At 44.8% G+C, this 114,917-nt stretch carries 110 protein-coding genes (2 of these 110 only partly in view); 59 read left to right on the top strand and 51 right to left on the bottom strand.

Annotation, left to right across the window (positions count from 1 at the left end):
- Nucleotides 1–129 carry the 3' portion of a phosphatidylserine decarboxylase family protein gene (locus ABIE26_RS15580; protein WP_310141532.1) on the top strand. 531 nt of this gene lie to the left of the window's left edge, so only the last 129 of its 660 coding nucleotides appear in the window; its start codon lies beyond the left edge, outside the window; its stop codon occupies nt 127–129.
- A 51-nt stretch (nt 130–180) separates the two neighbouring features.
- Here ABIE26_RS15580 and ABIE26_RS15575 read toward each other — a convergent pair whose 3' ends face one another.
- The 8 genes from ABIE26_RS15575 to ABIE26_RS15540 form a co-directional block, all read right to left on the bottom strand.
- Nucleotides 181–1,308 (bottom strand): mechanosensitive ion channel family protein, encoded by a 1,128-nt coding sequence (locus tag ABIE26_RS15575; RefSeq protein ID WP_310141535.1) that lies wholly within the window; start codon nt 1,306–1,308, stop codon nt 181–183.
- Between the two features lie 2 nt (nt 1,309–1,310).
- Nucleotides 1,311–2,537: a Glu/Leu/Phe/Val dehydrogenase dimerization domain-containing protein gene (locus ABIE26_RS15570; RefSeq protein ID WP_310141537.1), complete on the bottom strand. Its 1,227-nt coding sequence runs from the start codon at nt 2,535–2,537 to the stop codon at nt 1,311–1,313.
- A 90-nt stretch (nt 2,538–2,627) separates the two neighbouring features.
- Nucleotides 2,628–2,975, bottom strand: coding sequence for a 50S ribosomal protein L19 (rplS, locus tag ABIE26_RS15565; RefSeq protein WP_084238314.1), 348 nt, complete (start codon nt 2,973–2,975; stop codon nt 2,628–2,630).
- Between the two features lie 141 nt (nt 2,976–3,116).
- Nucleotides 3,117–3,386, bottom strand: coding sequence for a hypothetical protein (locus ABIE26_RS15560; protein WP_310141541.1), 270 nt, complete (start codon nt 3,384–3,386; stop codon nt 3,117–3,119).
- A 19-nt stretch (nt 3,387–3,405) separates the two neighbouring features.
- Complete coding sequence (locus ABIE26_RS15555) at nt 3,406–3,702, bottom strand: hypothetical protein (protein WP_310141544.1); 297 nt, start codon at nt 3,700–3,702, stop codon at nt 3,406–3,408.
- 194 nt (nt 3,703–3,896) lie between these two features.
- The gene (gene trmD, locus ABIE26_RS15550) at nt 3,897–4,574 is read right to left on the bottom strand and encodes a tRNA (guanosine(37)-N1)-methyltransferase TrmD (RefSeq protein WP_310141547.1); all 678 of its coding nucleotides are present in this window, start codon (nt 4,572–4,574) and stop codon (nt 3,897–3,899) included.
- A gap of 15 nt (nt 4,575–4,589) precedes the next feature.
- A complete protein-coding gene (rimM, locus tag ABIE26_RS15545) occupies nt 4,590–5,117 on the bottom strand; it encodes a ribosome maturation factor RimM (protein WP_310141550.1) in 528 nt (175 codons plus the stop codon).
- A gap of 74 nt (nt 5,118–5,191) precedes the next feature.
- Nucleotides 5,192–5,797, bottom strand: coding sequence for a 30S ribosomal protein S16 (locus ABIE26_RS15540; protein WP_310141552.1), 606 nt, complete (start codon nt 5,795–5,797; stop codon nt 5,192–5,194).
- Nucleotides 5,798–5,963: 166 nt separating this feature from the next.
- Here ABIE26_RS15540 and ABIE26_RS15535 point away from each other — a divergent pair, with 166 nt between their 5' ends.
- Together ABIE26_RS15535 and ABIE26_RS15530 are read left to right on the top strand one after the other, a co-directional pair.
- A complete protein-coding gene (locus ABIE26_RS15535) occupies nt 5,964–6,482 on the top strand; it encodes a 5' nucleotidase, NT5C type (protein WP_310141554.1) in 519 nt (172 codons plus the stop codon).
- Nucleotides 6,483–6,531: 49 nt separating this feature from the next.
- Nucleotides 6,532–6,855, top strand: coding sequence for a YbjQ family protein (locus ABIE26_RS15530; RefSeq protein ID WP_084238308.1), 324 nt, complete (start codon nt 6,532–6,534; stop codon nt 6,853–6,855).
- A 40-nt stretch (nt 6,856–6,895) separates the two neighbouring features.
- On the opposite strand, the gene pfkA is transcribed toward ABIE26_RS15530, so the two are convergent.
- Nucleotides 6,896–7,879, bottom strand: a complete 984-nt coding sequence (gene pfkA / locus ABIE26_RS15525; protein WP_310141557.1) for a 6-phosphofructokinase — start codon at nt 7,877–7,879, stop codon at nt 6,896–6,898.
- 60 nt (nt 7,880–7,939) lie between these two features.
- Complete coding sequence (locus tag ABIE26_RS15520; RefSeq protein WP_310141559.1) at nt 7,940–8,674, bottom strand: biotin--[acetyl-CoA-carboxylase] ligase; 735 nt, start codon at nt 8,672–8,674, stop codon at nt 7,940–7,942.
- 83 nt (nt 8,675–8,757) lie between these two features.
- Here ABIE26_RS15520 and rsfS point away from each other — a divergent pair, with 83 nt between their 5' ends.
- From rsfS to ABIE26_RS15500, 4 genes are read left to right on the top strand one after another with little or no spacing between them, the layout of a single operon-like run.
- Complete coding sequence (gene rsfS / locus ABIE26_RS15515; RefSeq protein WP_310141560.1) at nt 8,758–9,132, top strand: ribosome silencing factor; 375 nt, start codon at nt 8,758–8,760, stop codon at nt 9,130–9,132.
- 26 nt (nt 9,133–9,158) lie between these two features.
- Complete coding sequence (gene ftsH / locus ABIE26_RS15510; protein ID WP_310141562.1) at nt 9,159–11,252, top strand: ATP-dependent zinc metalloprotease FtsH; 2,094 nt, start codon at nt 9,159–9,161, stop codon at nt 11,250–11,252.
- 54 nt (nt 11,253–11,306) lie between these two features.
- Nucleotides 11,307–11,951 (top strand): LutC/YkgG family protein, encoded by a 645-nt coding sequence (locus ABIE26_RS15505; RefSeq protein ID WP_310141563.1) that lies wholly within the window; start codon nt 11,307–11,309, stop codon nt 11,949–11,951.
- Between the two features lie 55 nt (nt 11,952–12,006).
- Nucleotides 12,007–13,089, top strand: a complete 1,083-nt coding sequence (locus tag ABIE26_RS15500; protein WP_310141566.1) for a 3-oxoacyl-ACP synthase III family protein — start codon at nt 12,007–12,009, stop codon at nt 13,087–13,089.
- Here the strand turns inward: ABIE26_RS15500 and ABIE26_RS15495 are convergent.
- From ABIE26_RS15495 to ABIE26_RS15475, 5 genes are all read right to left on the bottom strand, one after another.
- A complete protein-coding gene (locus tag ABIE26_RS15495) occupies nt 13,086–14,579 on the bottom strand; it encodes a tetratricopeptide repeat protein (protein WP_310141569.1) in 1,494 nt (497 codons plus the stop codon). The two genes, ABIE26_RS15500 and ABIE26_RS15495, sit on opposite strands and share 4 nt — an antisense overlap.
- 72 nt (nt 14,580–14,651) lie before the next feature.
- Complete coding sequence (locus ABIE26_RS15490) at nt 14,652–15,395, bottom strand: zinc ribbon domain-containing protein (RefSeq protein ID WP_310141571.1); 744 nt, start codon at nt 15,393–15,395, stop codon at nt 14,652–14,654.
- Nucleotides 15,395–16,492 carry a Nif3-like dinuclear metal center hexameric protein gene (locus ABIE26_RS15485; protein ID WP_310141573.1) on the bottom strand — a complete coding sequence of 366 codons (1,098 nt, stop codon included), beginning with the start codon at nt 16,490–16,492 and terminating at the stop codon, nt 15,395–15,397. The genes ABIE26_RS15490 and ABIE26_RS15485 overlap by 1 nt, the downstream gene beginning before the upstream one ends.
- A 27-nt stretch (nt 16,493–16,519) precedes the next feature.
- Nucleotides 16,520–16,879 (bottom strand): TM2 domain-containing protein, encoded by a 360-nt coding sequence (locus tag ABIE26_RS15480; protein ID WP_310141577.1) that lies wholly within the window; start codon nt 16,877–16,879, stop codon nt 16,520–16,522.
- A gap of 13 nt (nt 16,880–16,892) precedes the next feature.
- Nucleotides 16,893–17,207: a DUF2752 domain-containing protein gene (locus tag ABIE26_RS15475; protein WP_310141580.1), complete on the bottom strand. Its 315-nt coding sequence runs from the start codon at nt 17,205–17,207 to the stop codon at nt 16,893–16,895.
- 169 nt (nt 17,208–17,376) lie between these two features.
- On the opposite strand from ABIE26_RS15475, the gene mfd reads away from it, so the two are divergent.
- Both mfd and ABIE26_RS15465 read left to right on the top strand, forming a co-directional pair.
- Nucleotides 17,377–20,718: a transcription-repair coupling factor gene (gene mfd, locus ABIE26_RS15470; protein ID WP_310141581.1), complete on the top strand. Its 3,342-nt coding sequence runs from the start codon at nt 17,377–17,379 to the stop codon at nt 20,716–20,718.
- A 10-nt stretch (nt 20,719–20,728) separates the two neighbouring features.
- A complete protein-coding gene (locus ABIE26_RS15465; protein ID WP_310141582.1) occupies nt 20,729–20,941 on the top strand; it encodes a DUF3820 family protein in 213 nt (70 codons plus the stop codon).
- A gap of 5 nt (nt 20,942–20,946) precedes the next feature.
- Here ABIE26_RS15465 and ABIE26_RS15460 read toward each other — a convergent pair whose 3' ends face one another.
- On the bottom strand, nt 20,947–21,756 hold the full coding sequence (locus tag ABIE26_RS15460; protein ID WP_310141584.1) for a phosphatidate cytidylyltransferase: 810 nt from the start codon (nt 21,754–21,756) through the stop codon (nt 20,947–20,949).
- On the bottom strand, nt 21,753–22,661 hold the full coding sequence (locus tag ABIE26_RS15455; RefSeq protein ID WP_310141585.1) for a CPBP family intramembrane glutamic endopeptidase: 909 nt from the start codon (nt 22,659–22,661) through the stop codon (nt 21,753–21,755). The genes ABIE26_RS15460 and ABIE26_RS15455 overlap by 4 nt, the downstream gene beginning before the upstream one ends.
- Nucleotides 22,662–22,714: 53 nt before the next feature.
- Here ABIE26_RS15455 and dusB point away from each other — a divergent pair, with 53 nt between their 5' ends.
- Together dusB and apaG are read left to right on the top strand one after the other, a co-directional pair.
- The gene (dusB, locus tag ABIE26_RS15450) at nt 22,715–23,722 is read left to right on the top strand and encodes a tRNA dihydrouridine synthase DusB (RefSeq protein ID WP_310141588.1); all 1,008 of its coding nucleotides are present in this window, start codon (nt 22,715–22,717) and stop codon (nt 23,720–23,722) included.
- Between the two features lie 33 nt (nt 23,723–23,755).
- Nucleotides 23,756–24,142: a Co2+/Mg2+ efflux protein ApaG gene (apaG, locus tag ABIE26_RS15445; RefSeq protein ID WP_084238291.1), complete on the top strand. Its 387-nt coding sequence runs from the start codon at nt 23,756–23,758 to the stop codon at nt 24,140–24,142.
- Here apaG and ABIE26_RS15440 read toward each other — a convergent pair whose 3' ends face one another.
- The gene (locus ABIE26_RS15440; RefSeq protein ID WP_310141591.1) at nt 24,143–24,835 is read right to left on the bottom strand and encodes a zinc metallopeptidase; all 693 of its coding nucleotides are present in this window, start codon (nt 24,833–24,835) and stop codon (nt 24,143–24,145) included.
- 275 nt (nt 24,836–25,110) lie between these two features.
- Between ABIE26_RS15440 and rmuC the strand changes: the two genes are divergently transcribed.
- Nucleotides 25,111–26,421, top strand: a complete 1,311-nt coding sequence (gene rmuC, locus ABIE26_RS15435) for a DNA recombination protein RmuC (protein ID WP_310141592.1) — start codon at nt 25,111–25,113, stop codon at nt 26,419–26,421.
- Here rmuC and thiL read toward each other — a convergent pair.
- Nucleotides 26,416–27,456 (bottom strand): thiamine-phosphate kinase, encoded by a 1,041-nt coding sequence (gene thiL / locus ABIE26_RS15430; protein ID WP_310141594.1) that lies wholly within the window; start codon nt 27,454–27,456, stop codon nt 26,416–26,418. The genes rmuC and thiL overlap by 6 nt on opposite strands.
- 61 nt (nt 27,457–27,517) lie before the next feature.
- The gene (gene nadA, locus ABIE26_RS15425) at nt 27,518–28,516 is read right to left on the bottom strand and encodes a quinolinate synthase NadA (protein WP_310141595.1); all 999 of its coding nucleotides are present in this window, start codon (nt 28,514–28,516) and stop codon (nt 27,518–27,520) included.
- A gap of 542 nt (nt 28,517–29,058) precedes the next feature.
- Here nadA and nadB point away from each other — a divergent pair.
- Nucleotides 29,059–30,645, top strand: coding sequence for an L-aspartate oxidase (gene nadB / locus ABIE26_RS15420; RefSeq protein ID WP_310141596.1), 1,587 nt, complete (start codon nt 29,059–29,061; stop codon nt 30,643–30,645).
- Between the two features lie 3 nt (nt 30,646–30,648).
- The gene (locus ABIE26_RS15415; protein WP_310141599.1) at nt 30,649–31,158 is read left to right on the top strand and encodes a gamma carbonic anhydrase family protein; all 510 of its coding nucleotides are present in this window, start codon (nt 30,649–30,651) and stop codon (nt 31,156–31,158) included.
- Here ABIE26_RS15415 and ABIE26_RS15410 read toward each other — a convergent pair whose 3' ends face one another.
- The 5 genes from ABIE26_RS15410 to ABIE26_RS15390 all read right to left on the bottom strand — a co-directional run bounded on the left by ABIE26_RS15410 (nt 31,159) and on the right by ABIE26_RS15390 (nt 40,921).
- Nucleotides 31,159–32,727: an Ig-like domain-containing protein gene (locus tag ABIE26_RS15410; protein WP_354376051.1), complete on the bottom strand. Its 1,569-nt coding sequence runs from the start codon at nt 32,725–32,727 to the stop codon at nt 31,159–31,161.
- Between the two features lie 202 nt (nt 32,728–32,929).
- On the bottom strand, nt 32,930–34,792 hold the full coding sequence (gene mnmG, locus ABIE26_RS15405; protein WP_310141603.1) for a tRNA uridine-5-carboxymethylaminomethyl(34) synthesis enzyme MnmG: 1,863 nt from the start codon (nt 34,790–34,792) through the stop codon (nt 32,930–32,932).
- Nucleotides 34,793–34,941: 149 nt separating this feature from the next.
- On the bottom strand, nt 34,942–36,804 hold the full coding sequence (locus ABIE26_RS15400; protein WP_310141606.1) for an ABC-F family ATP-binding cassette domain-containing protein: 1,863 nt from the start codon (nt 36,802–36,804) through the stop codon (nt 34,942–34,944).
- A 357-nt stretch (nt 36,805–37,161) separates the two neighbouring features.
- Complete coding sequence (gene ybeY / locus ABIE26_RS15395) at nt 37,162–37,596, bottom strand: rRNA maturation RNase YbeY (protein WP_310141607.1); 435 nt, start codon at nt 37,594–37,596, stop codon at nt 37,162–37,164.
- A 10-nt stretch (nt 37,597–37,606) separates the two neighbouring features.
- Nucleotides 37,607–40,921, bottom strand: a complete 3,315-nt coding sequence (locus ABIE26_RS15390) for a DUF4175 family protein (RefSeq protein ID WP_310141609.1) — start codon at nt 40,919–40,921, stop codon at nt 37,607–37,609.
- A gap of 157 nt (nt 40,922–41,078) precedes the next feature.
- Between ABIE26_RS15390 and ABIE26_RS15385 the strand changes: the two genes are divergently transcribed.
- Complete coding sequence (locus ABIE26_RS15385) at nt 41,079–41,876, top strand: glycerophosphodiester phosphodiesterase (RefSeq protein WP_310141611.1); 798 nt, start codon at nt 41,079–41,081, stop codon at nt 41,874–41,876.
- 70 nt (nt 41,877–41,946) lie between these two features.
- On the opposite strand, the gene ABIE26_RS15380 is transcribed toward ABIE26_RS15385, so the two are convergent.
- From ABIE26_RS15380 to ABIE26_RS15370, 3 genes are all read right to left on the bottom strand, one after another.
- Entirely contained in the window at nt 41,947–42,138 is a 192-nt protein-coding gene (locus tag ABIE26_RS15380; protein WP_008241764.1) for a cold-shock protein, read from the bottom strand.
- 97 nt (nt 42,139–42,235) lie between these two features.
- Nucleotides 42,236–43,222 (bottom strand): hypothetical protein, encoded by a 987-nt coding sequence (locus ABIE26_RS15375; RefSeq protein WP_310141625.1) that lies wholly within the window; start codon nt 43,220–43,222, stop codon nt 42,236–42,238.
- Nucleotides 43,223–43,258: 36 nt separating this feature from the next.
- The gene (locus ABIE26_RS15370) at nt 43,259–44,512 is read right to left on the bottom strand and encodes an aspartyl protease family protein (RefSeq protein WP_310141626.1); all 1,254 of its coding nucleotides are present in this window, start codon (nt 44,510–44,512) and stop codon (nt 43,259–43,261) included.
- Between the two features lie 79 nt (nt 44,513–44,591).
- On the opposite strand from ABIE26_RS15370, the gene ABIE26_RS15365 reads away from it, so the two are divergent.
- A complete protein-coding gene (locus ABIE26_RS15365) occupies nt 44,592–45,893 on the top strand; it encodes a D-alanyl-D-alanine carboxypeptidase/D-alanyl-D-alanine-endopeptidase (protein ID WP_310141627.1) in 1,302 nt (433 codons plus the stop codon).
- Entirely contained in the window at nt 45,880–46,980 is a 1,101-nt protein-coding gene (locus tag ABIE26_RS15360; protein WP_310141629.1) for an aminotransferase class I/II-fold pyridoxal phosphate-dependent enzyme, read from the top strand. The genes ABIE26_RS15365 and ABIE26_RS15360 overlap by 14 nt, the downstream gene beginning before the upstream one ends.
- Here the strand turns inward: ABIE26_RS15360 and ABIE26_RS15355 are convergent.
- The 4 genes from ABIE26_RS15355 to ABIE26_RS15340 form a co-directional block, all read right to left on the bottom strand.
- Nucleotides 46,928–47,608 (bottom strand): M15 family metallopeptidase, encoded by a 681-nt coding sequence (locus tag ABIE26_RS15355; protein ID WP_310141631.1) that lies wholly within the window; start codon nt 47,606–47,608, stop codon nt 46,928–46,930. The two genes, ABIE26_RS15360 and ABIE26_RS15355, sit on opposite strands and share 53 nt — an antisense overlap.
- A gap of 12 nt (nt 47,609–47,620) precedes the next feature.
- On the bottom strand, nt 47,621–48,847 hold the full coding sequence (locus tag ABIE26_RS15350) for an alanine dehydrogenase (RefSeq protein ID WP_310141633.1): 1,227 nt from the start codon (nt 48,845–48,847) through the stop codon (nt 47,621–47,623).
- 61 nt (nt 48,848–48,908) lie between these two features.
- Nucleotides 48,909–49,334 (bottom strand): tRNA (adenosine(37)-N6)-threonylcarbamoyltransferase complex ATPase subunit type 1 TsaE, encoded by a 426-nt coding sequence (gene tsaE / locus ABIE26_RS15345; protein WP_310141637.1) that lies wholly within the window; start codon nt 49,332–49,334, stop codon nt 48,909–48,911.
- Nucleotides 49,335–49,660: 326 nt separating this feature from the next.
- A complete protein-coding gene (locus ABIE26_RS15340; RefSeq protein WP_310141639.1) occupies nt 49,661–51,214 on the bottom strand; it encodes a bifunctional response regulator/alkaline phosphatase family protein in 1,554 nt (517 codons plus the stop codon).
- Between the two features lie 106 nt (nt 51,215–51,320).
- Between ABIE26_RS15340 and ABIE26_RS15335 the strand changes: the two genes are divergently transcribed.
- The 8 genes from ABIE26_RS15335 to ABIE26_RS15300 all read left to right on the top strand — a co-directional run bounded on the left by ABIE26_RS15335 (nt 51,321) and on the right by ABIE26_RS15300 (nt 60,134).
- Complete coding sequence (locus ABIE26_RS15335; protein ID WP_310141642.1) at nt 51,321–52,544, top strand: HD domain-containing protein; 1,224 nt, start codon at nt 51,321–51,323, stop codon at nt 52,542–52,544.
- A gap of 119 nt (nt 52,545–52,663) precedes the next feature.
- Entirely contained in the window at nt 52,664–53,737 is a 1,074-nt protein-coding gene (lpxD, locus tag ABIE26_RS15330) for a UDP-3-O-(3-hydroxymyristoyl)glucosamine N-acyltransferase (protein ID WP_310141644.1), read from the top strand.
- Between the two features lie 2 nt (nt 53,738–53,739).
- Nucleotides 53,740–55,149, top strand: coding sequence for a bifunctional UDP-3-O-[3-hydroxymyristoyl] N-acetylglucosamine deacetylase/3-hydroxyacyl-ACP dehydratase (locus tag ABIE26_RS15325; RefSeq protein ID WP_310141645.1), 1,410 nt, complete (start codon nt 53,740–53,742; stop codon nt 55,147–55,149).
- Nucleotides 55,146–55,931: an acyl-ACP--UDP-N-acetylglucosamine O-acyltransferase gene (gene lpxA, locus ABIE26_RS15320; RefSeq protein ID WP_084238270.1), complete on the top strand. Its 786-nt coding sequence runs from the start codon at nt 55,146–55,148 to the stop codon at nt 55,929–55,931. The genes ABIE26_RS15325 and lpxA overlap by 4 nt, the downstream gene beginning before the upstream one ends.
- A gap of 9 nt (nt 55,932–55,940) precedes the next feature.
- Nucleotides 55,941–56,555, top strand: coding sequence for an ABC transporter ATP-binding protein (locus tag ABIE26_RS15315; RefSeq protein ID WP_310141647.1), 615 nt, complete (start codon nt 55,941–55,943; stop codon nt 56,553–56,555).
- A 156-nt stretch (nt 56,556–56,711) separates the two neighbouring features.
- On the top strand, nt 56,712–57,272 hold the full coding sequence (gene efp / locus ABIE26_RS15310; protein WP_084238268.1) for an elongation factor P: 561 nt from the start codon (nt 56,712–56,714) through the stop codon (nt 57,270–57,272).
- 362 nt (nt 57,273–57,634) lie between these two features.
- A complete protein-coding gene (locus ABIE26_RS15305; protein ID WP_310141649.1) occupies nt 57,635–58,195 on the top strand; it encodes a 5-formyltetrahydrofolate cyclo-ligase in 561 nt (186 codons plus the stop codon).
- Between the two features lie 88 nt (nt 58,196–58,283).
- Nucleotides 58,284–60,134: an OmpA family protein gene (locus ABIE26_RS15300; protein WP_310141651.1), complete on the top strand. Its 1,851-nt coding sequence runs from the start codon at nt 58,284–58,286 to the stop codon at nt 60,132–60,134.
- A gap of 45 nt (nt 60,135–60,179) precedes the next feature.
- On the opposite strand, the gene ABIE26_RS15295 is transcribed toward ABIE26_RS15300, so the two are convergent.
- From ABIE26_RS15295 to ABIE26_RS15280, 4 genes are read right to left on the bottom strand one after another with little or no spacing between them, the layout of a single operon-like run.
- Entirely contained in the window at nt 60,180–61,151 is a 972-nt protein-coding gene (locus ABIE26_RS15295) for a formimidoylglutamase (RefSeq protein ID WP_310141653.1), read from the bottom strand.
- A complete protein-coding gene (gene hutI, locus ABIE26_RS15290; RefSeq protein WP_310141655.1) occupies nt 61,151–62,395 on the bottom strand; it encodes an imidazolonepropionase in 1,245 nt (414 codons plus the stop codon). Before hutI ends, ABIE26_RS15295 begins: the two co-directional genes overlap by 1 nt.
- Nucleotides 62,396–62,397: 2 nt before the next feature.
- Nucleotides 62,398–63,168, bottom strand: coding sequence for an exodeoxyribonuclease III (locus tag ABIE26_RS15285; RefSeq protein WP_310141656.1), 771 nt, complete (start codon nt 63,166–63,168; stop codon nt 62,398–62,400).
- 3 nt (nt 63,169–63,171) lie between these two features.
- Nucleotides 63,172–63,894 (bottom strand): peptidylprolyl isomerase, encoded by a 723-nt coding sequence (locus tag ABIE26_RS15280; protein WP_310141658.1) that lies wholly within the window; start codon nt 63,892–63,894, stop codon nt 63,172–63,174.
- A gap of 117 nt (nt 63,895–64,011) precedes the next feature.
- Here ABIE26_RS15280 and ABIE26_RS15275 point away from each other — a divergent pair, with 117 nt between their 5' ends.
- Nucleotides 64,012–64,584 carry a YceI family protein gene (locus ABIE26_RS15275; protein WP_310141659.1) on the top strand — a complete coding sequence of 191 codons (573 nt, stop codon included), beginning with the start codon at nt 64,012–64,014 and terminating at the stop codon, nt 64,582–64,584.
- Between the two features lie 6 nt (nt 64,585–64,590).
- The gene (gene ygiD, locus ABIE26_RS15270; RefSeq protein ID WP_310141662.1) at nt 64,591–65,418 is read left to right on the top strand and encodes a 4,5-DOPA dioxygenase extradiol; all 828 of its coding nucleotides are present in this window, start codon (nt 64,591–64,593) and stop codon (nt 65,416–65,418) included.
- A 26-nt stretch (nt 65,419–65,444) separates the two neighbouring features.
- Here the strand turns inward: ygiD and ABIE26_RS15265 are convergent, their stop codons facing one another.
- The gene (locus ABIE26_RS15265; RefSeq protein WP_310141663.1) at nt 65,445–66,845 is read right to left on the bottom strand and encodes an aldehyde dehydrogenase family protein; all 1,401 of its coding nucleotides are present in this window, start codon (nt 66,843–66,845) and stop codon (nt 65,445–65,447) included.
- A gap of 44 nt (nt 66,846–66,889) precedes the next feature.
- On the opposite strand from ABIE26_RS15265, the gene ABIE26_RS15260 reads away from it, so the two are divergent.
- From ABIE26_RS15260 to ABIE26_RS15240, 5 genes are all read left to right on the top strand, one after another.
- Nucleotides 66,890–68,098 (top strand): hypothetical protein, encoded by a 1,209-nt coding sequence (locus ABIE26_RS15260; protein ID WP_310141666.1) that lies wholly within the window; start codon nt 66,890–66,892, stop codon nt 68,096–68,098.
- Complete coding sequence (locus ABIE26_RS15255) at nt 68,095–70,449, top strand: S9 family peptidase (protein WP_310141668.1); 2,355 nt, start codon at nt 68,095–68,097, stop codon at nt 70,447–70,449. The genes ABIE26_RS15260 and ABIE26_RS15255 overlap by 4 nt, the downstream gene beginning before the upstream one ends.
- A 107-nt stretch (nt 70,450–70,556) precedes the next feature.
- Nucleotides 70,557–71,189, top strand: a complete 633-nt coding sequence (locus tag ABIE26_RS15250; protein ID WP_084238256.1) for a peroxiredoxin — start codon at nt 70,557–70,559, stop codon at nt 71,187–71,189.
- A gap of 14 nt (nt 71,190–71,203) precedes the next feature.
- Nucleotides 71,204–71,512 carry a thioredoxin family protein gene (locus ABIE26_RS15245; protein WP_084238255.1) on the top strand — a complete coding sequence of 103 codons (309 nt, stop codon included), beginning with the start codon at nt 71,204–71,206 and terminating at the stop codon, nt 71,510–71,512.
- The gene (locus ABIE26_RS15240) at nt 71,512–71,760 is read left to right on the top strand and encodes a DUF6952 family protein (protein WP_084238254.1); all 249 of its coding nucleotides are present in this window, start codon (nt 71,512–71,514) and stop codon (nt 71,758–71,760) included. Before ABIE26_RS15245 ends, ABIE26_RS15240 begins: the two co-directional genes overlap by 1 nt.
- 76 nt (nt 71,761–71,836) lie before the next feature.
- Here the strand turns inward: ABIE26_RS15240 and ABIE26_RS15235 are convergent, their stop codons facing one another.
- The 6 genes from ABIE26_RS15235 to ABIE26_RS15210 form a co-directional block, all read right to left on the bottom strand.
- On the bottom strand, nt 71,837–74,185 hold the full coding sequence (locus ABIE26_RS15235; RefSeq protein WP_310141673.1) for a TonB-dependent receptor: 2,349 nt from the start codon (nt 74,183–74,185) through the stop codon (nt 71,837–71,839).
- A gap of 524 nt (nt 74,186–74,709) precedes the next feature.
- Nucleotides 74,710–77,298 carry a phosphoenolpyruvate carboxylase gene (locus ABIE26_RS15230; RefSeq protein ID WP_310141677.1) on the bottom strand — a complete coding sequence of 863 codons (2,589 nt, stop codon included), beginning with the start codon at nt 77,296–77,298 and terminating at the stop codon, nt 74,710–74,712.
- A 235-nt stretch (nt 77,299–77,533) separates the two neighbouring features.
- The gene (locus ABIE26_RS15225; RefSeq protein WP_310141679.1) at nt 77,534–79,081 is read right to left on the bottom strand and encodes a DHA2 family efflux MFS transporter permease subunit; all 1,548 of its coding nucleotides are present in this window, start codon (nt 79,079–79,081) and stop codon (nt 77,534–77,536) included.
- Nucleotides 79,082–79,084: 3 nt separating this feature from the next.
- Complete coding sequence (locus ABIE26_RS15220; RefSeq protein WP_310141681.1) at nt 79,085–80,128, bottom strand: HlyD family secretion protein; 1,044 nt, start codon at nt 80,126–80,128, stop codon at nt 79,085–79,087.
- Between the two features lie 21 nt (nt 80,129–80,149).
- Nucleotides 80,150–81,463 carry a TolC family protein gene (locus ABIE26_RS15215; RefSeq protein WP_310141683.1) on the bottom strand — a complete coding sequence of 438 codons (1,314 nt, stop codon included), beginning with the start codon at nt 81,461–81,463 and terminating at the stop codon, nt 80,150–80,152.
- Nucleotides 81,456–82,082: a TetR/AcrR family transcriptional regulator gene (locus tag ABIE26_RS15210; RefSeq protein ID WP_310141685.1), complete on the bottom strand. Its 627-nt coding sequence runs from the start codon at nt 82,080–82,082 to the stop codon at nt 81,456–81,458. Before ABIE26_RS15210 ends, ABIE26_RS15215 begins: the two co-directional genes overlap by 8 nt.
- 149 nt (nt 82,083–82,231) lie before the next feature.
- Here ABIE26_RS15210 and ABIE26_RS15205 point away from each other — a divergent pair, with 149 nt between their 5' ends.
- The 3 genes from ABIE26_RS15205 to ABIE26_RS15195 all read left to right on the top strand — a co-directional run bounded on the left by ABIE26_RS15205 (nt 82,232) and on the right by ABIE26_RS15195 (nt 84,868).
- Nucleotides 82,232–84,037 (top strand): glycoside hydrolase family 9 protein, encoded by a 1,806-nt coding sequence (locus ABIE26_RS15205; RefSeq protein ID WP_310141687.1) that lies wholly within the window; start codon nt 82,232–82,234, stop codon nt 84,035–84,037.
- Between the two features lie 65 nt (nt 84,038–84,102).
- Entirely contained in the window at nt 84,103–84,285 is a 183-nt protein-coding gene (locus tag ABIE26_RS15200) for a hypothetical protein (RefSeq protein ID WP_084238246.1), read from the top strand.
- Nucleotides 84,286–84,313: 28 nt separating this feature from the next.
- Nucleotides 84,314–84,868: a DUF2911 domain-containing protein gene (locus tag ABIE26_RS15195; RefSeq protein ID WP_310141689.1), complete on the top strand. Its 555-nt coding sequence runs from the start codon at nt 84,314–84,316 to the stop codon at nt 84,866–84,868.
- Between the two features lie 7 nt (nt 84,869–84,875).
- Here ABIE26_RS15195 and ABIE26_RS15190 read toward each other — a convergent pair whose 3' ends face one another.
- The gene (locus tag ABIE26_RS15190) at nt 84,876–85,199 is read right to left on the bottom strand and encodes a DMT family transporter (protein WP_310141692.1); all 324 of its coding nucleotides are present in this window, start codon (nt 85,197–85,199) and stop codon (nt 84,876–84,878) included.
- A 104-nt stretch (nt 85,200–85,303) separates the two neighbouring features.
- On the opposite strand from ABIE26_RS15190, the gene ABIE26_RS15185 reads away from it, so the two are divergent.
- On the top strand, nt 85,304–85,870 hold the full coding sequence (locus ABIE26_RS15185) for a Crp/Fnr family transcriptional regulator (protein WP_310141695.1): 567 nt from the start codon (nt 85,304–85,306) through the stop codon (nt 85,868–85,870).
- A 9-nt stretch (nt 85,871–85,879) separates the two neighbouring features.
- Here ABIE26_RS15185 and ABIE26_RS15180 read toward each other — a convergent pair whose 3' ends face one another.
- From ABIE26_RS15180 to ABIE26_RS15170, 3 genes are read right to left on the bottom strand one after another with little or no spacing between them, the layout of a single operon-like run.
- Complete coding sequence (locus ABIE26_RS15180) at nt 85,880–86,302, bottom strand: hotdog fold thioesterase (protein WP_310141698.1); 423 nt, start codon at nt 86,300–86,302, stop codon at nt 85,880–85,882.
- Nucleotides 86,299–86,802 (bottom strand): DinB family protein, encoded by a 504-nt coding sequence (locus ABIE26_RS15175; protein WP_310141699.1) that lies wholly within the window; start codon nt 86,800–86,802, stop codon nt 86,299–86,301. Before ABIE26_RS15175 ends, ABIE26_RS15180 begins: the two co-directional genes overlap by 4 nt.
- A complete protein-coding gene (locus ABIE26_RS15170; protein WP_310141701.1) occupies nt 86,780–87,997 on the bottom strand; it encodes a sensor histidine kinase in 1,218 nt (405 codons plus the stop codon). The genes ABIE26_RS15175 and ABIE26_RS15170 overlap by 23 nt, the downstream gene beginning before the upstream one ends.
- A 47-nt stretch (nt 87,998–88,044) precedes the next feature.
- On the opposite strand from ABIE26_RS15170, the gene gltX reads away from it, so the two are divergent.
- From gltX to ABIE26_RS15130, 8 genes are all read left to right on the top strand, one after another.
- Entirely contained in the window at nt 88,045–89,553 is a 1,509-nt protein-coding gene (gene gltX / locus ABIE26_RS15165) for a glutamate--tRNA ligase (RefSeq protein WP_310141703.1), read from the top strand.
- A gap of 69 nt (nt 89,554–89,622) precedes the next feature.
- Nucleotides 89,623–90,462 (top strand): KPN_02809 family neutral zinc metallopeptidase, encoded by an 840-nt coding sequence (gene ypfJ, locus ABIE26_RS15160; protein ID WP_310141705.1) that lies wholly within the window; start codon nt 89,623–89,625, stop codon nt 90,460–90,462.
- Nucleotides 90,463–90,571: 109 nt separating this feature from the next.
- A complete protein-coding gene (locus ABIE26_RS15155; RefSeq protein ID WP_310141706.1) occupies nt 90,572–91,696 on the top strand; it encodes a hybrid sensor histidine kinase/response regulator in 1,125 nt (374 codons plus the stop codon).
- Between the two features lie 10 nt (nt 91,697–91,706).
- Entirely contained in the window at nt 91,707–95,297 is a 3,591-nt protein-coding gene (locus ABIE26_RS15150; RefSeq protein WP_310141709.1) for a response regulator, read from the top strand.
- A gap of 3 nt (nt 95,298–95,300) precedes the next feature.
- The gene (locus tag ABIE26_RS15145; protein ID WP_310141710.1) at nt 95,301–95,669 is read left to right on the top strand and encodes a response regulator; all 369 of its coding nucleotides are present in this window, start codon (nt 95,301–95,303) and stop codon (nt 95,667–95,669) included.
- Nucleotides 95,670–95,677: 8 nt separating this feature from the next.
- Nucleotides 95,678–96,502 carry a CheR family methyltransferase gene (locus ABIE26_RS15140; RefSeq protein ID WP_310141712.1) on the top strand — a complete coding sequence of 275 codons (825 nt, stop codon included), beginning with the start codon at nt 95,678–95,680 and terminating at the stop codon, nt 96,500–96,502.
- Nucleotides 96,484–97,065 carry a chemotaxis protein CheB gene (locus ABIE26_RS15135; RefSeq protein WP_310141713.1) on the top strand — a complete coding sequence of 194 codons (582 nt, stop codon included), beginning with the start codon at nt 96,484–96,486 and terminating at the stop codon, nt 97,063–97,065. Before ABIE26_RS15140 ends, ABIE26_RS15135 begins: the two co-directional genes overlap by 19 nt.
- 19 nt (nt 97,066–97,084) lie before the next feature.
- A complete protein-coding gene (locus tag ABIE26_RS15130) occupies nt 97,085–97,447 on the top strand; it encodes a response regulator (protein ID WP_310141716.1) in 363 nt (120 codons plus the stop codon).
- Nucleotide 97,448: 1 nt separating this feature from the next.
- On the opposite strand, the gene ABIE26_RS15125 is transcribed toward ABIE26_RS15130, so the two are convergent.
- Nucleotides 97,449–99,131: a dipeptidyl-peptidase 3 family protein gene (locus ABIE26_RS15125; protein ID WP_310141719.1), complete on the bottom strand. Its 1,683-nt coding sequence runs from the start codon at nt 99,129–99,131 to the stop codon at nt 97,449–97,451.
- A 92-nt stretch (nt 99,132–99,223) separates the two neighbouring features.
- Here ABIE26_RS15125 and ABIE26_RS15120 point away from each other — a divergent pair, with 92 nt between their 5' ends.
- Nucleotides 99,224–100,057 (top strand): N-acetylmuramoyl-L-alanine amidase, encoded by an 834-nt coding sequence (locus ABIE26_RS15120; RefSeq protein ID WP_310141720.1) that lies wholly within the window; start codon nt 99,224–99,226, stop codon nt 100,055–100,057.
- Between the two features lie 30 nt (nt 100,058–100,087).
- Here the strand turns inward: ABIE26_RS15120 and ABIE26_RS15115 are convergent, their stop codons facing one another.
- Nucleotides 100,088–101,749, bottom strand: coding sequence for a glutamine--tRNA ligase/YqeY domain fusion protein (locus tag ABIE26_RS15115; RefSeq protein ID WP_310141722.1), 1,662 nt, complete (start codon nt 101,747–101,749; stop codon nt 100,088–100,090).
- Between the two features lie 81 nt (nt 101,750–101,830).
- Between ABIE26_RS15115 and ABIE26_RS15110 the strand changes: the two genes are divergently transcribed.
- From ABIE26_RS15110 to ABIE26_RS15080, 7 genes are all read left to right on the top strand, one after another.
- Nucleotides 101,831–102,250 carry a cobalamin B12-binding domain-containing protein gene (locus ABIE26_RS15110; RefSeq protein WP_310141724.1) on the top strand — a complete coding sequence of 140 codons (420 nt, stop codon included), beginning with the start codon at nt 101,831–101,833 and terminating at the stop codon, nt 102,248–102,250.
- 3 nt (nt 102,251–102,253) lie between these two features.
- Nucleotides 102,254–103,036 (top strand): enoyl-CoA hydratase/isomerase family protein, encoded by a 783-nt coding sequence (locus tag ABIE26_RS15105; protein ID WP_310141727.1) that lies wholly within the window; start codon nt 102,254–102,256, stop codon nt 103,034–103,036.
- Between the two features lie 97 nt (nt 103,037–103,133).
- The gene (locus tag ABIE26_RS15100; protein WP_310141728.1) at nt 103,134–104,534 is read left to right on the top strand and encodes a sigma-54-dependent transcriptional regulator; all 1,401 of its coding nucleotides are present in this window, start codon (nt 103,134–103,136) and stop codon (nt 104,532–104,534) included.
- Between the two features lie 9 nt (nt 104,535–104,543).
- A complete protein-coding gene (locus ABIE26_RS15095) occupies nt 104,544–105,596 on the top strand; it encodes an AI-2E family transporter (RefSeq protein WP_310141729.1) in 1,053 nt (350 codons plus the stop codon).
- Nucleotides 105,597–105,647: 51 nt separating this feature from the next.
- Nucleotides 105,648–105,917, top strand: a complete 270-nt coding sequence (locus ABIE26_RS15090; protein ID WP_084238225.1) for a YtxH domain-containing protein — start codon at nt 105,648–105,650, stop codon at nt 105,915–105,917.
- Nucleotides 105,918–105,939: 22 nt separating this feature from the next.
- Nucleotides 105,940–106,323: a phage holin family protein gene (locus ABIE26_RS15085; RefSeq protein WP_084238224.1), complete on the top strand. Its 384-nt coding sequence runs from the start codon at nt 105,940–105,942 to the stop codon at nt 106,321–106,323.
- Nucleotides 106,298–106,750: a hypothetical protein gene (locus ABIE26_RS15080; RefSeq protein WP_310141734.1), complete on the top strand. Its 453-nt coding sequence runs from the start codon at nt 106,298–106,300 to the stop codon at nt 106,748–106,750. The genes ABIE26_RS15085 and ABIE26_RS15080 overlap by 26 nt, the downstream gene beginning before the upstream one ends.
- Before the next feature lie 52 nt (nt 106,751–106,802).
- On the opposite strand, the gene aspS is transcribed toward ABIE26_RS15080, so the two are convergent.
- The gene (aspS, locus tag ABIE26_RS15075) at nt 106,803–108,548 is read right to left on the bottom strand and encodes an aspartate--tRNA ligase (RefSeq protein WP_310141738.1); all 1,746 of its coding nucleotides are present in this window, start codon (nt 108,546–108,548) and stop codon (nt 106,803–106,805) included.
- Nucleotides 108,549–108,695: 147 nt separating this feature from the next.
- Between aspS and ABIE26_RS15070 the strand changes: the two genes are divergently transcribed.
- From ABIE26_RS15070 to ABIE26_RS15040, 7 genes are all read left to right on the top strand, one after another.
- A complete protein-coding gene (locus ABIE26_RS15070; protein WP_310141740.1) occupies nt 108,696–109,253 on the top strand; it encodes an RNA polymerase sigma factor in 558 nt (185 codons plus the stop codon).
- On the top strand, nt 109,246–109,773 hold the full coding sequence (locus ABIE26_RS15065) for a hypothetical protein (protein WP_310141742.1): 528 nt from the start codon (nt 109,246–109,248) through the stop codon (nt 109,771–109,773). The genes ABIE26_RS15070 and ABIE26_RS15065 overlap by 8 nt, the downstream gene beginning before the upstream one ends.
- On the top strand, nt 109,770–110,918 hold the full coding sequence (locus ABIE26_RS15060; RefSeq protein WP_310141743.1) for a hypothetical protein: 1,149 nt from the start codon (nt 109,770–109,772) through the stop codon (nt 110,916–110,918). The genes ABIE26_RS15065 and ABIE26_RS15060 overlap by 4 nt, the downstream gene beginning before the upstream one ends.
- An 81-nt stretch (nt 110,919–110,999) precedes the next feature.
- Nucleotides 111,000–111,791 (top strand): TerC family protein, encoded by a 792-nt coding sequence (locus ABIE26_RS15055; protein ID WP_310141745.1) that lies wholly within the window; start codon nt 111,000–111,002, stop codon nt 111,789–111,791.
- Between the two features lie 9 nt (nt 111,792–111,800).
- On the top strand, nt 111,801–112,856 hold the full coding sequence (locus ABIE26_RS15050) for a nucleoid-associated protein (RefSeq protein ID WP_310141746.1): 1,056 nt from the start codon (nt 111,801–111,803) through the stop codon (nt 112,854–112,856).
- Between the two features lie 121 nt (nt 112,857–112,977).
- Nucleotides 112,978–114,516 (top strand): MFS transporter, encoded by a 1,539-nt coding sequence (locus tag ABIE26_RS15045; RefSeq protein ID WP_310141748.1) that lies wholly within the window; start codon nt 112,978–112,980, stop codon nt 114,514–114,516.
- A 12-nt stretch (nt 114,517–114,528) separates the two neighbouring features.
- A complete protein-coding gene (locus ABIE26_RS15040) occupies nt 114,529–114,768 on the top strand; it encodes a DUF6814 family protein (RefSeq protein ID WP_310141751.1) in 240 nt (79 codons plus the stop codon).
- 6 nt (nt 114,769–114,774) lie between these two features.
- On the opposite strand, the gene ABIE26_RS15035 is transcribed toward ABIE26_RS15040, so the two are convergent.
- Nucleotides 114,775–114,917 carry the final stretch of a class I SAM-dependent rRNA methyltransferase gene (locus ABIE26_RS15035; RefSeq protein ID WP_310141753.1) on the bottom strand. The gene runs 1,042 nt beyond the window's last position, so the window shows 143 of its 1,185 coding nt (coding positions 1,043–1,185); its start codon lies beyond the right edge, outside the window — the gene reads right to left on this strand; its stop codon occupies nt 114,775–114,777.

Below are 114,917 nucleotides of genomic sequence, written 5' to 3'. Positions count from 1 at the left end.
AATAAAGAGTTCGGATTCATCAAATTCGGCTCCAGGGTTGACATATTTCTACCGCTGGGCACAAAGGTTAACCTGGAACTCGATCAGGTGGTAAAAGGAGGGATTACCGTATTGGCCGAACTCAGCTAAACATAAAAACATTTATAAACAAAAGGCCCCGAAAAATTCGGGGCCTTTTGTTTATTCCTCATTTTTCTGAGGAAGGGGGTCACTGATAGACCGCTGTGTTGGGTAAGCGAAGTCTGATCGGTATTCCTGTACAATTTCCATCAGTTTAAAGTTAATCTCTTCCTTAACCTTAACAAATTTGCTATGCTCCATATTGACCACCAGGTAAACAACCTGGATATTTAAAGCTGAGTCGCCAAAATTATCAAATGCGGCATAACCATCTTTTGTATTTTTGTTCGCCGATAAATACTCCTCAATGGCTTTTAGGATTGCTTTAATATCATCAGGATTGGTTTCATATACGATTCCAATAAAAAAGCTGACCCGCCTGTAATTTCTTAAAGTAACATTTTCCAAAACCCCGTCAATCATCGCCCTGTTGGGGATCACAATCGTTGTTTTATCCGGACTGATCAGCCAGGTGCTTCTGAAACCAACCTTTTCAATAGTTCCTTCTATGCCGTCTACCTTAACTACGTCGCCTACGGTAAAGGGCTTATCCAGGAATATCGTAAATGATCCGATCAGGTTTTCAAGGCTTTCTTTTGCTGCAAGCGCAATTGCAATACCTCCGATTCCAAGACCGGTAATCAGGGTAAGCACATTGATTTCAAAAACAAAGCCCAGCAAGACAAAAAAACCAAGAAAACAGATCAGGGTCTTGGTCAGCTCTTTTAGAAACGGTACCAGCTGGTCGTCAGCCCTGTTATTTGTAATTGATGCTTTATGCTTCAGCACAAATGCAATGAAATCAACAATCCTTAAAATGATCCAGAAAACGGAAAGAATGATCAGGAAAAGAAATATCTTATCCAGACAATCGCCAATCGTTACCGGCAGCTTTGCCTTCGTCCTATGTCCCAATACAATATCCAGTGGATGGCTTAAAGTATTAATGGCCAGGTATATTGTACAAAACGTAATGAAAGATTCGATCGGTTTTAAAAGCAGGGCAACAAATGTCTCACCTTTGACTTCTTCGGCAAATTTTTTAAAGATTTTAAAAAGCGCCTGGCTAAACAACCTGGACACCAATCTTTTGAAAAATAATCCAAGTAAAATAATGATCACAAAAATACAGTATTGTTTCACTGTATTGCCCCAGAAGATCTGTTCAAAAAATTGGTTATCCATCATAACTATACCAGTTGTTTTAATGCAATTTCAAAAGCAGTTTTTGACAATTGTTTCCGCTCTGAAGATTCTTTATATACTGCTTTCATTGCTTTATAAATTACATCAGACGCATCTGTAAAAATGGCGTCATCGCTCATTTCCACATTTCTCTGCATCAGATAGGCAAATACCCTGGCCATACCGCAGTTTGCAATAAAATCAGGGATAACGGCAACATGGTTATCTGCATGCTCCATAATGCTTCCAAAGAAAATCTCTTTATCGGCAAAAGGAACGTTTGCACCGCAGGCAATCACTTCCAGCCCCCCTTTGATCAGCTGATCTACTTCTGTTTGCTGTACAAGCCTGGATGCCGCCGCAGGAACAAATATTTCTGCGCCAATATTCCATATCTCCTGACTGGCCTGTTCAAAAGGGATCAGCGCCGAAGAGACCAGTGTATTTCCTGCCCTGTTGTTAAATAAATCAATGATCTCTTCTTTGGTAAAGCCTTCTTTATTGATCAGGCCTCCTACACGGTCAATAATACCCACAATTTTCACACCATTCTGTGCAAGGTAATAACCTGCCGCAGCAGCAACATTTCCCCAGCCCTGGATAATGGCTTTTTTACCGGCCAGCGCTCCGCCCCAAATGCTATAGAAATGACCAATAGATTCAGCGACACCGTAACCGGTGATCATATCTGCTACTTTATATTTTCTTTTGATGTCCGGTGTATAATTCAAATCCTCCAATACCTTTGATACCCCGTATCTCAACTGTCCGATCTGGTGAATGCGTTCATTTTCCCTTGCCTGGTAATGCCCGTTGATCACCCCTTCCTGCGGGTGCCACAATCCATAATTCTCGGTAATAGGAATTACCTCATGAATCTCGTCAATATTTAAATCTCCTCCCGTACCGTAATAGTTTTTTAGCAATGGCATCACGGCCTTATACCAGCGTTCCAGTACTTCCTTTTTCCGGGGATCGGCAGGATCAAAGTTTATTCCTGACTTGGCGCCCCCAATCGGAGGTCCTGATACGGTAAATTTAACTTCCATGGTTTTCGCCAAAGATTCAACCTCCCGTTTATCTAAACCCTTACGCATCCTGGTACCACCACCTGCGGCCCCTCCGCGAAGCGAGTTGATCACTACCCAGCCTTCGGCTTCAGATTCCTTATCTTTCCACTCAAAAACGATCTCGGGCCGCTTCTCCTCGAATTTTTTTAACAGTTCTTTCATTATTATATTAAGTTAGTTGCCGCAAAGATATACAAACAAAAAAACCTCCCCGATATGATCGGGAAGGTTCCTGTATTTTTTTTAAAGAAATTAAACTCTTTTAGATTTGATACGAGCTGCTTTACCGGTTAACTCACGCAGGTAGAACAATTTAGCTCTGCGAACTTTACCGTAGCTGTTCACTTCAATTTTAGCAATGTTTGGAGAGTTGATAGGGAATATACGCTCTACACCAACACCGTTAGACATTTTACGAACAGTAAACGTTTCGCTTGCGCCTACGCTGTTACGTTGTAATACTACGCCCTGGTAAATTTGAATACGCTCTTTATTACCTTCGCGAATTTTATAGTGAACACTCACTGTATCTCCTGATTTGAATGCAGGAAACTCATTTTTTGCGATTACCTGCTCTTCAACAAATTTTACTAAATCCATGATTTTAAGCTATTAAGCCGATTTTTTGTTGTTTAAAATCGGACTGCAATATTAGGAATTTTATTTTAGAAATAAAAACGTTTTTTATTTTTTTCCACATTCTTTAATATTTCCACAAACCAAAACCCTGTATAAGTGCTTTTATTTCCTCTTTTCGCTATAGATCAGTGTTTTCAAATCTTTTCCCTTGAGCTGAAAATTCTCCAGATCGCCTCTGTTCACATCAAACAGGATCTCCAGTTTCCTGACGATCCCGTAAGGAATGTCTGTTTCAGAGTCAATCTTTATATTTCTGTAGTTATGAAAAGTATTCAAGGAAATGTCGAGCACCTTAGGAATAATTTTTCTGGCGGCTGAATACTCAACAACATTCAACCGGTATAAATATTCATTTATTTTATACTTATCCATTTTACAAATAAGCTTTGCGTTACCTAATCCGGTTGTTTCCGCTTCGTTCTTTGCCCAAAAGTTCGTTCAGCGATTTACATTTCGTCTCTTTATTGATCAGCCCGCCACTCCTCAGGCCAAACAATTTTTCAAACAGGGCAACTTTTTCATAGGGAATATCCTGTTTATCCCCACTTAAAATGTTCCTGTAATTATGAAAGGTATTCAGAGAAACCCCAAGCACCTTCGGAATGATTTTTACAGCATCCCTGTATTGGGATACCGGCAACTTCAACAAAAAATCGTTGATCTTGTACTTTCTTGCTTTATCGCTCATAAATATTATATTTAGTTAGTGTTAATTATTTTTTACGGAACGCCCCATAAAAAAAACAGCATGTTTATAATTTTTTTAGTGTAAACGTACTCAAAAAACTTTCATGCCCCAACAAAACATTTAATTTTTTTGCTTAAAAAAACAAAAAGCACCAAAAAAAGCCTGTAAGGCGGTGAAGATAGAAACGAATAAAATTAATCTCTTAAAAGATCAGGCCTGCGCTGTTCCGTCCTGGCCAGAGCCTGCTCATGACGCCACTCATTAATTTTGGCCTCATGCCCGCTCAGCAACACCTCGGGAACTTTATGTCCTCTCCAGTCGGCAGGCCGGGTATAAACCGGAGCGTCCAGCAGTTCGCCCTGGAAGCTATCGGAAAGCGCAGAGGTTTCATCATTCAGCACCCCCGGGATAAGACGAACAATAGCGTCTACCAAAACCGCGGCCGGCAGTTCTCCTCCTGAAAGCACATAATCACCAATAGAAATTTCCCGGGTTACAAATAAATCCCGAATCCGCTGGTCAATTCCTTTATAATGCCCGCAAAGGATCATGACATTTCCTTTTCCCGACAATTCATTTGCAATCGTCTGGTTAAAGGTTTCTCCATCCGGACTCATAAAGATAACCTCATCGTACACCCGCTCCGCTTTTAATGCTTCAATACAGCGCGCAAAGGGCTCAATAGACATGACCATGCCGCTACCGCCCCCGTAAGGGTAGTCGTCAACACTCTTTTGTTTATTGCTGGCATAATCCCTCAGGTTATGCACCACAATTTCGGCAATGCCTTTTTTTTGTGCCCGCAGCAATATAGAGTGGGCAAAAGGACTCCCAAGCAGATCAGGTAAAACAGATATGATGTCGAAACGCATCCGGTAAAGTTAAAACTAATTTGACAGATAAATATCAAGCAGGCCTTCGGGCAAATCAACCAGCATACGCCCTTTCTCCTCGTCGATCTCCAAAATCATATCTTCATTTAACGGGAACATTATTTCTTTCCCCTGGTACAAAACAGTGGCCACAAATTGCTGAGGATATTCGTTTATTTCAATGATCTCGCCCAATTCGCCATGGGTTTCATCCGAAACAACGAAGCCTTTAAGATCATTGTAATGAAAATCCTCATCAGAGCGGTCAGGCATTTTGGTCAATGGCAGGTATACCTTTTTCTTTACCAATTGCTGCGCCTTGTCTATATGATCAATGTCATCAAAATAAAAATTGCCTGTATTGTTGTGCTGCAATTTATACGCGGACACAAAAAACGGAACCATCTTGCCATTGATCTCCGCAAAAACAACATCCAGATCTAACAACTCCGGCTCATCGTATTCAAAAAATACCTGAACTTCTCCTTTCAGACCTTTGGTTTTGGTTATATACCCAATATAAAATGCTTCTTCCTGTTTCATAAATACCTTAAAAATAAAAATAGCGAAGAATCATTGGAATGAACTCTTCGCTATCATCAGCACAATATAAAAAACTATGCTTCTTCTTCTTTGCTTTCTTCAGCAGCAGGAGCTTCCTCAGTAGCTGCCGGCGCTTCTTCAGACGCAGCTTCAGCTACAGGAGCCTCATCTGCAACTGCAGTTTCTTCAACAGCAACTTCTTCTTCCACCACTTCTTCTACCGGTGCGTTTTTAATCGCAATTGCAGCAGCACGATCAGCATTTTTCTTTGCCTCAGCAGCTAAAGCAGCTTTTTTAACTTCGTCTTTCGCTTTAGTTAAGTTGTCTTTTTTACCTTCAATTTTTTCTCCTTTGGCGCTCAACCACTCCGCAAATTTAGCTTCTGCCTGCTCTGCGGTCAAAGCTCCTTTTTTAACACCACCTTCTAAGTGTTTTTTGTACAAAACACCTTTGTAAGAAAGGATAGCGCGACAAGTATCCGTAGGCTCAGCACCTTTGTTTACCCAGTCAAGAGTTTTATCAAAATTAAGGTCAATAGTAGCAGGATTGGTATTTGGGTTATAAGAACCTAAACGCTCAATAAATTTACCATCTCTTGGTGAACGGGAATCCGCTACCACTACGTGGAAAAAAGGCTTCCCTTTTTTACCGAATCTTTGCAATCTGATTTTAGTTGCCATTTCTTCTTTTAGTTTATGTATTCAACATAGTTCCCGGAGCTTCGTGCTTGCGGGGCTGCAAAAGTAAGTAAAATACTAATGATTAACAAGATGCAATATTTTTAAATTCATTTTATATAATATTGATCCATTTGAAGATATTTGGGTAAACCCGATCAATACCCCAATGAGAATAGCAATCGATATGGATGAAGTCCTTGCCGACCCTTTGAGTAAGTTCATTAAACTTTACCACCGCGATTACGGCGTCCCTTTAGACCTGGTTCTGGACCCCGGAAATGAAATATACCACCATGTTCCCGAACACGCCAACAACAAGTGGTTCGATTACATCAACGAAAAGGGCTTCTTCAGAGACCTGCACGTCATTCCGGGAAGTATAGAAGCGGTGAAAAAATTGCAGGAAAAGCATGAAGTGTATGTTGTCTCCGCAGCTACAGAATTCAGAAATTCACTGGAAGACAAACTTGATTGGCTTGCAGATCATTTCCCTTTTGTCAGCTGGAAAAACATTGTATTCTGTGGGGATAAGATTGTAAATGCAGATGTAATGATCGACGACCGGATAAAAAACTTCCATGGCTTCAATGGCCGGAAGTTACTTTTTTCTTCCCCGCACAACATGCTCATTGACGGCTATGAGCGGGTAGACTCCTGGCAGCAGGTCCTCGACAAATTACTTTGATACTGTAACATTATTTTCCGATTATGGTCAAACCTTAAAATAAACAGTTATGCTAGTTACAACAACCAATTCCATAGAAGGCAAAAAAGTAGTAAAATACATCGGCCTGGTTAGCGGCGAAACCATTATTGGCGCCAATATTTTTAAAGATCTTTTTGCAGGTATCCGCGATATCGTTGGTGGCAGGTCAGGTTCGTATGAGCAGGTATTGAGGGAAGGGAAAAACACGGCGATCAATGAAATGCAGCAGTATGCAGCAGCAATGGGTGCCAATGCAATTATTGGTGTAGACCTGGATTACGAAACTGTAGGCAGCGGGGGTAGCATGCTTATGGTTGCCGCAACCGGAACTGCGGTAATTGTTGAAGACTAATTTGTTCATAAATAGCAAAGAGGGCCTGGCCCTCTTTGCGCTATAATGACAGTATCTCAACCAGCTTCAGCCAGGCCGGACTTACCTCCTGGGCATCGATATGCTTAATGGCCTGATCAAATTTCGTGAAAACAACCTCTCTGTTTACCTGTCCAACCATTACACCCGATTGCCCGTTCAGAACCCCCTCTACGGCGGCAACTCCAAAACGGCTTGCCAGAACTCTATCCATACAACTCGGTTTTCCTCCGCGCTGTATATGGCCAAGAACGGATACCCTGATATCGTAATTCGGGAATTTTTCCTTCAAGATCTCCCCAACATTAAATGCACCTCCAACTTCATCGCCTTCGGCTACGATAATGATCTTCGACGCTTTATCCTTACGCCCATTCTCCAAGCGCTCAACCAGCCCTCCTACTCCCATATTTGCCTCCGGAATCAGAATGGCTTCAGCACCCACGCCAATCCCGCTTCTTAAAGCGATAAGCCCAGAATCCCGGCCCATTACTTCCACTATAAACAATCGGTCATGGGATTCTGCCGTATCCCGGATCTTATCCACAGCATTTACAACCGTATTTATCGCCGTATCATAGCCGATCGTAAAATCTGTTCCCTGCAAATCATTGTCAATGGTACCAGGCAACCCCACCACAGGAAAATTAAACTCGCGGGTAAACAGGTTTGCTCCCGTAAAAGTTCCATCACCACCAATTACAATCAGCGCGTCGATGTTGTGCTTCTTCAACTGCTCATATGCTTGCTGCCGGCCTTCTTTAGTCCTGAAAGCATCACTGCGTGCGGTCTTTAAAATAGTTCCTCCGCGTTGAATAATATTGGCCACTGATTTTCTATTCATCTCAATAAAATCTCCATGAACAAGGCCCTCATAGCCCCTTAAAATCCCAGTAACCTGTAAGTCATAATAAATTGCAGCCCTGACAACTGCCCTGATGGCAGCATTCATTCCAGGGGCATCACCTCCGGAAGTTAGTACCCCGATATTCTTTATCTTATTCATTTGGTATCTCAGCCTTATAAAAATACTTCTGTTGCAAGGCCGTGAAATTAGGTATAATCTTTAAATGTTATTCAAAAATTCTACTTCTTTAAAATTAAACTCTCTTTCAATCCCTTCCGACCTGATCACCAGCAAGCCATTATGGCTTACGTTTACTATAACACCTTCAAAAGACTGGCCATTATGTCGGTAGAGCGCCTGCTCATTAAACCGGTAAAGCCCCTTAATGTAATCGGACTGTAAGTTATTAAAATTTCCGGCCTTCAATTTCAGGTACTGCGCTTCTATATGTCTGCAAATTGAACCGAGTAAGGTCATTAAATTAACATCCTGCTGTAAAATTCTATGCACAGACGTTGCCTTTTCCAACAGCCGCGGATCGAAATTTTGCTGGTTTACATTAAGGCCAATCCCAACTATACAGGCCTTGTAGGTGGCTCCCGCAAGGATATTCTCAATAAGAATCCCGCCCAGCTTTTGGTTTTTGTAATAGAGGTCATTTGGCCATTTAACCTTTAAAAATGGGCCCAACAGCTCGCCAAGAGCATTTTTAAGCGCAAGGCTTATCGCCATATTTAAAAGAAACTGATTAGCTATGGGTAAAAAAGAAGGGCAAAGAAAAACACTAAATGTAAGGTTCAGGCCACGCTCAGCATACCAGGCGTTTTGCTGCTGCCCTCTTCCGGCAAACTGATTATCTGCCATAATAACAGTTCCTTCCGGTAATGGCTCGGAATTTGAAGCTTTAACCTTTAAAAAGTTATTGGTAGAATCAACCTCAGATAATCTGATCAAATTTTGACCAACAAATAATGTTGAAAAAGTGTTATTTTGCAAGTGTTGATTGTATATTTGTTTATCAAAATTAAAACAATTTAATGGTAAAAAAGAAAATCGGAAACCTTTCTACATACCTCTCAGAGATAGCTGTTCACGGCATACAGGAAAAAAAAGGAAACGATATTGTAAGATTAGACCTAAGGGAACTCAACAGTTCTGTTTCTGATTACTTTATTATCTGCAATGCAGATTCTGCAACACAGGTAAAGGCAATTGCCGATAGCGTAGAGGAAGAAATCTATAAAAAAACACAAACTAACCCCTGGAGAAAAGAAGGACTGGAACATGCAGACTGGATTATTCTCGACTATTTCGATATAGTTGTTCACATATTTAAAACTGAAAAGCGCGAATTTTATGGTATTGAAGACCTCTGGGGTGATGCCCAGTCTACCTCCTACCAAAGCGCCTGATCATTCCACATTTTTTTGATTTAACGATGAAAGAGAATCCAAATACAAAACCCAAATTGATAAAGAGAATTCCGAATATTCCCAAAAAACCTCAGAAAGGTTCAAAATTTAATATCTTTTGGGTATATGCTGCTATTATTTTAGGCCTTATACTATTGCAGTTTCTATTTAGCGGCGACACCGCTAAAACTGTATCTTACAGGACGTTTGAAACTCAAATGCTGCAACCCGGAGATGTAGAGAAGCTAATTGCCTATAAACACGAGGACGTAGTAAAAGTAGAAGTCTTTATAAAAAAAGACCGTCTGAAAGACCCAAGATATAAACAATACCAAAGCAGAAATAACTTTGGCACCAATGAGGGGCCAACCGTGTATTTCAATGCGGGAACAATGGATGGACTTGATGCAGACCTTAAAGAATCGCAAAAAAACATCCCGCTCGATCAGCAGATCCGCGCAGAAAAACAAACCAGACAAAGTACATTTAACTCTTGGTTTCTAACCATAATACTGCCGGTACTGTTGTTTATTGCATTCTGGATCTTCATTATGAGACGAATGGGCGGCGGCGCAAGTGGAGGCGGGGGCCAAATTTTTAACATTGGGAAGTCCAAGGCTACCCTCTTCGATAAAGAAAGCCAGGTTAATGTTACCTTTAACGATGTCGCTGGACTTGAAGAAGCCAAACAAGAGGTTATGGAAATTGTAGATTTCCTTAAAAACCCTAAAAAATACACCAACCTAGGGGGTAAAATACCTAAAGGAGCCCTATTGGTCGGTTCGCCAGGAACAGGTAAAACCTTACTCGCCAAAGCCGTTGCCGGCGAAGCTCAGGTTCCATTTTTCTCCCTCTCCGGGTCGGATTTTGTGGAAATGTTCGTCGGTGTAGGCGCCTCTCGTGTCCGTGATCTGTTTAAACAAGCTAAAGACAAAGCTCCTTGCATCATCTTCATTGACGAGGTGGATGCCATCGGCCGCGCCCGTGGTAAAAACAGCATGATGGGCGGAAACGATGAGCGCGAAAACACCCTGAACCAGCTTCTGGTTGAAATGGATGGTTTCGGTACAGACTCCGGTATCATTATCCTTGCAGCAACAAACCGCCCGGATGTACTGGATTCTGCTTTACTAAGACCTGGCCGTTTCGACAGGCAGATCTCTATTGACAAGCCCGATCTGGTTGGGCGCGAGCAGATCTTTAAAGTTCACCTGAAGCCCATTAAAACCGACAAAATCGTAGATGCCAAAAAACTATCTGCACAAACACCTGGATTCGCGGGCGCAGAGATTGCGAATGTGTGTAACGAAGCCGCATTAATTGCTGCACGCCGCAATAAGGAGTTTGTAGACATGCAGGATTTTCAGGACGCTATTGACCGGGTAATCGGTGGCCTGGAAAAGAAAAACAAAATTATATCTCCGGAAGAAAAGCGTATCGTTGCCTATCACGAAGCCGGGCATGCAATTGCCGGCTGGTTCCTGGAACATGCAGATCCACTGGTAAAAGTATCCATTGTTCCGCGTGGTGTTGCTGCCCTCGGTTATGCCCAATACCTGCCTAAAGAACAATTCCTGTACACCACCGAACAATTGACAGACGGCATGTGTATGACCATGGGGGGCCGCGTTGCTGAAGACATAGTATTCGGTAAAATCTCTACAGGCGCACAGAACGACCTGGAGAGGATCACGAAATTGTCTTACGCTATGGTAACCATTTATGGCATGAACAATACGATTGGTAATGTTTCTTTCCATGACCCGCAAAATGAATACAACTTCAACAAGCCTTACTCGGAAAAAACTTCCGAAATGATCGACACTGAAGTTCGTAGTTTAATCGCTGATGTTTATGCAAGAACCAAAACATTGCTTATCGAAAAACGGGACGGTCTGGAAAAGCTGGCTCAGAAATTAATAGAGAAAGAGATTCTTTTCCAGGCAGACTTAGAAGAGATCCTTGGCAAACGCCCTTTCGATAACCGTACCACTTATGATGAATTTGTGAATGGTACCGGCGATCAGAAGCCTGCCGCCGAAGGTTTGCTGCACGATGGGGTAAGTCAGCCAACAGATCCCGCTGCTGCACCGATAAACCCGGCAAATACAGAATCTTAATTAAAATATTTATGGGGCTGCCGTTCGTTAGGAACGGCAGCAAATCCATTACCTATGCAGGAAAACATTTCTTCAAAAGAGTTGATGCTAAAAAGGATCAGGAAAGCCCTTCTGGAAAGAAGAGATAATCCTTATCCCAATTTAGAAGATACCCCGCTCTATACGGAAAACACGGAATACCCGGAAATTTTATTCGCAGAGCAGCTTACGGCTGTTGCCGGAAACTTTATCTTTTGCGAAAACGGAATAGAATTTATTGAAAACATCCTTCATCTGGCCGAAAAATTTAACTGGAGAAAAATCTATTGCTGGGAACCAGAGTTACAGGAACTCCTGGCAACCTATGAGTTTCCCTTTTATCAGACCGACAAGGACTTTGAAATGGCTGAAGTAGGCATAACCCTGTGCGAAGCCCTGATTGCCCGCAACGGCTCCGTAATGCTTTCTAATCAAAATGCCGCCGGCAGGAGGCTAAGTATATACCCGCATCATCATATTGTTATTGCCCGTACCGGCCAGCTCGTTATGGACCTTAAAGATGCCTTTAAACTGATCCGGGATAAGTACGGCGCCCAGATTCCTTCTATGATCAGCACCATAACCGGCCCCAGCAGGACGGCCGATATTGAAAAAACTTTAGTCTTAGGTGCACACGGTCCTAAAGAATTATTTGTATTTTTAATTGACGATTTTTCTTAATCTAATAAATAAACCCTAGTTTTATACTGTACACTAAAATGGTATACGGTTCAAAATGGGCATTAAAACAACTATAAGTTCTGTTATTACAGGTACAGGGAGTTATATTCCAGAAAATATAATCTCGGGGGACTCTTTTTTAAATGCTACATTCTACGACAATGGGGTAGCGCTGGAAAAAGATATGACAGAGGTCATTAATAAATTCGCTGAAATCACAGAAATACTGGAGAGGCGGTATGTAGATGAAGGGCTTGTAAATAGTGATATCGGCGCCATAGCTGCACAGCGGGCTATCGATGACGCAGGGATAAATAAGGAAACACTCGACCACATCATTTGCTGCCACAATTTTGGAGATGTAAAAGCCGGAAGCAATCGTATGGATATCCTCCCTTCTCTGGCAGCCAAAGTAAAACAAACGCTCCAGATCGAAAATCCTGATTGCGTAGCTTACGACCTCATATTTGGCTGTCCAGGCTGGGTACAGGGGGCAATTCAGGCAAATTACCTTATTCAGAGCGGAGATGCTAAACGGGTGATGGTGATCGGCGCCGAAACATTATCCAGAATTACAGACCCGCACGACCGTGACAGCATGATCTTCTCTGATGGTGCAGCCGCAGTAATTTTTGAAGCCTTCGAAAGCGAAGACCCTATTGGCATTATAGCTCATAAAACGCAAACCTATGCCGTAAACTATGCTTCTTTGCTAGTCATGGGCAAAAGCAATAATCCTGGCGAATGTAATGGCAATGCTTACCTGAAAATGAACGGGAGGAAGCTTTATGAGTTCGCGGTAACGAATGTTCCTCTTGTAGTCAAAATGGCCATAGATAAAGCAAATATTGACATCACAGACATCAAGACCGTCTTCATTCATCAGGCTAACGGGAAGATGGATAATGCCATAATGAAGCGGGTGTTCAAGCTATATGGATTGGATGTTGTTCCTGAAAACCTCGTTCCTATGACCATATCCTGGCTTGGCAACAGTTCCGTAGCCACCATTCCTACATTGTTAGACCTTGTGCTTAAAGGTCAGGTAGATGGCTATAAAATTAAATCGGGAGAATATGCAGTATTTGCCTCTGTTGGGGCTGGCATGCACATTAATGCCTTTGTTTACCGCTTTTAGTTTAACCTTTTTAAGCTATCCCGCGCCTGGCTTTCAATGCTGTTTTCGTATTGATGTCCTTTCATGTTAATTGCTGTATTAAAGCTTGCGCGTGCCTGGCCAAAATTTTTCTTTTTCATATAGATCTTTCCCATAAACAGGGCCGAATTGGCAGCAAAATAGGCTTTCAGGCCCTTGCCATATTGTATGGCTTTTTCATAATTATCCAAAGCCGCATCCAGCTTACCCAATTCTTCATGATTACGGCCTAAACGGTAATGGTATTCTGCCCTATCCTTCAACTGGTTTAAATCTCCTTCTTTCAGCCTGGCCAATGCTTCCAGGGATTTACCATAATATCCTCCATCAAAAAGCAGCCTTCCTTTCAAAAGAGTAACATTTGGGGCTACTCCCTGAACCTCATTTAATGCCTGTTTATCCCGTTCATTGATGGCATATCCTGCTGATTTCACTTTCTCTGCATATCCCTGATAGCCCTTTGCATCACCATTCAATAAGGCAATCCAGGCCAGGTGCAGATAACTATCCTTAATATAACTGATCCCCTTGTTGCTTTGCAGGAATTTATGGAAATAACCTGCAGCACCACTATCCAGCTTATTCAGCCTGGCTATGCCCATCAGGTAATCAAGATAAGGAAAGGCTTGGTACTGCGCTCCGGAAGGACGTTCGGCAAGGATAACTATAGCTTCTTCGTTATGCCCTCTTTTAGCACTTACATAGGCCTTTAGATAGGCTTTAAGCAAACTGTTTTCAGAAATCCGCTCCACATATTTCATGGTTTCAGCATAGGCACGTTCGCTATGGGTTACGTCCGTAAGCACAAATGAATAATAAAAAACCACTTCCTCGTAAAAAGGTTCATAGGTCGATTTAGGCATGCCCTCTGCGAGCTTTTCCATCATGGCCAGGCCAGACTTCGCGTTCCCCTTAATACCAAATGTAGAAAGCGTGCTTTTCATAAAGCCATCAGGCAAACTTCCCAGGACTGCACTGATCAGTCCAAGCCCTTTAAAATTCAATTGAAAAGCAGGGAATTTCTTTGCATTTTCCTGCAACAGGCTGTTCGCCTTTTTAATTTCCATTGCTGCATTGAACTGTTCGCCGAATCTCCCTCTGATCAGGGCCCATTGCAAGTTGATCTCCGCCTGGGCGTATAAATTATAGGGTGATTTATTGTCATCGTCAGCAATCTGGTCCAGTCTCGCGCCTTTGTTGCTTTTCAATTTATTGAACTCTTCCTTATTCTCGCTGGTCAGCAATTGAAAGAAGTCGACATAATTTTCCAGCAAAGGCACTATAGCGTTGTCAGGATGCATTTTCTTCTCTGCAGCGATCAACTGCCTTGCCGCATTTAATTTAAGCTCAAATACGAACTGATAAGCCTTCAGGCAATTGGCATTGAAATCAAACTTTGCAAACAGGGTTCCCGGCAAAAACAGGAAGAGGACGGCTAAAAAAAGTTTACTATTTAAGGCTTTAATCTGCATAAGGGTTCTGTTTTTCTGTCACAAAAAAGGGCCAGATGGAATTTCTGACCCTTTATAACTTTATCGGAAAGCTTAAGCAGGAACCACTTCCTGGGTAAGCGCTTCATCCACCAGAATTCTTCCACAGTGTTCGCAAACAATAATTTTTTTGCGCTGACGGATATCCAGCTGACGCTGAGGCGGGATCTGGTTAAAGCAGCCGGAGCAGGAGTCCCGATCAATCGTAACAACCGCCAAACCATTATTGGCATTTCCTCTTAATCTGTTATAGGCCACCAAAAGACGCTCCTCTATTTGAGTTTCCGCTTTTTCTGCTTTTTTCAACAAGGTTTGTTCATCCTTTTCTGTTTCGGCGGTGATCGTTTCCAGCTCTCCTTTTTTGATTTCAAGATCTTTTTTTCTGGATTCCAGATCAGCAAGCGCCCTATCATAAACCTCAGTTTTCTGGGTGATTTCGAATCCAAACTCTCTGATCTTTTTCTCACAAACCTGAATCTCAAGTGTCTGTATCTCTACCTCTTTGGTAAGGGCATCGTACTCACGGTTGTTTTTAACATCCTTTAATTGAGTTTCATATTTTTTGATCAGGTTTTGAGCTTCCTTGATCATATTTTTACGCGTCACAATGGCATCTTCAGTATCATCCAATTCGCCTTTGAATTTTTGTATACGTGTTTCCAGTCCTGCAACCTCATCCTCTAAATCGGCAACTTCCATTGGCAGTTCTCCTCTTATCTGACGTATCTTATCAATCTTGGTATGCAGGGTTTGTAATTCGTATAAAGCTTTTAGCTTTTGCTCTACAGTTTGTTCCATTAAATGAAATAATTTATGGGGTTTGTATTATGCTCCGTTAAACGGATTGCAAAGTTAGGAAATTTTTCTTGAATAATATCTATCAACAAATCAGATGTAAATTGTTCACTTTCAAAGTGTCCGATATCAGCAATCACCAGTTTTTCATCTGCATCAAAAAACTCATGGTATTTAAAATCCGCTGTTACAAACGCATCCGCCCCCACTGCTATGGCCTCTTTCAGCAAAAAACTACCCGAACCGCCACAAACAGCCACCTTTCTGATCTTTTTGGGCAGCAGTCGCGTATGCCGTATCACTACAGCATCCATGCTGTTTTTTACCATTTTTAAAAATTCCGTCCCTTCAAGTGGTTCATCCAGCCAGCCAATCATTCCGGCCCCAACCGACTGCAGCTTGTTGTCCAAAGGATAAATATCGTAGGCCACCTCCTCATAAGGGTGATGTTCAAACAAAGCCAGCATCACCCGGCGCTCGTCCTGTACTTTAAAAACAGTTTCTATCCTGATTTCAGGTTCCTGGTGCTGTAAGCCTTTTTCGCCCACAAAAGGATCGGTATTTTCCCCACCCTTAAAAGTGCCAAAGCCCTCGGCGTTAAAACTGCATTCGCTGTAGTTGGAAATCTCGCCCGCCCCAGCTTTAAACAAAGCATCCCTCAAAACATCAGCCTGTGCTACCGGACAAAAAGTAACCAGCTTTTTTAAAATTGAGCCTTTCGGGCTCAGTACTTTAGTGTTCTTCAGGCCCAGCCGTTCCGCAATAACCCTGTTTACTCCGGCTTCAACATGGTCCAGATTGGTATGAATGGCATACAATGCGATGTCATTTTTTATCGCCTTCAACACCACTCTTTCCACGTAGTTCTTCCCGGTAAACCTTTTAAGCCCTTTAAAAACTATGGGATGATGCGTAATCACCAGGTTACAGCCATGCAAAATGGCCTCATCAACCACACTTTCAATACAATCCAATGCAACCAGGGCGCCGTGGATCTCCTGATCCGGATGGCCCACAATCAGTCCCGAATTGTCGTAATCCTCCTGATAATTCAGGGGCGCAAATGTTTCCAGGTGCTTTATTAAAACAGATAACCTCATATCGGATAAATATACGACAGATTTTGATTACTGTAAATTTCCCATTTTTACCATTTGCAGGCTTTCAAAAACCATACGCTGGTTGTATTCATAGGCCAGGGTTTTGTGGTTGATCAGGTCAATAATGGTCCCGATAAAACAAAGCCCGACTGTAAAAAAATACAAAATACCCATACCAATCTGGTTAACTAAAAACCGGGGCAGGCCTGGTACAAAAAAACCAAGTATACAATACAGGATCATATCGTCCGGATTCCTTCTCTTGCTGCTGTAAATCATTAAAAATCCGCGCAGCTGCTGCTCGCTAAATCCGGTAGTTGCACTCTGCAAATACGAATATTCCTGTGGTGTGATCCCTGGAAGCGACATAAACGGTGAATCAAACATCTCTTTTTCCTCCTTAATATTTTAAATTTAACATCTTATTATTTTTCAAACTTATTCTGGTCAAAACCACTATTCTCCAGCAAATGATCATCAGGGCAGGCAAACCAAACCAGTGATATTTAAAACTCCCGGCAAGGTTTCCATGCAGCAATTGTGTTATGGAGCGCCCGATGCCACATCCGGGGCACCAGCTAAAGCCCATATTGGCCAGCGGACAAAGCGTAAAGTGCTGTTCTGTACCATGAACATGAGGCTTTGCCAGGGCCAGCAGGATTAAAGCTGTGGTCCAGAAGATCAGCTCAAAAGGTATGCGCTTTATTCTTTTCATTTCAATTCGCCGCTGCAAATGCCGCAGAAGGGCTAAATATAGACAATCTGCAGCAACCTGAGTTCTTTCATTTCGGCATTTCAATAGTTTTCAACCTCTTTTTTCCTTTAGATCAACAGGTTGAAACTTTGTTACATCCAAAACCCGCTATAAATCCTACCTTTGTAAGGTGAACATTCGCGAACTGATCAATAAGTACAAAACAGATGAGCGTATTGTAGCATTGGCAAAGGCTCTTAACGCCGGTAAAAATTCCAAAGTCCAGTTAAAGGGGCTGGTAGGATCTGCCGATGCAACAATTGCAGTAGCTTCCTATTTCCTCTTACATAAACCTTTGTTATTTGTTCTTCCGGATAGGGAGGAGGCTTCTTATTTCCTGGCCGATCTGGAAAGTATCCTGGATAAAGAGGTTTTGCTTTTCCCTTCTTCCTTCCGTAAAGCATTCGATTTTACACAGGTAGATACGGCCAACGTACTGGCCCGGGCGGAGGTATTAAACGAACTGAATCACCATTCCGAATATGGAAAAATAGTCGTTTCTTATCCCGAGGCCATCGCCGAAAAGGTGATAGACCGCGCTGTACTGGAAAAAAACACTTTGGAAATCAGCTTAAATGCCAGGCTGGGTATAGAGTTCATCAATGAGTTTTTAATTGATTACGACTTTAACCGGACCGATTTTGTTTACGAACCAGGTCAGTTTTCCATTCGTGGAGGCATTGTAGATATATTTTCATTCTCTCACGACCTGCCTTACCGGATTGAATTTTTTGGCGATATCGTAGAAAGCATCCGGACATTTGAAATCGAAAGCCAGCTTTCTGTTGAAGATGTAAAAACACTTACCATCATTCCGAACGTACAGTCCAGGTACCTCACAGAAAACAACATTAGCATTCTCGATTATATTGAAAAGGACACCCAGCTGTGGTTCAAGGACATAGAGTTTACACTAGACGTTGTCAAAAGCGGCTATAAAAAGGCGGTTGAATTGTGGAAAGCCCTTCCTGCCAAAGAAAAACAGGAAAATCAGGATTGGATAGATCCTAAATTTGCTTTTACAGATGAGAAAATGATGGCGGATATGTTTCACGATTTTCCACTGGTGGAATTCGGAAAGCAGTTCTTCTACAAAACCGAGCATGTTTTCCAGTTCGAAACCAAACCTCAGCCTTCTTTTAACAAGGATTTCAGCCTCCTGATCCATAACCTGAAGGAGAACGAAAAACAAAATATACACAATTTCATTTTCAGTGCCTCTACCAAACAAACCGAGCGTCTTTATGCCATCCTGGATGACATTGATAAAACAGCCAGGTTTACCCCGGTAAACATCCCGTTACGCGAAGGCTTTGTAGATGGCCAGCAAAAACTTGCTTTTTATACCGATCACCAGATATTCGACCGCTTCTATAAATACAAGCTAAAAAGAGGTTATCAGCGCAGTCAGGCCATCACCCTCAAAGAACTGAGAGACCTTAAACCAGGCGATTTTGTGACCCACATCGACCATGGAATAGGTAAATATGCAGGTCTCGAAAAAGTAGAAGTAAATGGCAAAACCCAGGAAATGATCCGCCTGGTTTATGCCGACAATGACCTGCTGTATGTCAACATCAACTCTCTTAACCGCATTGCGAAATACAGTGGCAAGGACGGTACAGCGCCAAAAATGAATAAGCTGGGCACCGAAGCCTGGGATAAACTCAAAAAAACAACTAAAAAAAAAGTTAAAGACATTGCCCGCGACCTGATTAAGCTCTATGCCATGCGAAAATCGCAGGTGGGTACTGCTTTCAGTCCGGATGGTTACCTGGAAACTGAACTCGAAGCTTCCTTCATTTATGAAGATACGCCCGACCAGGAAAAAGCCACTTCCGATGTAAAAAAGGACATGGAGGCCCCGCACCCTATGGATAGGCTGGTTTGTGGCGACGTAGGTTTCGGGAAAACAGAAATTGCCATCAGGGCAGCTTTTAAAGCCGTGGCAAATGGCAAACAGGCTGCAGTATTGGTGCCAACCACCATCCTGGCCCTGCAGCATTTTAAAACCTTCTCCGGCCGTCTTAAAGATTTTCCTTGTACGGTAGATTATGTGAACCGCTTCAAAACCAGCAGGCAGGTTAAGGAAACCCTGGCCAAAGTAGCCGAAGGTAAAATAGATATTATCATTGGTACACACCGCTTGCTCAGTAAAGATGTAAAATTCAAGGACCTGGGCATCATGATCATCGATGAAGAACAGAAGTTTGGGGTGTCCTCAAAAGAGAAATTAAGGGCTTTAAGGGTAAATGTAGATACCCTGACCCTTACCGCAACCCCAATACCCCGTACACTTCATTTTTCTTTAATGGGCGCACGCGACCTCTCCATCATGAGTACACCGCCGCCAAACAGACAGGCTGTAAATACCGAACTTCATGTTTTTAACGACAAGCTGATCCAGGAAGCTGTTCAGTTTGAACTGGACAGGGGCGGACAGGTCTTTTTTATCCACAACAGGGTAAACGACCTGCCTCAATTGGGCGGACTTATCAAAACCCTGGTGCCAAAAGCACGTATCGGCATTGCCCACGGTCAGCTGGAAGGCGATGCCCTGGAAGATGTCATGCTTGATTTTATCAATGGTGAAAAGGATGTGCTTGTAGCCACCACCATTATCGAGGCCGGCCTCGATATCCCAAATGCGAACACCATCATCATTAACCATGCACATATGTTCGGTTTAAGTGACCTGCACCAGATGCGGGGCAGGGTAGGGCGTTCCAATAAAAAAGCATTCTGCTACCTGTTAAGTCCGCCTTTGTCTACACTCACGTCAGAGGCCCGCAAGCGCCTCAGTGCAATTGAAGAGTTTTCAGACCTCGGCAGCGGCTTTAATATTGCCATGAGAGATTTAGATATCCGCGGCAGCGGAAACCTGCTAGGAGCAGAGCAAAGCGGCTTCATCGCCGAAATAGGCTTCGAAATGTACCATAAAATACTGGATGAGGCCATTCAGGAGCTAAAAACGGATGAATTTAAGGACCTCTTTAAAGATGAACCCCTACGCCCTTTTGTAAACTTTACACAGGTGGATACTGATCTGGAACTCTACATACCTGACGATTACGTAACCAACATTACAGAACGGTACAATTTATACACCGAACTTTCAAAAATTGAAAATGAAGCCCAGCTGAAAGCTTTCGAACTGAGTTTAAAAGACCGCTTCGGGCCGGTTCCTGAACCTGTAAAAACCATGCTGAATGTTTTGCGTTTGCAATGGGTAGCCAAAAAACTGGCCTTCGAAAAACTGAGTTTCAAAAAAGGCATTCTGCGCGGTTATTTCATTACCGATAAACGTTCCGCATTTTTTGACTCTACCATGTTCAATAAAATATTGCATTTTGCACAAATCCATCCGCGTTTATGCAACCTTAAAGAGGTTAAAGATTCCCTCCGCATAGCATTCGACAACCTCAATACCGTTGATGAAGCAGTAGAAATGCTGGAAATGGTGGCCAACTAAACCTAAAAATATGAATCCTCAGCTCCTGCAAGACCTCGTTACCATGCAAATGCCCTTCGGAAAATACAAGGGCAGAACCCTTTGCGACCTTCCGGAGTCCTACCTCATTTGGTTTCACAAAGAAGGCTTTCCTCCCGGAAAATTAGGCCAGCTGATCGCCACCCTCTATGAAATTAAACTGAACGGACTGGAATATTTACTGCAGCCCCTGAAGAAAAAATAGCTGTTTTAACGCAATATCAGGTACAGGTAGGTATAAACAACCGGAGCAGCTAACAACAGGCCGTCAAAGCGGTCCAGAAAGCCTCCGTGACCTGGCAGTATGTTTCCTGAATCCTTCACATTCAGGCTGCGTTTTAGCATAGACTCTACCAGATCACCCAGGGTCCCGAAAGAGACGATTAAAACAGACATCCCGGCCCATACAAATGGATTGATCTCCTTAAAAAATAAGGAGATGATATAAGAAGCCAGCAGGCTCACCAATACCCCGCCAAAGAAGCCTTCCCATGATTTCTTTGGCGAATGCCGCTCAAACAACCGCGTCTTTCCAAATTTAACCCCAAAAAGATAGGCCCCGGTATCATTGGCCCATAACATCAGCAAAAAGGCAAGCGGCAAATGGAAGCTATAGGTAGCCTGTTCCTGTATAAAACCCAGGGAATAAAAAAAGCAAAAAGGCACAGTTACATAAATAAGCCCTGCAAATGTATAGGATATATTAGAAAATGGGATTTTGTCTTTCTTATACAGCTCGCTGATGAATACCGAAAAAATCAGAGGAACAATAAGCAGCATAAATCTGTTTTCAAACTGAAGCAAATGATAACCTGCAATCATCAAAAAAATCAGCGTAGCAACAAATAAGGCAACATTTCTATGCGGTCTGATCCCTGCAGTTTTAATCATGTTAAAAAACTCCAGCAAGGCCGCAAGGCTCAATATCAGGTAAAAAAAAGTAAAAGTATAAGCTCCTAAAAAAATGGAGCCCAGCATTACAATGGTAAAAAAGAAAGCAGTTATCGCTCTTGTCTTCATCTGGCTTGTTTTTTAAAATATCGGAACAGCAAAAAAGTCAGTATTGCGCTAATGACATAACCGTACCAGGCAATATTCATCGTTTTATCGGTATCAGACAAAGGTATGTTGTTTTTTTGCATATACCATGCCGCACAAACCGCATAAGCATTATTTATAAAATGGGCAAACATGGCATACCACAAACTGCCGCCCCAGAAATACAGGTATCCAAAACCTGCACCGAGTAGCATCCGCGGCAAAAAGCCATAAAACTGCATATGGATAGCACTGAAAATAAATGCCGAGAACCAGATGGCCAGGTGCGGATTTCGGTACATCCGCCCCAGGGCACGTTGCAAAGCACCCCTGAACATCAGTTCTTCTGCTACAGCCGGCAACAGCGCAATCATCCCGATATTGATCAGAAAACTCCCGGTACTTTCCATTTTTAAAAGTGCCTTTGTCGTTTCCATAGCCTGGTCTTCTGCTGCCTTCATCCAGCGCTCAATTCCCTTTAAGGCATCAGGAAATACCATTTTCTGGTTCAGTGCCGCTACCCATTCCAATAAAGGTAAAGCAGCAGCCATAATCAGGAATACAGTTAAAATCAATCCCGGATCAGGTCGTTTAAACCCATAAAATCCATTTATTTTCCCGCCCTCTATTTTTGCAAGGAATAAAGCAGGAAACAAAAATAAGCCGATCTGCTGGGCACTGATCAAAATCCGCTGTGCGGGCAGGTAATGCCTGTCTGTACCCGATATCCAGTCCATATTGATTAATATTTCCCGTCCATAGATCAGATAAATGATGCCCATGCCTATCACACTTACCACAATAAGGCCTATGATCGCACAAAAGATCAAAATCAAAAGTTGTACAAAAGGGCTGTTTTCTTCCCTCGTTTTTTGTATGAAATTCATTATTTGTATTATTTGTACCTTTGTGCTGTGAATTTTGGTTTGAAGATATAAAAATGTCTGTAAAGATAGGAAATATTGATCTGGGGGAGTTCCCCCTGCTGCTGGCCCCAATGGAAGATGTAAGTGATCCTCCTTTCCGTTTTGTATGTAAACAAAGTGGGGTAGACATGATGTATACAGAATTTATTTCATCTGAAGGATTGATCAGGGATGCGGCTAAAAGCAGGGCCAAACTGGACATATTTGAATATGAAAGACCCATTGGGATACAAATATTTGGCAGCGAAATAGACCACATGCGTGAAGCTACTGAAATAGCTACACTAGCCAATCCCGATTTAATGGACATCAATTATGGCTGTCCGGTTAAAAATGTGGCCTGCCGGGGGGCAGGTGCCAGCCTGCTGCAGGATATTGATAAAATGGTGAAAATGACAGCGGCCGTAGTGAAGGCAACGCACCTGCCTGTAACCGTAAAAACACGGCTGGGCTGGGACGACAATACCAAAAATGTAGAGGAAGTAGCAGAACGTTTGCAGGATGTAGGTATACAGGCACTCACGATTCACGGACGAACCAGGGCGCAGCTCTATAAAGGCGAGGCCGACTGGACATTGATCCGTGAAATCAAACGCAACCCAAGGGTAAAAATCCCGATTTTTGGGAATGGGGATGTTGACAGTATACAAAAAGCAGCCGACTGGCGCATGGAATATGAAGTGGATGGGATCATGATTGGCCGCGCGGCCATAGGTTACCCCTGGATCTTCAGGGAGATCCGGCACTTCTTCAACACCGGCGAAATATTGCCTGGTCCTTCAATAGAAGAACGGGTAAACGTATGCCGCACGCACTTTGAAAAATCAATTGACTGGAAAGGACCAAGGGTAGGTATATTTGAAATGAGGCGTCATTACGCAAATTATTTCAAAGGAATACCCGACTTTAAAACCTATAGAATGCAATTGGTTAAAGAAGAAAATATTGAAACAATTCATAGCATTTTAGATGAAATAGCAGAAAAATATCAACATATTTACCCCTCGGGCGAAATGGCTTGATTTTTGAAATTATGGATTAAATAATAAGTTAAAATGGTTACTGCAATTACATTCGGAGTTAAAATTTCTGTTGAAACAACCTACCAGGAAGAACATTCCAATCCGGCAAACGCACATTTTATGTTTGCCTACCGAATTACCATTGAAAACCTGACAGATTATGCCGTTCAGCTGAAAAGGAGGCAATGGTTTATATTCGACTCAAATGGTACACAGCGCGAAGTAGAGGGAGAAGGTGTCGTAGGTGAACAGCCGGTAATTGAACCAGGTGCAAGTCATTCTTATGTATCAGGTTGTAACTTAAATACAGATATGGGTACCATGAGTGGCAATTACCTGATGTACCGTATTGCAGACGACCGCGATTTTATTGTAGATATTCCTGAATTTGAGTTGATCGTACCTTACCGCTTAAATTAGTTACCTGTTTTTTCCAAAAAGGATAGAAACATAATAAAACAGGTTGGCCAGTGCGCCCATAGCAGCCACCACATAGGTCATTGCTGCCCACCAAAGTGCATCTTTTGCCTGTACATGTTCTTCATTGGTATAAAGCACTGCCTTGTTATCCTTCAACCACACCAGGGCCCGCTTACTGGCATCAAATTCAACAGGAAGCGTAATGATACTGAATATAGTGATCAAAGCAAGCCCTGCTATACCAATACCCAATACTATGGGGTTAAAAGTAAAAGCGATCAGCAATACCCCCGCAATCAACACCCACTGCAGCAAATTAGAAGTAATGCTAACCACAGGAACCATATTTGATCTCAATTCCAGCCAATGGTACGACTTTGCATGCTGCACCGCATGCCCGCATTCATGAGCCGCAACAGCAGCAGCAGCCACACTCCGCCCATAATATACGTCTGTGCTTAAATTAACGGTTTTATCTTCCGGATTATAATGATCAGAAAGTGTTTTATCCGTACTCACCACCCTTACATCATAAATCCCATTATCGCGCAGCATTTTTTCTGCTATCTCTTTCCCTGAAAACCCCGAATTTAATTGCATTTCAGCGTATTTTGAAAACCTGCTTCTAAAACGCCATTGTACAAACATGCTAATAATCAGTATCGGAATTATCAAAACAACATAAGTTCCCATTTTTTTAAAGTATGTTTTTCAACATATGTTGATCAAAAAGTGTTCCCATTTTACTTTAGCCCAGGGAAGGAATCCAATTTATACTCTGAATACCCTACTTTTTTGCAGGATCAGCTAATTTTTTATCCTCAAGAAAATCATTTATCTGATTGGTGTGGTTAAAAGCAGTCAGTACACCCAGAAAAATATAGCATTTGATAAGGTATATCACATTTTATTACTATTATTTTTTGCAAAAACACAAATTATTGATGACATTTGATAACAATATTAGTATGGAAACAACAGGAATAGTATTATCAATTATCATATTGGCAGCCCTCGTTTTTTTATTGTTTAAAAAACCGGCATCGGATAAAAACCATGGTGCACTTCTGGAATTAAAAGATCAGGAACATCAGAAATCATTAAACTGGCTAAAGGATGAAAAACAAAAGCTGGAAGATGAATTGAATGATTTACGCCTCAATTTCATTACAGAACGCGGTAAGGTCATCAAGGCCGAAGAGGGCCTCCTGGCCCAGAAAGAAAGATATACCCAGCAGGAAAAATACATTGCCGAGTTGCAGCAGCAGTTTAAACTGGAATTTGAACACATAGCCAATAAAATCCTGGAAGAAAAAACAGAAAAATTTACCCTGCAAAACCGTGCAAATCTGGATGTCATTTTAAATCCGCTTAAAGAGAACATTAAAGCATTCGAGGAAAAGGTCGAAAAAGTCTATAAAGCCGAATCTGATGAGCGCAATGTGCTCAAAGGCGTAATTGCGCAACTGATGGACCAGAGCAAACAGATCCAGGAAGAAGCAGGCAATTTAACCAAAGCCCTTAAAGGCGATAATAAAAAACAAGGTAACTGGGGCGAGGTTATCCTGGAACGGGTGCTGGAACGCTCAGGTCTGCAGCGAGACAGGGAGTACAGGATACAAAGCAATTTAAGCTCATCAGAAGGCTCCAGGCTGCAGCCAGATGTCATTATTGACCTTCCAGACGATAAACACATTGTAATCGATTCTAAGGTCTCTCTGCTGGCTTATGAACGATTGGTTACATCGGATACCGACGAAGAACGGGAACTACAGCTAAAGCAACACCTCCTCTCTATCAAAACACATATCCAGGGTCTCTCGTCCAAAAATTATCAGGAACTTTACCAGATCAATTCTCCGGATTTTGTCCTTCTTTTCATTCCTATAGAATCTTCATTCGGTATTGCCGTACAGCAGGACGCCGAATTGTTCAATTATGCATGGGACAGAAAAGTAGTGATCGTAAGTCCATCAACCCTGCTGGCTACCTTACGGACCATCGCCAGTATCTGGAAACAGGAAAGACAAAACAGAAATGTGTTGGAAATAGCTCGCTTAAGCGGCAGCATGTACGATAAATTTGTAGGCTTTCTTACCGATATGGAAAGCATTGGCCGTAACATTAAACTTAGCCAGGATGCCTACGATAAAGCTTTAAACAAACTTTCTACAGGCACCGGAAACCTGTCAAATACCTCCGAAAAGATTAAAAAATTAGGTGCCAAAGCAACAAAGCAGATTGACACCCGTTTTTTAGATCAGGACGATAGCTTATAATTTAAAAGCATTCCAGCCCTGGGCTTTAAGCTCATGCACCACGTTGGATTTAGAGATCATTTTGCATCCCGAATTTTTATCGGTAATGTGACCGATAACACTGATATCCACATCATGTTTTAACTTCTCGTAATCCGACTGTTTAATGGTAAACAGCAATTCATAATCCTCACCTCCGTTTAAAGCACAAACAGTAGGATCCAACCCCAGTTCCCTTGCAGTTTCATAAGTCATCGGATCAATAGGCAGCTTTTCTTCATATAAAGTAGCCCCCCTTTCAGATTGCTGGCAGATGTGCAGGACCTCTGAAGCCAGTCCATCCGAAACGTCAATCATCGCGGTAGGTAAAATATCCATCTGGGCCAGCAGGTCAACAATATCCCTTCGGCCCTCAGGTTTCAGCTGCCGCTCTATAATATAGTCCTTTCCTTCCAGATCAGGCTGGATATCAGGATTTTCCATAAATATGAGCTTTTCCCTTTCCAGGATCTGCAAACCCACATAAGCACCCCCAAGGTCCCCCGAAACGCAAATAAGGTCTCCTTCCTGGGCACCGTTCCTGTATACAACTTCATTCTTTTCTGCATACCCTATACTGGTCACACTGATCACAAGCCCCTGCTTGCTCGAAGAAGTATCCCCCCCGACGAGGTCAATATTAAATTTATCGCATGCCAGCTGTATCCCTTTATAAATTTCTTCGACAGCCTCCAGTGGAAATTTGCTCGATATGCCGATAGAAACTGTTACCTGGGTAGCGATACCATTCATGGCATAAATATCGCTCAGATTCACTTGTATGGCTTTATAGCCTAAATGTATCAGCGGTACATAGGCCAGGTCAAAATGAATACCTTCCAGCAACAGATCGGTAGAAATCAAAACCTCTTTGTTTTCAAAATTCAATACTGCAGCATCATCGCCAATGCCTTTGATACTACTCTCATGTCTCACCTTAAAATGATCTGTCAGGTGTTTAATCAACCCAAACTCACCCAATTCAGCAATAGCTGTACGTTCTTTATTTTCAAACATTATTTTATTCTTTTACAACAAATTAACAGGTTATGCACATCATTAATTACAACTATACCTGTTAAAGACCCAGACTTGCCGAAATCTCCAGCATTCTTTCAATCGGCTTCCTCGCCTCAGCAATGATATTTGCAGGTACGGTAACTTCCGGAAGGCCGTTTTTAATACATAAATACAGCTTTTCCAGGGTATTTCTTTTCATATACGGACAATCATTGCAGGCACAGCTGTTATTTGGCGGTGCCGGAATAAAGGTTTTTCCAGGATTGGCCTTTTCCATCTGGTGAATAATTCCGCTTTCCGTAGCTACAATGAACTCCTTGGCATCGTTATTAATGGTGTATTTAAGCAATCCCGTTGTAGAACCAATATAATCTGCCATTTTTAATACCGCTTCCTCACATTCCGGGTGGGCAATGAACTTCGCATCCGGATGACGCTCCTTTAATTTGGTGATTTTTTCCCTCGAAAATATTTCATGTACCATACAGGCACCGTTCCACAATACCAGGTCCCTTCCTGTCTTTTTAGCAACCCAGGCTCCTAAATTTTTATCAGGACCAAATATGATCTTTTGTTCTTTAGGTAAACTTTCCACAATCTGGACTGCATTTGTGGAAGTACACACAATATCACTCAAAGCCTTTAATTCTGCCGTACAGTTTACATAGGTAATCACCAGGTGGTCAGGATACTTTTCTTTAAATTTCTTAAACAAATGTGGCGGACAACTATCTGCTAATGAACATCCTGCCTTTAAATCAGGTAACAATACCTTCTTGTCTGGCGAAAGGATCTTCGCTGTTTCGGCCATAAAATGTACACCTGCAAATACAATAACATCAGCTTCTGTCTTTGCAGCTTCTTGTGAAAGCCCTAAACTGTCGCCAATATAATCTGCTATATCCTGTATATCAGGCTCCTGGTAATAATGAGCCAGTACAATTGCATTCTTTTCTTTCTTTAATTTTTCAATTTCTTCAAAGAGGTCTAGAGTCGGATCAATACTTTCCTCTATAAAACCTTTCCTGTTCAATTCCTCCAAGGTATCCGTTTTCATCAGAATGAGTTTATGTTAGTTTTTACAGTTTTTCTGTTTTTTAACTTTTGTAAAGGTACGCAGTTTCAACACTTCAATAAATTATAATTATTTTAATATAAATAGATTTCTATTGTTTATTAGCCTGTGGATACTGTGTATAAATATCCGTTTTCTGTTCGATTATATGAGTTATTAATAATTTACTAACATTTAGATTACATTTTCTTTTAAAATATCAGCTGATTTACAGCGCTATATTTTTAAGTCTATAATTTTATCAATACAAATATGTTTATTGTTAAGAGGTGTGTAAAAAGTGGATAAAGTAGGAGAAGCTGCTTAAAAATAACTTAAAATATTGTGGCAAATTCCCTTTTTAGCTTAGCTTTAAACATTCAAAAAAAATTGTTCTTTTTGTTTATACACATAATCCACATAGATATCCACGTTGTTAACAAAACATCGTTTTTGATATCAAAAAGTGGTTTTTAACGAAAACAAAAAGAATATAGGTAGCCTTAAAAGCTTGATAATAAATTGAAAAGGAACAGCAGGTACGCATGAGAAAAGTAGATTTTTTAGTAATAGGATCGGGGATTGCCGGTTTAAGCTTTGCGTTGAAAGCCGCTCAGCACGGCAAGGTATTAATTGTGACCAAATCAAATGAAGATGAATCCAATACCAAATATGCCCAGGGTGGGGTAGCGGTGGTGATAGACAAAGATGATTCTTTTGATAAGCACATAGAAGATACGCTTATTGCCGGTGACGGATTGTGTGACAGAGAGATAGTAGAAATTGTGGTCAAAGAAGGTCCTCAACGCATCCAGGAAATTATCGATTACGGAATTAATTTTGACAAGGGAAGAAGTGGCGATTACGACCTGGCAAAAGAAGGAGGCCATTCAGAACATCGTGTTTTACACTATAAAGATGTTACCGGTTACGAAATTGAAAGCGTTTTATTAAAGCAGATTCACCAGAATAAAAACATAGAGATATTAACACATTACTTCTGTCTGGAGCTGATCACACAGCATCATTTGGGAGAACATGTGGATAAAAGTACCGAGGATATCAACTGTTATGGTATATATGCCTTTAATACAGAACTTAATGATGTGGAAAAGATCCTGGCTAATGTGACTATCATGGCCTCGGGTGGTGCAGGTCATGTGTATTCGAGTACTACCAATCCGGTAATTGCTACCGGAGATGGAATGGCGATGGTGTACCGGGCTAAAGGAAAAGTGCGGAATATGGAATTCATTCAGTTCCATCCAACAGCTTTATACAATCCCGGAGAGTACCCGGCTTTTTTAATTTCAGAAGCTGTACGGGGTTTCGGAGGCGTATTGAGAAGAAAAAATGGTGAAGAATTCATGTATGAGTATGACCAGCGGGGTTCATTGGCCCCAAGGGATATCGTAGCCAGGGCCATAGATGCCGAAATGAAGAAATCCGGCGAGGATTTTGTGTATTTGGACATTACAAATAGAAAAAAATCAGATATCCTGGCGCATTTTCCTAATATCTATGCCAAATGCCTGTCCATTGGTATAGATATGACCAAAGATCTCATTCCCGTTACCCCTGCGGCACATTACATGTGTGGAGGTATTCTGGTAGATGAATACGGAAGGTCTTCTATTAAAAATCTCTACGCTTGCGGAGAATGTTCTTCAACTGGTCTGCATGGGGCAAACAGGCTGGCATCCAACTCTTTACTGGAGGCTCCTGTGTTTGCACACCGCATCTATGAAGATGCAGTTAAGACCTTTAAAAACAATGTCATACCAGGCAATATTCCAGATTGGGACGCAAAAGGGGTTACCCAGTCTAATGAAGACATATTGGTTACGCACAATTTAAGGGAAACACAAAAATTGATGAGTGATTATGTGGGCATTGTGCGTTCAGATTTCCGACTGGAACGGGCAATGAGGAGGCTATTTTTATTACACGAAGAGACTGAGGAATTTTACAAGGCAAACAAGGTTTCTGTTAAATTGTGTGAACTCAGGAATGTCATACAGGTAGCTTTTATGGTTATTAAAGCCGCAATGATCAGAAAAGAAAGCAGGGGACTGCATTATACAACCGATTATCCGCAACATTCAACAGAATTAAAAGACACAATTTTTTAGCACATGCCAGTTATATTACCAGTTAAAGATAAAGACCCTAAATGGGGTAGCGATTGTTTTATTGCACCTAATGCAACTCTGGTGGGTGATGTCCTGATGGGCAACAATTGTTCCGTATGGTTTAATGCAGTGATCAGAGGGGATGTAAACAGTATTACCATTGGAAATGAGACCAATATACAGGATGGGGCAGTTATACACGCCACTTACCTCAAAGCTTCAACCATTATAGGTAACAGGGTATCCATAGGTCACAATGCAATTGTGCATGGCTGTATACTTAAAGACCATATCCTGGTTGGCATGGGTGCCATCATCATGGATCATGCATTGGTAGAAGAGTATTGTATCATTGCTGCCGGTGCTGTGGTGCTGGAGAATACACGCTGTGAAAGCGGTTATATTTATGCAGGTACACCTGCAAAAAAAATAAAGCCCATTACCGAAGAGCAAAGGGCTTTATTGAATAAACTGCCGGATAACTATATCATGTATTCCGACTGGTTCAGGTAGCTATTCTTTTGGAATAGTTACCGTTTCATTTCTTTCCCAAAGGGCTCGGATAGAGAGCTCTTTGGGTTCGTTCCATATCTTTTCAGGCTGTAAACCCAGTTTCACATTTCCAGTGTCCCATATCCCGTTTTTATTGGTATCGTAGGTGATGCGTAACCAGTATTTACCTGCTTTATAATTGGCAAACCTAACAGTTGTATCACGCTGAACTACCAGTGTATTGGCTACATTTTTATTGCCGTCGATCACTTCAAGTATATAGCTTTTATTGGGTTCAGGGGGTACAATTTTAACAATCAGGGTGCCGTAATCGTCTTTATTGCCCAGCTGAAAAGTCTTGATAAATTCTTTGTTTTTTGTATTGAATATGGCTGTTGCAGCCCCTGCTGCAAACTTTACCTCATAGGTCTTTTTAGCTTTCCAGGGATAACGGAAATAATAAGAGAGCAGGTCGGCACTATCTTTAACCAGTGTAAAGCCTGTGCGTGCAACGGAATCTTCCAGCAGGCTTATTTTACTCATATCCGTGCTTTCCAGCGGAAAATTGAAAGCCAGTCTGAGGTGCTGATTTGGATTAAGAAATTTGTTTTCTATATTGTCAGTCGCCGTAAGCGTCCTGGTATAAGTTTCTTTTTTGCCCCTGCTGAGCGTTGTGGTCTGAAGCACTTTGCCCTGGTCTTTGATGGTTATTTTTGTAGAGTCGAAGCTAAGATCCTTCAGCCAAACCCGCAAAGAATCATTGTTGCGACTAAATTTAATCAGTTTTGCAGCATCCAGGGCCGGAGGGTCTGTTACACTAACTTCCGGTTTTTTGAGCTTCTGGTTAAAGGCCAGGGAAATACTTCCATCCGTGTTGATACGTTTGTCCAGTATCCTGAATGTTTCAGCTTTTTCCTTAAAAAGGCTTAGATTGATGTTATCCAGGTTCTTTTCCAATACAATAGAGTCTTTTAAAAAAGCAACCTCATCACCAGCCTGCTGGTATATTTTATCGCCTCCCTTTTCTTTAATTGCATAGATCTTATAGGTATCTTTTCTTAAATTATTTAAAGCATAATTACCGCTGCTGTCGGTCGTGGTAAAAATGGAAGGTTTTTTCTTCCCAAAGAGCGTATCTCTGTTCAGGGGAAATATAAATACCAGGGCATCAAGTTCAGGTAGTCCTGTAACAGAATTTATAATTTTACCTTTAATACTCAGTGAATCCAGTTGTGGACCGGTTGAAAATACATAGGTAAAGTTTTTAACCACGTTGCCTTCATTTACATCTACTATGGCCTTGCCAAAATTCAGGGTATAGGTGGTATTTTTTTCCAGGGTATCCTGAATGGTGATTTCCAGTTTTTTGCCTTTGGCTTTCAAAGTAGGAGGGGTTTCCATTTCAGGTGAAACCGAAAACTCTTTGAACTCACTCTGCAATTTAAAATATTCATCAAATTCAATGACGATTTTTGGCGCCGTAAAATTGACCATCAGATTTTTTGGGGTCATTTTTAAAACTTTCGGCGGCTCGGTATCTTTTGGCCCACCCTGGGGCTGTTGTATACTTGCGCAGGCATAAAAGAGCATGCTGATGAAAATCAGAATTAAAAAATTCGGCAAGTTTACTGGAATTCTATTTTTACCCATTTATATGCGCTGTATTTAATTTATGTGCTTTTTTGATATATATCATTAAAAAAAGTTAAAAACCTCTTAAATCGCTTTAAAATAGCTCTGTTTTTAATATGGTGCTTTAGATATAATATGTTTAAAATCAATAAGTTATGAATTATTTACTGATGTGCACCATTAAAACGGAGATGTCGGAAGGTGAAACACCCGAAATCCGTGAAGCCTGCCCTAAAGTACGCGGTTTTATTTTCAATAACTTCTCCCTGGCTTCTTTTGATAAAGATACCAGTTGCGTGTAATCAAAATCAGGATTGATATCCCGGTCTTCCATTTTTTGCATTTTGCTTACAATTTCCTGTTCTTTTTCAAAATAGCTTTCGTATTTTATTTTGATTTCAGCCTGTTCAATTGTTTCTTTATCAAACTGACTCAGGAGTTCCTCCAGTGCCGGGCTCATTTGTCTGACATCATTTATGCCTACCTGGGGTCTGCTCAGGAGATTAAATAGTTTTACATTCTGGCTTAGCGGACTGGTGCCTAATTCTTCAAGCATGGTATTGGCGCTGCCCATGTCTATCCCTTGCTTTTTAGAGAAGGCCACAATGGCATCAGAATTTTGTATTTTCTCATTTACGATTTCCAGGCGCTCATCCGAGATCAGTCCTAACTTATGGGCAATAGGAGAGAGCCGGATATCTGCATTGTCCTGGCGCAGCAGCAAGCGGTGTTCAGCTCTTGAAGTGAACATACGGTAAGGCTCTTCAGTACCTTTTGTTACCAGGTCATCAATCAATACCCCTATATAGGACTCTGAACGCTTCATGATGAGCTCATGTTGGTCATTTACCTTCTGATGTGCGTTAATTCCGGCTATAAAACCTTGACTAGCAGCTTCTTCGTAGCCAGTTGTACCATTAATCTGTCCTGCAAAGAACAAATTGCTGATCAATTTCGTTTCCAGGGTCAGCGAAAGCTGTGTAGGCGGAAAATAATCGTATTCTATAGCATATCCCGGACGGAACATCCTGGCATTTTCAAATCCTGGGATCTGGGTAAGTGCCCTGTATTGTACATCTTCAGGTAAGGAAGTAGAGAATCCGTTTACATAAATTTCACAAGTGTTCCAGCCTTCTGGTTCTACAAAAATCTGGTGGCGTTCACGCTCCGCAAAGCGGTTGATCTTGTCTTCAATTGATGGACAATACCTAGGGCCAAGACCTTTGATCCTGCCCGTAAACATGGGTGATTTTTCGAATCCTTCTTTTAGGGTTTCGTGTACATTGGCATTCGTATAAGTGATCCAGCAGCAGCGTTGCGCTTTCGGAAGTTCAACATTGGTATAAGAAAAACGACCAGGATTTTCATCGCCCCATTGTTCTTCCATGACACTATAATTTAGCGATCGGCCATCTACCCGGGGTGGGGTACCGGTCTTCATTCTTCCGGCTTCAAATCCTATTGCAGTAAGCTGCTCGGTTAAACCGGTGGCTGCCTTTTCACCAGTTCTTCCACCTCCAAATTTTTTCTCACCAATATGGATCAAACCATTTAAAAACGTTCCGTTGGTAAGCACTACAGACTTGGCTTTGATCTCTACGCCTATAGATGTTCTTACGCCAATAACCGTATTGTTTTTGATGACAAGGCTGTTTACCATATCCTGCCAGAAGTCTACATTAGGCGTTCGCTCTAATGCCAATCTCCATTCTTCAGCAAATCTTTTTCTATCGTTCTGCGTTCTCGGGCTCCACATTGCTGGACCTTTTGAAAGGTTGAGCATGCGGAATTGCAGTGTGGTTTTGTCGCTAATGATGCCAGAATAGCCCCCCATAGCGTCAATTTCTCTAACGATCTGACCTTTTGCTACGCCTCCCATCGCTGGGTTGCAACTCATCTGGGCAATGGTTTCCATATTCATGGTAATGAGCAGTACAGAAGAACCCAGGTTGGCAGCAGCAGCGGCAGCTTCGCATCCGGCATGTCCTCCGCCCACTACAATTACGTCATATTCTTTAAACATTTTGTTTTTTGTTTTGTGTTTGTTCCACGTGGAACGTTTTTATTTTAATAGATTTTTTGCCTCAGATTCTATTTGTTTCACGTGAAACAATTTATTCTTTTATCTAATTTACTCAATTAATTTTGATGCATCCAGCTTGAATCTGCTTTTTATATTTCAGATAATATGAGCCATCTTTCTGATTTTTCTTCCAGTTCTGCATTTAGGTCTTCAATAGATTTTGTCGTTGCCTGTAATTCTATATAATTCGCACTGTCTATTTTTGTCAGCGAATCTGTAAGGGATACAATTTTCTTTTCTATTTCTGCAATTCTGCTTTCTAATTCTTCCAGTTCCCTTTGTTCTTTATAACTCAATTTTTTTACGGGAACGGCAGGAGTGATGGTGTTTAAATTTTCCTTTATTTTGTTTTCTGTTTTCTCTTTTGGCAGGTCTAAACTCAAGCGGTACTCTGAATAGTTTCCATTGTAAATAGCTACTTTTCCATTGCCTTCCATGATGAACAGTTGTTCGCTCATTTTGTCCAGCAGGTACCTGTCGTGGGAAACCAAAATTAAAACTCCAGGGAAATTTTCAAGGAACTCTTCCAGTACATTTAAGGTATCAATGTCCAGATCATTTGTCGGTTCATCCAGAATCAGAAAGTTTGGATTTTGCATCAGCACCTTCATCAGGTGTAACCTTTTCTTTTCCCCACCACTCAATTTTTCTACCATTCCATGTTGCTTCTTAGGGGGGAAGAGAAAGAGGGTAAGCAATTGTGAGGCCGAGATGGTTTGTCCATCTGCCATTTTGATGTATTCCGCATCCGACTTCACAATATCAATTACACGTTCCTTTTCGTTAAAAGCTAAGCCGCCTTGTTTGTAATATCCGTAAACAGTAGTTTCTCCAGTACTCACTTTGCCATGCTCCGGATTTAAATGACCTGTAATGATGTTCAGTAAAGTAGATTTTCCAGTTCCGTTTTTTCCGGCCAGACCAATCCTGTCCGCTTTTTTAAAAGTGTAGCTGAAATCATTGATGATGTCTTTACCATCAAAGGACTGACCAATATGGTCCAGTTCAAGGATCTTATTTCCTTGCCTTGACATTTTAACGTTTAACGTAACTTTTTGATTGTCAGTTCTTTGTTTGGTTTTACTCTCCAGATCATAGAACGCGTCTATTCTGGATTGCGATTTGGTGGTGCGCGCCGCTGGCATTCTGCGCATCCATTCCAATTCCTTTTTCAGCAGGTTTTTGTTTTTTTGAAATGTACTTTCGTCCGCCGCTTCCCGCTCAGATTTTTTCTCCAGAAAATAGGCATAATTTCCGTTGTAATTGTAAATCTTTCCGCGGTCAAGTTCTACAATGGTGTTACATACATTATCCAGGAAGTAACGATCGTGCGTAACCAGCAGCAGGGTTTTGTTTCCGGAGGTCAGTAATTTTTCCAGCCATTCTATCGTATCAATATCCAGGTGATTGGTCGGCTCATCCAATACATAAATCTCAGGGTCTTCGATCAGCAGCTTGGCAAGAGCCAGACGTTTTTTCTGCCCCCCAGATAAGGTTGAGATCTTTTGCTGCAGCTGATTAATGCCCATTCTGCTCAAAATTGTCTTTATCTCGTGTTCGTATTCCCAGGCATTGTGCTCACTTAATTCTTCATACAAACGGTTTAGTTTGTGTTCATCCGGATTGGGATCTTCAATTAGTTCCTCATATTCCCTGATCAGTTGCTGTTGTTTATTTTCCATCGAAAAGATAAAATCACTGATGGAATATCCCTCCGGAAAGGCTGGCTCCTGATCAAGAAATCCAATCTTTACAGATTTATTTTTTACAATCTTTCCTTCAAGAGGGGCGAACCGCTCGGCCAGGAGTTTCAATAAGGTGCTTTTTCCGGCTCCATTGATGCCTACCAGCGCTACGCGCTGACCAGACTGTATGCCCAGGGTTAAATTTTTAAATAGCCATTCGTCATGATAACCATGGCCTAAGTTTTCGGCTGCAATAAGTGTGCTCAATTCTGTTTAAACGATATTAGAGGTAAGAAAATTACCACAAAAGTAAACATTAATTTTTTGGTATATGCCTGGGCCTGTTTATAATAAAATATTTTGATCTCCAGCAAACAGAAATGAGCCGGGATATCAATTGTAACATAAATGTTATACAATGATTTATTTTGTCTGCGAAACGGATCCAAACAACGCTAAAAAACGACCTTCATATGAGCGTTTTGAAGAAGAAAAGCGCCTGGGCCTGATGCGTGAGTCATAAAAAGCAAAAAGAGGCTTAAAACGCTTAAAAATGCCTGAAACGGCGATGCGGTGTGTTTTAAGGAAGCCGATGTCAAAAGCCACAGCAGGGAGGGGTGAAAATCAGGAATTTTGCAGCAGGGAGAGATAATGGTCTTCACGCGCGGTCATCTGCAGCTTTGCCGCTTTGCCCTTATCTTTATAGCCCAGCAAATGCAATGTCCCATGGATGATCACTCTGCACAGTTCATCATGAGCAGCAACTTTCAGCCCTTTCGCATTTTCCCTGATCCGCTCTATGCTGATAAAAATATCTCCCACAATTGTCTTTGGCTGCTCTGAATTGTCGAAAGTAATGACATCGGTATAATCGTCGTGCTGCAGGTATTCCTGGTTGATGCGCAGCAGGTATTCGTCCGAGCAAAAAATAAAGTTCAGCTCCTCCAAAACATAACCTTCCGCGGTAACAGCCAGTTTCAGCCAGTCCTTAATGGCGGTTTTCTTTTTTAAGGTATAGGTAATGTCCTCTGTAAAAAAATGGATTTTTGCTTTGCTCATCAGATCAGAATTATTGCCCCGAATTTAGCAATTTAAAATACTCCGTAATTTTATTTTTGTAATAGTGGTTTAAATTTGGCGGGAGTTTTTGCAGCCACTCCGTCTCATTTTTTTGCTGCGACTTAAATTTATCCAGCATTTGCTTATAGGAAGGAGGGAAATCCTGACCTGCCTTACTTTCTCTTTTTGCATCCTGTTCTTGCTCTCTTTCTGCCTTTTCCGCATCCAGCAGCTTAAGCAGCAGCTCTTTCTGACGGTTCATGGTTTGCTGTTCAATACGCTTGTTTACCAGGTCAGATTCTGTCGCTTTCATGTCCTGTATCATCTGGTTCAGGTTGCCCAGCGGGCCTTTCCCGTCCTTATTGTCTTCCCGGTTTATTTTTTGCAGCGCTTCCCGGATCATCTGCTGCTGTTGTGCCATTTTGGCAAATTCCTCACTCATGCTTCCCTTAGGCACCGTTCCTTTATTGCCGTTTTTCTGCATTTGTTCGCGGGCCTGCTGCATCTTGCTGTTCAGCTGCTGCTGCATCTGTTCCAGCTGTTTCATGCTTTGTTTTTTGCTGCCTTTGCCCCCGCCTTTGCTGTTTTTCATCATGTTTTGCAATTGATCCAGGGCCTCGTTCAGCATCAGCGAAAGGTTATTGATGGAAGTCATGGTGTACTGCTGGTTCCGGTTTGCTGCCGCGGTATTTCTTTCGCCCAGGTTTTCCAGGCTTTTGTCCATATTGAAATTGATCTTCTGCATTTCCTCATTTACGGCAGTTTCTATCTGCGGCACCCGTTTGCTCAAAGAAAAAAGACTATCTGCAATGGTTTTCACATTGTCTTTTATCGCGCGCTGTTTCTGGACATTGGCGGTATACTGGGGGTCACTGCTGCTCAGCCGTTTAAGGCTCAGCATTACTTTTTCCTGGTCAAATGAAGTTTTCAGCAGGTTTTCCAGCAGTTGGCGCAACTCCTGAGCATTCAGGTTATTTTCCATTTCGGCAGATTCCTGCTGCATCTCTTCCATTTTTTTTGCCAGTTGCTCCATTTGCTCCCCGGCTTTTTGCTGCTGTTCTGATGCTTTTTTACGGTCGTTTTTATCCAGTTGGCCTTCACTTTCCCGCTGTTGCTGTTTAATGTCCCCGGTTTCTTTTTCCGGGTTTTGAAAAGGATTGGGCCGCTCCAGTTCCTGGTTTTTTTTCTCCAGCTTTTTCAGTTCCTTCTGTAGCTCATCAAAAGATTTGGATAGCGCTTTCTGCTGGTTTTTAAGGTCGGGGGCCTGTGCATCCTTACTTAAACTCTGCTTTGCCTGTTCCTTTTGGGCCTTTGCCAGTTCGTTCAGCCGGTCGATTTGATTTTGCAGGTTCTGCTCAAATTCAAGTTGTTTGTACAGTTCTAAAATGCGGTCCAGCTCATTTTTAAGTGATTTATTGTCCATCTGCATTTTGGAAAGCTCATTTTGTGCCTGGTCTTTATTGTTCTGGTCCATTAAATTTTGCAGCTTTTCCAGTAAAGATTTGGTCTTTTCATCCAACACATTGTTAAACAGATCATCTATCTTTTTCTGCTTCTCGGCAAGTTCCTGCTTCAGGGCGCTGTTTTCTTCCTTATCCAGACTGTTTTTCTTGTTCAGGTTATTGATCTCTTTAACGGCCTCTTCCAATTGTTTTTGCTTATCGAGCAATTGTTCAATCTGTTTTTTGTCGTCAAATGTGATCTGTTTTTTATCCAGTAATGTTTCCGCCAGTTTTTTGCTTTCTTTTTCTACCTGACCGGCCAGCTTAATGGTTTTTTCCATTTGCTGTTTCAAGGCATTGCTTTGCTCGTTTATTTTCTCTGCAGCTTCCCCGGCCGTGGGCACGGCAAACAGGCGAATCTCAGACTTTGTTGATTTAGGTCCATTTACACCGTCGTTATCTGAAACTTCAAAATAGTACTCCAGGGTTTGTCCAGGCAACAGTGGGGCCTCCTTAAGGTTCCAGAAATAGAAGAAAGCGCTCTCCTGCCGGCCCTTTTTTATTGGTATAACTGTTGTTACGGTTTTTTTTAGCTTATCATTTTCTTTCACCAGGTATTTAAATTTCAAAGCGCTGAAACCATGGTCATCACTGATGTTGCCCGAAAAATATAAGGCTTTGCTGCTCAGCGAATCCTGCGCTTCTGTAACAGAAATGCCAGGATATTCATCCTTGATCACATTGATCTGATGACTTAAGGAGTCTTTGCTGCCAATAAAATTGTTTTTTGGAACAATGCTGTAAGCCGATGACTGCCGAATGATGCTGGCATAGGAAAACAAATTGTTTTCTGCGGACAGCATTACCGTTTTCGTCCCCAGGATAAAAGCCAGCTTATTTGTATTTCTGGTTTCCATCTGCCAGGTTACATGGGTTCCTTCGGGCAATAGCATATCGCTGGCATTCTGAACCGTTTCGTCCTTTTTATTCAGGTAGGCCGGATATTTTAGCAAGGCCGTTAACATCATTACCAAGGGCTTGGGCTTTACTGTAAGGTTATACGCTGTGGAATTAAAACCACCTGCAGAAAAAGAAATCACCTGACTTTTCTGTATATTTTTAAAAGTATAGTTAAACTGTGTAATGCTTTCTTTTTCCAGTTTATAGGTGTTTGCACCGGTATTCACATAAACTTCCTGTGGAAGTTCGTTGCCCGTTAATTTCAATTGCAGTTTTACATCATCGCCCTGGGCCGCCGTGAGGTTCCTGTTCAGTAGTACAAAATTAAAGGGAGCTTTGGGCAATACCTGAGTATTGTAGCGCATAAAACTGCTGGTACCTTCTTTTAAAATGGCAGGAGCAACAATGGCTATCAGGATAATAACGGATGCCGGTGCCAGAAAATATTTGATGTATTTCCTGTTGTCGGCCAGCTTTATGGCATTTGAAAAGGGGATAGGCCTTAATTCAGCAATCTTCTGGTCTATACCTGCAAGAATAAGGGAATTTTGTTCCGGTGAAGCATCGGCCATTGCTTTAAGCTGCAATGTATTTAGCAGTTTGTCTTTGATGCTTAAAAAATGGGTGCCGATAATAGCAGAAGCCTGTTCAAGACTTATGTTCTTCCCCAGCCTGAAGTACGAAAGGGCGGGGGCGATGATCAGCATTGCAATTGCAGCAGCGGCAATAGCTATAAAGCCAAAAAAGAAAGCAGTTTTGGTTCCGGGTCCAGGCTGCGTATAATAGATCAGCACAAACAACATCAGGTATAAGGCCAGTAGCAGCGTGGCTGTATAAATGATGCCACGTAAAAGTTTGTTGAGGTAAAACTTTTGCGTAAACTCATTAATTTTTGAAATCAAAAGTTCGTAATTGCTGTTCATCCAGGCTAAATAAAACTTAAGAGATAAAAATCAGTATTTTTTTTGATAAAAAGGCAGCGGTAAGCGGGTTAATTCTTCGCCGCTTAATGTTAAATTAACTTAAATAAGCTTTCGATATTGCCTTTAAAATGATATTTTAGTAAAAAAAACACATGATATGAAACATTCACCCTTAGTCATTGTCCTGATGGCAGTGGCATTAAATGGCGCATTCGCACAAAAAAAGGCTAAAACAATTAAAACCTGGAACAAAAATGTGGTTATTGCACACCGTGGGGCCTGGAAAAAACAAAGCCTGCCCGAAAATTCTATTGCTTCCTTAAAAGAAGCCATCCGCCTGGGCTGTCATGGAAGCGAATTTGATGTACACATGACCAAAGACAATGTACTTGTGGTTAATCATGATGCCGATTTTCAGGGGCTTCATATAGAGCAATCCACCTATGCAGAACTGCTGGAGAAGAAACTGAGTAATGGAGAGCCAATCCCAACTGCTGAAGCGTATATCAAAGAAGGGATCAAACAAAAAGGTACCCGTCTTGTGTTCGAGATCAAGCCCACTAAAAAGGGGGCGGCAGGAGATATCGCCCTTACTGAAGCCTGTGTTAACCTGGTTAAAAAACTAAAGGCTGAAGCCTGGGTGGATTACATCAGCTTTAGCTGGGATACCATGATAAAACTGGCAGAAATGGCGCCTGATGCCCACATTGCTTACCTTAAGGGCGACAAATCCCTTGAAGAGTTAAAGGCTGCTAAAATGAGCGGGGCCGATTATCATTACAGTGTTTACCAGAAAGGGGAATGGTTCAGGAAGGCTAAAGAACTGGGTTTAACCATCAACGCCTGGACTGTAAATAATGAAGCAGAAATGACATGGCTGTTAGACAATAAGGTGGAGTTCATCACCACCAATGAGCCGGAACTGCTTTTTGAAACCATCAAAAAACACAAATAGACAGGTCCTATAAAACAAAAAAAGCATCGCGGGTTATCCGCGATGCTGTACAATTTATGTTTATAATAATCTAGATTACTTTAACATTAATCGCATTCAACCCTTTTTTGCCGCTTTCTACGTCGTACTCAACTTTGTCGTTCTCACGAATCTCGTCGATAAGGCCTGTTGAATGTACAAAAATTTCGCTATCACCATTAGCTGGGATAATAAAACCGAAACCTTTAGTTACATTAAAAAATTTTACTGTTCCTTCTTGCATTGTATTTATTTATTAAAAATTAAGTGTGCAATGTACATAATATTTTTTGATAATATGCAAATGCTTCATTTTTTGATAAATATAAAATAAAAGGGCCTTATTTCTTCCTCTTCTGCCCTGTTACCACCAGATTTATTTCGCTCGAATGCGGGATTCCCAGCGTTTTTCCCGGCACAACCTTTAAAAGATTTTGAAGATAGACATTAATGATAGCCTCCAGCGTCTTCTTGCGGGGTTCATAATTTTCCTTTATGCTGGTATGAAAAGAGCCCAGATGGATCTTGCCGCCTGCATCTACTACTGCAGAAAAATCATAGCCAAAATTGTCATATGCGTTGGCGATATCGATCCTGTACCGGGGGAAAAGATAATCGTAAGACTCCGTCCGTCCCAGCAGCTTGTCTACCGTACTGATCTTTTTCACACGGATAATTTTGCTTAAAGGGATAAACTCCACAGGTTGCCGGGCCCCAAAGGCCGTTTTTGCATTCCCGGGTTCGGCGGCCGATTTGTCCGCCAGTTTTTGTATGTACAGGGTATCGGCCCTCGTCGGACGTTGGAGTTCGGCGGCGGTGGTTTTTAAAACCCTATTGATGTAATCTTCCGAGTACCAGGTCAGGTTTACATCAGACCGGATGTCTTTCGAAATCTCCCGGCCGGTTAAATGCAGCCGTTGAAAGACAAGGCTATCCTTGCTGATCTTTTTTATCCGGAACCATTCTTTGGCAAAATTGTACACATCCTTATGGTCAAAATGCAGGTAAAAATTTTGCATCCGGTCAAATTGAGGACTGTAAGCGGCTATCGTATCCCTCGATTTAAACTGGATGATCCAGGAAGGTTCCTGCTGAAAGCCGATTTCATTGAAAGATAAGCCGGTACTGAAACGGCGCTTTACCTCGTAAAATTTAATCCCGATAATGGGATCGAAAAACTCCCTTCCGGTAACCAAACGCGCTTTGTCGGCGCCCTCACCGCGCTCAGCGCGTTCTTGTTCGTTGGCCTGTTCTTTAGGATTGCTGTTACAGCTGCTGATCAATAAGGCAAGCGCGCTCATGGCGCTCAGCATAAAGGATTTCGTCATAGCTAAGATTGTACAGGGCAAAGTTAAAAGAATCCTTTAAATTCTTTGTTTAAGCTTAAATACCTTAACGTCAATATCCTTGTTCCTGAATATGGATAGGATAATGGTTTTTCCGTCGGCCGATTTAAATAGGGTATTGATATCGTCGAGCTTAAAGCTGGATGCAGGAGCAAAATTAATCAGGATGATCTCATCATCAGCTTTTATTCCGGCCAGGTCTGCCGGAGAACCGGGCTCTATCCTGCTAACAAAGTAGCGCTTTGTTTTATCCTCCTGCAGGTAGACCTCTATGCCCGACATATCGTGTTCAAAGGGACGGTTAAACTGCCCGTTCTTTCGCAGATATATAGAATTGTCTGCATAATCAAAGGTAATGTTAAAGCGGCTCAGGACATCGGCACCAAGGTTTCCGTTGCGGTCTTTCAGGATCACTTTTGCTGCAACATCATCATATCTGGGGTAGGAAGCTAAAACACCTTTTAGCTTAAACCCCCCAATTGTCAGGGATGAAATCCTGCCGATATTCCCGTCAATAGGGCCGCCCATGCCTACGCCAAGGTTCGCCGAAATGGAAGCGGCGGGGATAGGAAAAGGCTCTTCTTTTAACCTTTCCAATGAAATGGCATGACTGGCACCGTTGTCTATCAGGGTTTTTATCGTCATATGGCCATAATCAGGAGTTTCAATACCGATGTTTATATAGGGTTTATTGCTCTCCAGTTCAATTGGCACTCTTTCCCCCTTGATTTTTCTGAAAGCCCAGGGGTGCCCAAACACCATTCTTTTGCCCGAATAATTGAGCTGAACAACGAAACTCTTAAAAAAATGATAACCCAAAAGCCCGTAGATCTTCGTGCCCAGGTAGTTGGATAAACCAAAAATATCCTGCTTTAAAATAGCTGTAGGCATATTGTCTATCCAGGCATCCCCAACCCTGGCCGATACATCGTTAACAATGAAAGCCTCAATTTTATTCCCTCTTCCCAGCCCGGATATTTCGAGCGTCCGGGAAACCTTGAGGCCAAGGCTGTCGATCAGCTTTGGGTTTGTAATGATCATAGGCCCAACACCCGTGTCTAAGATGAAATTGAAAGGGCCCTGATTGTTGAGGTAAACAGGTATAATGACCAGGTTTTTAACCAGGGAGAAAGACATCGCATCTTTGCTTTTATTTCCTTTAAAGTAAAAATCCTGCGCCTGCAGTCCGGTTGCCACACCAGTCTGAACAATCATGGCCAGCATGAAAATTCCGGATTTACTGAAATTAATCAGGCGCATTAACAATTTCATTAAACTAAATTAATAAATTAGTAGCAGTATGGTTCTATCCAGGTATAAAAGTGTTACAGTAAAAATTTCGGGCCGCAAAATGCTGCTTTTTGCTGGCATTTTTTTGCTGCTGCTTTCCATCGGCTGTTCAACAGAAAAGCGTATATCCAGGAATGTTAAAAAGGTTTTTGCCAGGTCTTCTGTATTGAAACAGTATTATGCCGGGTTCGCCCTGTATGACATGACCACAGGTCATATGCTGTTTGAACAGCATGCCGACCAATATTTTACGCCTGCCTCAAACACCAAGCTTTTCACCTTTTATGCAGGTCTCAAAATGCTGCCCGATTCTATCCCTTCGTTAAGATATGTAATGCGTGGCGATTCGCTGATCTTCTGGGGTACAGGCGACCCCTCATTTTTACAAAGCAAACTTAAGGGCACCAGGGCTGCAGACTTTCTAAAATCTTCGGATAAAAAGCTGTTTTATGCCCCGGGCAGGTATACCGGCGATTTTTATGGCAATGGCTGGTCCTGGGACGATTATAACGATTACTACCAGGCAGAAATAAACGAGTTGCCTTTGATGGACAACCTGCTGCATGTCAGATCGGAAAAAGGAAAAATGAGGTTGGTGCCCGCGTTATTTAAGGACTGTTTTTCCACAGATTCTGCTTTTACCCGACAAACATTCAATGTGGTTCGGGATTTCAACAGCAACCATTTTAAATCTCCGCTTTTGACCATCCCCGAAGGTTATAGACAGGATGTGCCTTATAAGGTGAGCCTTCCCCTTACCCTGAGCCTGCTTTCAGATACACTTCATAAGCCCATAGGCCTGCTGAGCGTAAAAATGCCCCCAAATGCGAAAACGATCAGCAATTTAAGCACAGATTCAGTGCTTAAGGAAATGATGCTGCCAAGCGACAATTTTATTGCTGAGCAGCTGTTGCTGGTGTATGCCAATCAGCTGGGCGAAGAACTGAATGCCCGGAAAGCGATTTCCCACATCGAAAAAACCTACCTCTCAGCCTTACCCGATAAGCCGGTTTGGGTGGATGGTTCCGGCCTTTCCAGGGGCAATCTATTTACACCCAGATCTATCGTAAAATTACTGGATATGATCTATAAAGAGGTCAATAACCCCGAAAGGCTGTTCAGTATGATCCCCGCAGGAGGCAAGAGTGGCACACTGCGGAATGCTTATCCGAAAACGGATGCCCCCTTTGTTTTTGGCAAAACCGGCACACTTTCCGGCGTGCATAATCAAAGCGGCTACCTGCGCACAAAAAAAGGAAAGACCTACATCTTCTCTTTTATGAACAATAATTATGTATTGCCAACAACCGATATAAGAAAAGAAATGGTACGCATTATGACTTATATCCATGAGAAATTTTAACCCCGATTTCAGCGCTATTGAGGGGCCGCTTTCCCTAAATATCAATATAGAGGGGCAGGATTACCTGTATTTTAGCGGTACAGCCTATCTGGGTATTCCCCGGAACAAAAGCTTTATAACCCATTATCAGGAGGGGCTAAAAAAATTCGGGATCAACAACGGAACCAGCAGGGGCAATAATGTCCAGCTCGCAATTTACAATGAAGCAGAAGGATATGCCGCGCAATATTTTGGTGCAGCCGCTGCGCTAATCACCTCCAGTGGTTACCTGGCGGCTCAATTGCTGGTCGGCGCCTATGCGGGCAGATCACTTATTTATGCACCTCAAACCCATCCTGCATTATGGCTGAACGAGGCACCTCAAACCGAAGGCAGTTTTGCTGAATGGGCAACAAAAACGGCTGATCATATCAATAGCAGCAAGCAGGAAAAATGGGTGCTGATCAGTAACGCGCTAAATAACCTTTTCCCCGAACGGTATGATTTTTCTTTTTTAAATAACATACAGCCAGAAAAAGAACTGGTTTTGATTGTGGATGATTCACATGGAATAGGGCTGCTCGACAACGGAAGGGGCGTTTTTAATACCCTACCGGCGCTGCCAAATGTAGAGGTGATCGTGGTGGCTTCTATGGCCAAAGCGCTCGGAGTAGATGCGGGAATTGTATTGGGCAGTACCGGGGTCATCAGCATGTTAAAGGGCAGCAACACATTTTTGGGGGCATCGCCACCAGCTGCAGCAGGACTTTATGCCTTTATGCAGGCCGCAGGCATTTATCGTGAGGAACTGGAGAAATTGCAGGAGCTGATGCATTATTTTTCAGGGAAAATTGACCCGCAGGATTGGACCTTTATGCCCAATTATCCTGTTTATTTTAGTCATGACCCTGATAGGTATGTAAAGTTGCTGAAACAACAGGTCCTCATCTCTTCCTTTCCCTATCCAGACCATAAAGGATTGCCCCTGAACCGGGTTGTACTCAGTAGCTGGGCCACAAAAGCAAGTATCGATCGGTTGTTGCGCGCGTTAAGTGCTACAGCTTTTCAAAAGGGATATCCAGCAGATCGTAACGCTGCCAGCCTTTAAAGTCAAAATGCCACCACTCGTTCGGTATTACCCTGAAGCCATGCTTGTGCATGATGTCGATCAGCATTTTTCTGTTTTCCAGCACTGCTGCCGGCAGCTGGGCATACTCAGAAGCCGCTTCCCTGGCAAAACTATCGTAGGGCGTGGGCATTGCAATTTCCAGGCCTGTTTTCAGGTCGATAATCGTCAGGTCTACGGCACAGCCACGATTATGTTTCGAGCCTTTTGCAGGGTTTGCCACAAAGGCCTTATCAGAAGCCCCCTCATAAAAGGCCAGCGTTACGCTGTAGGGGCGATAGGCATCAAAAATCTTTAAGCCATATCCCTTTGGTTTAAGCGCAGCCTGAATCTTTTTGAGCTGCATCACCAGGGGCTTACGGGCAAAGGCCCTGGCCTGTTTGTACATTACCCGCTTCATAAAATTGTCGGTGGTAGCATATTTAATGTCGAGTACCACACCTGGAACGAATTTTTTGATTTCCAGCAGCTTGTTGTCCGTATTCGCTTTACAGGAATCCATATACGCAGCAAAACCGTCTATTTTTAAGCCCTGTGGGTTGGATGGTTTTTGCTGGGCGCGGGCATTCAGAAAAATAACAATAATCAAAAGCGGGAGGAAATTTTTCATTTACAAAAGGGCTTATTGGTTGGCCGCTACCAGCAATTCAATGTCTTTATAGGGCAGGTTAAACATGGTTGCAAGGTCCTTGCTGGTCAGGTGTCCCTGGTAAATATACAAAGCCTCCCTGATGCCCGGTTTGTTCCATACCACATTCATCAGTCCGCCCATATCACCGATATCTACCAGAATTGGGGTAAAGATATTCGTTAAAGCGTAAGAAGCCGTTCTTGGCACCCTGGATGCGATATTAGGGACGCAGTAGTGGATCACGTCGTGTTTTCTGAACACAGGATCTTTGTGATTGGTTACCTCGGATGTTTCAAAACAGCCCCCCTGGTCTATACTCACATCAATTACCACCGAATTGGGTTTCATCCGTGCAACGGTTTCTTCCATCACGATGCAGGGGCTTCTGCCATGCGATGCGCGGATGGCGCCGATCACTACGTCACAGGTGGTAATTGCCTTGCTCAAAACAATGGGTTGCATTACCGAGGTAAAAACCCTGCTGGCAAGGTTGTTTTGTAAACGCCTGAGCCTAAAGATCGAACTGTCGAACACCTTTACTTCCGCACCCAGCGATATTGCCGTGCGGGCTGCATATTCGCCTACCGTACCTGCGCCCAGAATTACAATTTCTGTAGGCGGCACACCGGTAAAACCGCCCAGCATCAGGCCCTTTCCGCCAGTTACATTGCTCAGGTACTCTGCAGCAATCAGAATGGAAGTGGCCCCCACAATTTCACTCATGGAACGCACCACACTCAGTACATTCCCTTCATCGCGAAGGTTTTCAAAGCAAAGGGCGTTTATTTTTTTATTCAGGAGTGCTTTAAGGTATGATTCCTTTAATGCGCCCATTTGAAGGGCCGAGATCAAAGTCTGACCCTTGTGCATCAGTCCGATTTCTTCAATTGTGGGCGGTGCAATTTTTACCAGGATATCAGCATCAAAAACATCCTTTTTATTAAAAGAGATCATAGCCCCCTGCTCGCTGTAGTCCTTGTCCGAGAAATTGGCACCCACACCCGCTCCCGTTTCGATAATCACTTTATGTCCGTTGTTGACAAGCAGGGCAACAGACAGTGGGGTAAGGGCAATCCGGTTTTCCTGGAAAGAGATCTCTTTAGGGATACCGATGTACAAACTGTTGTTCTTCTTGTTAATTTCTGACATTGCTTCTTTCGGCTGTATCAGCCCTTTTTGAGCAATGGAGGCCATACCTTCGCGTAATCCTGTAGCCATTTTTATTTATTGATTTGGATTGAAATTAAGCAAAATAGCTGAAATTTAATGCGTTTGCTATTTAAATTTTTGAAATTGACAATAACCTTTCATTTTCACCCAGCGTTTCTATACTTATTTTGAGATAATGCTCCGGAATCAGCCCTTCAATTTTTTCGGGCCATTCAATAAAGCAGGTATTTCCCGAATAAAAGTACTCCTCATAACCAATATCGTACGCTTCCTGCAGGTTTTTGATGCGGTAAAAATCAAAGTGATAAATGGGCTTCCCATTGGCATTGTATTCATTTACGATAGAAAATGTGGGGCTCGATACCACTTCTGTAACCCCCATTGCTTTGGCAAGTGATTTGATGAGCGTAGTTTTACCGGCACCCATGTCGCCTTCAAAAATAAAGATGCGCCCATCGGTTGCCAGCGCTAAAATTTTACGGGCCGCACTATCCAGTTCTGTAAGTGCATTAACCTGAATTTTAATACTTTCCATTAACTGCAAAAATAAGAGAAATCAACTTAACTTTAGCAGAATTAAGGCCGACTTAAATAAGAGAAGCTAATAATAACTAATAAACCACAGTTAAATCACCTATAAATACCAGAATTGAAATAGAGTTAACATATCATTAAGATACCGTTGAGTTACCCTTGACTTACCCCTAGGGTATTTCAAGGGTAACTCAACGGTAAGTCAAGAGTATATCAATTCTGGTATTTATAGGTGATTTATTTGTAAATAACATGTAATTATTGGCCGGGAAGGTATAACAAAAAAGGAGCACAAAGGCTCCCTTTCCCATTGCGGAATAATGTTTCTTATCTTGAACTATAAGTGGCGATAGGAATGATCATCTCTTCCAGCGAAATCCCCCCATGCTGAAATGTTTCATTATAATAATTTACAAACTGGTTATAGTTGTTCTGGTAAACAAAATAGCGGTCTTCCTTGGCGAAAATGTAATTAGAGCTGATGTTAATTTTTGGCAGCTGTGCTTCGTGCGGATTTTTGATCAGAAATACCTCTTTTGCGTTAAAATTAAGGTTTCTTCCCTGCTTATACCGCAAATTGGTGTTGGTGTTCCTGTCACCGATTACCTTGCTCGGGTGTTTTACGCGGATGGTACCATGGTCTGTAGTGATCACCACCTTAACTTTTTTCTGGGAGATTTTCTTCAGCAGGTCCATTAAAGGCGAATGCTCAAACCATGACAGGGTAAGCGATCGGTAGGCCGCATCATCGTTGGCCAGCTCCCTGATCATCTGCATATCGGTTCGGGCGTGCGAAAGCATGTCTACAAAGTTGTAAACAATGGCATTGAACTCATTGTGCATCAGGTTGTTTATCTGATCGTTCAAGGCCTTTCCATCATCGTAGGTCAGGATTTTATGGTAACTGAATTTGCAATCCTTGCGCAGGTTCCGTTTGATGTGTTCGGCCAGAAAAGTGCCCTCGTGGAGGTTCTTTCCGCCTTCATCGTCATCGTTCTGCCACAGGTTGGGGAATCGTCTTTCCATTTCAAGCGGCATCAAGCCAGAAAATATGGCGTTACGTGCATATTGCGTTGCTGTGGGGAGGATGCTTGAATAAATGTCTTCATCTTCCAGGCGGAAATGCTCTGTAATGAGCGGGTTGATGATTCTCCACTGGTCGTACCGCAGGTTGTCGATGAGGATAAAAAATACCGGCACAGTACTGTTGATGAGCGGGAAAACCTTTCTTTTGAGCAGTTCGTTTGACAGGAGTGGTGCCTGCCCCTTGCCGTTCACCCAGCCCAGGTAATGATCTTCAATGAATTTGGAGAACTGCATGTTGGCTTCAGACTTTTGCATGGTAAGGATCTCGTGCATTTGCGGGTCGTCGAGTTTTTCGAGTTCCAGCTCCCAGAAAACCAGTTTTTTATAGACATCCACCCATTCTTCATAACTCAGGCGGTCGTTCAGGGTCATGCCCAGCCTTCTGAAATCCTGCTGATAAGCCATAGAGGTTTTTTCGCTGACCAGTCTTTTGTTATCGATGATCTTTTTAATGGTCAGCAATACCTGTTTGGGGTTAACCGGCTTGATCAGGTAGTCGTCTATCTTGGATCCGATGGCATCTTCCATCAGGTTTTCTTCCTCACTTTTGGTGATCAGCACTACCGGAACATCATTTCTGATGTTCTTTATAGCCGTAAGGGTTTCCAATCCGCTCATGCCTGGCATGTTTTCGTCCAGGAAAACCAGGTCAAAATGCTCCTTGCCAAATGCTTCGAGCGCATCGTTACCATTGGTATAGGTGGTAACGTGGTATCCCTTTTCATTAAGCAGTAAAATATGTGGTTTTAATAAGTTGATCTCATCATCGGCCCATAAAATCTTAGTTTCTTGCATTATTATATGTGTATAATGTAAAATAAATCCTTAAAAAGAGCGCACCCTTTTGTTGTAGTATGGATAAAAATAGCAATTTTTGTACCGTATAATTTAATTTTAAGGATTGAACAAAAAGAAAATCATAAATGATCCGGTATATGGCTTCATCAATATCCCTTCTGAAATCATATTCGATCTGATCTCGCATCCGTATTTTCAACGACTTAGATATATCAAGCAGCTGGGCATGACCCACCTGGTGTACCCTGGCGCATTACACACCCGCTTTCACCATGCTTTAGGAGCGATGCACCTGATGAGCCTTGCTATTGAGGTGCTTAGGAGCAAGGGACATGAGGTCACACCCGAAGAGGAAGAGGCGGCAACGATCGCCATTTTGCTGCACGATATTGGACATGGGCCGTTTTCACATGCACTTGAGCACACCCTGGTGAACGGCATCCGGCACGAAGACATTTCCATGAAAATGATGGAAATGCTGAACACGGAGTTTGACGGGCGGCTGACACTGGCCATCCGCATTTTTAAGGGCGATTACCCTAAGCATTTCCTGCCACAGCTGGTGTCGAGCCAGCTGGACCTGGACCGGATGGATTACCTGAACCGCGACAGCTTTTTTACCGGGGTTAGTGAGGGGGTGATCAGTTTCGACCGCATCATTAAAATGTTCAATGTACTGGATAAGGAGCTGGTGATCGAGGAAAAAGGCATTTATTCCATAGAAAAATTCCTGATCGCCAGACGGCTGATGTACTGGCAGGTATACCTGCACAAAACAGTGGTTGCCGGCGAGATGGTACTGGTAAAAATCCTGGAAAGGGCAAAATACCTGGCTACGCATGGCGAAGAACTCTTTGCCACACCAGCGCTGCAGCATTTCCTGAAAAATGAAGTCACGGAAACGGAATTTTTTGAGGGTGGAGCGCACCTTGCGCATTTTTCGAAGCTCGATGACCAGGATATTTTTGCCTCGGTGAAGGTTTGGGTAGAACACCCAGACAGGATCCTGGCGCAGCTTTGCGGCATGCTTACCCAGCGTAACCTGTATAAGGTAGAGATCAGCAATGAAGCTCCTGATGAAGACCGCGTGCGGGAGCTGAGGGAGCGTATAGCAGAAGTTTTGAACCTGGACGAAACAGAGGTCTGTTATTTTGTATTTACGGATGTGATCAGAAACAGGGCTTACAATGCAGGAAGCGGAAACATCAATATCCTGTTGAAAAACAATACGATAGTAGATATTGCAAAAGCCTCCGATTTATCTAACTTAGAATCATTGGACAAAACGGTAAAAAAACACATACTATGTTATCCAAGGATTATTTAGCTTTTTTTAACAAAATATCCCGGGATTTATTACGTTTTTAGATTCTTAATTTAAAAATGAGCAGAAACAACCTAAACAGGTTTATTTGTTCATATCAATTTAACATATAACTTTGTAAAATGCAATTTACTGCCAAGCAGATAAGTGAGTTTATAGATGGTACCATTGAGGGCGACGAGAACGTAAAAGTTAGCGAGCTTTCAAAAATTGAAAATGGTAAGACAGGTTCTTTATGCTTTCTATCTAACCCTAAGTACGAGAACTATTTATATCTGACAAATGCTTCTGTAGTGATTGTTAAGCAGGATTTTGTGCCTGCCCAGAAGGTAAACAGTACCCTCATCAGGGTCGCGGATCCCTATAGTGCTTTTTCGGTTTTACTGGAAAAGTACAATGAAGCCGTTAACATGAACAATGCACAGGTCGGTATAGAGCAGCCCAGCTTTATTCATCCTTCGGCAAAAATCGGTAAAAATGTATTTATAGGCGCATTTAGTTATGTGGCAGAAAATGTAACCATTGGCGATGACTGTAAAATTTCGCCACAAGTATTTATAGGTCCTGACTCTTCGATAGGAAACAATTGTACGTTGTTCCCGGGGGTCAAGTTGTATAACCGCTCGGTTCTGGGCAGGAACATCACCATTCATTCCAATACCGTGATTGGCAGCGATGGATTCGGTTTTGCGCCCCAGGCAGATGGTACTTACACCAAAATTGCACAGATAGGGAATGTGGTGATCGAAGATGATGTAGAGATTGGTGCGAACAGCTCGATAGACCGGGCGACTATGGGCTCTACTTTTATCCGCAAAGGGGTCAAACTGGACAATCTGATCCAGATTGCACACAACGTGGATGTGGGTGAACACAGTGTGGTTGCAGCGCAAAGCGGGATTTCGGGAAGTTCGAAACTGGGGGAGAAGTCTGTTGTAGGCGGACAGGTAGGCATTGCAGGCCATCTTTCACTGGCTAAAGGCACCCAGATTGGCGCGCAGGCCGGTATCAATTTTAACATTACCGAAGAAAATAAACAATGGCATGGCAGTCCGGCACAACCCTTGCGGAACTGGATGCGGGCCTCTGTAATTTTTAAACAGCTGCCAGACGTTGAAAAAAGGATAGCAAGCCTTGAGGCACAGATCAGACAACTGAACGAACTCATTGAACAAAACAGTACAATACCAAAATAATAATGAACGTTAAACAAAAGACCATAAAAAATGAAGTTTCGGTACAGGGCGTAGGCCTGCATACCGGGGCTAATGTTACACTCACTTTTTGTCCGGCACCAGAGAACCACGGCTTTAAGTTTCAAAGGACGGACCTTCCGGGCGAACCGGTTATTGATGCAGATTGTGACAATGTTACCGATACAGCAAGGGGGACAACTATTTCTCAGAACGGAGCCAGTGTAAGTACGGTAGAACATGTTATGGCTTCTTTGGTGGGAATGGATCTGGATAACGTACTAATGAAGCTTGATGGTCCGGAAACGCCCATCATGGATGGCAGTGCCATTCAGTTTCTGGATGCACTGGAGAGTGCCGGTGTACAGATACAGGAAAAAGACAGGGAATATTTTCAGATCCCGCACAACATAGCATATACAGAACCCGACAGGAAAGTTGAGATTGTGGCCATGCCGCTTGACGACTATAGGTTTACCTGTATGATTGACTACAACTCGCCGGTATTGGGCAGTCAGCATGCCGGGATTACCAGTATTGCCGAATTCAAAAAAGAAATTGCTTCCTGCAGGACTTTCTGCTTTTTGCATGAACTCGAGTACCAGCTGCAGAATAACCTGATCAAGGGGGGCGACCTGAACAATGCCATTGTTATTGTAGACAAGGAAGTGACCAAGGAAGAGCTGGATCACCTGGCCAAGATATTTAAACGGAAAGCAATTGACGTTGCCCCGCAGGGGATTTTGAACAATATGGAGCTGAGGCACCAGAATGAGCCGGCAAGGCACAAATTGCTGGACATGATTGGCGACCTGGCCCTTGTAGGTGTACACCTGAAAGGTCATATTATGGCAGCCCGACCTGGTCATGCTGCCAATGTAGCTTTTGCCAAAAAAATTAAAGCAGCCATCAAAAAGGAAAAAAACAAAAAAGTACAGCATGTGTATGACCCGAGTGTGAAACCGCTGTACGATACTGTTCAGATCATGGACATTTTGCCGCACAGACAGCCGTTTTTGTTTGTGGACAAGGTTTTGGAACTTTCCAAGACCCATGTGGTTGGTGTGAAGAACGTAACCATGAACGAAGAGTTCTTTAAAGGACATTTTCCGGGCGCTCCGGTGTTTCCGGGAGTGATCCAGATTGAGGCTATGGCCCAGACCGGGGGCATCCTGGTGCTGAGCACGGTGCCCGATCCGCAAAATTACCTGACTTTGTTCCTTAAAATCGACAATGTACGCTTCAGGGCACAGGTATTGCCTGGTGATACCATCGTTTTCCGCTGCGACCTGATGGAGCCGATCAGACGTGGAATTGCACAGATGAAAGGCGTGGGCATGGTTGCGGGGAAAGTTGTTGTGGAAGCAGAAATGATGGCCCAGATCGTTAAAGTTAAAGAAAGCGAAACTACATGATACAACCTTTAGCATATATACACCCCCAGGCGAAAATAGCTGACAATGTGGTGATTGAGCCTTTTGCGGTGATTCATAAAGATGTGGAGATAGGTGAAGGTACCTGGATTGGCTCCAATGTAGTGATCATGGACGGTGCGCGGATCGGAAAGAACTGCAGGGTATTTCCCGGTTCGGTGATTTCCGGGGTTCCGCAGGACTTAAAATTTGCCGGAGAGGTAACAACAGCCGAAATAGGCGACAATACCACCATCAGGGAGTGCGTAACCATTAACCGGGGTACAAAGGATAAATGGAAAACGGTAATTGGCAGCAACTGCCTGATCCAGGCTTACTCGCACATTGCGCACGATTGTGAGGTAGGCGATTACTGTATCTTTTCGAACAGCACGACCCTTGCAGGGCACATTACCATTGGTAATTATGTGGTGCTGGCCGGGTTGGTGGCCATCCACCAGTTTGTAAAAGTGGGCTCTCATGCCTTTGTAACCGGTGGTTCATTGGTGAGAAAAGACGTTCCGCCTTATGTGAAGGCCGCACGCGAACCGCTTTCCTACGCTGGGATCAACTCCGTTGGTTTAAGAAGAAGGGGCTTCTCTTCCGAAAAGATCAACGAAATACAGGAAATTTACAGGGTATTGTTTGTAAAACACAACAATGTGACCAAAGCCCTTGACATGATAGAAGCTGAATTTAAGCCTACGGAGATCCGCGATGAGATCGTTGATTTTATTAGGAATTCAAACCGCGGGGTGATGAAAGGCTTCGGCTCAGGAAGTTAGAACCGGGCAATGACGATCAGCTTAGAGAACGTTGGCAGAAGGTTTAACCAGGAATGGATTTTCAGGGGGCTGAGTTACCAGTTTGAAGCCGCCGGGAAATATGCGGTACTGGGGCCTAACGGCTCCGGAAAATCGACCTTACTGAGCGTTCTGCTGGGCAGTTTGTCGCCATCTGAAGGCCAAATTCATTACAAGGGAACTGCCGACATCAGGGTAGAAGATGTTTACAAGGAAATCAGCTTTGCTGCGCCGTATCTGGATCTGATCGAGGAATTCACGCTCCAGGAAACCATAGATTTTCATTTTAAGTTCAAATCGTATTACCAGGGCATGGACGCTGCAGCGGTGCTGGACCTGCTTGGGCTGGCAAAATCGCAGGACAAGGCATTGAAGTATTTTTCTTCAGGAATGAAGCAACGCACCAAGCTGGCTTTGGCCTGCTGTGCAGCTACGCCATTGTTGTTTCTTGATGAGCCGACCTCCAATCTGGACAAACAGGGAATAGGCTGGTACCTTGGGCTGATGGAACGGTTTACGGCAAAAAGAACGCTGATTATTGGGTCAAATCAGGAAGCAGAATATGCTTTTTGTAACCATTTTGTGGAGTTGACGGATTATAAATAACTAAAATTTATATTTGAAAACAGGCCGGAAGGCCGTTTTTAGCGCTTAAAATACCTTTATAAAAATATTTTCAAATTACTATTGTATAATTAATAAATAGTCTTTACCTTTGCGGCACGAAAAAAGGCCGAAAGTTTAGGCACAATTTCAGAAAGAATGGCAAAAGCATCAGACATCAAAAATGGTAATATTCTTCGTTTTAACGGGGAATTGGTACAAGTAGAAGAGTTTCTGCACCGTACGCCGGGTAACCTGCGGGCGTTTTACCAAGCCAGAATGAGGAACGTAAAAACCGGTAAACTGGTTGAATACAGGTTTCGTGTAGATGAAGAGGTAGAGATTTGCCGTGTGGAAACCAGCGATTACCAGTATTTGTATGAAGATGGCGATGCACTGGTGGTAATGGATAACAATACTTATGAACAGTTTAATATTCCTAAACTGTTGTTCGGTAAAGCTGTCCGTTTCCTGAAAGAAGGAATGAATGTCATCATCGCATTTGAAAGCGATGAGCCGATTATGGCACAGACACCTTCGCATGTTGAATTGGAAATAACCTACTCAGAGCCTGCAGTTAAAGGCGACACCTCTACAAACGCATTGAAATATGCAACAGTAGAGACCGGAGTAGAGATAAAAGTGCCGATGTTTATCAATCAGGGCGATAAAGTGAAGATTGATACACGTACAGGTGACTATATAGAAAGAGTAAAATAAGAATTTTCATAGTTTAGTTTTAGGTTTAGGTTGATTGAGGCTTCGGAGTGGTTCCCGAAGCCTTCTTTTTTGCTTTGCTTTTTTGGAAAAACAATATGTGCCTCTGAGGCTGGAATCTTTTTCCTTGCTTCGCTGCGAAAAAAGTTCCTAGGCCTCTTCGACACAATATTGTTTTCCTTCGGGCGCAAAGGTTGGCGCAAAAAAGTAGGTCTTCGGGGTTTAGTTGGGGTGTTATTTATTGGTATGGCGCAGAAAAATGGAGTTTTAGCAAAAATTTTTTAGGGTTTGCACTGGCTTGAGTTTTTATCGCGTTGAGTGTTACTCCGTCTGAGTTGATGAGCTGGGTTTTGTTATCTTTGGATATGACAAAGGCAGAGATCAGAAAACAGGCGATTGCGCAAAGGAAAGCACTTTCGGATGGCCAGGTAGCAACCTATAGCGGGGCTTTGCTGGAACATTTTGCGGCGCTGGACTTTTCTACGGTTCAGACGGTACATGTTTTTTTGCCCATTGCAGAGAAGAAGGAGCCGGATACCTTCCTGTTTATCGACTGGCTGGCTTTACACCATCCGGAGATCCGGGTTATTGTACCCCGGGCAGATTTTGAGACAGCGTTGATGCACAATTATGTGTATGCCGGGAGGGAAGGGTTGTTGAAGAATGCTTACCATATACTGGAGCCGGCAAAAGGAGAATTGCACAATGGAGAGGTAGATATGGTACTGGTGCCCCTGCTGGCTTTTGATATCAGGGGCTACCGAGCAGGCTATGGAAAGGGGTTTTATGATCGCTTTTTGCAGGGGCTGGATACTTTGAAAATAGGGTTGTCCTTTTTTGGTCCGCTGGAACAGATCGATGATATAGATGCCTATGACGTGAGGCTGGATGCCTGCATCACCCCTGAAAAAATTTACCGCTTTTAATTTTTATTTGATCTTTAGGGGGTAACAAATGTTAAGCCCGCATGATATCACTCCAAACAGTTTGATTTTAAACTAAAGGAATGAAATTATGAAAAGGTTGATATTAATGGTAATGGCGGTCCTGTTTAGCAGCCTTACCTGGGCGCAGAGCCCCACAAAGCGTGCCTCCGGTGAGAACGGAGGGAGCATTAAGCGCGGAGAGCGCGGAACGCACATGAAAAGCAGGGATAATGCTGAACCTGGCAGGCTTCAGCTTTCTGCTTTCGGCGGTTTGAGCATGCCTATGGGCAGATACAAAAACGAAATCGGCCGCGCCAAGAACGGGTACTTTGGCGGACTGGCCGTAGACCAGTACTTCAGGGGCAACAAATGGGGCATCGGACTGGACGCCCGTTTCCTGAACCACGACATGCGCAAGTTCGACAGTGTATTTTTCGACAATGGCCATATCGGCACGACTTACTTCAACCACCCTTCTTTTCAGCACATCGCCCTAAGCGTAGGACCTACATATAGGGCGAGCTTTGGTAAAGTGGATCTGGAAGCTTTCCTGCGCGGAGGGGTATTGTTTGAAGGTTTTCCGCAGTATGCACAATCTATTTACGTGAATGCCGCTGCCGGGCCGCCTGCAAAGTTGTTTGACACCTATTACACCAGTAATTCCAAAGAAAAGACCAAATCCTGGATGGGCCTGGGCGGGATACGCATATCTTATGCCCTCAACAACAACTGGGGCCTGTTTGCGCAGGCCGATTACCTGAGGGCTTTCGGCAAAAGCTTTGGCAAAGACTCCAGTGAATTTTATGTTACCCGCTACAACGAAAAGAAAACGCTTGGCGCCAAGGATGTGCTGAATGTGAAAGATGGACAGATCACCAACATACTCGATTTCTATGAAGAACAACCCATTACTCAAAAAACTTTTGTACAGGCCATAAATGTGGGCCTTGGGATTAAATATACCTTTGGCAGCAAGCGTAAACCTGCGCCTGCACCGGTTACCAAAACGGTAGCACCACCAGCCCCGGCAGCACCTAAGGATATCCTGGTGGTGGTTAAAGACAAACAGACAGGTTTTGCGCTGAGCGGGGTGAAGGTTAAGGTCAGCCGTAATGGGGCCGACAATACCTCGATCAGCAATGCAGATGGGCAGGCAGAGCGGATTAAAGCCGCTGAAAAAGGCGCTTACCTGGTTACAGCTGTAAAAAATGGCATTGCCGCCGAGCCGGTAAACATTGCTGAAGAGGATTTTAACAAGGCAGGAAATGTGATCTACAAAGAGATCTTCCACGATGATCCCAGATTTACCCTGATCGGTGAAACGGTAAGGGCAAACGACAACAGCAAACTGCCGGGAATTGGTACCGTGCTGACCAATACGGGCAACAGCAGGAACATGACCCAGATCTCTGATGCGGAGGCTAAGTTTGTATACCAGCTGGAACAGGCCTCAGATTACCACATTGTGGCCAGTCAGGCCGGTAAGTTCTCACAAACCGAAAGTGTGACCACCAAAGGATTGGACAGGAGCAAAACCCTGTATGTGACCCTGAAACTTGGGGTAAGCAACCTGGATGCCGGTGCTGTATTTGTTTTGAAAAACATCCACTATGATTTCGACAAATGGAACATCAGGCCGGATGCCGGGCGGATTCTGGATAACCTGGTGAATGTAATGGCACAGAACCCGGGCTTAAGGATAGAACTTTCCTCACATACCGACAGCAGGGGTAAGGATGCCTACAACCTGCGCCTTTCACAACAAAGGGCTGAGTCTGCAGTAAATTACCTGGTAAGCAAAGGTGTGGCGCGCGACAGGATGGTGGCCAAAGGTTATGGGGAAACCAGGCTGCTGAACCGCTGTGCAAATGGTGTAGATTGCAGTGAGGATGAGCACCAGGCCAACAGGCGTACAGAGATCAAGGTATTGAAATACTAGGGGGTTGTTGATGGGGATAAAAGGGCTTGCTTAGGCAGGCCCTTTTTATTGCTGCGACTTCATAAAGTCGCTTATAAGATAGGCTATGGCTTTTGCTGCACTTGTACCCTGCCTGCCATCTGTTAAGGTCACTGCGCCTTCGCAAATGTGTAAGTAGGCGAATTTCTTGAGTGGGGTCAACAACAGCCGTCTGATTTCATTTAAGCTGAAGCCCGAAGGGGTCATGGCACTGGACAGGATATTTTCTATACAATCCAGGTCAATTTCCAGTCCGGGTGCAGCATCCATGTGTTTCAGGAGGTCGGTCCAGAAAGCGGACTGGGGCTGCGGACTTTGCAGCATGTCGTCGAAAAACACGGCATGGATGTTCGGGTTGCCGGCAATGCTTTCCAGGATGCCGGTATTGTTGTAGTTCTGGTGCAGGCCAAAAATGCCATAGTTGTTCAGCAGACCCTGCGCTATGGCATGGCTGAAGCCATTGCCGCTATGTCTTCCAGAGGGAGGTCTGAGGTCGGCATGGGCGTCGATATTGATCACATCAATCGGCCGTTTCAGTGCGGTTGCAGCGCCTTTAATGATGGGGTAGGCATTGTTGTGGCCCCCACCAATCACTATGGGGGTTTTACCCGCCGCCACTATTTTCTGGATTACAGGCGTTACAAGGTCGTCTATTTCCTGTACTTTTTGTTCCAGGCCCTTTATGCTGGTATCGGCGGGGTCCATGATGTCGAAATGCCCCAGGACAAGGAGTTCTTCGCCTTTGAGGAATCCGGTGCTTTGGATGTTCATCAGGGCTTTCAGGGCGGGCTGCCAGGCCGTTGCTGCCCCTGCAATGCCATGGTTTGCCCTTACACCGATATCTTCCGGGATGCCCAGCAAAATAAATTTTGCGCTTGAGACCGCCAGGTCGTCCAGGCTTGTGGCAAGCTGTACGCGTTCGCCCAGCTTGGTTTCCCCTTCCCTGTGGCTGATCAATTGGTTCAGATCGGCCTGGCTGTATATTTTCAGGTGGTCCATCAGCTGATTTTTCCGTTGAGTACAATGGTTTCAATCTGCGACTGGCCAAAGCTGTAAGGCAGGAAGGCCAGGGAAGGCATTTTCCGGGTGATGAACAGGTTGGCCATTTTGCCTTTGGCAATGCTGCCGGTCTGACCGCTCATTTCCAGTGCTGCGGCACCGTTTAAGGTGGCGGCATTGATGGCTTCTTCGGGGCGCATCCGGAGCTTGATACAGGCCAGGGATACCACCAGGTTCATGTTGCCGGAAGGCGTGGAGCCGGGGTTGTAATCGCTGGCTACTGCCACTGGAACATCTGCATTCATGAGTCCGCGCGCATTGGCAAAAGGGATATTGATGTAAAACGAGCAGGAGGGCAGTAGCGTGGCAATGGTATTGCCGCTTTGCAGGCTTTCTATGACCGCATCATCGGTCACCTCCAGGTGATCTACCGAAACGGCATGGTGTTTTACGCCCACCTGTACGCCTCCGGATATGGAGAGCTGGTTGGCATGTATTTTAGGTTTTAAGCCGTATCTGGCGGCTTCGGTAAGCAACCTGTCGGTATCTTCCACCGAAAAGAAGCCCTGTTCGCAAAAGGCATCCATATAGTCGGCCAGGCCTTCTTCTGCAACACGGGGCAACATCACCTCTGTAATCAGTTTGAGGTAACCTGCATGGTCGTTTTTGTATTCGGCAGGATAGGCATGGGCAGCCAGAAAAGAGGCCTTCACCGGGATAGGAAAATTTTCTTTAAGGCGGCGGACCACACGTAGCATTTTCAGCTCACTGTCGGTGCTGAGGCCGTAACCGCTTTTAATTTCTACAGCACCAGTACCTTGTCTGATCATGTCGTTCAGCCTGATGGCTGCCGATTCGTAGAGTTCCTCTTCCGAGGCAAGTTGTAGCTTACGGGCCGAATTTAAGATCCCGCCACCTGCAGCGGCAATCTCTTCATAACTTTTGCCATCTATTTTCATGACAAATTCTTCTTCCCTGGGGGCTGCAAATACGATGTGGGTATGGGAATCGCACCAGGAAGAAAAAACAAAACCGCCTTTGGCGTTGTGCGTGTGCAGGGCATTGGGCAGTTGCGCAGGCAGGTTGTCCATTGTTCCGAAATCTGCAATCTTACCATCTTCACATAAGATCCAGGCATTGTCAACTGCCGGCAGTTCCTGCATTTGTTTGCCCCGAAGCATCAGTGTGTTTTGTGGGTGTGTGCCTATCAAGCTGCTGATATTGGTGATAAGGAGTGCTGACATGGTTAAGGGTTAAGTTCTAATAAAATAGGGCAATGGTCAGAATGGATGGCATCGGCCAGGATGGCCACATGCTTTAAGCGGGCCAGCATGGGCTGTGTGGCCAGGTGGTAATCGATGCGCCAGCCCAGGTTCTTTGCCCTTGAATTGGCCCTGAAACTCCACCAGGTATAATGGTGCGGGTCTTTATTGAAGTGCCTGAAGGTATCGATAAAACCATTGTTCAGGAACAATTCCATCCATTCCCTTTCTTCAGGCAGGAAGCCTGAAGAGTTGGCATTAGATTTCGGGTTATGGATATCGATGGCCGTATGGCAAATGTTGTAATCGCCCGAAACGATCAGGTTGGGAAGGGCTTTGCGGAGTTCGCCGATATAATGGTCAAAAAAACGCATGAATTCGTATTTCTTCACCTGGCGCTCATCGCCGCTGGAACCTGAAGGGAGGTATACACTCATGAGCGAAAAATTGTCGAAATCTGCCCTTAAGATCCTGCCCTCTTTATCGATCCACTCTTCGCCGCAGCCATATTCAACATGGTTCGGCTTGATCCTGCTGAGGATAGCCACCCCGCTGTAGCCCTTTTTCTCGGCCGGGAACCAGTAGTGGTGATAGCCCAGCTGCTCAATCAGCGCAATAATTTCGGGGATTTGTGCGGGCAGGGCTTTCACTTCCTGCATGCAAACCATATCGGCATCGGTGGCTTGCAGCCAGCCGAAGAAATTTTTAGTGGAGGCAGAGCGGATGCCGTTGACGTTATAGGAGATAATCTTCATAGCTTAGGATAGTTTTTTTGTTTCTGCAGCAGCTTTTGCCTGCTTAGCCAGTTCTTTTTCCAGCTTGCGGGCTTCCCTGCGTTTTAGAACGGTAATGGTCATTTTTACATCTTCAGTGGGCCTGTTATTGCCGTCGGTTTTTACAATGGCGATTTTATCGACCATCTCCAGGCCTTTCACCACTTCGCCATAAACGGTATAATTGCGGTCAAGATGCGGTGTGCCGCCAATGGTTTTGTAGACTTCGCGCTGGTATTGGGGCAGTTTAAATTTCAGGCGTTTGTTTTCCAGATCGTCCAGCTGGGCATCGGAAAATGTTTTGCCCTGAACAATATAGAACTGGCTTCCGCTGGAGGCCTTTTCCGGATTGTTGTCGCGCGCAGCGGCCAATACGCCTTTTTTATGGAACAGGCTGTCGCGGAACTCTGCCGGAACAGTATAACCTACGGTTCCTTCTCCAACAAGCGCCCCTGCTACTGCTGTTTTAGAGTCCGGATCGCCGCCCTGGATCATGAAATCTTTGATGACCCGGTGAAACAGCGTACCGTTATAGGTTCCTTTTTCGGTCAGCTTCAGGAAATTGTCGCGGTGCTGCGGGGTTTCGTTATAGAGCCTGATGACACATTCGCCCAGTTCTGTTTTGATTTTAACGTACTGATGTTTGGGTTTTGCGGCAAATGCGGAGGCAAAGCACAGGCAAAGCAGCAGGGTGAAATACTTCTTCATGATTCAGTTTTATTACCCGGCTAAGTTATTTAATTACCCGCAGAAATTCTTATCATAGGTCAACAATTGCGGCGCCGGATCGTTATAGCTTTGTAAATCATTTAAAACAAAAAGAAGATGAAGAAGGTATTTTTATTCCTGGTTGCAGTGTCAATCAGCGTTGCGTCTTTCGCGCAAACCAAATGGACGGTAGATCCGATGCATTCCTTTGTGAATTTCTCTGTAAGGCACATGGGCATTTCTTTTGTTGACGGTTCGTTTAAAAAATTTGACGGCTCGGTTACCGCCGCCAAGGCCGACCTTACGGATGCAAAGATCAATTTTACAGTCGATGTGAACAGCATCACTACCGGGGTGGACATGCGCGACAACCACCTGAAAACAGACGATTTTTTCAATGCCGAAAAATTCCCGGCCATGACTTTTGAGGGCTCGTCCTTTAAAAAGCTGAAAGGGAACAATTATGCGCTGAGCGGAAAACTGACCATCCGCGACGTAACAAAAGACGTGGTCTTTAATGTGGTTTATGGCGGCACGGCCAAAGATCAGCAGGGCAATACCAAGGCCGGCTTTACGGCAACGACAACGGTAAACAGGCTGGATTATAACATCAAGTACGACCCGACAGGGGCTGGCGTAGGTAAAGAGGTTAAGGTAACCTTAAACCTGGAATTTGTTCAGGCAAAATAAATCATCATGTCTGGTTTAGCTGAATTCAAAACCTTTAACGCTAACCTGCAGGAGCAGGACAGCTTAATGCCCGTTTTATTTATTGGCCATGGTTCGCCGATGAATGGGATTGAAAACAATGCATTCAGCACCACATGGGCAGCAATGGCCAGGGATATTCCGCAGCCTAAGGCTGTACTGGTGGTTTCTGCCCATTGGTTTACACGCGGAACGCATGTTACGGCCATGGATTTCCCGAAGACCATTCATGATTTCGGAGGTTTTCCGCAGGCCTTGTTTGATGTGCAGTACCCTGCCCCGGGCGATCCGGCTTTGGCCGCAGAAACGGCCGGCCTGATCCATAGTGCGGTTGTTGGCCTGGATCACGACTGGGGCCTCGACCACGGGGCATGGACGGTAGTGCGGCACATGTATCCGCAGGCCAATATTCCTGTGCTGCAGTTGAGCATTGACTATACCAAAGCTCCGGAGTATCATTACCAGCTGGCCAAAGAGCTGTATGCCCTGCGTAAAAAGGGGGTACTCATTCTGGGCAGCGGCAATATGGTGCATAACCTGCGGATGATGAGCTGGGAAATGATCAATGGCGGGGGCTACGACTGGGCGCTGGAAATGAATGAGCGCTTCAAATCCCTGATCCTGAACCGGGAGCATCAGCGGCTGCTCGATTACCAGAACTTAGGTAAGGAAGCTATGCTGGCCATTCCTACGCCTGAACATTATCTGCCCCTGATGTATACCCTGGGACTGCAGAATACTACAGAAGGGGTTTCCCTGTTTAACGATAAAGCGGTGGGCGGCTCACTCACCATGACCTCCGTGAGGATAGGTTAATCCTCTTCGCTCTCCGCTCTCCGCGCTCACATTAGTTTTTTCAGCCATTTGAGCAGCCAGGATTTTCCCTCATAAGGGGGGTAAATGATTTTGGTGGTATTGATGCCCGGCTGAAATACGACAGCCCTTTCGTGCGAGAAAGCTTTAAAACCAAAAAAACCATGGCTGCTGCCCAGTCCGCTTGCATTTACACCGCCAAATGGCAGCCGCGGATTGGAAATGTGGACCAGCACATCATTTACACAGGCCCCGCCAGATGAAGTATTTTTCAGGATATGACGGATGTTGTTTTTGGACGAGCTGAAAATGTACAGCGCCAGGGGCTTGCTTTTTTCATTTACCCGGGCAATAGCCTCTTCCAGGTTTTCATAAGGGATCAGCGGCAACACCGGGCCAAATATTTCTTCTTCCATTACCGCTGTACCGAGGGGCAGCTGGCTGAGCAGGGTTGGGGATATGGATTGACTGGCCTCATCTTTTTCGCCGCCAAAAGCAATTCTGGCTCCCTTATTCACCGCATCGTCCATCAATCCTGCTATTCTGTTGAAATGTCTTTCATTGATGATTTTGGCATAACCCTCGGGGTTGGGCTGCCCCCCGGCTTTCAGGAACATGGCCGATGCCGCTTGTTTGTAATGCCCTATAAAGCTCTCCTGTTGCGACTGGGGCACCAGAACATAATCGGGTGCAATACAGGTTTGCCCCGCATTGAGCAGCTTGCCCCAGGCAATTTTTTCTGCCGCAACTTTCAGGTCCGCGGTTTCATCCACAATAACGGGCGACTTTCCGCCGAGTTCCAGGGTAACGGAGCTCAGGTGTTTGGCTGCGGCTTCCATCACCACCTTACCTATGGCGGTGCTGCCGGTAAAAAAGATATGGTCAAAAGGCAGGGCCAGCAGGGCTGTAGACACACTTACATCACCCTCAATGCAGCAGATTTCCTTTTCCTCAAAACAGGTTTTAACAATTTTGGCGATAATGGCACTGGTGGCGGGGCTAAGTTCCGAAGGTTTCAGGATGGCGCAATTACCGGCCGCAATGGCCGAGACCAGGGGCGCCATCATGAGCTGGAACGGATAGTTCCAGGGCGAGATGATGAGGCAGGAACCTTTGGGTTCGTACCAGATGCGGTTCCTGGCCAGCAGGCTGGTCATGGTTTTGCCTGCCCGTTTGGGCTTCATCCAGCTGCCCAGCTTGCTGATGGCAAAACGGAGCTCACTGTAAATAAAAATCACTTCGGTTACGGCGGCTTCAAAGCGGCTTTTACGCAGGTCACTTTGCAGGGCCGCATAAATGTCTTCCTCATGGTTTTCAATAGCGGCCATCAAAGTTTTTAATTTCTGAATTCTTTGTGTCGCATTGCTGTTTCTAAGCGTATATTTATGCTTTTGCTGGGCTTCAAATATGGAGTTGAGAGTTTGGCTCATGGAACAGGTTATTACAGATCAGATTTAAATATAGGAGATACAGGATGAAAAGAAGATTGTTTTTTGTTTTCACAATGCTGCTGGCGGCGCAGATCTGCAGGTCGCAAACCCTGAAAACCGGTGTGCTGGTCATTGGAAATGGGAATAATGCAATTGGGGCAGGCTTTCAGTCGGCCATTTCGGGCGTAAAAACGATCCTGCTGCTGCAGGCTCCGGAATACAGGCTTTCGGAAACGGACAGGAACCTGGCATCAGGACTGGAGCTGGACTTTCTGCATAAAATGCGCAGGGCGAAAGGGATCAAAGACAGTCTGGCTGCAGTTTATGTAGATGCTACAAGCGCCAATGCGGTGCTGAAATCCTGGGGCGACAGCCTTAAAAACCTGACGGTGATCCGGAACATCAAATGGTCGCGGATCAAACGTTCGGGCAACAACTGGAGTGTTTTGCTGGCCGATGGCAGGACCATTAAACCAGAAGTGCTGGTAAATGCCGATGCCAGTGGTCATGTTGATGCGGCCATACCGCTTACGGTTAAGCCGGCCGAAACCTGGCAGGATTTCAGTTATGCAAGCAACCTGTACCGGAACAGCATTGCGGCCGGATATGCCAAAGGCAATGCTACCGCGCAGTTTGTGCAGCTGTACAGCCTGCTCTTGCCCGGACAGGAAAACCTGGTGCTGCTGAACAGGGAAACGGAAAGCATGGCCGGGGGGCAGGCCGCGGGAGCTACAGCAGCCTATGCAGTTTTTTTTAAGACCAAAACCTCACTTTCCAACCTCAAGGCCATACAGCGCGAACTGATCAACTATAAGCTTTCTCTTATGCCTTTTGCTGACATTCCGAATGCCGACAGCAACTGGCAGGCCATTCAGTTCATAGGTTTGTCAGGTTTTCTGAAAGCCGGAATTGCTGATGGAAGGGCAAGTTTTATGCCGGATAAACCTGTAACAACCGCGGAAGTAAAGGAACCCATAAAAGAGTTTTATTACAAGGCCCAGATCTGGTTTGATGACTATAAACCTGCCGATATGACCATTGGAGGGGTGCTGGACCTGGTGTGCAGGGTAGGCAACAAGTCTCTGGAAACCACCAGGGAGGAAGTGAAGAAGAAATGGGGCAAGGGCTATCATTTTAAAACAGAATTTGATGAGGCCCGGGTGGCCACACGCAGGGAGTTTGCCGTGCTGGTAAATGAATACTTAAATCCTTTTGTGGTAAATACAGACAAAACGGGGAGGGTGCTGAGATGAGAAAACTTGGCCTGTTGTTTTGTTTGTTTGCGTTTACGGCTTCGGCGCAGCAGCTTGCCCCGCTAACGGTAGAAAAGATCATGAGGGACCAGAAATGGATCGGCGTTTCACCTTCAGCTTTCCGCTGGTCGGCCGACAGCAAACGGGTATTTTTTAACTGGAACCCAAAGGGAGCGGCCAAAGCGGGGCTTTACCAGGTAAATGTGGCCTCCGGTAAAACAGATACCATAAAGGCCCTGGCTGCCGATGAGGCCGTAGGGATGAGTTATGTGTATAATAAAGACCGTTCAATGGGGCTGGCCGAAAAGGGGGGCGACATTTATTGCTACGAACTGAAAACCGGCAAAGCCCGGAGGCTGACCAAAACAGAGGAATATGAAGGGAACCCGATGTTCTTAAGCAATGGAAATATCGCCTATCAAAAGGGCAGTAACTTTTTTGAACTTAACCTTAAAACAAGCGAAACCCGGCAGCTCAGCAATATTGTTAAGGGCAACAGGGGGCTGAGCGGAGATAAGAAAGCTGTTTCGAAGAAGGAGGAATGGTTAAAGCAGCAGCAAAGTGAGTTGTTTGATGTGCTCAGAAATAAGAAAGCGGATCAGCCTGAACTGCCATCAGCAAAGGATGCCGGAGCCGCAGACAAAAAAATGAAGCCCGTTTACATTGGAGAGAAAACACTGAGCGACCTGGTGCTGAGCCCTGATGCACATTACCTAAGTTATAAGCTACGGGAAGCCACCGATAAAGAGAAAAGAACAATTGTGCCGAGCTATGTGACGGCCTCGGGCTATACGGAAGACCTGAACACCAGGGCCAAGGTTGGAGAAACGCCTGCTGGTGCTGAAAGTTATATTTATGATTTGCGCAGGGATACCGTGTACAGAATCCTTACGGCACAGATCCCGGGGATCAAAGACCTGCCGGATTATTTAAAGGATTACCCTGCGGCGCTGGAAGAGCGGAAGAAAAAGAATGCCGACAGGATTGTGGAGCTTTCGGCGCCGAACTGGAACGAGAGCGGAACAGCGGCGGTTGTAGTGGCGGCATCGCATGATAATAAAGACCTTTGGCTGTTGAAGCTGGATGTTGCAAGCGGGGGGCTGAGCCTGGTAGACCGGCAGCGCGACGAGGCCTGGATTGGTGGGCCTGGCGCAGGGGAAGTTCAGTGGCTGGACAATGACCGGGTGTATTACCGGAGCGAGGCCAGCGGCTATGCACACATTTACGTAGCAGATGTACATACCGGTAAAAAGAAACAGTTGACTTCCGGAAACTGGGAAGTGCAATCCTTAAGGCTTTCCAAAAATAAACAGCGGTTTTACTTCAGTGCCAATAAGGAACATCCGGGGATCACCCATTTTTACAGCATGGATGTTACAGGTGGAAACCTGCAGCAGCTCACCAGCATGAAGGGTGGAAATGAAGTCCTGTTATCGCCCGATGAAAAATGGCTGGCCATTAACTATTCGTATATGAACAGGCCCTGGGAGCTGTACGTGCAGCCCAATAAGGCGGGGGCAAAAGCGCAAAAGATCACCAGCTCCACCACGGCGGAGTTCAATTCCTACAACTGGAGGGAGCCGGATCTGGTCAGCTTCAAAAACCGCTACGGGGATGAGGTGTATGCCAGGGTGTATCCGGCCAAAACACCGCATCCCAACCGCCCGGCAGTGGTATTTGTACACGGGGCAGGATACCTGCAGAATGTGCATTACTGGTGGAGCCAGTATTCAAGGGAGTATATGTTCAACAATATGCTGGCCGACAACGGCTACACCGTAATCGATATCGATTATACGGCCAGCTCGGGCTATGGGCGTAAGCACCGTACCGGCATTTACCGGCATATGGGCGGCAAAGACCTGAGCGACCAGGTAGACGGGGTGCAAATGCTGGTAGAAAAATATGGGGTAAACCCCAGACATGTGGGCTTGTATGGCGGCTCTTACGGTGGTTTCATTACGCTGATGGCTTTGTTTAAGGAGCAGGAAGTGTTTGCCAGCGGGGCGGCTTTGCGGTCGGTAACAGACTGGGCCCATTACAATCATGGTTATACCTCAAATATTTTAAACGAACCTTATAATGATGAGTTGGCCTATAAGCGCAGTTCGCCCATTTACTTTGCAGATGGACTGAAGGGGAATTTGCTGATGTGCCATGGTATGGTAGATGTGAACGTGCATTTTCAGGATATCGTAAGGCTTTCGCAGCGGCTCATAGAGCTGGGAAAGAACAACTGGGAGCTGGCGGTGTACCCGGTAGAAGACCATGGTTTTACCACGCCCAGCGGCTGGACAGACGAGTACAAAAGGATATATAAATTATTCGAGTCTACATTGAAAAAGCCATAGATTTCTTCTATACTACTATCAACATTAAGTATGTGTTATCTCTTCAAATTGATTGTTTTTGAAGGGGGATAGCCGTACCTTTGTGCCATCAAAAAAATAATATAATTATGGCAATAGTAGGTAAAAAATTCCCTAGTGTAAGTATTGATGCAATGTCCGAAATGGGCGATGATCTGAAGATCAATGTATTTGAAGAAGCAGTAAGCAAACAAAGCAAAGTTTTATTATTCTGGTACCCAAAAGATTTTACTTTTGTATGCCCAACAGAACTACATGCCTTCCAGGCTGCCCTGCCTGATTTTGAAAAAAGGAACACCATTGTAATCGGTGCTTCCTGCGATACCAACGAAGTGCATTTTGCATGGTTAAATACGGCAAAAGACAATGGCGGTATTGAAGGTGTAACTTATCCGATCCTGGCAGATACACACAGGCACCTGGCCAACATTTTAGGTATTGTTGATCAGGACGTCGCTTATGACGAAGAAGGAAACGAGTCTTTCTCTGGTTCAAATGTAACTTTCAGGGCAACTTATTTAATTGACGAAACCGGTAAGGTTTTCCACGAAAGTGTAAACGATATGCCTGTAGGCAGAAACGTAAAAGAATACCTGCGTTTAATTGATGCTTATGCCCACGTACAAAAGCACGGCGAAGTTTGCCCTGCAAACTGGGAAGAAGGAAAATCGGCCATGAACGCCAACAGAACTGGTGTTGCTGAATATTTAAGCGCTAACTAATAAATTAAAAAATCATGTTTTTAGAATTAACAGAAGATAATCTTCAACAATATGTTGCAGACAACAACAAGGTAATGGTTCAATATGCCGCATCCTGGTGCGGAAACTGCCGGATCATGAAGCCGAAGTTTAAAAAGCTGGCAGCAGAAAATGAAGATGTTGCTTTCCTTATTGTTGATGCTGAAAAACTTCCGGGCTCGCGAAAACTGGCTAACGTTGATAATTTGCCAACTTTTGCTGCCTTTGAAGGCGGGGCACTGGTTGATCAGGTTCAAACCAATAAGGCTGAAGTATTGGGCGAATTATTTAACAAGATAAAGTAATGAAGATTCCGGTAATAAGACAACTGTTCCAGAACAGCACACCAGAAGAACTTGAAGCAACCCTTGGGGTTTTAGAGGCCTTTTGTGAGTTCAGAGGGGTAAGTGAAGAAGAAATAGATGTGGCAGGGGAAATGATCACCAACATCTGCGGCGCGCTTGAAGTACATGAAAGTGTAAAATCGGGCGTAGCGGAAAGAGATGCGCTGAATGCGTTCGGACAGAAAGTAATGGGCGCTATTGACAGATAATAGTGTTCCTGAAGATAAAAAAATGGCGGCCCCCAAAGGAGGCCGCCATTTTTTTATCTTCAGGAACGCTTCCTTTTTAAAACTTCAACCTTAAATCCAGCAGGAGGTTTCTTGGGTTTTGCGGCATACCTGTTGGGTTCCAGTAATGCTTATCGCCAATGTTATTTGCTTTAATACCTACGCGGTATTTGGCTTGCTCGTAAAATACGGTGGCGTTTACCAGCGTGTAGCCAGGCAATGTAAAACGGTTGGCACTGTCAAACCAGGAGTCGCTTACATAGTTTCCTCCGGCACCAATACCCAATCCTTGCAAAGCGCTGGCTGGTAACACATAACTTGCCCAGAAATTCGCTACATTTTTCGGGCTGGCCATCAAAGATTTTCCGGTTAGTGCAGGCGATGCTTTTTCATATTTGTTTTGGTTGTAGGCGTAACCAGCCACAATATTTAACCCAGTAATTGGGTTGGCCGTAAGGTCGAATTCTAAACCCCTGCTGCGCTGGGTGCCATCTTGCAGGGTGAGTACCTGGCCGCTTACGGTTTCGGTACGGGTAGAATTGCTTACTTTGATGTCGTAATAACTTAATGAACCACTGATGCGCTCATTAAGGAAGCTGTACTTGATACCGCCTTCCAGCTGGTTGGCATATTGTGGTTTAAGGCCTTCAAGTACGCCGTCTACGCTTTGCTGCGCAGGGGCCAGGTTGGCAAAACCATTCATGTAATTGGCAAAAACAGAAAGTTTTTCTGGCAATACCTGGTACACCAATCCGAATTTTGGCGATAAGGCTGTTTGCTGGTAGTCGCCAGAACGTTTACCGGTTGCAAAAGCGAATGCCCCCTTAGTGGTATAACGCTCTACCCTTAAACTGGCCATAGCCATCAGTTGGGGGGTAATGTTCAGCACATCGGATGCATATGCCGCATAATTGATACCGCCAAAGGTAGTGGCGGCAAATTTTCCTGCTGATAAGGCGTCTATCTTTTCTTTGTTAAAGTCGGTAATTTCAGGTTTATTGATGTTTACGCGGTCGTAAGCTACAGTTGCCCTGTTCAGGCTGTAATAATTGCGGTTATAGTCTAAGCCCAACACCATCCGGTTGCGCAAACCTGCAATTTTAAAGTCACCGATAAAGTTCTGCTGCAATTCTATATTGCCAAAGGTTTCTGGTGTTTGGTTACGAACGGTACGGGCAATGGTAGAATCATTAGCAATGGTAAAAGTGCTCCACAGCAGGTGATCATATTTTCCTTCTGAATACAGGAATTTAGTTTGCGATTTCCAGGTATCTGATATTTTGTATTCTGCTTCGGCCCCGATGTCATTTACACCGATCTTAGCATCTACAGAGTTGTTGCCCAACGATCTTTCGTAAGGTAGTTTCCACTGGCGGAAATTGCGAAAGCTGATGCTGTCCAGATTGGCAGGCAAAGCAAAAGAAGTGGTGGTATAGCTGTTGCGGGTGATACTGGCTTCTATCAGGAATTTTAGTTTGTCGTTTACCTGGTAACTAAAGCTGGGGGCAAATGCAAAATTTTTTGCGTAGCCCTGGTCCTGAAAAGAGCCCTGGCTTTGCCATGCTGCATTTACCCGCAGCAACTGCTTGCCTTCACTGTCTAGTACATGGTTCACATCGGCACTAAGGCGGGCAAGGTTAAAGCTGCCAGCGGTAAGGCCCAGCTCTACAGCATTGCGCCCAAATGGCCTTTTTGTTACATAGTTGTATACCCCGCCAAAACTACTTGCGCGGCCTGTGCCAAATAAAGTGCCGGTTGGGCCTTTCATTACTTCTACGCGCTCTATAATGGCCGGGTTCATCGGGTAAATGGCACTGGTTACCAATCCGTTCCGGAAACCATTGGTGTTGGAAAAACCACGCTGACTGATACCCTGTGAACCTCCTGCCGAAAAGTTGGGTACCGCACCGGGTATGTTGTAATACAAATCTGTCCGTTCCAATACAATCTGCTGGTTAAACAGCGCACTGGTTACCACATTGTAAATCTGAGGGTTCTCCAGGTTTTTTAAGGGCAAACGGGCAGGGTTTTCTGTCTCGCGCTGCACAATCTTTTTACGGCGGGCAGCTTCCACTGCCACTTCCTGAAGGGCACCGCTGCCCTGTAATATAAAATTAACCGTTAGGCTTTGACCAGCTTGCAGGCTTATGGTTTTGCTCTGGCTTTCCAGGCCGGTGTAACTTGCAGTAATGGTATAATCGCCTGCCGGAATATTTTTAAAAGTAAAACGGCCATTTTCGCCCGCTGCGATTTTGCGGAGTCCGGTGATGCTCACTGTTGCCTGCAGGGCAGGTTCACCATCAGCAGTTTTAATTGTACCTGTAATGCGCCCATTATTCTGGGCAAAGCCGCTGCCATAGCTTAGCAGCAGGCAGAACAATAAAGTGTATTGGATAAATTTGTACATAAATTATTTAAATGAAGTTTGGCCTGGAAGGTGAGCGGCTTCCATTGAAATCGCGGCAAACTTAATTATATTTAGTCTAAATAGCCAGGTGCGTTGCAAAATTTATTTAACATAGACAATTTCCATTCATGGAATAAAGCGCTCAATGGTTTCATATTTCCAGCCCAGCTACTACCATATGCTACGGCAGGTAGTTCCCAATTGCCTTTCCATTTTACCGGCAGCATTTCATTTTTATCATTAACAATAAACAGTTTGAAACGGTTAAGTACTGCCGGAGCTACTGTGCATTAGAAACAAGTTGAAACAGCACAAAATAACGAGAGGTAATAATTTTCCATACCAGGATGATTTACTCAAATATAAGAGAAGCTTATAAACAGGTACAGGTTTTGAATATTTTAGGGACAAAGTGGGCTGAATGAAGAGATCTCTTGTCCGGTTTGGTTCAAGAGATCTCTCCTATCATTGAGACGACGGGAGCTCACGCGATGACGGGAATTTATTTGACGAAGCGTTTAGCGTTAAGCCAGGTTACGACCTGCATTTACGATGCCATAGACCGTTCTGATGGCCAGTTTTTCGTAAGATTGCTGTTCTTCTTCGCTGAGCTCTGTTTGCAGCTGCTCCAGGGCAAAGTGCTGGATGAGTACCAGCGGCAGTACAATTTTCTCTCTTACGGCAATAGAGCTCTTCTCTACAGGGTAATTCTCCATCAGGGTACTGTGGCCCGAAAGCTTTAACAGCATGTTTTTAGAGAGCTCAAACTCGTCGTGCAACGTTTTCCAGAACGCGCCATATTCTTTGTCGTTGGCAAAGTGCGCGGTAATGGAGAAATCAGATTTGCTCATAGACATCATACAGTTGTCGATGATGGTTTTGAAGTAGCCCGATTCCTGATAGGTTTTAACCACTTTGTCCCAGTTGCCCAGCTTTTCCTGGTTTTTCAGGGCTGTGCCCATGCCATAAAAGCCCGGGATGTTCTGTTTCAGCTGACTCCATGCTGTTACAAAGCTGATGGCCCTCAGGTCCTCCAGTTTTAATGCCCCTCCGGCATTGCGTTTTACCGGCCGACTGCTGATGGTGATCTTGGACAGGAGCGTGAGCGGCGAGAATTTCTCCAGGTAACTTAAAAACAGGGGGTGCTGGCGCAGGGCTACAAAAGAATCGTAGCTTTCTTTGGCCATCACATCCAGCAGGTCTTTGTGCAGAGGGTCGAGCAGGATGTTGTGTGTTTCCTTTATTCCGGCCGACATGCCCGCATTGATCAGCTGTTCGATGTTGAATTCGGCACTGTCTATAGAGCCATACTGGGAACTGATGGTTTGTCCCTGTATGGTAAGCTGGATATTTTTATTGGCAATTTCTTTACCCATAGAGGCATAGAAACGGTGTGTTTTGCCGCCGCCCCTGGAAGGAGGGCCACCACGGCCGTCGAAAAAGGCCAGCTGTATGTTGTGTTTATTTGCAGTTTCAGTAAGGGACACCTTGGCGTTAAAGATAGACCAGTTGGCCATCAGATATCCGCCATCTTTGGTACTGTCAGAGAAGCCCAGCATGATGTGCTGTTTGTTGCCCCTTCTTTTGAGGTGTGCCTTGTAAAAAGGATGGGCATACAGGGTTTCCATAATTTCGGCCGCGTCGGCAAGGTCGTGCACGGTTTCAAACAGGGGAACAAAATCTATCGACAGATTGCTTTCTTCCCAGCCATTCCAGAGGAAAAGCTCCATCAGCTGCAGGATGTCGCTGGCCTGCTGGCAGTTGCTGATGATGAAACGGTGGCAGGCCAGTTCGCCATTGCTTTCCTGAATCTGTTTGATCTCGGCAATGGTTTGCAGGGTGTCTTTAACCAGGGAATCTGCATTTTCAGTATAGTTGAGCTTGGCGCTTTTGAAAGAAAGTGCTTTGATCTTTTCTGTTTCGCTGAGGCTGTCGTAATTTTCAGGGAAGAGGGAAATGATGGGTTTGCTCTGGCGGCAAAAGGCATGCACATTCCTCAGCACCCGGCTATCCTGACGGATGTCGAGAGAGGCGAAGTGACAGCCATAAAGTTCCACCTTCCGGATCAGGTCGGATGCCAGATCGGCAAACAGGCCGTCGTGGTCATCTATCAGGGTGGTTCTGATCTTGTTCAGGTTCTCGATCAGGAAGCCGGAAATGTTTTCTATTTCGATATTGGGGTCGAATGCGTTTTTGTACAGCACATCCTGCACAATCGCAATGGGCTCTTCCACGCCCCTGAAGGTGATCCTGCGTTTCAGGTTCCTGAAGTCGCGGTAATAGCAGCGGAATAGGATCTGCCGTAGCATTTTGGACACCTGTATAGTGGAATCGGCATGTACGTTAGGGTTGCCGTCCCTGTCGCCCCCGGGCCAGAAGCCCAGTTCTATGATCTTTTTGGATTCCAGGTTATAGTCGTTCAGGCTTTTATCCACTTCAGACTGGATATTGGCGGCGGCAAAGTAAAATACATTTTCCAGGTACCAGGCCAGGCTCAGGGCTTCATCAACCGGGGTCGGCGATTTCTTATTGAAGAAAGGGGTTTTGCCCAGTTGCTGGAGCAGCAGGTTGATGCTGGATATATCGTTGGTTTTGATGGCCGTGGTGAGGTCGGTAATGATGGAAAGCACACTGCCCGGGTAAAATTGGGTGGGGTGTGCCGTTAACACCAGGCGCAGGGAAAACTCATCGATGAGTTTTTCGATCTTGTCGTTCAGCGCCTTGTTGTCTATCCCTTTTTTGAGGTAAGACAGCAAGGCATTGTGTTCATCAGAAGCATTCAGCTTATTGAAAGAAGCGTCTTCTACGGCATCGAACAATACCACCTGGCGTTCTATGTACTGGATAAAACGGAACAGCAGGTCAATAATGTCCTTGCTGGCCTGGGTTTGGGTGTACTTCTTAAAAAAAGCATCGATAATAGCTGCCGGGGTTTCATGGTTGTTTACGCCATCCTCGCAGTACTTGATAAACAGGGGCAGCAAAGTCCCTGTGTCTTTAATTTTGTAGAACGGAAGGGTAAGAAAAAGGCTGTTGTAGAGTTCGAACCGGGATACAACTTCGTTGTTAAACGTAGATTCCCTCTGCCCTTTTGCGCGTAGTTTCTGCATCATAATCTGGTGGAAAAAAATTCGCGCTTAAAGTAGCAAAAATGATTGAAAAAACGACTTAAACGGTGGATAAAATTATTTTGATTTTTACGCCAGAATTTTTTAACTTAGGATTATAGAGATTCAAAAAATCTTTTAAAGGTATGTATGGCCTTTGCCTCTATGGCGCAGGTTGTACGGTAATTGTTATTTTTTTGGGGTAAAAGCAGCCGCTGGAATTTTCCGGCGGCTGCTTTTTTTAATGCAGATCTGCGGGAACGGCAACGTTCTTTTTAAACTTCTGCAGGTACAATAAGGGGATTGAGCAGAGCAGGATCAGTCCGGCCACCCAATAGGCATCGCTATAGGTGAGCAGGAGCGACTGCTTGGTTACTGTACCTTCTATGGATTTTGCGGCCAGCATTTTGGCATCCAGGTAGGAATAGCCTTTGGCCATAAAACTTTTGATAAAAGCATTGAACCTTTCGGTAAATGCCGGATTGTATTCGTTGATGTTGACCAGCAGGTTGCTGCGGTGGAAGCCCTGGCGCACATGGATCAGCGTGGTTAATGCGGCAATCCCGAAAGATCCGCCCAGCTGCCTCATCATGTTGTTGAGGCCCGAACCCTGGCCTATTTCCGGGCCTTTCAGGTCCTGGATGGCTAAGGTGGTTAAAGGCACGAACAGCAGCGCCATACCCACACCCCTGATCATCAGCGGCAGGAAAAAGTCGTTGGTACCCGATTGCAGGGTAGACTTGCTGAGCATGTAGCAGAACACGAAGAACAGGAACATTCCGATGGTGGCCATGAACTGTGCCGGGATGTTTTTCTTCAGCATGATGCCAATAAAGGGCATCATAACAATGGTGCAGAGGCCTCCTGGAAACAGGAGTTCCCCGGTTTGCAGCGGAGAGAAGCCCAGCAGGTTCTGACAGAATACCGGGAATACGAATACGGAGCCGTACAAGCCAAATCCCAGGATAAAGGATGTGAACATCCCTACGGAAAAGCTGCGGTGCCGCATGATCTTAAAGTTGACAATGGGATGGTCTGTGCTCAGCTCGCGCCAGATGAACAGGAGCAGGCCAAGTACCGAGGTGACAGCCAGTGCCGTAATGTATGGTGTGGCAAACCAGTCTTCACTTTCGCCTTTCTCCAGTACCGTCTGCAAGCTGCCCACGGCTACGGCCAGCAGGAGGATCCCCCACCAGTCAACCGGCATTCCTTTCCCGTCTTTCGGGGTTTCGCGGACAAACATATAGGTACAGTAAGCCGCAAGGATACCAACGGGTATATTCACATAAAATATGAGCGGCCAGGTGCTGATTTCGAGTAGGTAACCCCCGATGGTGGGGCCTACGGTAGGGCCCACTACAGCGCCCAGTCCGAATAAAGCAGTGGCAATGCCCACATCTTCCCGGGGCCAGGTTTCAATCAGGATGGCTTGAGCGGTCGAGATCAATCCCCCGCCGGCAAGGCCCTGTAAAATACGGAAGGCAATGAGCTCTTCCAGGTTGGTCGCATTTCCGCAGAGGAAGGATGCGATGGTAAACAGGACGATGGAAAAGAGGAAGTAATTCTTCCGCCCGAAGCGGCTGCCCAGCCAGCCCGACATGGGGAGAACGATTACGTTGGCAACGGCATAGCCTGTAGATAACCAGGCCACATCTTCCAGTGTTGCGCCCAGGTTACCCTGTATCTGCGGTATGGCCACGTTGACAATGGTCGTATCAATCAGCTCCAGCAGGGAGGCTGTGATCACTGTAAAGGTGATGATCCACTTTTTTAAACCTTTTTCGGCCATTTTTTAGTCTTTTATAGAAACAGAAACTTTTACACTCATTCCCGGACGGAGTTTGGCAAGAACAGCTTCTGAGGCTTTGGTGATCTTTATTTTTACAGGCACACGTTGTACTACTTTTACAAAGTTCCCTGTTGCATTGTCTGGTGGCAGCAGCGAACCCTTTGCTCCGGTAATCGGGGCGAAATTGTAAACCTCACCGGTTACTTCTTCATTTGGATAGGCATCCACCTCAATTTTTACCTTTAAGCCGGTTTTGATGTCTTCCAGCTGGGTTTCTTTAAAATTTGCCGTAATGTAAATGCTGTTGTCGTTTACGATGGAGAAGAGCGATTGTCCGGCTTGTACCAGCTGGCCTTTCTGTACATTCTTTTTAGAGACAATTCCTGTAGCAGGGGCCTTGATCTCGGTATAAGACAATTGGAGGCGTGCAAAATCTACGTCGGCCTGGCGCTGGGTTACCCCGGTATTGCTTACTGTTAATTGTGACTGGGTGGTGCCTACCTGTTTTACCGCGGCATTGTACTGATCTGTAGCGGCAGTAAATGCAGCCTGTGCAGATTCCTTCTGGGCTTTGGCCTGATCGAAAGCCTGCTGGGTTACAGAACCGTCTTTAACCAGGTTGGCATAACGCTCATAATCTTTTTGCGCAAGGGTCAGTTTTACCTTTGCCGCTTCGATATTGGCTTTAGCAGTACTGGTATTGGCCGCTGTAGCCGCAATCTGGGATTGGGAAACCCCAACACCTGCACTTGCGCCTTTCTGACCGGCCAATGCCTGTTCCAGCTTAACTTTATAATCGCTGTCGTCCAGCTTCACCAGCACATCACCTTCCTTTACGCGGGTGTTCTCTTCAAATTTAATTTCCTGTACGTATCCGCCTACGCGGGCAACAACAGGGCTGATGTCGCCGTCAACCTGTGCATCATCGGTGTCCACGTGTTTGCTGTAATAGATGTACTCTTTTGTGCCGAATATGGCGCCTAATAGGATCAGTACGCCCAGTATGATGGGTATAACTTTATTCTTTTTTTTCTTTTCAGTTGTCATTGCCTGATTTGTTTTGGTGTTTTATTGAGAAATTTTTCCGGTAGATTTCAGTAAGGTATAATAGGCCAGTCCGGCATCGGCCTTGGCCAGTTCCAGGTTAATTTTGGCCTGGTAAAGCAGGGTTTCGGCGTCTATTCTGTCTATCGCCGAAGCCACATTGTTTTTGTATTTTGAAGCCAGGAGCTTGTCGTTCTCTGTTGCCTGGGCAATCGAGGTTTCCAATACCTTGATCTTATCCAGCGCCAGCTGGTAGTTCTGGTAATTCTTATTGATCTCGGTTTTCACCTGATCGGAAAGGATATCTTTTTGGATGCCGACTTCCTTTTGCTGTATGCGGGCATCACTTATTTTGTGTTTGTTGGTCCACAAATTGCCGATGTTCCAGGAAATATTGGCCCCAAGGGTTACCGGCATGATATACTGGTCGGTAGGCGGGATAAACTTGCCGCTTGGGTTGATGTAGTACAGGTTGGCCCCTACACCTACAGTTGGGAGGGTATTGGCTTTAACCGATTTGATATTGATGTCTGCCACCTTGGTCTGAAGGTCCAGCTGGCGCAGTTCCTGCCTTTCGGCCAGTGCCAGCTGCAGGTAATTGCTCAAAGAGGCAATAGGCTTCAGTGCAGCATCCGGTTCGGTAATCTCAATCTGTGTGTTTTCGTCAAGGCCCAGCAGGATATCCAGGTTGTAGTTGATGATCCTCCTGTTGTTTTCAGCCTCCATACCGGTAAGGGAAACATTGGCCTGCTGCAGCTGGAACCTCAGGACATCATTTTTAGTGACGATGCCCTGTTCAAAGAAACGCTGCGATTGTTTGAGCTGTCCGGCAATAGACTCCAGGTTCTGGGCAATTACACTTTTACTTTGCATCACTTTATAGAGGGCGTAATAGGTGTTGATCACCGCGTAGCTTACTTCCTCTTTGTTCTTGTCGGCATCCAGGCGGGCCACATCGCTCAGCAGACGCGTAGATTCTTCGGCATACTTTAATTTTCCACCTCCGTACACCAGTTCTTCTACTGCTGCGGTACCCACAAAAGCATCTGCCCGTTTAGGCAGGTGGATGGGGTTGCCGCCGCCAATGCTTAGTGTGTTGGTCGGGATTTCTGCATGGTTGTATAAGAAAGATGCCTTTGCTGTGGGCAGGGCATTGTCTTTGACCATACTTAACTGTGCAACAGCCTGGTCTATTTTATTTTGGGAGAGCTTTAAATTTTTGCTGTTGGCTATGCCCAGCGCAACGGCTTCGGGTAAGCTCAGCTTTTTGATGTCCTGGGCGTACATAAAGCCGGGCAGCATCAAAGTCAAAAAACATAATTGGATTGATTTATGCATCTTTTTTTGGTGTTAGAAACGTAATGAGGAGCTCTTTTAAATGGGCAATCAGACGTGCGGTAATGATTTCCCGGTCTTCGTCGTTGTTGATGTCGAGCGTAGTACCATAGGTAATTTTAGAAGGGGATACGGCCACATTGCTGATGGTGCCCATAAGGGTTGCGATCAGCATCCTTACATCTACCTGCCTGAAGCTGCCATCGGCAATGCCGGTGTTGATGATCTTTTCGATGACCACCAGATTTTCGGCCATTGCGTTCTTTATTTTAAAGAACATCTCTGGCCGGTGGGGCATGGACAATTCCCTGTGCATCATTTTATGCAGGCTATGGTTACAAAGTACCCTTGCGGCATAACCTTCGATTACTTTGACCAGTTTCTCCATTCCGGAGAGCTTGTCCTGGTTGATGCTCATCAGCTGCGTATTAAAATCGACGATCCTTTTGCTCATGATTTCCATGAACACACCTTCTTTGGAGCCGAAATAATAATTGATCATGGCCATATTTGCACCTGCTTCTTTGGCGATGTTCCGTGTAGAGGTGGCCTCGTAGCCGAGTTCGGCGAAGAGTTTCTCTGCCGCCTCCAGGATACTGGCTTTCTTGTCTGTTTTTTCCATTTGAAATTTGCAGCGACAAAATTAATCAATCGATTGATTAATTTTAAGGTTTGCTGCTTTGTTCAAAATAATTGACCGAAAACTGACAAGTGTTTGTTATTTTTAGGTTTGCCTAAACCATTCTGTTTATCTATGATAACCACGTATTTATGAAGAAAACACAACGATTCAGTCTGGGTATCCTTTTGAGCGGGCTGCTGTTCCTTTCCTTTCATCAGGCGGTTGAACGGGCCGGAGCTACTGAGGCCTGGATCAGGATAAACCAGCTGGGCTACCAGCCCCGGTCAGTAAAAGTGGCTGTTTGGGTCACCAGGAATGAAGATGGGCTTCCATCCAGTTTTGAGCTTGTGGAAAAACAAAGCGGCAAAGTAGTTTATACCGCAGAAAAGATCAGTACTTTTGGCGCCTATGGCCCTTTTAAAAAAGCCTGCAGGTTAAATTTTAGCGATTTTAACACTCCGGGCCGGTATTTCATTCGGGCGGGCGGGGCCGAATCGCCGGAGCTGATCATAGGCAGGGATGTGTATGCAGGGGCCGCCGACTTCGCTTTGCGGTACATGCGCCAGCAGCGCAGCGGCTATAATCCATATCTGAAAGACAGCTGCCATACGCAGGATGGCTATACCATGTACGGGCCGATGCCCGACAGTACACATATAGATGTGAGCGGGGGCTGGCACGATGCTTCCGATTACCTGCAATATGCCACCACCTCTGCCAATGCTACCTATCATTTACTTGCGGCTTACCGGGATTTTCCCGAGGTTTTTACTGATCGTTACCTCGCGAATGGACTTGAGGGGGAGAATGGGAGGGCAGATGTACTGGATGAGGCGGACTGGGGACTGCAATGGCTGTTAAAAATGCATCCAAGGAAGGACTGGCTGTTTAACCAGATTGCGGACGACCGGGACCACAAGGGGCTGCGGCTGCCTACAAAAGATGATGTGGATTACGGAAAAGGCAGGGAGCGGCCGGTTTATTTTGCCAACGGAAAGCCGCAGGGCCTGGGCAAATACCAGAGCAGGGCAACAGGAACAGCCTCTGTTGCCGGAAAATTCAGCAGTGCTTTTGCTCTGGGGAGCAGGCTGTTTAAAGGGATTGACAAAGCCTACGCCCGCAAGCTGGAACAAAAATCATTATCGGCCTATGCCTTTGGCCTGAAGAAGCCCGGGGTACAGCAGACCGCACCAAACCGTGCACCTTATTTTTATGAAGAAGACAACTGGACAGACGATATGGAACTTGCCGCGGCGGAGCTGTACCAGGGTTCGGGCTCCGGAAAGTACTTGCTGCAGGCCGCAGGATACGCGGCTAAAGAACCTGTAAGCCCCTGGATGGGTGCAGATACAGCCAGGCATTACCAATGGTACCCTTTTCACAATTTCGGACATTACGAGCTTGCCAAAACCCGGCATGCGGAGCTATCGGAAAAAGCGAAACAGGATTACAGGGCGGGATTGGAAAAGGTTTGGAAAAAGGCACAGCAAAATGCTTTTTACCGTGGTGTTCCCTTTATCTGGTGTTCCAATAACCTGACCACATCATTTGCCATACAGGCTTTTCTGTACCATCAGCTTAGCGGGGATGCGGCATACGAAGAGTTGGCGCAGGCAAATTTTGACTGGCTGTTTGGCTGTAATCCCTGGGGAACTTCCATGGTTTATGGCTTGCCGGCCTGGGGAGATACGCCGCAGGACCCGCATTCGGCATTAACGCACCTGCACCAGTATCCTTTAGACGGAGGATTGGTTGACGGACCGGTTTACGGCAGCATTTACAGGAACCTGATTGGTATTACCCTGTACCGGCCCGATGAATACGCCGAATTTCAGTCGCCCCTGGTGGTTTATCATGATGATTTTGGCGATTACAGTACCAATGAGCCTACGATGGACGGCACCGCATCCCTGATATACCTGCTGGCGGCCTATCAAAGCCGGATAAACCCATAAAAAAGCTGCAATAATTATACACAGATCAAATAATTCAATATCTTTGGGGCCTAAGAATTAATGTAATGATTAAAGAAGAGAACAACAACACATTTGATTGGGTTTATTATGTACTGGGCCTGTTTTTTGGTATTTTAACTGCGGCTATCATCTCAGGAAGCTTTGGCTGGTCTATTTTAGGCGGAATTATCGGATTTATATTTGGTGCTGTCTTTTTAAACGGAATCGTAAAAGGCCGCGAATACTAATCATTTAACCTTATCAGGGAAAAGGCCCATGAAGAGATTAAGTTTTATCGCAATTCTGGCTGTGCTTACCCTTGGCGCCAGGGCACAGGAGTTAAAGTTTGCGCCTGTAGATGCCAGTCCCGCTGACATTGTCTACTATCCATTAAATTCAGCCAAAGCCAAAGATGGCCCAACGCCATCTATTAAAGTGGTTTATTCCAGGCCTACAAGAAAAGGACGTGAAATTTTTGGGGTGCTGGAACAATTTGATAAAGTGTGGCGCGTTGGTGCCAATGAGTGTACTGAAGTTAAATTCTTCAAACGCGTTGTGGTGGGTGGTAAAACCATTAAACCGGGTACCTATAGCCTGTTTGCTATTCCAAATCCAGGCAAATGGGTATTGATCATCAATAAGCAGACCGACCGCTGGGGAGCGTTCAGCTATAACCAGGCCGAAGATGTTGTCCGGATAGAAGTGCCGGTTGCACTACAGGATAAACCGATAGAAGCCTTTTCGATTACCTTTACGCCCCAACCCAAGGGAGCCAATATGGTATTGGGCTGGGACCGTACTGTGGTAGAGCTTCCTATTGAAATTAAATAGTGCTTTTTTAATGGCCTCCGGCCAGGAATTTCAGGCCCAGAATAGAACCGATCAGCGTGGCAATAAAAAAGATCCGCCAGAAGTTGACCGGCTCTTCAAAAAAGAAAATCCCGACCAAAACGGTTCCTACTGCACCGATGCCAGTCCAAACGGCATATGCTGTACCCATTGGCAGGGTCTGGGTAGCTTTGTTTAGCAAAATAAAGCTCAATGTGATGCAAATGAAAAAGGCAATGCTCCATTTCATGTTGCTGAAATTGTTGGACAATTTTAAACAGGTTGTGAACCCCACTTCAAAAATTCCGGCAATAACTAAGATAATCCAGTTCATAATTTAATAATTTGCCACAAAGATACCCCGATGCCGGCGGCTGGTTTTTTACAAATGTTAAAAAAAGAAGCGCTCAGTATTTTATCTTTATAAAAAATCTCCTTTTGCAGAACATCTTAAATAAAATAAAAGGCATTTATCCTCTTAGTAAGGCCCAGCTGGAGCAGTTGCTGGGGATCATGCAGCGCGTGGAAATTCCTAAAAACACATTGATCATCAGGGCAGAGCGTACAGAAAAATCCATTTATTTTATTGAAAAAGGAATTGCCAGGGCTTTTTGCGAAGGTGCCGAAAGTCAGATCACCTTCTGGTTTGGAATGGAGGGCGACCTGATCCTCTCTTACAACAGCTATATCAATGACCGGCCGGGTTATGAAAGTGTAGAGTTGCTGGAAAACAGCGTCTTGTATGAGATCAAAACGGCGACACTGGAGGCCCTGTTCAAGGAAGATGCCGCATTCGCCAACTGGGGCCGGAAGCTGGCAGAGCTGGAACTGATCAAATCGGAAGAGTGTTTTATCGGCCGGCTCTTTAAGACGGCCACTGAAAGGTACAGCGAATTGCTGCGCGATAACCCTGCATTGGTGCAGCGGATACAATTAGGCTATATTGCCTCTTACCTTGGGGTAACACAGGTCACCTTAAGCCGGATCAGATCGGAAATTAAATAGACCTATTTTTCAGGCCTTTTTAAGGATAGCAACAGTTAACCTGCTGATGCAGTTCATTTTTCCCTTGTCGTTATAGATCCTGATTTCCCATACATGGGTTTTTGAGCCGATGTGCAGGGGCTTACAGACTCCGGTTACCAATCCTGATTTTACAGGCCGCAAATGATTGGCATTGATCTCGAGGCCTACAGCGTAGAATTTTTCAGGGTCTATACACATAAAGGAGGCAATGCTGCCCAGTGTCTCGGCCAGTACAACAGAGGCTCCGCCATGTAAAATACCTGCGGGCTGGTGCGTCCGTTCGTCGACGGGCATGGTTGCCGTCAGGGTGTCTTCCTCCACTTTGGTGAATTGTATGTCCAAAAAAGCGCCCATATGGTTTTTTGGCCTGTCGTTTAATGCTTCGGGGCTAAAGTCGGAAAACCAGATCATAGGTAACGGCTTTTGATAATTTGGGTATGGTGGATCAGATGGCCGGCAATTACAAAAAGAAGGGCGCGTACGCTGATCTGTCTTTTGGAGGCCGTTCCGCTTCTGTTCAGTTCTGTCTCGGTAAGCGAGTTGAAGAGGTAGAGGTTAGACTTTCGCAATAAAGCAAATTCTTCCGATAGGCTAAGCAGGCTTCTGTCGGCAAAATGCGCATTGGCTACATAATCCTCTTCATCAAAACCCGGAAGGGCATGCTGCTCGGCACGGGCAAAGCAGGTTAAGCGGTAGGTAAGGATGCGTTCGGTGTCTATCACATGCCCGGCAAGCTCTTTTATAGTCCATTTGCCCGGTGCATAGGCATAATCGGCTTTTTCGATCAGCGTGTTGAGGAAGTCCGGGAATTCAGATGCCTGTTTTTTCAGTATACCCAATACATCGTCGTCAACCAGGCTGATGTATTGCTCTCCCCACACGGGGTACTCATGTGTTTGAGGTCGGTTCATAAGTTATGCTGCTTTTTAAAATGATACGAAAGGTAGTGCCCTTGCCCAGTTCAGAGTCTTTCACAAAGATCTGTCCGTTGTGGTAATTTTCAATGATCCTTTTGGTAAGTGAAAGGCCCAGCCCCCAGCCCCTTTTGCGGGTGGTATAGCCCGGCTGGAATACGGCATCAAATTTAGACCGGGCGATGCCTTTCCCGGTATCCGTTACATCAATGAATACTTCTTCCTTGGTCAGGTTTTCTATGATATTGATGGTAATGGTGCCTTCATTTTCTATGGCATTTGCTGCGTTTTTAAGCAGGTTCTCAGTCACCCAATCGAACAGTGGAACATTTAGTAAAGCTCTAACCTGTTCATCACCAGTGATTTTGAAAACGATTTTGTCGGAAGTGCGCAATTTGAAATATTCCACAAAATTATAGATCACGGTATAAACTACGTGGTCCTCTACGATAGGTTTGGAGCCTATCTTTGAGAAGCGGTCGGTAATGACTTCCAGCCGTTTAATGTCGTTTTCCATTTCCGCAATCAGGGGGTCCTCTTCGGCGTCAAAGCGGGATTTGATGAGCTCTACCCAGGCCATAAGGGAAGAGATGGGAGTACCCAGCTGATGGGCGGTTTCTTTAGCCATACCTACCCATACCTGGTCCTGTTCGGCCTTTCGGGCCGAACTGAAGGCAATATAGGCGGTAAGCAGGAAGAGGCCGATTACGGCCAGCTGGATATAAGGGAAATAGCGCAGCTGGGTTAAGGTAGCAGAATCTTTATGGTAAATGTACCAGCGGGTATCATCGCCGCCCAGTATTGGGGTTGCAGAATGCTGCTGTTTCATTTTTTTGAGTTCCCGGGCAAAATAAGCGGGGTCATAATTCACACCGGCCTTCTTTTCAAGGTCGTAATTCGTTTTGGTGGAATCCAATCCCTGGTAACTGATGATGTCGCCCTTGGAGTCGGTCATGATCACGGGCAGTTTGGTATTGGTACGGATCAGGTCGATCAGGCCGGTGTAGCGGTCGTCATCGTACATGGCCAGGGTCTGTTCCGTTACCTTAACATAGAGTTGGAACTGGAGCTGTTCCTCGCGCTCCATCTTTTTTACGAAGAAGTCGCTGTAAAAAACAGAAGCTGTGCCAATTAGAATGGCAAAGACAAGTAAAAAGAATTTCCAGCGGCGTTTTTTCTCGTATGGATTCATAGCATATAAAGGCAAATTACAAAATATATATCTTTGCAGCAGTAATTATGGAAAAGAAAGTAAGAGTAAGGTTTGCCCCCAGCCCGACAGGGGGACTTCATTTAGGCGGCGTGCGTACCGCTTTATTCAATTATCTGTTTGCCAAAAAGCACAACGGTACATTTGTATTGCGGATAGAGGATACCGACCAGACCCGTTTTGTAGAAGGGGCAGAAGAATATATTGCTTCCTGCCTGGAATGGTGCGGTTTAAAGCCTGATGAGAGTCCTTCGCTTGGCGGTCCTTTCGGGCCGTACCGGCAAAGTGAAAGGAAGGCAACTTACCGGCAGTATGCTGAACAGCTGGTTGCCAGCGGGCATGCCTACTATGCTTTTGACACGCCCGAAGAGCTGGAGGCCAAACGCAAAGAGATTCCTAATTTTACTTACGGACTGGCAACACGGGCTGAGATGCGAAATTCGCTAACCCTTGATGCTGCAGAAGTTTCGGCCTTACTGGCCGGCAACACACCGCATGTGGTCCGGATTAAAATCCCCGAAAACGAGTTGGTTTCTTTTACCGATCTGATCAGGGGGCATGTAAGCTTTGATACGAACCTGGTTGACGATAAAGTACTCCTGAAAGCCGATGGCATGCCTACCTATCACCTGGCGGTTGTTGCAGACGACAGGGCGATGGAGATCAGCCATGTTTTCAGAGGGGAAGAGTGGCTGCCTTCGGCACCTATCCATATCCTTTTATGGAGGTACCTGGGCTGGGGAGATGAAATGCCTGCATGGGTGCATTTGCCCTTGATCCTGAAGCCGGACGGCAATGGTAAACTAAGCAAAAGGGATGGCGACAGGCTGGGATTCCCCGTTTATGCACAAAACTGGACAGACCCAAAAACCGGCGAGCTGACCAAAGGTTTTAAGGAGCTTGGTTTTATGCCGGAAGCATTTGTAAACCTGCTGGCGATGCTGGGCTGGAACGATGGTACCGATCAGGAGTTGTTTTCTATGGGCGAACTGATAGATAAGTTTTCAGTAGAAAGGATCAGTAAGGCTGGTGCAAAGTTTGATTTTGAAAAAGCCAAATGGTACAACCATGAATGGATAAAAAAGAGTACAGCACAGGAACTGCTTCCATTTGTAAAAAAAGCTTTTGCCGCTGCGGATACAGAAACCGGAGAAGATGTACAGCTGGTGAAAGTGATTGACCTGATTAAAGACCGTTGTAACCTGCTTGGTGATTTTGTTGCGCAGGGAGGTTACTTTTTTAAAGCTCCGGGGAATTATGACCTGGATGCAGTAAAACCAAAATGGACTGCTGAAAAGGCTGCTTTTTTTGAAGCCTATACTTCGGAGCTGGGGGATGGACAGCAAGCGGCAGCGCTGGAGGAAAAGTTTAAAACACTGGCTGCAGCGCATAGTTTTAAGCCCGGAGAGCTGATGCTTCCTTTGAGGGTGATGCTTGTTGGCGGAAAATTTGGCCCTGGCGTGTTCGACATTGCGGTGAACCTCGGCGCTGCAGAAACTATCGAAAGAATCCGTAAAGCTATAGCTGTATTTAATTAATCTTATATTCTTTTATTTTTGGTATAACAATTGTCGCAAACTTTTATTAACCAAATAAACAGGATATATATGCAATGGTTCGGAAAAGGTAGCAGTAACGTTGATGACAGGAGGGGGATGAGTGGTGGTAAGGTGCTTGGTGGTGGCGCGGCCATCATCGTTGTAGTTTTAGGTCTGATCTTCGGACAGGATTTCTCTGGCTTGGTAAGCCAGCTCCCTGTTGGCCAGCAGGCCCCTGCAGAAGGCAAAAGAGGGGTGCCCACCGATGTTGAAGGGAAGTTTGTTGCCGGTGTACTGGAGTCGACTGACTCGGTATGGGTAGCACAGTTTCAGCAAATGGGGCGTGAATATGAGGCCCCGGTACTTACTTTGTTCGACAATATGGTGGCATCGGCCTGCGGCAATGCCAGTTCAGCGGTAGGGCCGTTCTATTGCCCGGCCGATCATAAAGTATACATTGATTTAACATTTTATAAAGATTTAAAGGACCGTTTTGGTGCTGCCGGGGATTTTGCGCAGGCTTATGTGATTGCGCATGAGGTTGGACACCACGTGCAAAATCTGCTGGGAATCTCAGAAAAGGTACAGCGGGAAAGGGCACGGTTAAGCGAAGTGGAATACAATAAACTTTCCGTTAAGCTGGAGCTTCAGGCCGATTTTTTTGCCGGACTTTGGGCACATCACGCACAGAGCCAGGCTAACTTCAGGCTGGACGAGGGAGATATTGAAGAGGCGCTGACCGCTGCAAACGCAATTGGCGACGATAAACTTCAGAAGCAGGCGCAGGGAGAAGTGGTGCCGGACGCCTTTACACACGGTACTTCAGCTCAAAGGATGTATTGGTTCAAAAAAGGGTTTGAAACCGGCGATTTCAGGCAGGGAGATACTTTTAATTCCAACAGGTTATAATTTATACGTTTTGCAACAAAATGATGATATATAAGTTTAAACTTATAAACTTGTATAACTTTAACTGCAAAGTGTTATACAAAAGTAAAGCCTTATTTATGTTTAAATAATGATATTAATAGTAGATGATACCCCAGAGAACCTGATCTCTTTAAAAAAGGTGCTGGAACGGCATAATTTTGAAGTAGATACCGCATCATCCGGAGAAGAAGCCTTAAAAAAAGTACTTAAAAATGAATATGTGCTGATCATCCTGGATGTACAGATGCCTGGAATGGATGGTTTTGAGGTTGCAGAGGCGATTTCAGGCTACAGCAAAGCCAAAGAAACGGCAATCATCTTTTTATCAGCAGCAAATACAGAGCTTAAATTTATCACCAGGGGATATTCATCAGGAGGCCTGGATTATATCACCAAGCCTGTGGATATGGATATCCTGCTATTAAAGGTGAAAACCTTTTACCGCATTTATGAGCAAAGCCGAAAACTTATAGAAATACAAAAAGCCCTGCTGGATGAAATTGAATTCAGAAAAAAGGCGGAACGTAAAAAGGATGAATTCATCAGTATTGCCAGTCACGAATTAAAAACGCCTCTAACCAGTGTAAAGGGCTACGTCCAGCTGCTGGGTAGAAGTGTGGACAAAGGCGATATCCCTACGGTTAAAAAGCATCTGGCCAAAGCACAGGTGCAGCTGGAAAAATTGAACGAGTTGATTGCCGATTTGCTGGACATCTCTAAAATAGAAAGCGGGAAACTAAAATTCAACAAAAAACATTTTGTGCTGGATACCCTGCTGGATGGTGTTCTGGAGATCATACATCAGGCCAATCCGGAATTTAACTTCATTAGAAAAGGGACTGCGCCCCGGCAGATCTATGCCGATGAGATGCGCATTGAGCAGGTGATCGTTAACTTTCTGACCAATGCCATTAAATACGCTCCGGGAACGAACAGGGTAGAAGTCAATGTGCATACCACAGGCGACAAGTTATACCTGGGGGTTCGTGATTTCGGAATAGGTATTGAACCAGAGTTGCAGAAACATGTATTTGAAAAATTTTACAGGGTTGAGGAAACTTCAATACATTTCCAGGGTTTAGGTATAGGTTTGTATATCTCGGCCGAAATTATTAACCGTCATGGTGGTGAAGTAGGGGTCAAAAGTAAATTGGGCGAGGGTTCGGAATTTTATTTCACCCTGCCGCTGAACACTGTTCCGGTAACAGATTAAAACAGTATTTATGAGTAAAAAATCTATAAAAAATAACCTTCGCATTGGTTTGGGGCTATCGTTGCTGGTATTGTTCATTACCTCGCTGGCCTCTTACATCAGTATCAAAAATCTCATCAGTAGCGGAGAGATGGTAGCACACAGCAATGAAGTCATGACCAGGCTGGATGGCGTGATTTCTACGTTAAAAGATGCTGAAACCGGACAAAGAGGGTATTTGCTGACCGGGGAAAAAGATTTTTTAGCCCCCTATGTAGGTGCAAAACAAAATGCGCTTTATCTGCTGGATGAGGTAGGTAAAGAGACCGTGGATAATCCTGTACAGCAAAAGAATGTTAAGAAACTGCGTGAGATTATTGTGGGCCGGCTGGAGATCTTGCAGAAGACCGTTGGCATAAAAAGCAGGGGCGGGAACGTAAGCGTTGCGGAGCTGGTGAACGGAAAAACCTATATGGATGCCGCTCGTGATTTGATCAAGGTGATGCAGACAGAGGAGAAACGCTTATTGGAGCTGCGAACAGCCGATATGAACAAGCTGGCCGGTTATACGCCACTACTCATTATCCTGGCCGCTATCATTGCGGTTTTAATCACTTTCTTTTTTTACCGCAAAGTCTCTCACGATTTTAATGTCCGCACCCAATTACAGGAGGAACTGCAGCGAAAACGTGAAGAAATGGACAACAGGATTGCTGTTATTCAGGGAATTGCGGGCCAGATTTCCAAAGGGGATTACCAGGTGCGGCTTGATGAGGCCGAAAGGGACGACCTGGGGAGCCTGGCAGGCTCACTGAACAGCATGGCCGAATCCTTGCAGTATTCTTTTTCATTGCTGGCAGATAAGGAATGGCTGCAATCGGCCATAGCGGCGTTGAACGATAAAATGGTAGGCGAAAAAAGTGTACCTGAGCTGGCCAATGATATCCTGGAAAGTATAATTGAACACACCCATAGTCAGGTTGGGGCATTTTACCTGCTGGAAGAAGATAAAATGCTTCATCTTGCAGGAAGTTATGCTTTGATGGATGGGTATAAAACAGCACAGCTAAAGGCTGGAGAGGGACTGGCGGGACAGGCTTTGCAATCGGGCAAACAGATGCTGATCAATGAGATCCCTGAAGGGGAACTGACCATCAGCTATGCGGCGGGAAATACACGGCCCAGAAATGTTGTGGCGGTTCCGGTGATCAGGGACGGTATTGTGACCGGTGTGATGGAATTTGGCAGTCTGCATACTTATACCCCCCTACAGCTCGAATTTCTCCATAACATTTCGCACAATATCGGAATTGCCATTCATGGTTCGCAAAACCGGAAAAGGTTGCAGGAGTTTTTAGAGGAAACCCAGGCCCAGGCAGAAGAACTGCAGGCGCAGCACCGGGAACTGGAAGGCTTAAATGCCGAACTGGAGGCCCAGACACAGCGGATCCAGACTTCAGAAGAGGAGCTTAGGGTACAGCAGGAGGAGTTGCTGCAAAGTAACCAGGAGCTGGAAGAACGGACAAGCTTGCTGGAAGAAAAGAACCAGCTGATACAGGAAAGGAATTTAGATATACAGCATAAAGCCGAGCAGCTGGAGCAGAGTACCAAGTACAAATCGGAATTCCTGGCCAATATGTCGCATGAACTGCGTACGCCTTTGAATTCTATTTTGCTGCTGTCAAAACTGATGTCTGAAAATAAGGAGCTGGATAAAGAATATATTGAATATGCCGAGGTGATACAAAGCTCCGGACAGGGATTGCTGGCTTTGATTGATGAGATCCTCGACCTGTCTAAAATTGAGGCCGGAAAAATGAAGCTCGAATTTTCGGATGTGAATATTGCAGAGGTGGTTACAGATATGCGGTCGCTGTTTGCCCCGCTGGCAAAGAATAAGGCGCTAGAGCTTGTGATTGATGTTGAAGATGAGCTTTTACAGATCAATACCGATAAGATGCGCCTGGAGCAGATTTTAAAGAACCTGCTTTCCAATGCCATTAAATTTACCACAGCTGGAAAGGTTGCATTAACCGTGAACCAGGCTGAAGATGGTAAAAACGTCTTGTTTAAAGTTACAGATACGGGGATAGGCATCCCTCAGGATAAGCAGGGATTGATATTTGAGGCCTTTCAGCAGGCAGATGGCTCTACGCGGCGCAAGTTTGGGGGGACCGGATTAGGACTGTCCATCAGCAGGGAATTGTCTAAGCTGCTGGGCGGGGAAATTGCGCTGACCAGTAAGGAACATGTGGGGAGTGAGTTTACATTTTCACTGCCGGTAAACAGGAATGCAATTGAAAAGTCTGAAGCGGTACAGGATGTTTTGGCCGCTCCGGTCTACGTAGAAAAGCCGGAGCCCGTTATGACAGAAAGGTTTACGGTTGACCGTATCCCTAAAGATATCGAAGATGACCGGGACCATATAGCGCCGGATGACAAGGTGATCCTGATCATTGAAGATGATACCAATTTTGCAAAAACACTGCTGGGCTTTACACGAAAAAGAAACTATAAGGGCATCGTTGCCGTAAGGGGGGATGTGGGTATAGAGCTGGCCAATCATTATAAGCCCCTGGCGATATTGCTGGATATACAATTGCCGGTTAAAGACGGCTGGCAGGTGATGGAGGAGCTGAAGTCGAACCCGGCTACAAGGCCAATTCCGGTGCATATCATGTCGTCACTGGAAGTAAAAAAAGAAAGCCTGTTGAAGGGCGCGGTAGACTTTATCAATAAACCCGTTGCGCTGGAGCATATGCAGCAGATCTTTCAAAAGCTGGAACAGGCTTTAAGCAGGTACCCCAAAAAAGTACTGATTGTAGAAGAGAATAAGCAGCATGCCGAAGCCCTGAGCTATTTTTTAAGCAATTACAGCATCCATACCGAAGTGGCGGGCAATGTGACGCAAAGCATTGATGCGCTGAACAAGCAGGAGGTGGATTGTGTGATCCTGGACATGGGCATCCCCGATAAGAATGCTTATGAAACGCTGGAAACCATTAAGAAAAGCAAAGGGCTTGAAAACCTGCCGATCATCATTTTTACCGGGAAGAACTTATCCAAGGGTGAAGAGAGCCGCATCAAACAATATGCGGATTCCATTGTGGTTAAAACTGCACATTCCTACCAGCGTATTTTAGATGAAGCGGCACTGTTCCTGCACCTGGTTGAAGAGAAAGAGGATGAGAGCAAGCAGAAAAAAACAAATACAGAAAAACTGGGCGGCCTGTATGAAGTGCTGAACAATAAGACCGTACTGATTGCAGACGATGATGTGAGGAACATCTTTTCTTTGACCAAAGCTTTGGAACAGCATAAGATGAAAGTACTGGCCGCTACAGACGGCAAAGAAGCCCTGCAGGTGCTTAAAGAGAGCCCATTGGTGGATATCGTGCTGATGGACATGATGATGCCGGAAATGGATGGATATGAGACGACAAAGGAAATCAGGAAGATGGCTGCCTATAAACAATTGCCGGTTCTTGCCGTAACGGCCAAAGCCATGATGGGCGACCGGGAGAAATGTATTGCTGCAGGCGCATCAGACTATATTTCCAAGCCGGTGGATATTGACCAGCTCATCTCGCTGCTCAGGGTTTGGCTTTACGATAAGGTATAACATATGCTGAAGAATAAAATATTGATAGTGGACGACGACAGCAGGAATATTTTTGCATTGTCGGCCGTACTGAAGGCCAAAGGCTACCACTGTGTATCGGCTGCTGGAGGGCAGGAAGGACTGGATTTGCTGGCACAGGACAGGGACATTACTGTAGTGCTGATGGACATGATGATGCCGGGAATGGATGGCTATGAGGCTATGGCTGTAATGCAAACGGACCCTGTGCTGAAGGATATTCCCGTGATTGCGGTTACCGCCCAGGCCATGGTTGGCGACAGGGAGCGCTGCCTGAACGCCGGGGCATCAGGCTATGTTTCCAAGCCCATTAATGTAGAAGAATTAACCGGGTTGCTTAACCTTTATATTTAGAAAAGCCGATGCTGGATAGCCCTGTAATAACCGATGAACACGTGGAGGTCCTGCTTTCCGATCTTCTGGAGCATTATGGCTATGATTTTACCGGGTACTCAAGGGCATCTTTAAAACGCCGGATCTCGAGGCTTTATGCTTTGGATAAGGCATTGAGTTTTGCGGAGTTCAGGTACAAGGTTATTGATGACCAGGTTTATTTTAAAAGGTTTGTGGAGCAGATCACGGTAAATGTTACCGAAATGTTCAGGGACCCCTCCTTTTTCAGGACCTTAAGAGAAGAGGTTCTGCCAAAACTGGGAACCTATCCTTTTATCCGGATCTGGCTTGCCGGATGCTCTACCGGAGAAGAAGCCTATTCTATTTCTATCCTTTTAAAAGAGCTGAATCTGCTGCATAAATCGCTGATCTATGCCACAGACCTTAACCCGGCAGTACTGGAGAAAGCTGCCCAGGGAATGTTTGCGATGGGTCAGATGAAACAATATTCGGAAAATTATATCCTGGCAGGGGGGACGAAAGACTTTTCCAGCTATTATACTGCGAATTACTCCCTGGCAAAATTTGATGAAGAGCTGAAAAGCAAGCTGATCTTTTCTACCCATAACCTGGTTTCCGACCATTCTTTTAATGAGTTTCAGCTGATTTTATGCCGGAATGTGCTGATCTATTTTGACCGTGCCCTGCAGCATAACGTGCTCGATCTGTTCGACAGCAGTCTGGACGAGCTGGGTTACCTGGCGCTGGGCACCAAAGAAACAGTAGATTTTTCCAGGATTGCGAAAAGATACAAGCGTTTACCAGGTGAAAAAATATGGAGGAAATTAGGCTGATGAAAGGGGCAAAGGCATTGATCATAGGTGGCTCGGCCGGAAGCCTGGAGGTGCTGCTGAAGGTACTGCCCCAGGTAAGCCCGGATATCAGCTTTCCGATCATAATTGTAGTTCACCGCAAGCACGGCGCAGACTCGCTGCTGCCCTCTTTGCTCTCCTCAAGGACCAGCCTTAAGGTAAAAGAGGTTGATGAGAAGGAAAAAATACTGGCAGGTACAGTATACGTTGCGCCATCTGATTACCATTTGCTGATTGAGCAGGATCAGACTTTTTCACTGGATTATTCGGAAAAGATCAATTATTCCAGACCTTCGATTGACGCCACATTTCAGACTGCGGCAGAGGTTTATGGGCCAAAACTGGTTTGCCTGTTGCTTTCCGGTTCGAATGCCGACGGCGTAAATGGGCTGAAAACGGTAAAAGCCTGGGGCGGGACTGCGGCAATCCAGGACCCCGACACCGCCCAGGTAGCTTATATGCCTGCCCAGGCGAAACTTAATGTTGAAATAGATGCGATATTAAGCATTGAAGATATGGGAGAATTTATAAATTTGTTGTCCTAACCTTAAGATGATAAAGGACATGAACAAAAAGGTATTCGTATTTGATGACAATCCAGACATTTTAGAGCTGTGTACAATTATTTTACAGGATGCCGGGTATGACATCAAAACGTCCTCGACCTCTAATAATATTATCGACCAGGTGATGGCTTATACGCCTGATATCATATTTATGGACAACTGGCTGCCTGATGTAGGCGGGATAGATGCGACAAGGGAGCTGAAAGCGCACGACCTGCTAAAAAATATTCCCGTGATTTATTTTTCTGCCAACAATGATGTGAAGTCCCTGGCAGATCAGGCGGGGGCTGACGGGTATTTGTCCAAGCCCTTCGATATCGAAGAGCTTGAAGCAATTATCAGCAGACATCTGGCTGTTTAAACTATTTTACGCCCAGCACGTCTACGCCCTGTTCAAAAACAATATCTACGGGGATTCCTTTTTGGGTAAGTTTATCCAGATCGCCCTGTAACTCCGGAGAGATGACCGCCATTTCTTTCTGGGTTTTCTCTACTGCAGCTTTATCGCCATTGCCCTGCAGCGTCAGGATTACCCCGCTCAGTTTATTCATTGCTGTTTCAAACTTACTGAAATCTACTTTGTAGGTTCCATTACTGTTCCTGATGAAGGCACCGTTTTCCTTAAAGAAATTGAAACATTGCATGTTGGCTTTACCATGCGCACTCGCTGCCCCAAACCTTACAGAACGCAATATGCCGGCCATATAAGTGGTATAAAAAGCTTTAATATCACCTTCCAGTTCGCCTTTTTTAAGCAGGCCGGTAACCATGTATAGCCCTAACACATCCGCTTTGCCTTCTTCCAGCCATGAATATTGTTCCTGAAGGGCTTCTTTCACAAATCCTTTGCCGGTAACGGTTTTTTTGATGCCCAGTCCGTGTGCCACCTCATGGAACATCACATTGGCAAAAAAAGCATCGAAATTGATGTACTGCTGCTGGTCTTTGTCGATCAGTTCTTTGGCAATAGGCATCAGGATCTTATCGAATTTGGCTTTCATGGCGTTCTTTAACTGGGAGCGCCTGGTGCCTTTCTTTTGCTGGATGATCTCATCATTAGGCAGGTTCACGGCAATGGTTTTTGAGCCTGCATTGCAATCGCCCGCGTAATAAACCACGTCATAGGCATTCAGCTCTGAGTCTGTTCCCGGTTTTTCCTGTTTGTACCTGGCTTCTACCGGAAGACCCTGCTGCAGCTGTGGCAGCATGCTTACATATTTGGCCAGGCGTTTACTCCATACTTTATCTTTGATCAGGACATAAGACTCGAACGATGCACGGGCATTGAACAGCTTGTCTTCGTAATTTTCTATAGGACCTATGATGATATCCAGGGTATTGGTTTTCATGTCCAGCCAGGCGTAATCGCTAGGGCCGTAATTGTCTGTAACCAGTGCATCAGCCCTCAGGTTCAGGTATTTTTTTAGCCCGGCGTCTTCGGCAAGCAGGGCCGCTTGTTTAAGCAGGTTAGATGCTTTCTGAAGTTCGGCAGCATAAAGAATGTGATAAGGGACGGAGCTGAGCTTGCCGGTGCTGTCTTTTTTGATGACAGAGTAAAGACCGTATTTGTCTTTTACAGTTGATTTTTCCAGTTCATCTTTGGTCATCCCAACAGGATAAAATGTTGCTGCATCGGGTTTAGGGCCTATTCCGGCAACAAATGGTTTGTCCCCGTTCAGCCTGTCCCAGGGACCGTAGTTGATGTCAACAAATGCCCTTGTTTTTTCATCTTTAATGGTGGCCAACAGGCTGTCGCGCTGCGGGTAGGCCTGCTTCCAGAACAGGTCGTCCATGATTTTTGCCGCCTGGATCAGCAGCGGAAGTATTTTACGCTCGCTGGCGGTCAGGTCGTTCAGGTTGCTGGTTAATTTAACCTTTTCATAGATGGCCAGGCGTTCGTCTACATAACGCTGCAGGCTGTCGGTACTGCCTACCTTATTTTGAGTTTGATTGCTGTTGTTATTTTGTGAGTTGGTACAGGATAATGCCCCTGCTACAATTGAGCATCCGGCAACGAGCAGCGTGATTTTGTTCCGTTTCTTCATGGTAATGATTTACTTATTGTGGTAATTGCTGTATTAAGCGTGCAACGAAATTAGTAAAAAATAGTAATTTCACCATTTATAATCCTGCTATTATGAGATCATCCTATAAGTTTATCCGGCCTTGTTTTTATCTGCTTGTACTATTGATGTTTGGAGCCTGTTCTACAAGCAAATATGCGGTAACCAATAAAGTTTACAAGAAGCAGGCCGCGGGGTTCGCAGAGCTCATAAAGGCAGAGCCGCCCCTTAATCAGACCATCGATTCCTTACCCGCCCATGAGCTGCCATGGGTAGGCGCTGTAAATTTCGGAATCCGTAAGCCTAATTTTGTGATCCTTCACCATACGGCACAGGATTCTGCAGCGCAGACCTTAAAAACCTTTACCCTGGCCCGTACGCAGGTAAGCTCGCACTATGTAGTGGGCAGGGACGGAAAGGTATACCAGATGGTAAACGATTACCTGAGGGCCAATCATGCCGGTGCATCCAAATGGGGCAATGAAACTGACCTGAACTCCTCTTCTGTAGGCATAGAAATAGACAATAACGGGAAAGAGCCTTTCACTGAACCCCAGATCAAAAGCCTGATTACCGTATTGGGGGCTTTAAAGAAAAGGTATAATATTCCTGCAGCCAATTTTATTGGCCATGCCGATATTGCGCCCGGCCGTAAAAATGATCCGAAAAACTTTCCCTGGAAAAGACTATCCGAAAGCGGTTTCGGGCTTTGGTACGATAGTGTGCTGATGATGCCTCCGGATGATTTTGATGCTGTGGCTGCCTTAAGGATCATTGGTTACAATGTGACAAACCTGAAGGCGGCAATAGAGGCCTTTAAGATCCACTTTGTGCAGACAGACATCAGCCAGGAACTGACCCCGGCCGATAAGCTGATCCTGTTTAACCTGTATAAGAAGTATATGTAATAAAAAAAGGCGCTTTTAAAGCGCCTTTTTTTATTTATTCCCTTTTGCCCAGGCATCTTTTAAGGACACCGTACGGTTAAAGATCAGGTGATCTGCAGTGGAATCTTTATCCAGGCAGTAATAACCTTTTCTGATGAACTGGTAGCGGGCATCTTTATCGGCTGCAGCCAGGTAAGGTTCTATATATGCTGTTTTGATAACTTCCATACTGTTTGGGTTCAGGTAATCTTTAAAATCCCCTTCCTCCGCATCCGGCGATTCTACAGAAAACAGCCTGTCGTATAACCTGATCTCTGCGCTTTTGGCATGTTTGGTGCTCACCCAGTGGATGGTCCCTTTTACATTGATGCCACTGGTATCTTCCCCGCTTTTGGATTCGGGAATAAAGGTACAGCGGATTTCTGTAACATTGCCTTCTGCGTCTTTTACAAAATCCTCACACTTTACGATGTAGGCGTGTTTTAACCGCACCATGGCACCAGGCGCTAGCCTGAACCATTTTTTTGCAGGTTCTTCCATGAAGTCCTCACGTTCAATCCACAGCTCATTGCTGAATGGGATTTCACGTGTGCCGCCTTTATCTTCTGCTTCCGGGTTGTTCTCACCAGTCAGTAGCTCTTCCTTACCTTCAGGGTAGTTGGTGATGACCAGTTTAATAGGGTCCATCACGGCCATTACCCGGTTGGCGGTTTTATTGAGGTGTTCCCTTACACAGAATTCCAGCAGGCTCAGCTCAATCAGGTTTTCCCTTTTAGCGATGCCTATCCTGTCGCAGAACTCACGGATGCTTTCGGGGGTATAGCCCCTTCTGCGTAAGCCGCTGATGGTAGGCATCCGTGGGTCGTCCCAGCCGCTCACCACGCCCTCGTTAACCAGTTGCAACAGCTTGCGCTTGCTCATTACCGTATAAGACAGGTTTAAGCGGGCAAATTCATATTGTTTTGAAGGAAAGATCTCCAGCTTTTCGATGCACCAGTCGTACAGCTCGCGGTGCGAAACGTACTCCAGCGTACAAATGGAATGCGTAATGTGCTCTATGCTGTCGCTTTGTCCGTGTGCAAAGTCGTACATCGGATAGATACACCATTTATTTCCCGTACGGTGATGTTCCGCATGCTTTATGCGGTAAAGAATAGGGTCGCGCATGATCATATTGGGGCTGGCCATGTCAATTTTCGCCCTTAAGGTACAGGCCCCATCTTCCAGATCCCCGTTTTTCATGCTGGCAAACAGGCCCAGGTTTTCCTGTACGCTGCGGTTGCGGTATGGGCTGTCTTTTCCAGGCTCGGTAGGGCTGCCTTTCAGCGCGGCAATTTCATCGGCAGTGCTGTGGTCTACATAAGCCAGGCCTTTTTCTATGAGTTTAACCGCATAGTTGTACAGGGTGTCAAAATAATCTGAAGTGTACAGCTCATTTTTCCACTCAAAGCCCAGCCATTTGATGTCGGTTTGCTGGCTGTCTACATATTCGGTCTTTTCGGTTACCGGATTGGTATCGTCGAATCGCAGGTTGGTATAACCACCGTATTTTTGGGTCAGGCCAAAATTCAGACAAATGGCCTTGGCATGCCCAATGTGTAAATATCCGTTGGGTTCCGGTGGAAAACGGGTCACCAGGGCTTCGTATTTTCCGCTATTTAAATCGTTCTCAATGATCTCTTCAATAAAGTTCAATGATCTTTCCTCACTCATATAAACTGTAAATTTAGTGGTCAAAGTTAACATAAAAGCGCTAATTTACTTACATTTACCGCCGACTTATTAGCATAAATTATGAGCAACGCATTAAACAGGCCCATCCGGGTTTTAGTGGCCAAAGTAGGATTGGACGGGCATGACAGGGGCGCAAAGGTAATCGCAACTTCTTTAAGGGATGCAGGCATGGAGGTAATTTATACCGGCTTGCGCCAGACCCCGGAGATGGTTGTCAATACTGCTTTACAGGAAGATGTGGATGCCATAGGTATCTCTATTTTATCGGGCGCCCATATGACGGTATTCCCGAAGATCGTTGAGCTGATGAAGCAGAAAAAGGTGACAGACGTTTTGCTTACCGGCGGCGGGATCATCCCGGAAGCGGACATGAAAAAACTGAAGGGTATTGGCGTTGGCGAATTGTTTGCTCCCGGAACAACCATGGAGAGCATTGTGAACTATATTGAGAACTGGGTTGCTGAAAACAGAAATTTTTAGAGCATGACTTATCAGAATATTTTATCGGAAGTAAAGGATCAGATCCTGTACCTTACCATCAACCGTGAGCAGAAACTAAATGCATTAAATAAGGCAACATTGGCCGAGCTGGCCGATGCGGTTGCATTTGCCGGGCAAAGCGATGCCGTACGTGGCGTACTGTTAACCGGTGCGGGCGAAAAGGCTTTTGTTGCCGGGGCTGATATCTCTGAATTTTCTGGCTACAATGCTGAGCAGGGCGAGGCCCTGGCCAGAAATGGGCAGGACAATGTTTTTAATGCCATTGAAAACTGCCCTAAGCCGGTTGTTGCTGCCATTAATGGTTTTGCCCTGGGCGGAGGGCTGGAGCTGGCCATGGCCTGTCATATCCGCATTGCTGCTGACAATGCCAAACTGGGCTTGCCAGAAACCTCACTGGGGCTGATCCCCGGTTATGGCGGAACGCAGCGCCTTAGCCTGCTGGTGGGCCGGGGCAGGGCTTTGGAGATGATCGCCACAGCAGATATGATTTCGGCAGAACGGGCAGAAAAGATGGGCCTGGTAAACACAGTGGTGCCTCAGGCAGAACTGATTGCAGCAGCCGAAAATATATTGAATAAAATTAAATTGCGGGCACCGCTGGCAGTTGCCGCTGCAATAAAAGCTGTCAATGCTGCATTTGCTTCTGAGGTAAATGGCTTCGATGTGGAAATCCAGGAATTTGGAAAGTGCTTTAATACCCAGGATTTTAAAGAGGGGACAACCGCATTTTTAGAAAAAAGAAAGCCTGCTTTTTCCAATAAATAAATTTTTAATACTTTTTGTTGTGTAAAAAGTGTAGAGAAAATTTCCCATATCAAAAAAACTATCCTATATTTATCTCTATGTTATCTAAAAAATACATATGAGAAAAATATTAATTGTTGATGATGAAATAAATATTGGGATACTATTGTCTAAGTTTTTAACGCGAAATTCCTTTAGTGTATCAACAGCGACAAGTGGTGTTTCAGCGATGGAATATCTGGCCAAAGAATATTACGACCTTGTTTTATGTGATTACCGCCTGGAAGATACAGACGGCAAGGAGATGTTGATCAAGATCAAAGAGAAGTATCCGCGGACAGGTGTGATCATCATTACCGGTTATTCTGACATCAAGCTGGCGGTTGAGCTGATTAAGCTGGGTGCCTACGATTATATTACCAAGCCGCTGTATCCGGATGAGATTCTGAATACAATTAATAAATCTATAGAAACACAAATTGCTTTGAACGATGCGTCCTTACCAGAGGTTTCGGAAACGCCAAAACAGCGTGTGCAAAAGCAGATCTATAACCATACAGATAATTTTGTGGCGGGGCAGAGCAATGCTTCGAAGCAGCTCTTAAAACAGATCCAGCTGGTAGCACCCACCGCTTACAGTGTAATTTTAACCGGCGAGAGTGGTACCGGTAAAGAGTCTGTAGCCAAGGCTATCCACCTGAACAGTCCCAGAAAAGACGCTCCTTTTGTGGCTATGGACTGTGGTTCTTTAACCAAGGAGCTGGCAGGAAGTGAATTTTTTGGCCATGAAAAAGGATCATTTACCGGGGCGCTGTATACCAAAATAGGCCATTTTGAAATGGCTAATGGTGGTACCCTTTTCCTGGACGAAGTTGGAAACCTTTCCTACGACATCCAGGCGGCTTTGCTGAGAACGGTGCAGGAGCGGAAAATAAAACGCATTGGAAGCACCAAGGAAATAGATCTGGATGTGCGCATTATTGTGGCTACCAATGAAAACCTGGGCAATGCCATTCAAAAAGGAAAGTTCAGGGAAGATTTGTACCACCGTTTCAACGAATTTTCCATAGATCTTCCGCCACTTAGCCAGCGCGGGCGGGATATCCTGATTTTTGCAAATACTTTTCTGGAAGTTGCCAACCAGGAGCTTGGCCGGAACGTACAAGGCTTCTCGCAGGAAGTAGAGGATTGCTTTTTAACCTATAACTGGCCGGGCAATGTAAGGGAGCTGAAAAATGTGATCAGAAGGGCTACCCTGCTTACCGAAACACAGGAGATCCAGCTAAAAGCACTGCCACTGGAGATTTCTACCTATGCAAGGGCAAACGCCATTGAAACCACCATGTCGCGTAGCGAGCGGCCAAGGGATTTAAAGAATGCCGCGCTTGAAGCTGAATATGAAGCTATCTTGAAAGTTTTGAGGGAGGTTAATTTTAACAAGACCAAGGCGGCAAAGATCCTGAACATAGACAGGAAAACACTGTACAATAAAATGAGGGCGATAAACCTGGAAAAATAGCCGTTTTAGATGTCGATATTTACCTATAAGCAGCGCAATAATATCAACCTGGTTATTATTATAGCTTTGGGGTGTTTAATTGCATACTCTTTACACGGTATTTTCGGCTCTATTTTAGGTACATTGGTGCTGTATACTATTTTACGGCCTGCCTTTATGTACCTGGCTGAAGAAAAGGGACTAAACAAGAGTTTTTCTGCCGTATTGCTGCTCGCGGTTTCGGTTGTGGTACTAATCCTTCCTTTTTATGCCCTGAGCGCCATGGTGATCGAAAAGATTGCGGAGCTCCAAAATGACCCGATCTATTTTAAGAACCTGCTTTTTAAACTGAAGCACCTGGTCCCTGTAGCGGATGATGTACAGAAACTGGTAGAGGATGGCCTTAAGAAAGCGGGTAGCTGGGCCACAGAACTGTTCCCTTCATTGATCTCGGGAGCTTTTAACATTGTCCTGGGCTTGCTGCTGATGTACTTTTTACTGTACTTTATGCTGGTAGAAAGGGAGCGGTTTGAGGCCGCACTAATCAAATATGCACCTTTCAGGATGCAGAATGCGCAGCGTTTTGCTGAAGAAATGCGCAATACTACCTATGCCAATGTTTTAGGACAGGGCTTTATAGCGATTGTCCAGGGCTCATTGCTTAGTTTGTGTTTTTATGTGCTTGGCTATAGCGACCCGCTGTTCTGGGGGGTAATAACCACTTTTATTTCCTTTGTACCGGTACTTGGACCGCCGGTAATTTTCGTTCCGGCGGCATTGATACAAATGGCCAACGGAAATAATTTCGCGGCCTGGGGCATGCTTATATTCGGTTTTGTGGTGATTATCAATATCGACAATGTGCTGCGGTTTATCATTGCAAAAAAAGTTGGGAACATCCATCCTATCATTACGGTAATTGGCGTAGTTATTGGTATACCCTTATTCGGTATACTGGGACTTGTTTTTGGCCCGTTGCTGCTGTCATATTTTATTCTGTTGATTAAAATATACGAAACGAGTGCCATGGCCTCCGAAAGATTGGAAAGAATTAAAACAATTTCTGAACAGGGGGAGTTATAATAATGGCGTTCAGGAGAATTAATGTATCGTTAACTATAAAATTGAAATGTTATGAATGATAATTCAAAAGTGTTGGTTGGATTGTTGGTAGGCTTAGCTGCCGGCGCCGCATTAGGCTTGTTATTTGCGCCTGAAAAAGGAAGTGAAACCCGGGACAGACTGAGCCAGTCGTTAAAAGATCTTGGAGATTCTATTAAAGATAAAGCTGCCGACGAGATCAATAACCTGAGCAACCTGAAAGATAAAGTGGTAAGCTCTGTAAAGAACAAACTTCGTCAATCGGAAAATGAATTTGTGGATGACGATCTGGAACATGCGTAAAAAAAGCTAAAAACCATTGACAATGCAGGAAAACAAAGAAAAGGGTATTGAGGATCTTTTTGAGGATGCCAAAAGTTATGTAGATACACGGGTAGAATATACCCGGCTGTACCTGGTAGAAAAGATCTCGAAAATATTTGCAGATGTAGTAACCAATGCTGCAGTTGTGATCTGCTTCATTCTGGCCTTCCTGTTCGGAACGTTTACACTCGCCCTTTTTCTGTCGGATGTGCTTGGAAGTTATGCGCGGGGTTTTGGCTGTGTCGCAGGGATATATGTACTGCTGGCGCTTATTGTATACTATACAAAGGAGAAGTACATCGAAAAAGCGATAATCAACTTTACAATCAGAAACTATTTTAACAAACTGGCAGATAAGGATGAAGAAGATGAACAGAAGGTATAATATCAATAATTTAGAGGAACTTCATGCCATGGTGGCCAGCTTAAAGGCGGAACATAAGCAAAAGGGAGAACTATTGTTAAAGGATACGCGGGTGTACTTTCATCAGTTTACTTTGGGCGGCCTGATTAAAAAATATGCGAGTTCTTCTGCATTGCTTAAGATAGATGATAAGCTCAACATCAGCAGCAGTTTAATGTCTATGGTCCTGCCTTTTATTATGAATACAACTTTGTTTAAAGGTTCAGGCTTTTTAACCAAAACACTGGTGGGGCTGGCCTCCAATAAAGTCGGAAAAAGTCTGGATGCAGAGCATATTTCAGCCATATTTAATTCTGTAAAATCATGGTTTACCGGCTCGAAGAAGAAAAAAGAAAAAGAACCACAGTATGTGGATTATGGCATTCCTCCAGATAGCGAGACCTATTGATAAGAAAAGGGCTTCATGTTTACATGAAGCCCTTTTTTATGGATTGAGTACCTTAAAGTGTAGATTTTATCTTTAATTCATCCAGCTGTTTGCTGTCTATGGTAGAAGGGCTGTCTATCATTACATCCCTTCCCGAATTGTTTTTAGGGAAGGCAATCACGTCGCGGATGCTGTCTAAGCCTGCAAAAATAGAGCACAGCCTGTCAAACCCGAAGGCAATACCACCATGAGGAGGGGCACCAAACTCAAAGGCATCCATCAGGAAGCCGAATTGTTTTTGTGCTTCTTCTGCGGAAAAGCCCAGATGTTTGAACATGAGCGCCTGCAGGGCCCTGTCGTGAATACGGATAGAGCCTCCGCCTACTTCAGTTCCATTGATGACCATATCGTATGCATTTGCCCTTACTTCGCCGGGTTTTGTGTCCAACAAGGCAATGTCTTCCGGTTTTGGAGAGGTAAAAGGGTGGTGCATAGCATGGTAACGTTCGGTTTCTTCATCCCATTCCAGTAAGGGGAAGTCCAGTACCCAAAGGGCGCTGAAGGTATTTTTATCGCGCAGGCCCAGGCGGTTTCCCATTTCCAGGCGCAGTTCGCTCAGTTGCTTGCGGACTTTATCTGTACTGCCGGCCATGATCAGCAGCAAATCACCCGGTTGGGTGTTAAATGCAGCAGACCATCCTTTTAAGGATTCTTCGTCATAAAACTTATCTACCGAAGACTTCAATGAGCCATCTTCATTGTGGCGCATGTAGATCAAGCCTGTAGCACCAATCTGCGGACGTTTAATGAAGTCGGTCAGTTCATCCACCTGTTTTCGGGTATAGTTTGCGCAGCCTTTGGCATTGATACCAATAATGAGTTCAGCATTGTCGAATACAGGAAAATCCTTGCCTTTTACCAGGCTGTTCAGTTCCACAAACTGCATCTCAAAACGGGTATCCGGTTTATCTGAGCCATATAGGCGCATGGCGTCAGCATACTGCATTCTTGGCACTTCTGGCAGGTCTATGCCTTTAATTTCCTTAAATAAGGTGCGGATCAGGCCTTCAAAAGTGTTCAGGATATCCTCCTGTTCAATGAAAGACATTTCGCAGTCGATCTGTGTAAATTCAGGTTGTCTGTCGGCCCTTAAATCCTCATCCCTGAAACATTTTACAATCTGGAAATAGCGGTCGAACCCTGAAACCATTAACAGTTGTTTAAAAGTCTGAGGCGATTGAGGTAATGCATAGAACTCACCTGCGTTCATCCTGCTCGGTACCACAAAGTCCCTTGCGCCTTCCGGGGTTGATTTGATGAGCACAGGGGTTTCCACTTCAATGAAGTCCAGTCCATCCAGGTAACGCCTTACCGCCTGTGCAATTTTATGACGGATAATCATGTTGTTGCGCACCGGGTTGCGGCGCAGGTCCAGGTAACGGTATTTCATCCGAAGGTCGTCTCCGCCATCGGTTTCATCATCTATTAAAAACGGGGGCAGCTTGGCTGCGTTCAATACTTCCAGGGCAGTAATCTTTATTTCCACTTCACCTGTAGGCATTTTAAGGTTTTTATTAGAGCGCTCTACTACCTGTCCGCTTGCTTTGATTACAAATTCGCGGCCCAGGTTACGGGCAGCTTCGCACAATTCGCGGTTGTCGTCCATATTAAAAACCAACTGGGTTATGCCGTACCGGTCGCGGATGTCTATAAAAGTCATTCCGCCTAAATCTCTCGATTTCTGTACCCAGCCACATAAGATTACATTTTCGCCTAGGTTTTTAAGGGTTAAAGCTCCGCAAGTAGTTGTTCTTAACATTATATAAAGAATTAAGCGGCAAAAATATTCATTTTGAACCACATATTTCAACCACAGACAATTTTACTTTCGTACTTTAAAAAAAATATAACGGATATGCAACGTTTTGAATAGTGGCTTGTCTTATGTTATGAATTCAGATAAATATTGGAAGCTGTATATATAGACAAGCATGCAGACCTGGTGGGCGAATGCCGCCGGGGCAACCGTAAAGCACAATTTGAAATTTACAAATTGTATAGCCGGGCTATGTATAATGTGGCCCTACGCATTGTAAATGCTGCGGCAGATGCAGAGGATGTGCTGCAGGAGGCGTTTTTAGATGCCTTTGTTAAGATTGAAGCCTTCAGGGAAGAGACTTCTTTTGGCATGTGGCTGAAACAGATCGTTATTCATAAATCGCTGAATGTGCTGCGGAAGCGAAAGGCTGAGTTTATTGGGCTCGATGAAGTTGATGTAGCAGCAGAGGATGATGAAACAGATCTGGAGGAGCAGGAGCTGAAGGTACATGAGATTAAGGAGGCCATGACCAGGCTGGCAGATGGCTACAGGGTAATTTTATCGCTGTACCTTTTTGAGGGCTACGACCACCAGGAAATAGGGTATATCTTAAAAATATCAGAGAATACCTCGAGGACACAGTACATGAGGGCAAAACTAAGATTGACAGCTTTACTAGGAAAGAAAGGAGTAAAAGATGAGTAGAAAAATGGAAGATTACATCAGGGAGCATAAAAAAGCTTTTGATTTGGAGGCCCCTTCGGAGGCGTTATGGGCAAAGATTGATCAGCAGCTGGATAAGAAAAAAAAGACCAGGCCCTTTAATTTAAACTTATGGATGGGCATTGCGGCTTCGCTGGTACTGATTGCGGCATTCACTTTTATGTATACCCGCCATCAGAAGCACAAACAGATTGATGTGGCCGATATCAGTACGGCGCTGGGCGAAAAAGAAGCCAGGTTTGCCAGTATGATCGATGAAAAAAAGGACAGTTTAAAGGCCCTGGCAGATGATAACCCCGACCTGTACCAGAAATTCAGTGCCGATCTTAACCAGCTGGACAAGGACTATGCCGATCTGAAAAAGGAATTGCAGCACAGCCCGAACCAGAAGCTGGTCATTGAAGCCATGGTGCAAAACCTGCAGATACAGCTGCAGATCATCAACCAGCAATTGTCTGTAATTAATGAGGTTAATACAAGCAAAAAGGATAACCAGATATGAAAAGTTGGATAACAGGGCTTCTTTTATGTGTGGTGAGCTTTGCAAATGCACAGGAAGTAATTAAATCTAGAAAAGTAAGTAAATCGTTTACCGTGGGACGCAACGACAGGGTAACGGTAAACAATCAGTATGGCGCATTGGACATCAGGACCTGGGATAAAAATGAAGTAAGGATAGAAGTAGACCTGAAGGTGTATGGAGACAATACTGCCGAGGCGCAGGAGTTGCTTGACCTGACCAATATCAAGGCCATGAGTGCGGGGGGCGAAGTGATCCTGGACACCAAACTGGCCAAAGGAAAGGTTAAGACCGGCAAAAAATGGAAAGCAGAGATCAAGGGAAGTTACCAGGTTTATATGCCGGTAACCAACAGCCTCAACCTTTCCCATCAATATGGAGATGTAAGTATTGGTGATTTATCCGGAGCACTTGAGGCCAATGTACAATACGGAAATCTTAAGACCGGGAACCTGAAAAGTGCCAGCAATAAGATTAAGATCCAGTACGGAAGTGCAGATATTAGAAACGTCAATCAGGCGGAAATTGTACAGCAATATGGCGCCGGGCTAACCATTGGCAGTGTAGGAACATTGAAGTTGAATGCCGCCTATGCTGCTGTGAAAATTGGCTCTGTAACTGAAAAGGCAAGTATTACGCAGCAGTATGGCTCAGGACTTACCATAGGCTCGGCCCATGATCTGGACTTGAACGCTGCTTATGCAAAAGTAAGTATTGGCATGATCAGCGGAGCTGCAAACATTGTACAGCGGTACAGTAACCTCACTATAGGAACCGCGGGTAACTTAATTACGAACACCCAATATGCGAATGTTACCATTTCAAAGTTAAGGGGCGACAGTAAGTTTACCATGCAATACAATAACTTAAATATCGGCGACGTAAGTACGGAGTGTCAGAAACTGGAGATTGATTGTGCCCATCTGAAGGCAACGGTAAACCTGAATGTAAATTACAACGCTGTCTTGGAAGTGAATACGAACGCGGCAGATTTCAAATATGGGCCAGGCATTTCGGTTAAAACAGAGGGAGCGGGACAGAATAAACGTTATACCGGAAAAATTGGCTCCGGTGGAAATTCAAAGGTGACGGTAAACTCCAAATACGGTGGTGTGACCCTCAATTAAAAAATTAAACCAAATACCCACAAAGCTTGTTGATGAATTCAGCAAGCTTTTTTTATATCTTCGCGTACATTATATTTAAAGATGGAATTTTTAAGCAGCCCTGAGGCCTGGATCTCACTACTGACCCTAACCGTTCTGGAAATTGTTCTGGGAATAGACAATATCATTTTCATTTCAATTTTATCTGGTAAACTGCCTGCAGACCAGCAAAAAAAAGGCAGGCAGGTAGGCTTGGCCCTGGCCATGATCACCCGTGTTTTGCTGCTTTTATCCCTTACCTGGGTAATGACCTTAACTACGCCGCTGTTTAATCTGGGGGGGCTGGTTGGTGTTTCCGATCCGGAATGGCTGGAAAAGCTGGCTATATCGGGGCGCGACCTGATCCTGATCATCGGGGGCTTGTTCCTGATCTATAAAAGCACACACGAGATCCATGATAAGCTGGAAAGTGAGGAAGAAAAGGAGATCAAGGGAAAAGTATATTCTTTTACCGGTGTAATAGTTCAGATCCTGTTGCTTGATATTGTATTCTCACTGGATTCGGTAATTACTGCCGTAGGTATGGCAGAGCATGTCGAAATTATGATCGCGGCCGTTGTGATTGCCGTAATCATTATGATGGTGTCTGCAAGCGCCATCAGCAATTTTGTTAACAACCACCCTACAGTAAAAATGCTTGCACTTTCCTTTCTGCTGCTGATCGGGGTTTCCCTGCTGGCAGAAGGCCTGGACCAGCACATACCAAAAGGTTATATCTATTTTGCAATGGCCTTCTCTATTCTGGTGGAAATGCTGAACCTGAAAATGAAGAAAAATGCGGAGAAACCGGTTGAGCTGCGCAATACCCCTAATGAAAACGAAAACAAAGCCTAATTTTTCTTAATGATTTCTTTTGTTGAGGCCTCACTGGCCGAATTGTCCATACACCGGATTGGGAACAAATCCGAAGAAGAGTTTTATGTCCTGTCGGAAAAATCCATAGTGATCAAAGACCTGATGCTGAGTAGCCTGCTCCAGCAGTACTTTTTAGGGCCTTATGAAAAGGTGAATGAGGTATATCGTTTTATGCACCCCAATGGCGACCTGAACTTAAACGAGGTCTATCATTTTGCTGAAGCGATATTCGAAAACGGAGAGGTTTTTCATGAGAACAGCCAGCAGCTGGCCAAATACCTGTACGATGTGTCCGGGCACCCGAAAATAAAATCTGGAGAGCTGTATGTGGCCTACTTCGAGAACGTGCAGATTGAAGGCGAGCTCCACGATGCCATTGGTATTTTTAAGTCGGAGACCAAAGAAAGTTACCTGAAGGTTTTTCCGGAGCAGGACGGCTTTGGCTTAAGCTATGAGCAGGAGGCCATCAATATCAATAAACTGGATAAGGGCTGCCTGATCTTCAATACCGATAAAGAAGAGGGCTACAGGGTTGCTGTGATAGATCAGACCAACAGAAGCGCAGAAGCGGTATACTGGAAAGATGAGTTTCTGAAGTTAAAGATCAGGAACGACAGCTTTAATCAGACAGCGAGCGTTTTGGGGGTTTACAAAAACTTTGTAACAGAAAAACTGGACGAGGAATTCGAGATTTCCAAGGCAGATAAAATAGATCTGCTGAACAGGTCTATGAAGTACTTCAAGGAAAAGGAGAGCTTTGACCTGGATGAGTTTTCTAACGAAGTTATTGGAAATGCGGAGGGGATTGAATCTTTTAAGAATTACAAAAAGAACTTTGAAGAGGAGTTTGACCAGCCCATTCCCGACAGTTTTGACATTTCAGGCGCTGCGGTAAAAAAGCAGGCCAGAGTTTATAAAAGCGTATTGAAGCTGGACAAGAACTTCCATATTTACATCCACGGCGATAAGGAGCTCATCGAAAAGGGCTTTGATGACGATAAATCCATGAATTACTACAAAGTTTATTTCAGAGAAGAGCAATAAGTGCATTTAGCCCTATTGCCGCTTTGTGTACGGTAACGTAAATTAACTTTTGTGTTAATATTTTGCTGATATTTCGGAATTAATTGTAGATTTATTGTTTTAGTCAACCTTTAAACCAAATATGAGCCAGGAACCACAACAAAGCAGTATTTTTAAAGTGATAGGCGCCTCTTCGCTGGGCACCTTAATTGAATGGTACGATTTCTATATTTTCGGGAGTTTAGCCACCATTATCGGAACACAGTTATTTCCGGCAGACGCCGGGGCTTCGGCATTGATCAATACCCTGGCCATTTTTGCCGCGGGCTTTATTGTAAGGCCTTTTGGTGCCCTGGTATTCGGACGGCTGGGTGATTTAATTGGACGGAAGTACACTTTCCTGCTTACGCTGGTGCTGATGGGCGGTTCAACCTTCCTGATTGGCCTCATCCCTTCTTATTCCAGCATAGGCTATGCAGCCCCTATACTGGTGTTAATTTTACGGCTCATACAGGGCCTGGCCCTGGGCGGGGAGTATGGCGGTGCAGCTACTTATGTGGCAGAACACGCGCCGGCTAACAAACGCGGCTTTTTTACCAGCTGGATCCAGACTACCGCTACGGGCGGGCTGTTCCTGTCGCTGGGGATCATCGTACTGACAAAAAATCTGGTGGGTGCCGAAAGTTTTGCCGATTGGGGCTGGAGGATTCCTTTCCTGCTGTCTATCCTGCTGGTGGGTGTTTCCATCTACATCCGGATGAAGATGCATGAATCGCCGATGTTCAGCAAGCTGAAATCGGAAGGTAAGGTTTCCAAAAATCCACTGAAAGAAAGTTTTAGCCATAAGGCCAATTTTAAAATGGTACTGCTTGCCTTGTTTGGCGCAACCATGGGGCAGGGAGTGATCTGGTACACAGGTCAGTTTTATGCACAATCCTTTATTGAAAACACCTGTCATGTCGATTTTAATGACTCCAGGTATATCCTTTTATGGGGCATCGCCTTTGCAACCCCTTTCTTTGTAATATTTGGTTCCTGGAGCGATAAGGTAGGCCGTAAGTGGATCATGTTGGCAGGAATGCTGTTGGGGGTAATATTTTACCGCCCGATATACCAGGTTTTCCTGGACGATACGGATGTGTCAAAAGTGGAGCAGAAGGACATTGCCTCCGTTTCTGATCCGATAGTGATGTGTACGGCCATTGCAGGAACGGGAGATAGCCTGATTACCACCACATCAACGGTTACTTTGCTAAATGGCGCTTCCTTTCAGAAAATACAGTCGCACACCAAATATGCAGACCTGGCCAAACCGGCGCTTGAAATGCCTGATGCCTATAAGGATAAAAAATTATCGACCCCTGTTTTCTGGAAGTTTGTAGCACTTATCTTTTTCCAGATCCTGTTGGTAACCATGGTTTATGGGCCTATAGCGGCTTTCCTGGTAGAACTATTCCCTACAAAGATCAGGTATACTTCCATGTCCCTGCCTTATCACGTAGGTAACGGGGTGTTTGGTGGGCTGGTGCCATTTATTGCCACGCTCATTGCCAGCTTTTCGGGCTCTACACCTTTATCTGGGCTGTGGTACCCGATAGGCATTGCCGCATTGAGTTTGCTGATTGGCACAGTTTACCTGTCCAATAAAAAGCCTGACCATAACGAAGCTGAAACCCATTAAAAGAAATTGACCATGAACGGATTAAAAAAAGCATTAGGACTATTCTGGATCGCCTTAGGTCCAGCCTCAATTATATTCATGTTTATGCAGGCCTTTGAAAAGGTAGGCCTGGCAGCAGAAGGTGTGCAAAGAACCAATACCGCCCTGCAATGGGGTATCATATTGTTCATCTTTATTCCTATCAGTGCAGGGCTGGTTATTTTTGGCTGGTATGCCTTAAAAGGCGAGTACGATCACCTGCCGGAAGATTAGGCCGTTTTATAAAACCCGCAATAAAAGCCCTTTCAGGTACTCTCCTTCAGAAAAGGAAATGCGGACCGGGTGGTCTTCGGGCTGGCAGAACTGTTTAATGATCTGAACTTCCCGGCCGGCATCCAATGCAGCCCAGGCGATGATCTGCT

It is taken from the genome of Pedobacter africanus, assembly GCF_040548825.1.
In the GTDB taxonomy this organism is placed as follows: domain Bacteria; phylum Bacteroidota; class Bacteroidia; order Sphingobacteriales; family Sphingobacteriaceae; genus Pedobacter; species Pedobacter africanus_A.
The sequence above is the reverse complement of the archived record's forward strand: the minus strand, read 5'-3'. Positions and strand labels throughout refer to the sequence as shown.

Excerpts from the sequence above, each read along its gene's own strand:
- ABIE26_RS15575 (WP_310141535.1), bottom strand. The coding sequence starts at position 1,308 with ATGATGGATAACCAATTTTTTGAACAGATCTTCTGGGGCAATACAGTG.
- ABIE26_RS15570 (WP_310141537.1), bottom strand. The coding sequence starts at position 2,537 with ATGAAAGAACTGTTAAAAAAATTCGAGGAGAAGCGGCCCGAGATCGTT.
- rplS (WP_084238314.1), bottom strand. The coding sequence starts at position 2,975 with ATGGATTTAGTAAAATTTGTTGAAGAGCAGGTAATCGCAAAAAATGAG.
- ABIE26_RS15560 (WP_310141541.1), bottom strand. The coding sequence starts at position 3,386 with ATGGATAAGTATAAAATAAATGAATATTTATACCGGTTGAATGTTGTT.
- ABIE26_RS15555 (WP_310141544.1), bottom strand. The coding sequence starts at position 3,702 with ATGAGCGATAAAGCAAGAAAGTACAAGATCAACGATTTTTTGTTGAAG.
- trmD (WP_310141547.1), bottom strand. The coding sequence starts at position 4,574 with ATGCGTTTCGACATCATATCTGTTTTACCTGATCTGCTTGGGAGTCCT.
- rimM (WP_310141550.1), bottom strand. The coding sequence starts at position 5,117 with ATGAAACAGGAAGAAGCATTTTATATTGGGTATATAACCAAAACCAAA.
- ABIE26_RS15540 (WP_310141552.1), bottom strand. The coding sequence starts at position 5,797 with ATGGCAACTAAAATCAGATTGCAAAGATTCGGTAAAAAAGGGAAGCCT.
- ABIE26_RS15535 (WP_310141554.1), top strand. The coding sequence starts at position 5,964 with ATGAGAATAGCAATCGATATGGATGAAGTCCTTGCCGACCCTTTGAGT.
- ABIE26_RS15530 (WP_084238308.1), top strand. The coding sequence starts at position 6,532 with ATGCTAGTTACAACAACCAATTCCATAGAAGGCAAAAAAGTAGTAAAA.
- pfkA (WP_310141557.1), bottom strand. The coding sequence starts at position 7,879 with ATGAATAAGATAAAGAATATCGGGGTACTAACTTCCGGAGGTGATGCC.
- rsfS (WP_310141560.1), top strand. The coding sequence starts at position 8,758 with ATGGTAAAAAAGAAAATCGGAAACCTTTCTACATACCTCTCAGAGATA.
- ftsH (WP_310141562.1), top strand. The coding sequence starts at position 9,159 with ATGAAAGAGAATCCAAATACAAAACCCAAATTGATAAAGAGAATTCCG.
- ABIE26_RS15505 (WP_310141563.1), top strand. The coding sequence starts at position 11,307 with ATGCAGGAAAACATTTCTTCAAAAGAGTTGATGCTAAAAAGGATCAGG.
- ABIE26_RS15500 (WP_310141566.1), top strand. The coding sequence starts at position 12,007 with ATGGGCATTAAAACAACTATAAGTTCTGTTATTACAGGTACAGGGAGT.
- ABIE26_RS15495 (WP_310141569.1), bottom strand. The coding sequence starts at position 14,579 with ATGCAGATTAAAGCCTTAAATAGTAAACTTTTTTTAGCCGTCCTCTTC.
- ABIE26_RS15490 (WP_310141571.1), bottom strand. The coding sequence starts at position 15,395 with ATGGAACAAACTGTAGAGCAAAAGCTAAAAGCTTTATACGAATTACAA.
- ABIE26_RS15485 (WP_310141573.1), bottom strand. The coding sequence starts at position 16,492 with ATGAGGTTATCTGTTTTAATAAAGCACCTGGAAACATTTGCGCCCCTG.
- ABIE26_RS15480 (WP_310141577.1), bottom strand. The coding sequence starts at position 16,879 with ATGTTTGATTCACCGTTTATGTCGCTTCCAGGGATCACACCACAGGAA.
- ABIE26_RS15475 (WP_310141580.1), bottom strand. The coding sequence starts at position 17,207 with ATGAAAAGAATAAAGCGCATACCTTTTGAGCTGATCTTCTGGACCACA.
- ABIE26_RS15465 (WP_310141582.1), top strand. The coding sequence starts at position 20,729 with ATGAATCCTCAGCTCCTGCAAGACCTCGTTACCATGCAAATGCCCTTC.
- ABIE26_RS15460 (WP_310141584.1), bottom strand. The coding sequence starts at position 21,756 with ATGAAGACAAGAGCGATAACTGCTTTCTTTTTTACCATTGTAATGCTG.
- ABIE26_RS15455 (WP_310141585.1), bottom strand. The coding sequence starts at position 22,661 with ATGAATTTCATACAAAAAACGAGGGAAGAAAACAGCCCTTTTGTACAA.
- dusB (WP_310141588.1), top strand. The coding sequence starts at position 22,715 with ATGTCTGTAAAGATAGGAAATATTGATCTGGGGGAGTTCCCCCTGCTG.
- apaG (WP_084238291.1), top strand. The coding sequence starts at position 23,756 with ATGGTTACTGCAATTACATTCGGAGTTAAAATTTCTGTTGAAACAACC.
- ABIE26_RS15440 (WP_310141591.1), bottom strand. The coding sequence starts at position 24,835 with ATGGGAACTTATGTTGTTTTGATAATTCCGATACTGATTATTAGCATG.
- rmuC (WP_310141592.1), top strand. The coding sequence starts at position 25,111 with ATGGAAACAACAGGAATAGTATTATCAATTATCATATTGGCAGCCCTC.
- thiL (WP_310141594.1), bottom strand. The coding sequence starts at position 27,456 with ATGTTTGAAAATAAAGAACGTACAGCTATTGCTGAATTGGGTGAGTTT.
- nadA (WP_310141595.1), bottom strand. The coding sequence starts at position 28,516 with ATGAAAACGGATACCTTGGAGGAATTGAACAGGAAAGGTTTTATAGAG.
- nadB (WP_310141596.1), top strand. The coding sequence starts at position 29,059 with ATGAGAAAAGTAGATTTTTTAGTAATAGGATCGGGGATTGCCGGTTTA.
- ABIE26_RS15415 (WP_310141599.1), top strand. The coding sequence starts at position 30,649 with ATGCCAGTTATATTACCAGTTAAAGATAAAGACCCTAAATGGGGTAGC.
- ABIE26_RS15410 (WP_354376051.1), bottom strand. The coding sequence starts at position 32,727 with ATGCTCTTTTATGCCTGCGCAAGTATACAACAGCCCCAGGGTGGGCCA.
- mnmG (WP_310141603.1), bottom strand. The coding sequence starts at position 34,792 with ATGTTTAAAGAATATGACGTAATTGTAGTGGGCGGAGGACATGCCGGA.
- ybeY (WP_310141607.1), bottom strand. The coding sequence starts at position 37,596 with ATGAGCAAAGCAAAAATCCATTTTTTTACAGAGGACATTACCTATACC.
- ABIE26_RS15390 (WP_310141609.1), bottom strand. The coding sequence starts at position 40,921 with ATGAACAGCAATTACGAACTTTTGATTTCAAAAATTAATGAGTTTACG.
- ABIE26_RS15385 (WP_310141611.1), top strand. The coding sequence starts at position 41,079 with ATGAAACATTCACCCTTAGTCATTGTCCTGATGGCAGTGGCATTAAAT.
- ABIE26_RS15380 (WP_008241764.1), bottom strand. The coding sequence starts at position 42,138 with ATGCAAGAAGGAACAGTAAAATTTTTTAATGTAACTAAAGGTTTCGGT.
- ABIE26_RS15375 (WP_310141625.1), bottom strand. The coding sequence starts at position 43,222 with ATGACGAAATCCTTTATGCTGAGCGCCATGAGCGCGCTTGCCTTATTG.
- ABIE26_RS15370 (WP_310141626.1), bottom strand. The coding sequence starts at position 44,512 with ATGAAATTGTTAATGCGCCTGATTAATTTCAGTAAATCCGGAATTTTC.
- ABIE26_RS15365 (WP_310141627.1), top strand. The coding sequence starts at position 44,592 with ATGCTGCTTTTTGCTGGCATTTTTTTGCTGCTGCTTTCCATCGGCTGT.
- ABIE26_RS15360 (WP_310141629.1), top strand. The coding sequence starts at position 45,880 with ATGAGAAATTTTAACCCCGATTTCAGCGCTATTGAGGGGCCGCTTTCC.
- ABIE26_RS15355 (WP_310141631.1), bottom strand. The coding sequence starts at position 47,608 with ATGAAAAATTTCCTCCCGCTTTTGATTATTGTTATTTTTCTGAATGCC.
- ABIE26_RS15350 (WP_310141633.1), bottom strand. The coding sequence starts at position 48,847 with ATGGCTACAGGATTACGCGAAGGTATGGCCTCCATTGCTCAAAAAGGG.
- tsaE (WP_310141637.1), bottom strand. The coding sequence starts at position 49,334 with ATGGAAAGTATTAAAATTCAGGTTAATGCACTTACAGAACTGGATAGT.
- ABIE26_RS15340 (WP_310141639.1), bottom strand. The coding sequence starts at position 51,214 with ATGCAAGAAACTAAGATTTTATGGGCCGATGATGAGATCAACTTATTA.
- lpxD (WP_310141644.1), top strand. The coding sequence starts at position 52,664 with ATGCAATTTACTGCCAAGCAGATAAGTGAGTTTATAGATGGTACCATT.
- ABIE26_RS15325 (WP_310141645.1), top strand. The coding sequence starts at position 53,740 with ATGAACGTTAAACAAAAGACCATAAAAAATGAAGTTTCGGTACAGGGC.
- lpxA (WP_084238270.1), top strand. The coding sequence starts at position 55,146 with ATGATACAACCTTTAGCATATATACACCCCCAGGCGAAAATAGCTGAC.
- ABIE26_RS15315 (WP_310141647.1), top strand. The coding sequence starts at position 55,941 with ATGACGATCAGCTTAGAGAACGTTGGCAGAAGGTTTAACCAGGAATGG.
- efp (WP_084238268.1), top strand. The coding sequence starts at position 56,712 with ATGGCAAAAGCATCAGACATCAAAAATGGTAATATTCTTCGTTTTAAC.
- ABIE26_RS15305 (WP_310141649.1), top strand. The coding sequence starts at position 57,635 with ATGACAAAGGCAGAGATCAGAAAACAGGCGATTGCGCAAAGGAAAGCA.
- ABIE26_RS15300 (WP_310141651.1), top strand. The coding sequence starts at position 58,284 with ATGAAAAGGTTGATATTAATGGTAATGGCGGTCCTGTTTAGCAGCCTT.
- ABIE26_RS15295 (WP_310141653.1), bottom strand. The coding sequence starts at position 61,151 with ATGGACCACCTGAAAATATACAGCCAGGCCGATCTGAACCAATTGATC.
- hutI (WP_310141655.1), bottom strand. The coding sequence starts at position 62,395 with ATGTCAGCACTCCTTATCACCAATATCAGCAGCTTGATAGGCACACAC.
- ABIE26_RS15285 (WP_310141656.1), bottom strand. The coding sequence starts at position 63,168 with ATGAAGATTATCTCCTATAACGTCAACGGCATCCGCTCTGCCTCCACT.
- ABIE26_RS15280 (WP_310141658.1), bottom strand. The coding sequence starts at position 63,894 with ATGAAGAAGTATTTCACCCTGCTGCTTTGCCTGTGCTTTGCCTCCGCA.
- ABIE26_RS15275 (WP_310141659.1), top strand. The coding sequence starts at position 64,012 with ATGAAGAAGGTATTTTTATTCCTGGTTGCAGTGTCAATCAGCGTTGCG.
- ygiD (WP_310141662.1), top strand. The coding sequence starts at position 64,591 with ATGTCTGGTTTAGCTGAATTCAAAACCTTTAACGCTAACCTGCAGGAG.
- ABIE26_RS15265 (WP_310141663.1), bottom strand. The coding sequence starts at position 66,845 with ATGAGCCAAACTCTCAACTCCATATTTGAAGCCCAGCAAAAGCATAAA.
- ABIE26_RS15260 (WP_310141666.1), top strand. The coding sequence starts at position 66,890 with ATGAAAAGAAGATTGTTTTTTGTTTTCACAATGCTGCTGGCGGCGCAG.
- ABIE26_RS15255 (WP_310141668.1), top strand. The coding sequence starts at position 68,095 with ATGAGAAAACTTGGCCTGTTGTTTTGTTTGTTTGCGTTTACGGCTTCG.
- ABIE26_RS15250 (WP_084238256.1), top strand. The coding sequence starts at position 70,557 with ATGGCAATAGTAGGTAAAAAATTCCCTAGTGTAAGTATTGATGCAATG.
- ABIE26_RS15245 (WP_084238255.1), top strand. The coding sequence starts at position 71,204 with ATGTTTTTAGAATTAACAGAAGATAATCTTCAACAATATGTTGCAGAC.
- ABIE26_RS15240 (WP_084238254.1), top strand. The coding sequence starts at position 71,512 with ATGAAGATTCCGGTAATAAGACAACTGTTCCAGAACAGCACACCAGAA.
- ABIE26_RS15235 (WP_310141673.1), bottom strand. The coding sequence starts at position 74,185 with ATGTACAAATTTATCCAATACACTTTATTGTTCTGCCTGCTGCTAAGC.
- ABIE26_RS15230 (WP_310141677.1), bottom strand. The coding sequence starts at position 77,298 with ATGATGCAGAAACTACGCGCAAAAGGGCAGAGGGAATCTACGTTTAAC.
- ABIE26_RS15225 (WP_310141679.1), bottom strand. The coding sequence starts at position 79,081 with ATGGCCGAAAAAGGTTTAAAAAAGTGGATCATCACCTTTACAGTGATC.
- ABIE26_RS15220 (WP_310141681.1), bottom strand. The coding sequence starts at position 80,128 with ATGACAACTGAAAAGAAAAAAAAGAATAAAGTTATACCCATCATACTG.
- ABIE26_RS15215 (WP_310141683.1), bottom strand. The coding sequence starts at position 81,463 with ATGCATAAATCAATCCAATTATGTTTTTTGACTTTGATGCTGCCCGGC.
- ABIE26_RS15210 (WP_310141685.1), bottom strand. The coding sequence starts at position 82,082 with ATGGAAAAAACAGACAAGAAAGCCAGTATCCTGGAGGCGGCAGAGAAA.
- ABIE26_RS15205 (WP_310141687.1), top strand. The coding sequence starts at position 82,232 with ATGAAGAAAACACAACGATTCAGTCTGGGTATCCTTTTGAGCGGGCTG.
- ABIE26_RS15200 (WP_084238246.1), top strand. The coding sequence starts at position 84,103 with ATGATTAAAGAAGAGAACAACAACACATTTGATTGGGTTTATTATGTA.
- ABIE26_RS15195 (WP_310141689.1), top strand. The coding sequence starts at position 84,314 with ATGAAGAGATTAAGTTTTATCGCAATTCTGGCTGTGCTTACCCTTGGC.
- ABIE26_RS15190 (WP_310141692.1), bottom strand. The coding sequence starts at position 85,199 with ATGAACTGGATTATCTTAGTTATTGCCGGAATTTTTGAAGTGGGGTTC.
- ABIE26_RS15180 (WP_310141698.1), bottom strand. The coding sequence starts at position 86,302 with ATGATCTGGTTTTCCGACTTTAGCCCCGAAGCATTAAACGACAGGCCA.
- ABIE26_RS15175 (WP_310141699.1), bottom strand. The coding sequence starts at position 86,802 with ATGAACCGACCTCAAACACATGAGTACCCCGTGTGGGGAGAGCAATAC.
- ABIE26_RS15170 (WP_310141701.1), bottom strand. The coding sequence starts at position 87,997 with ATGAATCCATACGAGAAAAAACGCCGCTGGAAATTCTTTTTACTTGTC.
- gltX (WP_310141703.1), top strand. The coding sequence starts at position 88,045 with ATGGAAAAGAAAGTAAGAGTAAGGTTTGCCCCCAGCCCGACAGGGGGA.
- ypfJ (WP_310141705.1), top strand. The coding sequence starts at position 89,623 with ATGCAATGGTTCGGAAAAGGTAGCAGTAACGTTGATGACAGGAGGGGG.
- ABIE26_RS15155 (WP_310141706.1), top strand. The coding sequence starts at position 90,572 with ATGATATTAATAGTAGATGATACCCCAGAGAACCTGATCTCTTTAAAA.
- ABIE26_RS15150 (WP_310141709.1), top strand. The coding sequence starts at position 91,707 with ATGAGTAAAAAATCTATAAAAAATAACCTTCGCATTGGTTTGGGGCTA.
- ABIE26_RS15145 (WP_310141710.1), top strand. The coding sequence starts at position 95,301 with ATGCTGAAGAATAAAATATTGATAGTGGACGACGACAGCAGGAATATT.
- ABIE26_RS15140 (WP_310141712.1), top strand. The coding sequence starts at position 95,678 with ATGCTGGATAGCCCTGTAATAACCGATGAACACGTGGAGGTCCTGCTT.
- ABIE26_RS15135 (WP_310141713.1), top strand. The coding sequence starts at position 96,484 with ATGGAGGAAATTAGGCTGATGAAAGGGGCAAAGGCATTGATCATAGGT.
- ABIE26_RS15130 (WP_310141716.1), top strand. The coding sequence starts at position 97,085 with ATGAACAAAAAGGTATTCGTATTTGATGACAATCCAGACATTTTAGAG.
- ABIE26_RS15125 (WP_310141719.1), bottom strand. The coding sequence starts at position 99,131 with ATGAAGAAACGGAACAAAATCACGCTGCTCGTTGCCGGATGCTCAATT.
- ABIE26_RS15120 (WP_310141720.1), top strand. The coding sequence starts at position 99,224 with ATGAGATCATCCTATAAGTTTATCCGGCCTTGTTTTTATCTGCTTGTA.
- ABIE26_RS15115 (WP_310141722.1), bottom strand. The coding sequence starts at position 101,749 with ATGAGTGAGGAAAGATCATTGAACTTTATTGAAGAGATCATTGAGAAC.
- ABIE26_RS15110 (WP_310141724.1), top strand. The coding sequence starts at position 101,831 with ATGAGCAACGCATTAAACAGGCCCATCCGGGTTTTAGTGGCCAAAGTA.
- ABIE26_RS15105 (WP_310141727.1), top strand. The coding sequence starts at position 102,254 with ATGACTTATCAGAATATTTTATCGGAAGTAAAGGATCAGATCCTGTAC.
- ABIE26_RS15100 (WP_310141728.1), top strand. The coding sequence starts at position 103,134 with ATGAGAAAAATATTAATTGTTGATGATGAAATAAATATTGGGATACTA.
- ABIE26_RS15095 (WP_310141729.1), top strand. The coding sequence starts at position 104,544 with ATGTCGATATTTACCTATAAGCAGCGCAATAATATCAACCTGGTTATT.
- ABIE26_RS15090 (WP_084238225.1), top strand. The coding sequence starts at position 105,648 with ATGAATGATAATTCAAAAGTGTTGGTTGGATTGTTGGTAGGCTTAGCT.
- ABIE26_RS15085 (WP_084238224.1), top strand. The coding sequence starts at position 105,940 with ATGCAGGAAAACAAAGAAAAGGGTATTGAGGATCTTTTTGAGGATGCC.
- ABIE26_RS15080 (WP_310141734.1), top strand. The coding sequence starts at position 106,298 with ATGAAGAAGATGAACAGAAGGTATAATATCAATAATTTAGAGGAACTT.
- aspS (WP_310141738.1), bottom strand. The coding sequence starts at position 108,548 with ATGTTAAGAACAACTACTTGCGGAGCTTTAACCCTTAAAAACCTAGGC.
- ABIE26_RS15065 (WP_310141742.1), top strand. The coding sequence starts at position 109,246 with ATGAGTAGAAAAATGGAAGATTACATCAGGGAGCATAAAAAAGCTTTT.
- ABIE26_RS15060 (WP_310141743.1), top strand. The coding sequence starts at position 109,770 with ATGAAAAGTTGGATAACAGGGCTTCTTTTATGTGTGGTGAGCTTTGCA.
- ABIE26_RS15055 (WP_310141745.1), top strand. The coding sequence starts at position 111,000 with ATGGAATTTTTAAGCAGCCCTGAGGCCTGGATCTCACTACTGACCCTA.
- ABIE26_RS15050 (WP_310141746.1), top strand. The coding sequence starts at position 111,801 with ATGATTTCTTTTGTTGAGGCCTCACTGGCCGAATTGTCCATACACCGG.
- ABIE26_RS15045 (WP_310141748.1), top strand. The coding sequence starts at position 112,978 with ATGAGCCAGGAACCACAACAAAGCAGTATTTTTAAAGTGATAGGCGCC.
- ABIE26_RS15040 (WP_310141751.1), top strand. The coding sequence starts at position 114,529 with ATGAACGGATTAAAAAAAGCATTAGGACTATTCTGGATCGCCTTAGGT.